The sequence below is a fragment of the Parahaliea aestuarii genome (assembly GCF_008064635.1).
GTDB lineage: Bacteria > Pseudomonadota > Gammaproteobacteria > Pseudomonadales > Halieaceae > Parahaliea > Parahaliea aestuarii.
The window spans coordinates 632,306-747,648 of sequence record NZ_VRYZ01000001.1; the positions used below are offsets into that span (position 1 = coordinate 632,306).

Genomic DNA, 115,343 nt, shown 5'->3' on the forward strand with positions numbered 1-115,343 from the left:
CCCACGAGCCCTTACCCGGAAACGACAGCCGGCTTCGGTGTGGTGGGTACTCAGGTAGAGCCCGGATTACGGACCACTACCTTCGAGTGGAATAGCGATGATTTCCTGGTACGCAGGTCTTCCGACCTGGACAACGACGGACAAACAGACGAGGTTACGACGTTTAGCTACGACGCAGGCAGGCTGGTCGCCTGGAGTTACGACAGGGCTGGTGACGGTCAGAGCGAGTCGTATGCAAGCTACACCTACAATGATCAGGGCCACCTGATTCGAGTCGATCAGGTCGATGGACGCTTTGGCTTTCCCATGGAAGAACAGCGTCAGATAGCCTATGACGGGGCAGGGCGGGTGGCCCGCATCGTCGTGTCCAGTAATGGCTCCGGCGTCAACGACGGCGAACAGCTCTTCAGCTATGACGCCCTGGGCAATGTCAGCGACATCAGCTTCGACAGTGACGGGGGTGGCCAGCCGGACACACGCTCAATAACCACCTGGGAACCGAGTTTTCGGCTCGATGACTGGGCTCCCTATCGTTACTAAGGCAGTTTCTTGTGTGAGCGATGCCTGCTTGACACTTCGCGGCTCACTTTTCCTCCGCAAATCAGCGTCAGTAAACCAGGTCCCGGTAGGCTTGCCAGGTGGCATGCCCCAGTACGGGGAAGATCAACACCATCGCGATCAGTCCGGTGGCGAAGCCCACTATCACCAGGCCGGTGACTACCACGGCCCAGACCGCCATCGCCGGCGCGTCGCGCAGGCTGACCTGCAGGCTCGTGTGCATGGCGGTACTGGCATCCACGTGGCGGTCGACAATCATCGGCACTGTCACCACCGACAGCGTGAAGACCAGCAACGCCAGCAGCGCGCCGCTGCCGATGTAGGCCGTTAATTGCGGGACGCTCAGTCGCAGCATGACATCGCCCCACACCGTTGTTGTGACCGCCGGGGCAACCTCGCCCAGGGCAAAATACAGGATGCTTGCGGATAGCGTGAACCAGACCAGCGAGACCAGCAGCAGGATCTGGGCGAACTCTGTCAGACCCTTCCGGTTGCGGCGCAAGGGTGCCAGGGAATCCTCAAAGCCACCGGGTTCACCACAGTCGCGGCGCCGGGACAACTCGCAGAGGCCCGCGGTAATCACCGGCCCGACAAGCAGGAAGCCCGAGGCCATGGCGGCGATGAAATACGGGTGTCGCCCATAGGCGAGGATCAGCGCACCCAGCCCTGAAACCAGGGCCCCCCACGCAAGGCTTGCCAGGGGCTGGTGCAACAGGTCCTGCCAGCCTCGCCCCAGCCAGACCAGCGGTCGGGTCATTGGGACGCGGTGAATCCGGTATTGTGCGACGTTTCCAGAGTGGTGGGTTGAACGGCTGTAAGTGGCCATGGGTAGAGCCTCCCGCGGAGAAACTCCGCAGTAGCGGCGACAGGCCGGCGCTGTTCAGTCAGTGGCGAAGCATTTGCGAGTACGACTGTAGCTCGCCTGCCGCCCGGGTCGCGCGCGGGAGATACCCGCGCAGAGTGGTCATGTCATCTAAAGGTATAGATGGTTATGGTGCCGGCTGCAAGGCCGGCGCCCCGGAATCGAAACCGTCAGCCAGCCCGGGCAATCGTCGCAAAGGCGTCGATCACTTCCTGCGGCGCCTGTACCAGCTCCACCAGCACACCCTCGCTGCCGATGGGGAATTCCTCGTTGCCCTTGGGGTGAATGAAGGTGATGTCGTGACCGGCGGCGCCGGGGCGAATGCCGCCGGGCGTAAAGCGTACGCCCTGGGCCGTCAGCCATTCCACAGCGGCGGGCAGGTCGTCGATCCACAGGCCGACGTGGTTCAGGGCCGGCTCGTTGACGCGCGGCTTCTTGTCCGGGTCGATGGGTTGCATCAGGTCGACCTCGACTTTCAGCGGGCCCTCGCCGGCTTCGCAGATATCCTCGTCGACGTTTTCCTTTTCGCTGGTGTAGGAGTGGGAAAAGGTCAGTCCCAGGGTGTCGACCCAGAACCTGCGCAGTTTGGCTTTGTCGAGACCGCCGACGGCAATCTGCTGGACACCGAGGACTTTGAACGGACGGGAGGTGGAAGACACGGCTTGGCTCCTGTGTTTTGGACAGTGGAATTTGCCGGGCATTCTACCCTATTCAATGAGGGGCGCTGCAAAACCGCACACATGTTGTGAGTACCCGATCTCCCGCTTCGCTCCCGGTATCGATACCTGACAATATCGGCCGGATGCTGTCGAATGCGACAATAGCGAATCGACCACTAAGTGGAAGCGTCATGCCGGGGAGGCTGGCCAGTGCGCCATGTCATGGCGCAAAACCACTGCAAGGAGATGCCGTATGTCCGGGTTTGTTGTCACCACGTTTGATTGGGTACCCGCAATGCCGAGGGGTTTTGTACGGGATATCCGTGCCTGCTGGGCCCTCGAGGAGGCAGGCCTTCCCTACCGCGTCGAGGGTACATCGTTCGAGAACCGGTCTGTTGATCACTTCTCGCGCCAGCCCTTCAACCAGGTGCCCTGGCTGAGCGATGGCGAAACCACGATATTCGAAAGCGGCGCGATCCTGCTCTACCTGGCGGAACGCAGCGAGCTGTTGATGCCTCACAGCCACCGCAATCAGGTTATCGAATGGCTTTTTGCGGCACTGAATTCCGTTGAAATGGCGAGCCTGCCCTGGTCGCTGTTCAAGTTCTCCGGGAAGGCGGAGGACGCACCGGCCAATAGAACCATCGAGGATTTTCTTACCGCGCGGCTGCGGCAGATGGAGGCGGTGCTGGCTGGCCGGGAGTGGCTGGCTGGGGCATTCTCCATTGCCGACATTGCCATGGTGGATGTGTTGCGGCTGGTCGATCGCTTCGACGGGCTGGCAGGCTTCGCGAATTGCCGCCAGTATGTCCGGCGCGGCACGGAGCGTCCCGCTTTCCTCAAAGCACATGCGGACCAGATTGCATTCTTTGCCGAAGCGGACAAATCCCGGCATTGAAATCAGTACGGCCAACCTGCTGCTGACCGAAGTCATCCGGCCCGCTGCGCCTAGTGACGCTGATAAATGGTGACGCCACCCACCACAGTGCGCACCACCTGAAGGTCGCGCAGGTCGGCCGGATCACCCAGCGGGTCGCCATCCAGCACCACCAGGTCGGCGTACTTGCCAACCTCCAGCGAGCCCAGTTCGTCTTCGCGGAAGATCTGCCAGGCGGCGTCGATGGTCATGGCACGCAGGGCGTCCATGGCCGGTACCCGCTCATCGGCGCCGATCACCTGGCCGCTGGTGGATACACGGTTTACGGTACTCCACAGCAGCAGGATGGGGTCCATTGGCACCACCGGGGAATCCAGGTGGACGCTGTAGCGCAGACCGCGCTCGCCCGCCGAACGTGTGGGGCTGATATGCATGGCGCGTTCTGGGCCGATGAAGATGTCCCGGTGACGGTCACCCCAGTAGTAGGTGTGTGCGGAGAAGAAGCTCGGCGTGATACCCAGTCGCTTCATGGCGTCCAGCTGGTCGTCCCGGGCCATTTGCGAGTGGATCAGAATCAGGCGGGGGTCCTCGACCGGGTGTGCCTGCTGAGCTTTTTCAAAGGCGTAGATCACATCGTCGATGGCGCCGTCGCCGTTGGCGTGAATGGCCATCTGGATGCCGGCGCGATGAATTTCAGCGACGATATCCGCCAGTTTCTCACGCTCGAACGTGGGGTAGCCGCGGTAGTTTTCATCCTCCCGGAAGGGGGTGTGATAGGGGTGGGACAGATAGCCGGTATAGCCCTGAATGCTGCCATCGGACACGATCTTGATGGTGTCGGCGTGGAACCACTCGCTCTCCATCGCGGCGACGTCAATCTCCCCGCTCAGTACCTGCGGCCCGATCATCTTGTAGAAAGGCCAGATTTCCAGGCGGAACGGAATGTAGCCAATGCGCGATGCCAGTTGCAGCCCCTCCAGTACCCCTTTGTCGACCCCGCCGCTCTGGGCGGTGGTAACACCCTTGCTGGCATAGTCGGCGATGGCGGTATCGAGCATGGTGAGGATTTCCCCGACCGAGAAGTCCATGCCCAGCGCCTGCACCGGTGCCATGGCGGTTTCTTCCAGCAGGCCGGTCAGTTCACCGCTGTCGCGGTCGTGAACGATCACGCCGCCCTCGGGGTTGGGCGAATCCCTGTCGATGCCCGCCAGTTCCAGGGCGCGACTGTTCGCCACGCCCATGTGGCCGGAGACGTGGGTGACAAAGATGGGGTGCTCGGTGGAGACGGCGTCCAGCTCTTCCCGGGTGGGGTGGCGGTGTTCGGCAATCAGCGTGTCGTCATAGCCCAGCGCCAGTACCCACTGACCCGGTTCGCGCCCGGCGGCAAAGGTTCGCAGGGCCTGTTGGATATCGTCGATGGAGCGGATAGTGCCGATGGGCGGGCTGTTCAGGTCGACGGTGACGGCCGCGACGCCGGTGCCAGGGAAGTGGCCGTGGGCGTCGATAAAGCCGGGCAGCAGGGTCTTGCCCCCGAGGTCGTGCACCTCGGCCTCTTCGAGGTAGGGGGCCATGTCGCTGTCGTCGCCCACGGCGACAATACGATCTTCCCTGACTGCGATGGCGGATGCGATGCGGTTCTGCCCGTCCATGGTGAGTACCTGGCCATTGCGGAATACCTGGACATCGGGTGGCGTGGGGCGGCCCAGGGTAAAGAAGGCGGTGATCGCCAGCAGGGCAATCAGTACAAACAGGGTAAGCAGCAGTTTTTTCAGCAAGTGGGTATCTCCCTGTGGCATTGCTCGCGGCATCGACCGGTGCACGTCGGTTGGTGTGGTGCATGCTAACACCGCGAAGGGGGCGGCAAGTGCCAGCCAGGCGACAAACCGTGGGATGGGCGCCGGAACTCCCGCCCGGGCTAAAAAACTGAACGCGACTGTTCGGCTGTGCAAGCGCGGTCTGATTGCCTAGAATCTGGCGACCGCCCCGCGGCTGCGGGGGGCCCGTTAGCCAACTTCCCGATAGAGAACCATGTCACCTACAACCGATGTATTGCAGGCCCGTTTCGAGCGCCTGCGCAGTAACAAACTGTTTGAATTGCTGGTGATCAGCATCATCCTGATGTCGGCCCTGCTCATCGGCGCCAAGACCTACTCGCTGCCGCCGCTGGCCAATCAGCTGGTGCTGATCCTGGATTGGGGCATTACCCTGTTTTTTCTGGTGGAGATTTCCATCCGCTTCATGGGTGAGAGCGACAAGAAGCGCTTCTTCCGCAGTGGCTGGAACGTCTTCGATACCCTGATCGTCGTGGTCAGCCTGATTCCCATCGAGGATTCGGAGCTGGCGCTGATCGGCCGCCTGGTGCGAATTTTCCGGGTGCTGCGTATGGTCTCCATTATTCCCGAATTGCGCACCCTGCTGAACTCGCTGCTGGCGGCGCTGCCCCAGCTCGGCTATGTGATGTTGATGATGTTCATCATCTTCTACATCTACGCGGCGGTCGGGACCACCTTCTTTGCCGACATCAACGACACCCTGTGGGGCGACATCAGCATCAGTCTGCTGACCCTGTTCCGCATCATGACCTTCGAGGACTGGACCGACGTCATGTACGAAACCATGGCGGTCTACCCCCTGAGCTGGGTGTTTTACCTGAGCTTTATCTTCCTGTCCGCCTTTGCCTTTCTTAATATGATCATCGGCATCGTGGTGAACGTGCTGGAAGAGGAGCAGCAGCGCCAGGCCCGGGCCGATGCGCTGGCCGCCGGGGAGCCGACGCTGGCGGAGCTGCGCGATGAAATCCGCGGCCTGCAACAGCTATTACAGCAACAGGTGGATCAGCAGCGTCCCGCTGCCTGAGGAGGAGGGGGAGTGACGTCGCAAGGTGGTGTATCGATAGCCCTGGTGGTCGCCCTGGCTTTGCTGGCCGGTGTGACGCCCGTTGCGGCGCAGGAGCTGACGCCGCGCGCCTACTGGCCGGCGCCGGTGGGTACGCAGTTGCTGACCCTGGGTGTCTCTTATACCGACGGCGACACCGTGCCCGACCCCTCCCTGCCCATCGTCGGCGTGGATTCCGGCATCGTGACGGCCACCGCGGGTTACACCCGGTTCTTTTCCCTGGCCGGCCGCACCGCGAGCTTTTTCGTCCAGCAGCCTTACTCCGACGGCAATACCCGGGCCGAGCATGAACTCCTCGGCGACCTGGAGCGGGATTACCAGGGGGTGGGGGATATTACGGCGGGCGTGTCGTTCAACCTGCTGGGAGCACCCGCGATGAACCTGCAGCAGTTTGGCGAATTGCGGCACGCACCGCGCCCCATCCTCGGCGCCAGCTTCAAGGTGGTTGCGCCGACAGGCAACTACGACACGGACAGGCTGATCAACGTCGGCGCCAATCGCTGGGCGGCCAAGGCTGAACTGGGCTATATCCAGCCGCTGGCGCCGAGCTGGCTGCTGGAGCTGGATGTGGGGGTATGGGGGTTTGACAACAATAGCGACTTTGTCGGCTACACCCGCGAGCAGGACCCCATCTACTCGGCCCAGCTACACCTGATCAAGCGCTTCGGGCCGGGCTTCTGGGGTTCAGTCAACCTCAACGGCTACCACGGTGGCCGCAGCACGGTTGGCGGTCGCGAGCTGGATGACCTGCAGCGGGACACCAAGGCGGGGTTCACCCTGGTCTTTCCCTTCGCCGGCACACACGCCATCAAAGCCAGTTTCGCTACCGGCTCGGTGAACGACAGCGATGAGAGTTTTGATGTCTACCAGCTGAGTTATCAGCGGGTATTCTGATCAGACGTTGAAGCGGAAGTGGATGACGTCCCCGTCCTGCACGACGTAGTCCTTGCCCTCCAGGCGCCAGCGACCGGCGTCCTTGGCGCCCTGTTCACCCTTGTGGGCGATGAAGTCGTCGTAACTGATGACCTCGGCCCGGATAAAGCCTTTCTGGAAGTCGGTGTGAATCACGCCGGCCGCCTCGGGTGCGGTGGCCCCCACTTTCACAGTCCAGGCGCGCACTTCCTTTTCGCCGGCGGTGAAGTAGGTCTGCAGGTTGAGTAACTGGTAGCCGGCGCGGATCACCCGGTTCAGGCCGGGTTCTTCCATGCCGAGGTCAGCGAGGAATTCGTCGCGCTCATCGTCTTCAAGTTCGATGATTTCCGATTCCAGCTTGTTGCAAATGGGCACTACCACCGCGTTTTCGCTGGCGGCAATTTCCCGCACCTTGTCCAGGTGCGGGTTGTTGTCGAAGCCGTCTTCGCTGACGTTGGCGATGTACATGGTGGGCTTCACGGTCAGCAGGAAAAGCTGTTTGAGCAGGGCCTTCTCGCTGGCGTCGAGGTCCAGCGCGCGCACCGGCTTCGCCTCGTTCAGTTGCGGCAGCAGCTTGTTTTCCAGCAGTGCCTTCATGGCCACCGCTTCCTTGTCGCCGCCTTTGGCGGTGCGGGTCACTTTCTGCAGTTGCTTTTCGCAGCTGTCGAGATCGGCCAGGGCCAGCTCGGTATTGATGACTTCAATGTCGGAAGCAGGGTTGATCTTGTTGGCAACGTGGATGACGTTGTCGTCCTCGAAACAGCGCACCACGTGGGCGATAGCGTCGGTCTCGCGGATGTTGGCCAGGAACTGGTTGCCGAGGCCCTCACCCTTGGAGGCGCCCGCCACCAGGCCGGCGATATCGACAAATTCCATGGTGGTGGCGATTTCCCGCTGGGGTTTCACAATTTCCGCAATGCGGGTCTGGCGCGGGTCGGGAATCGGCACGATACCGGCATTGGGCTCAATGGTGCAGAAGGGAAAGTTCTCGGCGTCGATGCCGGCCTTGGTCAGGGCGTTGAACAGGGTGGACTTGCCCACATTGGGCAGGCCGACGATTCCGCATTTGATTCCCATGGTTGATTCCTGTCAGAAAGTGGGCCGAGTTGCACTCAGGCCGCAGTGAAACTGTGTAGCCGGGTCATGGCCCGGGTGCCATCACCGTCAAGTAGCAAGGGCAGGGCGGCGATGGCTTCGTCGATACTCAGGTCGATACGCGTGCGTTCGTCGGCACTGGGGCGGCCCAGGACATAGCCGGTCACTTTCGATGCGTGACCCGGGTGGCCGATGCCGATGCGCAGGCGGTGAAAATCCTTGCTGTTACCCAGCGCGGGTACAATATCGCGCAGGCCGTTGTGGCCGCCGTGGCCGCCGCCCTGCTTGAAGCGGGCCTGGCCAGCGGGGATATCCAGCTCGTCGTGGGCAACCAGGATCTGTTCGGGTTCGATCTTGTAAAAGCTCGCCATGGCCGCCACGGCCTGGCCGCTGCGATTCATGTACGTGGTGGGGATGAGCAGGCGCAAATCCTGCCCTGCCAGGGTGATGCGTGCAGTGAGGCCAAAGAACTTGCCCTCGCTTTGCAGGGTGGCGCCGCACTGTCGTGCCAGCGCCTCCACAAAATCGGCGCCCGCGTTGTGGCGTGTGCCCCGGTAGTCGCTTCCGGGGTTGCCAAGGCCAGCTATCAGTTGGATGTCGGCTGTCAACGCGGGTGCCGCTCGCGGCGCAGGACGAATCAGTCCTCGCCGTTCTCCTCGGCGTCACCGCCTTCGGCAGCTTCGTCGTCGGCATCGCTGCCACCTTTCGGCGGGATCACGCTGGCGATGGCCAGGTCGTGGTCTTCGCCCAGGGCCAGGGCCACGGAGCTGACACCTTCCGGCAGCGCAACGTCGGACAGGTGAACGATTTCACCGGCCTTGACGTTCAGCATGTCCACTTCGATGTACTCGGGGATGTCGGTAGGCAGACACAGGACTTCGATGTCGGTTTCCTGGTGCTGAATCATGCCGCCTTCGATTTTTACGCCGTGGCAGCTCTTCTCGTTCAGGAAGTGAATCGGCACGTGTACCTTGATGGCAACCTTGTCGTCAACGCGCAGGAAGTCTGCGTGCATAACGGCGTTGCGGGCGGGGTGACGTTGCAGGTCCTTGAGGATGGCCTTTTCTGCACTGCCGCCGACGTTGATGGTCAGCACGTGAGAGAAGAAAGCCTCGTTTTCCAGTGCCTTTTCCAGGTCCTTGCGAACCAGGGTCAGGGGCTTGGGCTCTTTGTTGCCGCCGTAGATGATGGCGGGTACCAGGTCGGCGTGACGACGCAGGCGGCGGCTCGCACCTTTCCCCAGGTCCTCGCGCACTTCGGCGTCGATTGCAAATTGGTCAGACATTGTCTGGCTCCTTTGATAACACTGCGTTGCTTGCGACCAGCGCGACAGTGATTGGTTTTAAGCGCTGCCTTTACTGGAACAGCGCGCTGATGGATTCCTCGTTGGACACCCGGCGGATGGACTCCGCCAGCAGGTCCGAGATAGTCAGCTGACGGATCTTGCCGATCTGCTTTGCTTCCGCACTCAGGGGAATCGTGTCTGTTACCACCAGCTCATCGAGCTGGGAGGTCTTCAAATTGTCCAGTGCGCGGCCCGACAGTACCGCGTGGGTACAGTAGGCAACGACTTTCAGGGCGCCGCGCTCTTTCAGCGCGTCGGCCGCCTTGCACAGGGTGCCGGCGGTATCGACCATGTCGTCCACCAGCAGGCAGGTGCGGCCTTCCACTTCACCGATGAGGTTCATTACCTGGGCTTCGTTGGCCTGCGGGCGGCGCTTGTCGATGATGGCGAGATCGGCATCGTCGAGCTGCTTGGCGATGGCGCGGGCGCGAACCACACCGCCGATGTCCGGCGACACTACCATCAGGTTCTCATAGTGGCAGGCCTGGATGTCGGTGTTCAGCACCGGCGAGCCGTAGACGTTATCCACCGGGCAACCGAAGAAGCCCTGGATCTGCTCGGCGTGCAGGTCGACCGTCAATACCCGGTCGACACCGACCGTAACCATCATATCGGCCACCACCTTGGCGGTGATGGGCACCCGTGCGGAACGTACGCGACGGTCCTGGCGGGCGTAGCCGAAGTAGGGCACCACGGCGGTAATGCGAGCTGCCGAGGCGCGACGCAGGGCGTCGATCATCACCAGCAGTTCCATCAGGTTGTCGTTGGTCGGTGCGCAGGTGGATTGCACCACGAACACGTCCTTGCCGCGGACATTCTCGTTCAGTTCAACGGCCACTTCGCCATCGCTGAACTTGCCGACGTCGGCCTTGCCCAAAGTGAGGTACAGTCTGCTGGCAACTTTCTGTGCCAGTTCCGGGTTGGCGTTTCCGGTGAAGACCATCATTTTGGAGGACACGGCGCTTACCTCGGGTTGATGCTGGATAGGGACTCTGTACATTGCTCGCTCCGGAATGCCGGGCCGCCGGCCCCATGTTTCCCGCGAGCGACTGTACGTGCTGTACATAGAAATAGTGCCATACACTGTTGTCAATGTATGGCACTGCATCCGGGCGCCTTGCGGTCATGGCGCCCCGCGCACTGCAATGGTTCGGGCAACTGCGCACTCTTGTATGGCTGGGGTGGTAGGATTCGAACCTACGAATGCCAGGATCAAAACCTGGTGCCTTGCCGCTTGGCGACACCCCAGTAATCGGGTCTTCAGGATAGCTCAGACAGCGCTGGCGAGCGGTTTATGCCGCGAGCCACATAGGCCTGCCAGGACTCGGGAACCTGCTGTGCAACCGCCTCGGCGGATGCTTGACTGTCGAAGCGGGAAAAGACGCAAGCGCCAGTTCCTGTCAGTCTGGATTCTCCGAATTTTGCCAGCCAATTCAATGCCTTGGCTACCTCGGGGTAACGTCTGGCAACAACTTCCTGGCAGTCGTTGCGATATGCCCCCTGAAAAACGGCCGCCATTGTGATCGCAGGGCTGTTCCTTGTCAATTCCCGTGCCGAAAAAATTTCCCCGGTCGGGACATGGCAGCCCGGATGGATGAGTAGATACCAGTTTTCGGGCAGTTCCACTGCCCTCAGGCGCTCGCCAATTCCCTCTGCCCAGGCGCTGTGGCCGGCCACGAACAGGGGCACATCGGCTCCCAGGGGCAGGCCGGCGGCCTGCAGTTCGGCATTGCTGAGGCCGCAGTCCCACAACTGGTTGAGGGCCAGCAGGGTGGTGGCGGCATCGGAGCTGCCGCCACCGAGTCCGCCGCCGCTGGGAATACGTTTGTCGACGTGAATGCGGGCACCGCGATCGCCATGTCGAAGCGCGCGGGCGGCGCGTACGATCAGGTTGTCTTCGGGTGCGAGGCCGAGGGTGTCGCCACTCAGGTGAATCTCGCCACTGTGATCGGCGGTAATGGTCAGGGTGTCTCCCCAGTCCAGTAGCTGGAACAGGGTCTGCAACTCGTGGTAGCCATCCGCCCGGCGCCCGGTGATATGCAGGAACAGGTTCAGCTTGGCCGGTGCCATCAGGCTCAGGCCGGTGCTCATTGGGGCGCGCCCGGTTGCCAGTCGCGGATCAGTAGTTTGGCGCTGGTGTCGCCGCGCTGGATTTGCAGGCGGGTGGGCAGGTCAAAGGCGCCGAACTGGCGGTAGTCGGAAAAATCCACCAGCCAGCCATCCTGGCGCAGGTGGCTCAGGCGCTGCTTGTCGAAACGCAAATCGGTGGCATCGGTGTCCGGCTGGGGAATGCCGCGCAGCCAGAAAGGCAGCGCGGCTACGGGGATATCCCAGCCGGTGCTGTCGCGCACCGCTTCCGGGGTGGAAATATCAAGAATGTGAAGCTCGCCGCCACGCTGCACCTCCAGCCGCGCGCCGTCGGCAAGTACCCGGGTGGAGGCCATTCCGAGGGGGCCGCTGAGTTGCAGCTCGGATTGAGCGCCGGCCTGGCGCCACAGCAGGCTGGCGGTCTCTGCCTGTTCGCCGCTGCGCAGGGCGAGCTTGCCCCGGGCCTGCCAGTGCTGCAGGGCGCTCAGTTGTGCGACGTGTTGCTGCCAGTTCCGCTGCACCGCAGGTGAATCGGGGATGGTGCTACAGCCGGCCAGTAAAGCCAGCAGCAGGGGAACGATCAGGCGCATGGATCAGGGGGCGCTCTGCAGCATGCTGATATCGAAGCGCTGGATGGTGCTCAGCAGAATTTCGTGCTCAGGGTCCTTCAGCAGGGCGTCGCCCCAGATGGCGCGCGCCTGTTCGGCTCTGCCAGATACCCACAGTACCTCGCCCAGGTGCGCGGCAACCTCCGGGTCGGGGAAGGCCCGGTAGGCTCGCTCCAGGTAAAACAGGGCGTCCTCGTAGTTGCCCTGGCGATAGAGCACCCAGCCCATGCTGTCGAGAATGGCGGGTTCATCCGGCTCCAGTATCAGCGCGCGCTCGATCAGCTCGCGGGCCTCTTCATAGCGCTGGGTACGGTTGGCCAGCGAATAGCCGAGGGCGTTGAGGGCCGTGGCGTTGTCCGGCTCGCGGGCGATGATGGCGCGCAGGTCGGACTCCATCAGGGTGAGGTTGCCCTGCTTTTCCCCCAGCAGTGAGCGGCTGTAGCGCAGGGAGGATGACTCGGGCAGGGTCGACAGGGCTTCGTTCAGCACGGCCATGGCCGCGTCGTTGTCACCGACACCGGAGAGCACTTCGGCCTCCAGGGCGTAGAGCCTTTCGCGCGCCTCCGGATGAGCCTGTCGCAGGTTGACGAACAGGGCCCGCGCCTGATCTTCCTCGCCGTTCTCCAGCAGGATGCGAGCGATGCGGCCCTTGGCGCTGTAGAAGTCGCCACTGTCCGCTTCGCTGACTTTCATGTAGGCCTCTACCGCGGCCTGCAGGTCGTCGGCGTCTTCGGCGATGCGACCGAGATAGTAATGGGCTTCGTCGCTACGCTGGCCGAGCTCAATGAGCTGGTTGAGGTAGGCTTTGGCCGCCAGATTGTCGCCGATCTCGTGATTGATCAGTGCCAGGGAGAACAGCAGGTTGCCGTCCTCCGGCGAGCGGGCGGAGAGGATTTCGAACTGGCCGCGGGCGGCGTCGATGTCGCTGCGGGTGAGCAGCCGGGCGTACTGCAGGCGCAGGCGGCTATCGTCGGGATTGGCCGCCAGGGCTTCCTCGATATGGGCAAAGGGGGCATCCCTGTCCTGCTCCAGCAGGAGTTTGGCTTCCAGCAGCAGGCCCTGGTACTGGTAGGGCTCCTTGTCGAATAGCCGGGCCAGCACGTCCAGTGCCTGCTGGTGCTGCTGTAATTCATCGTAGGCGAGGGCGCGGGTGAGCAACAGGGACGGGTTGTCGGGGAATTCCGCTGACAGTGCTTCCAGGCCATCTACCAGCTCGCGCTGCTGCTCGCTGTCCAGCTCGGGAAAGCGATTCAGCAGAATGGGGAAGTTGGCCTTGCCCTGGTCCCGGGCCACCATGGCCAGGTGGGGCAGGGCTTCATTGGTGCGCCCGACCCTGGACAGCAGCGTGGCGTAGGTATTGTTGGCCTCGACATTGTCCGGTTCCAGTTCGACCCACAGGGCGGCGGATTCGCGGGCGGCGCGCTCCTGTTGCATGAACTGGGCGATGTGGGTCGTATGGGCGCTGACGCCGCGGTCGCGCAGCAGTGACGCCTGCTGGGTGTAAAGCTCCAGGGCGGTGCCGTATTCGCGGCGGCGCAGGGCGAATTCACCCAGCAGCAGGGGATAGAGCGATTCCGCCGGTATGGCGCGTTCCGGCGGCGCAGCCGGCTCCGCTTCCGCTACGGGTACAGCGGGTGCTTCGGGTGCGGGCGCAGAGGCGCAGGCGCCGAGCATAGCGGTCAGGCAGGCGGAGAGGAACAGACGCGACATGGCGGGGAGATTTCCGGACATCGGCAACAAACTATCGTCGATTGTGACACAAGCCCTTGTGTAAGCCTACCTGATTCCGACCCCGGTGGTGGCCGGGGGTTCCCCCGGGCGGGCGCTAGTTTTTGCCCGGTAACTTGCTAGAATCACGGGAAATTTCCTGTGGATGTGCTATGGTTCGCGCCCTTTTCATCGACGGTATCGACCGACTACAGCGCCCTGCGGGCGGCTGCTGAGACGCCATGAACTTCCTTGCCCTGGGTATCAACCACAACTCCGCCGCCATCGAGGTGCGCGAGCGGGTGGCCTTTGCCCCGGAGCAGGTGGGGGACGCGCTGCAGTCGCTGTGCCAGCTGCCCGGTGTCGAGGACGCCCTGGTGCTCTCCACCTGCAATCGCACTGAACTCTATGTGCTGGGCTCCGAGGCGGTGAGCGCAGAGCTGGCCGATACCCTGGTAGCCTGGATGGCCAGCTACCATCACCTGTCCGCCGCCGAACTGCACAGGGCGGCCTACTTCCATCTGGGCAGCGACGCCCTGGAGCATGTGGTGCGGGTAGCCAGTGGCCTGGATTCCATGGTGCTCGGTGAGCCGCAGATTTTCGGCCAGTTGAAGTCGGCCTTTTCGGTCGCCCTGGATGAGGGGGTGGTCGGTGCGGAATTCAATCGCCTGTTCCAGCGTGTTTTCGCCCTGGCCAAGCGGGTTCGCACGGATACCGCAATCGGTGAAAACCCGGTATCCGTGGCCTATGCGGCGGTTGACCTGGCCGGGCACATTTTTACCGACCTGTCGGCCTGTTCCGCCCTGCTGGTGGGTGCGGGGGAAACCATCGAGCTGGTCACCCGCCACCTGATCGAAGCGGGCGTGACGCGTATCACCATTGCCAATCGCACCCTGGAGCGGGCGCGGGAACTGGCCCGCCGCTTTGGCGCCGAGGCGGTGCTGATGGCGGACATTCCCGACCAGCTGATCAAGGCCGATATTGTGATAACGTCCACCGCCAGCCAGCTGCCGATCCTTGGCAAGGGCGCGGTGGAGCGCGCCATTCGCGTGCGCAAACACCGGCCGATGTTGATGGTAGATATCGCCGTACCGCGCGACATCGAGCCGGAAGTGGGTGAGCTGAGGGATATTTATCTCTACAGCGTGGATGACCTGAAAGACATCGTGGAAGAAAACCTGCGCAGCCGCCAGACCGAAGCGCGCAAGGCCGACGTCATGATCGCCGAGGGCGTGCGAGCCTACAGCGAGGAGTTGCGCAGCCTGGTGGCGGTGGACTCGGTGAAAGAGTACCGCGCCATGGCCGAGCAGTTGCGCGAACAGGAACTGGAGCGCGCCCTGCGCGCCCTGGCTCGCGGCGACGACCCCCAGGTGGTGGCGACGCAACTGGCCCGCGGCATCACCAACAAACTGATTCACGCGCCCACCGCCGGCCTCAAGCAGGCCAGTGTGGATGGCCGCGCCGATCTGCTCGGTCAGGCGCGCCGCCTGCTGGGCCTGGCGAGCGTCGAGCGCATGCAAGGCTCCGTCGGGAGCGGTGTGCGGGCGCGACAGGCAGCGCAGCCGCAGCCGCTGGAAGCGGACACTGGCGACGACAGCAAACCCGGACACACCCTGCAATGAAAGCCTCATTACTGAGCAAACTGGATATCCTGACCGATCGTCACGAGGAGGTCGCCGCCCTGCTGGGTGATGCCGAAACCATCGCCAGCCAGGATCGCTTTCGCGATCTGTCCCGCGAGTACGCCGAACTGGAGACCGTGGTGCAGTGCTACGCCGGGTATCGGCGGGTCAAGGAGGATCTGGAAGAGGCCCGCGCCATGCTGGCGGAAAGTGATCCCGAAATGGTCGCCATGGCGGAAGAGGAAATCGCCAGTAACGGTGAGCAGCTGGAGGCGCTGGAGAGTGAACTGCAAACCCTGCTGCTGCCGCGCGACCCCCGTGATTCCCACAACGTCTACCTGGAGATTCGCGCCGGTACCGGCGGCGACGAGGCGGCGATCTTTTCCGGGGATTTATTCCGCATGTACTCCCGCTATGCCGAGCAGATGGGCTGGCGCATCGAGGTGCTGTCCCAGCGCCCGGGCGAGCACGGTGGCTACAAGGAAATCATCAGCCTGGTTGAGGGCCGCGATGTCTACGCCCACCTGAAATTCGAATCCGGCGCCCATCGTGTGCAGCGGGTGCCGGAGACCGAGTCCCAGGGGCGCATACACACCTCTGCCTGCACCGTGGCGATCATGGCCGAGGCGGAAACGGTGGACGAGGTGGAAATCAACAAGGCCGATCTGCGTGTCGACACCTACCGCGCTTCCGGTGCGGGCGGCCAGCACGTCAACAAGACCGATTCGGCAGTGCGCATTACCCATCTGCCAAGCGGCATTGTGGTGGAGTGTCAGGATGAGCGCTCGCAGCACAAGAACCGCGCCCGGGCCATGTCCCTGCTGCTGTCCAAGCTGCTGTCCAGCGCCCAGGACAAGCAGGCGGCGGAACAGGCCGAAGAGCGTCGCAACCTGGTGGGCAGCGGCGACCGCTCCGATCGTATCCGCACCTACAACTTTCCCCAGGGGCGCGTCACCGACCACCGTATCAACCTTACGCTGTACAAGCTGGACGAGGTGATGGCGGGCGACCTGAATGCGGTTATCGCGCCGCTGCGCCAGGAGTACCAGGCCGACCAGCTCGCGGCGCTGGCGGAGCAGTAAGCCGCGCCGTGGCCAGTGTCAGGGAGCTATTGGCACTGGGCGCCGACCTGCCCACCGAAAGCCCCACTCGCGATGCCGAAGTACTGCTGTGTCACTGCCTGCAGCGCGACCGTACCTGGCTGTACACCTGGCCCGAGAAACACGTTGAAGCGACAGCCGAGCAGCTTTATCGCCGCTTGCTGGCACGCCGCCTGCGCGGTGAACCGGTGGCTCACCTCACTGGCAATCGCGATTTCTGGACCCTGTCCCTGAAGGTCACGGCGGATACCCTGATCCCCCGGCCCGATACCGAGACCCTGGTGAGCTGGGCGCTGGAGCTGCCGTTGCCCGCGCGTGCCCGGGCGCTGGATCTCGGCACCGGCAGCGGCGCCATTGCCCTCGCCCTGGCAACAGAGAATCCCGGCTGGCAGGTAACCGCAACGGACGCCAGCGCCCCCGCCCTCGCCGTGGCGCAGGTCAATATCGAACGCTACTGCCCCGGGCGTGTGCGCACGCTGCAGGGAGACTGGTACGCGCCGCTGGCCGGAGAACACTTTGACCTGATTGTCAGCAACCCGCCCTATATCGAGGCCGACGACGAGCACCTCGGCTGCGGCGATGTTCGCTTTGAGCCGCGCTCGGCGCTGGTGGCGGGAGCCACTGGCCTGGACGATCTGCAGGTGATCATCGCGGGAGCGGTTGAGCACCTGGCGCCGGGCGGTTTTCTGCTGCTGGAACACGGCTACCGGCAAGGCCTCACGGTGCGCAGCCTCCTGCTGCAGGCAGGTTTCAGCGAGGTGGCGACGCGGCGGGACCTCGGCGGTAACCAGCGGGTGAGCGGAGGGCGGCGCCGTGCTGACTGACGACGAGCTGCTACGCTATTCGCGGCAGATTCTGGTGCCCGGTTTCGATATCGCCGGCCAGGAAAAACTGCAGCGGGCCAGGGTGCTGGTACTGGGGCTCGGCGGGCTGGGCAGCCCGGCGGCTCTGTACCTGGGCGGTGCCGGCGTAGGGCAGCTGTTGCTGGCCGATGGCGACGTGGTGGAGGTCGACAACCTGCCGCGTCAGCTTTGCCACCGCCAGTCGGATTGTGGTCGCAACAAGGCGGAGTCTGCCGCCGAAGCCATTGCCGGGCGCAACCCCGGCGTGCGCATCGAGGTGATCCCGCGGCATCTGCAGGCGACGGATCTGGATCAGTTGCTGCCGGGACTGGACCTGGTGCTGGACTGCAGCGACAACTACCCGGTGCGCTACGCCCTCAACCGGGCCAGCCGGCGGCATCGCGTTCCGGTAGTCAGCGCTGCGGCGGTGCGCACCGAGGCCCAGATCGCCCTGTTGGACCCAAACCGCGAGGGACCCTGCTATCGCTGCCTGTATCCCGACGCCGGTTCCGATACGGCGCTGAGCTGCGCGGAAAGCGGCGTTCTTGGCCCGGTGGTTGGAGTCGCCGGGAGCCTGCAGGCCCTGGAGGCGATCAAGTACCTGTCAGGCTGTGCCGACCCGCTGGGCGACACCCTGCTGGTCATGGATCTCGCCTCTCTGGCTTTCCAGCGCCTGCGTATCCGCCGTCGCGACAACTGCCCGGATTGCGGGTCCAGGGCCTGAGTGGCGCGGCCTCTGTGCCGGCAAACTTTCATCGGGTATTGTTGTCACAGATGCAGTCCACCGACACACTCCATCGCACCTGGAATCCGCTATGAACGCACTGGCGCGCGCCTACTACTGTATTCACGAAGCTATTTTCCCCCGCCTTGCGCATCTCGACGGACTGGCACCGCTGGCCATGCGCCTGTACCTGGTCCCGGTGCTGTGGACGGCGGGCAACCAGAAGATTGCCAATATGGAGTCCACCATCGAATGGTTTGGCAATCCCGAGTGGGGCCTGGGCCTGCCGGCTCCCGCCCTGCTGGCCCACCTGGCGGCTTACACCGAGGCCATCGGTGCCCTGCTGTTGCTGGTGGGGCTGGCGGTTCGCTGGGTCAGTGTGCCGCTGATGATCACCATGGCGGTCGCCGCCATCACCGTACACTGGGCCAACGGCTGGGCAGCCATAGCGGACTCCAGCGCCCAGGAGGTGGCCATCCGGCTCGGTGAAGCCAAGGATATCCTGCGCGAGCACGGCAATTACCGATGGCTCACCGAGAAGGGCAATTTCGTGGTGCTCAACAACGGTATCGAGTTTGCCGTCACCTACTTCATCATGCTGCTGAGCCTGTTTTTCACCGGCGGCGGGCGCTATGTCAGCGTCGACTATTACCTGTCGCGCCTCTACCCCCGCAGCCGCGTATAATACGTACCCGCCACCCGGCGCACGCCACAGGCGGGTCGCCGGCAAAGGTGGTAGACTAGCGCGTTTTTTGGGCAACAGGACATCGAGTGATCAAGCATCTGGTGGGTCGTATCGTCGGTAAAGGCGGTGCGGAACCCGAATCTCAGGCCCCGGCGGGCAAGCACCCCGCGGCCGGACAAAAGGGCCCGCGCCCGGAATCCGAGGCGCCCCGCGCCCATCCGCGCGAAGCGGGCAAGGGCAAGAACAATCGCAAGCGCCAGCCAAAGGCGCCGGCCGAACCCTGGAGTGTTGACCAGTTCCCGGTGGAGCCGGAAGAGGGCAAAACCCGCTTTCACGACCTGGGGCTGCGCGACGAGCTGATGCACGGCATCGCCGATCTCGGCTTCAAATACTGCTCCCCTATCCAGGCCTCAGTACTGCCCCACACGCTGCAGGGCCACGATGCCATCGGCAAGGCCCAGACAGGTACCGGGAAAACCGCGGCCTTCCTGATAACCGCTTTCAATGACCTGCTCTGTCACCCGGCCGAGGGCGAGCGCTTTCTGGGCGAGCCGCGGGCGCTGGTAATTGCCCCCACCCGCGAGCTGGTGATGCAGATTGCCGAGGACGCCAGGGATCTTGGCAAGCACACCGGCCTCAGTACGGTCACTCTGATCGGTGGCATGGATTACCAGAAGCAGTTGAACCAGCTCAATCGCCGGGTGGTCGACCTGGTGGTGGCGACCCCGGGGCGCCTGATCGACTTCATGACCCGCCGCGACCTGTTCCTGGACCGGGTGGAAATCCTGGTGCTGGACGAGGCCGACCGCATGCTGGACATGGGGTTCATTCCCCAGGTGAAGCGCATTGTGCGCGCCACACCGAACAAGGAAGATCGCCAGACCCTGCTGTTCTCAGCCACCTTTACCCAGGACATTATCAACCTGTCCAACCAGTGGACCTTTCACCCGGTCACCGTGGAGATCGAGCCCGACCATGTGGCGACCGACACCGTGGACCAGAAGGTCTACCTGGTCAGTAGCGAGCAGCGCTACCGCGTGTTGACCAACCTGCTGCGCGGCCCCGATGCCCAGAGCGTGATCGTATTTGCCAATCGCCGCGACCAGGTGCGCCGCCTGCACGAGCGCCTGCGCAAGTCCGGTGTGAAGGCGGGCATCCTGTCCGGCGAGATTCCACAGGCCAAGCGCACCCGCACGCTGGAGCAGTTCAAGAGCGGTGAAATCAAGGTACTCGTGGCCACCGATGTGGCCGGACGGGGCATTCACGTGGATGGCGTGACCCACGTGGTGAACTACAACCTGCCGGAAGACCCGGAAGATTACGTCCACCGTATCGGTCGTACCGGCCGCGCCGGCGCCAGTGGTACCTCCATCAGTTTCGCCAGTGAAGACGACGCGTTTCTGCTGCCGGACCTGGAAGCTCTGCTGGGGGAGCCACTGGAGTGCACCCATCCCCCCAGGGATCTGCTGGTCTGAAGCCTGCTATTGCCGGGGCGCCAGTTCCCGGCACCACAGCAGGGTTGCCCCGACAACCGCCGAGGGCACCACAAAGAAGTTCACCACCGGAATGGCCGCGCCCAGGGCCACCAGCCCGCCAAAGCCCATGCTGGACAGGCGCCGGCTGCGCACGGCTTCTTTCACGTCTGCGAAGCTCAGGCGGTGGTTGTCCATCGGGTAGTCGACGAACTGGATGCTCATCATCCAGGCCCCGAGCAGGAACCACAGCACCGGTGCCAGGGCGTTAAGGGCGGGGATAAAACTCAGGACCAATACCAGCAGCGCCATCGGCACGTAGTAGAGCAGCTTGGCCAGTTCCCTGACGATGCCCCGGGGTACCTCCAGCAGCGCGGTACCGATGCCCTCCAGTCCCGCTACCTCACGACCGGTGATGAGCTCTTCGGCTTTCTCCGCCAGCAGGGAATTGAAGGGGGAGGCGATCAGCAGGGCGAGGGCGGTGAAGGTGTAACCCGTTGCCAGGCTGAACACCAGGCCGATCAGCGGCCAGATAATCCACTCCAGAAACGACAGCCAGTCCGGGATGAAACCCAGCCAGTACTCCATGTGGCTGGCGAGATAGCTGTAGGCGACGCCGAGCAGCGAGGCGAAGATCAGCACATTCACCACCAGGGGAATCAGTACAAACAGCCGCAGGCGGGGGTGGGTGAGCAGGCGGGCGCCCTCTATCAAATAGCCGGCGCCCTGGATGGCGTTACCCTTCATTTCGGTCTCCGCAGTGTTGGTTGCCGGCCGTCTCGCTGCCGCGTCCGCAGGCGGGGCACAGACAGGATGTGCCGCGCGCGGCCGGGGGAACTGCAGCCAGTGCCGCGCGGTCGATAGGAGTGGAGGCGCACCAGCAGTCCCCGATATCGCCTCCGCGGGCTACGGCGCAGTGGTTGTCCGCGCCGCAGAGCGGACAGTAAATGGCGGTGTTGGAGGTGTCCATGCTGGATTACCGGCGCAAATGTAGCGGCTATAATAGCGAACCTTGGTGTTCCAACCACCTTGGGGAGCACTGATCCTGGATAATCAGGCGCCTGGAGTGCCAGGGTGATGTACATGACAGACGACGAATTCTCCCTGTTCGAGCAGGAAATGGCCGGTGTAAAGCGGCTGCGACAGGACGAACGGGTGGCGCGCCGCGCCGCTGGCGAGTCAGCGCAGGCTCTCGCCCATCGCCGCCAGGCCGCCGTTACCGACAGCAGCGAGGACCCCAATACCCTCAGTGACCGGGAGATTGCCCCCCTCGACCCTTGGTACGTGCTGGAATTCAAGCGTCCGGGTGTGCAGAACGGGGTATACCGCAGGCTCTGCCAGGGGCGCTATGAATTCGAGGCCCGGCTCGACCTGCACCGGATGACGGTGGCCGTGGCGCGCAGGGAAATTTTCGAATTTATCGAGCAGTGCCATGACTATGGCCTGCGCAGTGTGCTGCTGGTGCATGGCAAGGGCGAGCGCAAGCCCGAGCGGGCGCGCAGCGCAGTGCTCAAGGCCTATGTCGATGTCTGGCTGCGCGACCTCGACACCGTGCAGGCCTTCCACAGCGCGCAACCCCGCCACGGTGGCACCGGGGCGGTATATATTCTGCTGAAAAAGAGTGAGGAGAAAAAGCGCGAGAATCGCGAACGATTCATGAAGGGGCGGGTGCCCTACGAGCGCTGAGGCCCGCCGGCGCACCGGACACGCTCTTACTCAGCGCCGGCCTGGCGCAGGATGTCAGCGTAATCGCCGCCGTGGCGGTGTTCGCTGACAATGGTCAGAACGTTGCGACCGTCGCTGCCACTGGCATTGATGTCGCGGCCCTGCTCCCTGAACATTCCCACAAACAGTTCGAAGTCCGAAGCGCGCATGCTCTGGTAGGCCTTCAGCAGCATGTGGAAGTCTTCGTTGCTGCCATCGTAGCTGCGCACGTTCAGGAAGCTGCGCACATGGTCCTCGGTCCAGACTTCGTCGATGACCTTTTCTTTGTCTTTCTTCATTTCCTTACCCTAACTTGTCGGCCAGCAGTTGGTTGACCATTTGCGGATTGGCCTGGCCCTTCGATACTTTCATCACCTGGCCGACAAAGAAGCCCACCAGTTTCTTGCGCTTGCCCTCGTCGGCGGCGCGGTACTGCTCAACCTGCTCCGGGTTTCCGTCGATCACGCTGGCCACCATGGCTTCCAGTTCGCCGCTGTCGGAGACCTGCTTCAGGCCTTTGGCGGCGATCACGCTGTCGGCATCGCCCTCGCCATTCCACATGGACTCGAACACCTGCTTGGCGATCTTGCCCGAGATGCTGTTGTCGAGAATGCGCTGGATGAGTTGCGCCAGGTGGGGGGCGGGCACCGGGCAGTCGGTGATGTCTTTCTCGTCGCGGTTGAGCCGGCCGAGCAGTTCCACCTGTACCCAGTTGGCGGCGATCTTGGCGTCACCGGCCTCGCTGGCCACCGCTTCGAAATAGTCCGCCAGCGGGCGGCTGGCGGCGAGCACGCCGGCGTCGTAATCGCCGAGGCCGTAGTCGCTGACGAAGCGGGCGCGTTTCTCCCGCGGCAGCTCCGGTAGCAGTTCGCGCAGTTCTTCGATGAAGGCGTCGTCGAGTTCCACCGGCAGCAGGTCCGGTTCCGGGAAGTAGCGGTAGTCGTTGGCCACTTCCTTGGAGCGCATCGGCCGTGTCTCGTTGCGGTCGGCATCGTAGAGGCGGGTTTCCTGCACCACCTTGCCGCCGTCTTCGAGAATGTCGGACTGACGCTCTATCTCGTGCTGGATGGCTTTTTCCACAAAGCGGAAGGAGTTGACGTTCTTGATCTCCGCCCGGGTGCCGAGGGTATCCGAACCCACGGGACGCAGGGAGATGTTGATGTCGCAGCGCATCGAGCCCTCGGCCATGTTGCCGTCGGAGATGCCGAGGTAGGTCACCAGGGAATGCAGGGCCTTGAGGTAGGCCACGGCCTCCTCGGCGCTGCGAATGTCGGGGTCGGTCACGATCTCCAGCAGGGGCGTGCCGGCGCGATTGAGGTCGATGCCGCTGCAGCCGTGGAAATCCTCGTGCAGGGATTTACCGGCGTCTTCCTCCAGGTGGGCGCGGGTGATGCCGATCTCCCGGGTGCTGCCGTCTTCGAGTTGAATCTCGAAGGTGCCGCGGCCGACGACAGGATCGCTGAACTGGCTGATCTGGTAGCCCTTGGGCAGGTCCGGGTAGAAGTAGTTCTTGCGGTCGAACACCGAGCGGCGCCCGATCTCGGCGCCGATACCAAGGCCAAACATCACCGCAAAGCGCACTGCCTGTTCGTTCAGCACTGGCAGCATGCCGGGCATGGCCAGGTCCACGGCGCTGGCCTGGGTGTTGGGCTCTGCGCCGAATGCAGTGGCGGAGCCGGAAAAAATCTTCGACTGGGTGGCCAGCTGGAGATGGACTTCCAGGCCGATGACGGTCTCAAAATGCATCAGGCGGCCCCTCCGGCGATGTCGGGTGTGCGGGTGTGCCAGTCTGTGGCCTGCTGGAAGCGGTGGGCCACGTTCAGCAGGCGGCCTTCGTCGAAATGCCGGCCGATCAGTTGCAGTCCAACCGGCTTGCCGTCGACAAGGCCGGCGGGCACCGACATGCCCGGCAGGCCGGCCAGGTTCACCGCCAGGGTGTAGACGTCCTCCAGGTACATCGCCACCGGGTCGGAAATCTTCTCACCGATACCGAAGGCGGGGCCGGGTGCCGTGGGGCCGGCAATCACGTCGACCGATTCAAAACAGGCCAGGAAGTCGTCGCGGATCAGGCGCCGGGCCTGCTGCGCCTTCCTGTAGTAGGCGTCGTAGTAGCCGGCGGAGAGAGCGTAGGTGCCAACCAGTATGCGCCGCTTCACTTCGTCGCCGAAGCCCTCTTCCCGGGTGCGGGTGTAGAGGTCGTGCAGATTCTCGGGGCTGTCGCAGCGGTGGCCGTAGCGCACGCCGTCAAAGCGCGACAGGTTGGTGGAGGCCTCCGCCGGGGCGATGATGTAGTAGGTGGGAATGGTCAGGTGACTGTTGGGCAGCTCGACCTCCACCAGTGTGGCGCCCTGGCTTTCCAGCTCCCTCAGGGCGGCCTGGATGCATTCGCCGGTGGCGGCGTCCAGCCCCTCGCCAAAGTACTCTTTTGGCAGGCCGATGCGCAGGCCTTCCAGGGGGCGCTCCAGTTCCGCGCAGTAGTCGGGCACCTCGCGCCGGGTGGAGGTGGAGTCCGCCGGGTCGTGGCCGGCCATCGCGTTCAGCAGCAGGGCGCAGTCCTCGGCGCTGCGTGCCATGGGGCCGCCCTGGTCGAGGCTGGAGGCGTAGGCCACTATGCCCAGTCGCGATACCCGGCCATAGGTGGGCTTGAGGCCGGTGATGCCGCAAAAGGCGGCCGGCTGGCGGATGGAGCCGCCGGTATCGGTACCGGTGGCGGCGGGCACCAGGCCGGCGGCCACCGCCGCTGCGGAACCGCCGGAGGAGCCGCCCGGCACCAGGCCTGTGTGCCAGGGGTTTTTCACCGGCCCGTAGTAGCTGTTTTCATTGGAGGAGCCCATGGCGAACTCGTCCATATTGGTCTTGCCCAGGCACACTGTGCCGGCATCGGCCAACTGTCGCACGACAGTGGCGTCGTAGGGCGGCACAAAGTTGTCCAGCATGCGCGAGCCGCAACTGGTGCGCACCCCATCGGTACAGAAAATGTCCTTGTGGGCGATGGGTATACCGGTCAGCGGGCCGGCGCCGCCGGCGGCCAGTATGCGGTCAGCGTGGTCGGCAGCGGCCAGGGCCTGCTCACCGGTCACGGTAATGAAACTGTTGAGTTGGCTGTCCAGCTGGCCGATGCGGTCCAGCAGGTGCCGGGTCAGTTCAACACTGGAAAAGCGCTTTTCACGTAGCCCGCGGGAGAGCTGGGCAACGGTTTGGTCATGCATGGGAATGATCCTGGAACAGCGTGCTTACTCGATGACTTTGGGCACCAGATAGAGTCCGTTCTCCACCGCCGGGGCGATGGCCTGGAAGTCCTCGCGGCGGTTGCCCTCGGTGACAACATCCGGGCGCAGGGCCTGGGTGGCATCGAGGGGATTGGCCATCGGCTCGATGCCCGCGGTGTCGGCGGCCTGCAGGGTGTCGACCATGGCGAGAATGCGAGTGATGCGACTGGCCACCTCGGCGGTCTGGTCGGCGGCGATGCGGATGCGCGCCAGTTCGGCGATTTTCTCGATCTCTTCCCGGTCGACGGACGGTGCTGTGGACGGCTTGTCGGACATGGTCTGTCCCGGTCTCCAAAATTCGTTGGGAAGGGGCGGCAAAGCGCCGCGGGGGCGTAAACTTAACATATTTGCGCCTTGCTCAACATCCCCGCGATTGGTAGAGTTGCGGGATTATCCGCCCGCCGAAGAATAATGAATTCGCCGCCTCGATTTCACCACTTTTGCCGGCCAGGAAGGCGGCAGGGCTGGGTGCACGAAGGTCTCCGTTCGGAGCAACCCGTTGTTCTCACAAGGTAAACACATTAATGCTGAAAAAACTGCGCGGAGTGTTCTCCAATGATCTTTCGATAGATCTGGGTACCGCCAACACTCTTATATACGTGCGCGACAAGGGAATAGTCCTCGACGAGCCATCCGTCGTGGCAATCCGCATTCACAATGGCCAGAAAACCATCGAAGCCGTAGGTACTGAAGCCAAGCGCATGCTGGGTCGCACGCCTGGCAATATCACCGCCATCCGCCCGCTCAAGGACGGTGTGATCGCCGACTTCCAGGTCACCGAGAAGATGCTCCAGCACTTTATCGCCAAGGTGCACGAGAGCCGTTTTATTCGCCCCAGTCCCCGTGTGCTGGTGTGTGTGCCCTGCATGTCCACCCAGGTGGAGCGTCGGGCCATCCGCGAGTCTGCCCTCTCTGCCGGCGCCCGCGAAGTGCGCCTTATCGAGGAGCCGATGGCCGCGGCCATCGGCGCCGGGCTGGACGTGGAGGAAGCCACCGGCTGCATGGTGGTTGACGTGGGCGGCGGCACCACTGAAATTGCCATCATCTCCCTCAACGGTGTCGTGTATCGCGACTCAGTGCGCATTGGCGGCGACCGCTTCGACGAAGCCATCGTGGCCCATGTGCGGCGCCGCTACGGCAGCCTGATTGGCGACGCCACCGCCGAGCGCATCAAGCAGGAGATCGGCTGTGCCTTCGCCGGCAGCGAACTGCGCGAGATCGACGTGCGCGGCCGCAACCTGGCCGAGGGCGTACCGAGAAGTTTCACCCTCAACAGCGATGAGATTCTCGAGGCCCTGCAGGACCCCCTGTCGTCCATCGTGCAGTCCGTGAAAACCGCACTGGAGCAGAGCCCGCCGGAACTCGCCGCGGACATTGCCGAGAGCGGGATCGTGCTCACCGGTGGTGGCGCCCTGTTGCGTGACCTGGATCGCCTGATCTCAGAGGAAACAGGCCTGCCGGTGATTGTGGCGGACGATCCGCTGACCTGCGTAGCGCGCGGCGGCGGCCGTGCAATGGAGCGCATGGACCGGCATACTATGGACCTGCTGTCTACCGAGTAATCCGGCGTGCAGCCCCGGGCGTGCCCGCTTGGGGCGGGCCGCCCTAGGGAACTGCCATAAAGCCGCTATTCGTCAAAGAGTCTCATCTCGGGTTGCGCATCGTGCTGACCCTGCTGGTGGTGGCGGGTCTGATCGTTGCGGACATGCGATTCAACAGTCTGGACCGCACCCGCGCCATTCTCGACACCCTCGTTGCACCGGTGTACTGGGTGGCCGACATCCCCTCGCGCCTTGCCGAGTGGCGGCAAACCCACCTGGTATCACGCAGCACCCTGCAGGAAGACAATGATCGCCTGCGCCGTGAGAACCTGATCCTTGAGGGGCGCACCCAGCAAATGGCCTCGCTGCAGGCGGAGAACATCCGCCTGCGGGCACTGCTCAACTCCGCCGCCCTGCTGCGCGACGATGTGGTGGTCGCCGAACTGATCGGTGTGTCGCCGGATCCGGTGCGCCAGCAGGTTGTCATCAACAAGGGCTCCCGCGACGACGTCTACCTCGGCCAGGCCCTGATTGATGCCGACGGCCTGATGGGCCAGGTCGTAGAGGTGGCCGAGTTCACTTCCCGCGTGCTGCTCATCACCGACCTTACCCACTCTGTGCCAGTGCAGATCAACCGCAACGGCGTGCGCGCCATTGCCGAGGGCAACGGCACTCTCAGCGCGCTGGAAGTCCATCATGTTGCCGCGACGACGGATATCCGCGAGGGCGACCTGCTGGTGACCTCGGGCCTCGGCGGGCGCTTTCCGGTGGGCTACCCGGTGGCGATTGTCACAGCGGTGGAGCGCGACCCGGGGCAGACCTTCGCCCGCATCCTTGCCCAGCCTACAGCCGCCCTCGATCGCAGCCGCCATGTGCTGCTGGTGTTCACGGTGGACAAGGCCGATAGCGGCCCGGAGTAGACGGTGGATAACGCGCAGGGCTATTGGGTCGTGATCGCCACTTTGCTGGTGGCAGCGGTGCTGGCGGTTTTGCCGATGCCACTGTGGCTGGTGTGGTTGCGGCCGGAGTGGGTGGCGCTGGTGCTGGTGTACTGGTGTATTGCGCTGCCGCACAGGGTAGGCGTGGTGGCGGCACTGCTGGCCGGGATTGCCATGGATCTGCTGGAGGGGGCCATGCTGGGGCAGAATACCTTTGCCCTGGCGGTGGTCGCCCTGCTGTCGGTGGGGCTTTACCAGCGCCTGCGCCTGTTCAGCCTGTGGCAGCAGGCCGGTATGGTCTTCGTCCTGATCGGTATTCACCAGCTCATCTGCCAGTGGGTGCAGAATCTGGAAGGGGTGGGGGCCCGTTCGCCACTGTTCCTGCTGCCGGCCCTGAGCAGTGCCCTGCTCTGGCCGCTGGTGCTGACCCTGCTGCGCGGCCTGCGCCGCCACTACCGGGTGGCCTGAAGTGACGACCCTGGTGCTGGCATCGGCCTCCCCGCGGCGACGCGAACTGCTGGCGCAGATCGGCGTCGACTGCCAGGTGAGTCCTGCCGATATTGACGAAACGCCGCAGGCGGGGGAATCGCCTCAGGATTATGTTTGCCGCATGGCGCGGGAAAAGGCCGCTGCGGTGGCCGCTGCTCAGGCAGCGGATGTGGCGGTGCTGGCGGCGGATACCACCGTGGTGATCGACGACGATGTGCTGGGCAAGCCGGGAGACCGCTTCGACGCCCTGGCCATGCTGGCGCGCCTCAGCGGTCGCACCCACCAGGTGATGAGCGCGGTCTGCCTCTGCAGAGGGCAGCGCCGTGAAGAGATAGTGGTGACCACCGAGGTGACCTTTGCGTCGCTCGACAGGGAACTCTGTGAAGCCTATCTGGCCACCGACGAGCCCTGGGACAAGGCCGGCGCCTACGGTATCCAGGGGCTGGGCGCGGTGCTGGTGGATGCCATCAACGGCAGCTACAGCAATGTCGTCGGGCTGCCGCTGGCCGAAACCTGGCGCCTGCTGCGGGACTTCGGTATTGCTTCCGGCCTCGGAGGCGGCGATGAGTGAGGAAATACTGGTCAATGTAACGCCGATGGAAACCCGGGTGGCTGTGGTGGAGAACGGCGCCACCCAGGACATTCACATCGAGCGCCGAAGCAGTCGCGGCATCGCCGGCAACATCTATGCCGGCAAGGTAGCCCGTGTACTGCCTGGCATGCAGGCCGCCTTTGTCGACATCGGCACGGAGAAGGCCAGCTTTATCCACGTCAACGATATTGTGTCCCTGGACAGCCGCGGCCGCGAGGATCGCAGCCGCCACAGCAGCGCCATTCGCGACCACCTGCACGAGGGCAAGAAGCTCATCGTCCAGGTGACCAAGGACCCGCTCGGCAGCAAGGGGGCGCGGCTGAGTACCCAGCTGTCGGTGTCCTCGCGCTACCTGGTATTCATGCCCCAGAACTCCCATGTGGGCGTGTCCCAGCGCATCGATGACAGCGACGAACGCAGCCGCCTGCAGGCCCTGCTGAACGAGGCACTGGCGCTGGAGGAGATGGGCGACAGCGGCGGCTACATACTGCGCACCGCCGCCGAGGGGGTGGGGCTGGAAGAGCTGCGTGCTGACCTGCGCTTCCTGCGCCGGCTGTGGGCCGCGGTGGAGCGACGGGCCCGGGCGGCGACCGGCCCGGAGCTGTTGTACGAGGACCTTCCCCTGCACCTGCGCACCGTGCGCGATCTGGCGAGGCCCGGCGTGGAGCGGATTCGCATCGACAGCCAGGAGAGTTTCGCCGCCCTCAGTGAATTCTGCCGCGACTATGTGCCCGAGGTGAGTGACCTGCTCGAGTGCTATCGTGGCGAGCGCCCCCTGTTCGACCTGCATGGCGTGGAGGACGAGATCCAGCGGGCGCTGGCGCGCAAGGTCGACCTGAAGTCCGGCGGGTACCTGGTACTGGACCAGACCGAGGCGATGACCACCATCGACGTCAACACCGGGTCTTTCGTCGGCCGTCGCAATCTGGAAGAGACCATCTTCAAAACCAATCTCGAAGCCGCCACCACGCTGGCCCGGCAACTGCGCCTGCGCAACCTCGGCGGTATCATCATCATCGACTTTATCGACATGCAGGATCCGGAACACCGCCGCCAGGTACATCGCGCGCTGGAAAAGGCCATGCAAAAGGATCCGGCACGCAACAAGATTACCGGGGTATCGGAGCTGGGCCTGGTGGAAATGACCCGCAAGCGCAGCCGCGAGAGCCTCGAGCACCTGCTGTGCGAAGATTGCCCGGTCTGCGCTGGCCGCGGCAGCCTGAAAACCGCCGAGACAGTGTGCTATGAGATTTTCCGGGAAATCATGCGCGACGCCCGCGCCTACGACAATGACAGCCTGGCGGTACTGGCCGGGCAGTCGGTGGTGGATCGCCTGCTGGACGAGGAGTCCGCCAATGTGGCCGACCTCGAAGAGTTTACCGGCAAGACTATCGGTTTCCGGGTCGAGCCCAACTATAACCAGGAACAGTTCGACATCGTCCTGCTCTAAACCCCTATGACCATACAGCGCGCCAACCCGTCAGCGGGAGAGTTGTGGAACACGCCCTGATGCACAGGCTGGCGCGGGCGCTGTGGCGCCTGCTGGTTATTGCCATTGTGCTGCTGGCTGCCTATGTCAGCTTTGGCCGGCTACTGGTGGATCGGGTTGGCAGCCAGCAGGACTGGATTCTGGCCCGCCTGAACCAGCACCTGCCTTTCACGGTGGCGGCAGACCAGGTCAGCGGTGACTGGCGCTCCTTCAGTCCGGAACTGGTGTTGAGCGGGCTGCGCCTGCAGTTCCCCGGCTATTCGGGCGGCGACATCAGCCTCGACGGGGGCCGGGTGCGCATCAACCCTCTGCGCAGCCTGCTGGAGGGCGGCCTGCGGGTGAGTCGCCTGCGGCTGGAGGGCTTGAGTCTGCCGTTGCAACTGGACAGCGAGGGTCGCTTCAGTGTGGTGGGCTTCGAGGGCGGCGACGGCGGTGCCGCTGATTGGCTCCGCAACCTCGCCCTCAGCATTGAACAGCTGGAACTGCGTAACAATCGCCTGGAGGTCTCCATGCCCGGTGGCGAGACCCGGGGCCTGGCGCTGGAGTTCAACCTGCTGCGCGACGGCAGTCAGCGGGAACTGAGCGGCGCCCTCACCGCGGAGACCACCGGTACCTACATGCGCTTCACCGCCGAGGGGCTGGGCAACCCCTTCGCGACCGAGACTTTTGAGGGGCGCGCCTACCTCGGTGCCCACGACGTGGATTTACAGGCGCTAGGCCAGTGGCTGCCGGCCGCCGCCGACCTGCCGGCGTTGACCGGCACCGTAGAGCTGCAGGCCTGGCTGGATTGGCGCGAGGGCAAACCGCATCTGCGCACGCGCCTGCGCGGAGATGCGCTGCAGGCGCAGGCCAGGGATGAACGCTGGCAGTTGCCGCTGCAGCAGCTGGCCTTCGACGCGCTGCTGCAGCGCGACCACAGCAGTTGGCGGATTGTCGTCCAGAATCTCCTGCTGGCCAGCGGTGAGGCCCGTCTGGTGGTGCCCCGGCTGCAACTGGATAGCTGGGGTGATTCCCTGCGCCTGCGCGGTGAAAGCGTGCCGGTTGGCCCGTTAAACCAGTTGTTTGCCGGTCTCGGCACGACACCGCCCGAGCTGGCCGATGCCATGCAGGTGCTGGACGCACGCGGTCTGCTGCAGCGGCTGGAACTCAGTCTGGACGACCGCCACAATCCCCGGCGCGGTTGGCAGGTGGCGGCCAACTTCCGCGATATCAACCTCAATTCCTGGCGCGGCGCGCCGGGTACAAAGTCCGCCACCGGCTACCTGAGCGCGGCGCCCGGCCGCGGCACGGTGGTACTGGACGCGCAGGATTTCAGCCTCGATTTCCCCACCATCTACGATCATCCGCTCGACTACGAGGATATCTACGGTACCGTGGATATTCACTGGGACAATAGCGAACTCTCCCTGCACAGTGGCCAGATCGTGGCGCAGGCGGCCGAGGGCCAGTCCCATGCACTGTTCCGCCTGCAGGTACCCTTTACGCCGACACCCGCCGGTGTGGAGATGGATCTGCTGGTGGGGCTGCGCGATTCCACCGCGGATCACCGCGACAAATACCTGCCTACCGTGCTCGACCCGGGTCTGCTGGATTGGCTGCGGGACGGCCTCGGTGAGGGGCGGGTGGAGCAGGGCGCCTTCCTGTGGCGCGGCAGCCTGAAGCCCCAGGCGGATCGCCTGCGCACGGTGCAGCTGTTCTTCCAGGTGGAGGAAACCGCGCTGCGCTATCAACCGGACTGGCCACCGTTGGCGGACCTTTCCGGCCTGGTATTGATCGACGACACCAACGTCAGCGTCTGGGGTGACAGCGCCAGTCTGTACGGGGCGCGCCTGGAACAACTGTCCGCCGAGGCCTGGCTGGCGCCGGGACATGGGATGCAACTGGCGATCAATGGGCAGTTGCAGGGAAGCGTGGCCGACGGCCTGCGCCTGGTGAAGGAGTCGCCGCTGGCGGATGCCAGCGCCCGCGTGTTTGACGACTGGCGCGGGACCGGGGACCTTGACCTCGAACTGGAGCTGGCGCTGCAGCTGCGCGGGGACGCGCCGCCGCCTCAAGTGACGGTGGCGGCGACGGTAAGCGAGGCCGGCGTCGACATGGGTGCCCTGAACCTGCAGGTGACCGATATCAGCGGCCAAGTGGACTACACCAGCACCGGTGGTTTTCACTCCAGTGATCTACAGGGGCAGCTGTGGGGGCAGACTCTCGACGCCCGGCTTGCGCCGCTGCCCCGGGACGACGCTTCCACGCCCGGTCTGGCAATCGAGCTCGAGGGCGCTGTGCCCGCCGATGACCTGCAGGCCTGGCTGGGCCTGCAGGCCCCCTATCCGGGCACCGGCGTGACCGGGTTCAGCGGTGTTTTGCAGGTACCTGGCGGGGGGCCGGCGACCCTGCAACTGACCTCCGGACTGGAGGGCGTGGCTATTGCGCTGCCGCCGCCGTTGAACAAAGTGGGCAATTCCAGGCTGCCGCTGTCCCTGTCACTGCAGCTGGACGGGGCAACCCGTCTGCTGTCCCTCGATCTCGAGCGGCGCCTGCAGGCGGCGCTGCTGCTGGGGGAGGGCGGGGCTCTCGAGGGGGGCGATATCGCCTTGCAGGAGCGTGCCCGGCCGCCGCAGTTGGGCAGTTTGCGGGTACGCGGCCACCTGCCGGAACTGGAGCCTGCTCGCTGGCAGCGCTGGCTGGCAGCGCCGCCTGCCGATGGAAGCGCCGCCGGGGGTGAGGTTGCGCCGGGGCTATCGCTCGCCGCGCTGCCGCCACTGGTGGTAGATAGCCTGCTGCTGGACAGCTTGCACCTGGGTGGCCTGGAGCTGCGGGACGTGATGCTGAGCGGTGGCGCGACGGCAAACGGCGGCTGGCAGCTGAGCGCCGAGACCGACTGGTTGCAGGGAGAGCTGTCACTGGCAGCCGACGGCGGGCGGGGGGATATCCATCTCAGCCACCTCGACCTCTCCGGCCTCCGTGGCCTCGGCGGCGGCCAGCGAGAGGCTGATTTCAGCGATCTACCTCACCTGGCAGTGCAAATCGACCAGCTGCGTACTGACCGGCTCGATCTCGGCAATCTCGCCTTTGATCTCTATCCCGACGCCGGGGGCCTGCGCGCAGCGTCGATCACCGGCGAGCTGGCCGGGATGGCGCTGACCGGGGAGCAAGCGGGGGAACTGCTCTGGCGACGCGAGGGTGGCCAGTCACAGACTTCCCTGTCCGCCACCCTTGATTTTGTTGACCTCGGCGCAGTGCTGGAACGGCTGGACTACGAGCGCATCGTGGATACCGAGGGCGGACATTTTACCGTCCAGCTGGATTGGCCTGGCGGGCCACAGGAATTCGCTCTCGCCGCAACGCAAGGCGCTATCGGCATCGAGTTAGGTGAAGGACGCTTTCTCGACGCCCCGGCGGGGACCTCTGGCACCCTGCGGGTGGTGAGTATTTTCAACCTGACAGAAATCGTGCGGCGGCTCAGTCTCAGCCACATGTTCGAATCGGGCATTCCCTTCGATTCAGTCTCGGGTGAGCTGTTCTTTCATCGCGGCAGCGTGGAGGTGCCGGGGCTGGAAGTGAAGGGCGCGTCCAGCAGTTTCAATTTCTCTGTCATCAGCCCGCTAGCCGAGCAGACACTGGACGGCGAACTGGTCGCCACGCTGCCGGTGGCCAGCAATCTGCCCTGGGTGGCGGCACTGACCGCGGGATTGCCGGTGGCGGCGGGCGTCTATGTGGTCAGCAAGGTTTTCGAACAGCAGATGAACCGGGTTTCCAGCGCCGTTTACAGCGTCGGCGGCAGCTGGGATGACCCCGAGGTCAGTTTCAGTCGCATCTTCGATACCGGCAGTCGCCAGCGCAGCGCCCCTGAGTCGCCAGCTGACCCCAACAGCCTGGGCGCACCCGACGCCAACAGTCCCGAAGCCGGTTCACCGGGCGCGGACTCTACCGCTCCCACTTCCCCTTAGCCGCCCCACTACCCGCCGCTGCTTTCCTCCAGTTCCCGCAAATACCGGAACAGCTTGCGACTGGCCGCGGGCGGTTGGTTGCGGGCACTTTCTCGCTGGTGCTGCAGAACCAGTTGGCGCAGGTGCTGGCGATCGGCCTGGGGCCAGCGTGTGACAACCTGTTCTATCCCCTTGAGGCCCTGGGCCAGCACCTCGTCGCGCAGCTGTTCCAGGCGATGAAAGCGGTCCGCGCTTTCCCGTTGTTCCCTGTACAGGCTGTCCAGCGCCGCTTCTATGGGCGCCGGGTCGATGTTGCGCATGAGCTTGCCGATAAACTGCATGTGCCGGCGGCGGGCGCTGTTGGAGTTGATGGCCTTTGTCTCGGCAATGGCCTGGATGAGTTGCGGATCAATCAGCGGGATTCTCTCCAGCTGCCGGTCGCTGAGTCGGGTCAGGGTCTCGCCCAGCTCCTGCAGCGCCGTCATGCGGCGCTTCAGTTCACTCTTGCTCGGGGCGTCGTCGCCAAAATCTTCGTAGTCGTCAGCCATAAAACCAGGTCGCCAGGCCAAGGAAGGAAACAAAACCCACCACGTCGGTCACAGTGGTGAGCACCACACCCCCGGCCAGGGCCGGGTCGATCTTTACACGTTTGAGGAACAGCGGCAGGGCCGCGCCGGTGAAGGCAGCAGTGACCAGGTTGATCATCATGGCCGCCGCGATGATCAGGCCGATATTCCAGTCATCGAACCACAGCGAAGAAGCTACCGATACAACCGTGGCCCACAACAGACCGTTGAGGACGCCTACGCCCAGCTCGCGGTTGATGAGCCAGGCGCCATTGCTGCGACTGATCTGGCCCATCGCCATGCCGCGCACCAGTACAGTGAGGGTCTGGGTGCCGGCGATGCCGCCCATGGAAGCGACGATCGGCATCAGTACCGCCAGCGCCACCACTTTCTCGATGGTGTCCTGGAACAGGTTGATGACCGAGGCGGCGACGAAGGCGGTGAGCAGATTGATACCCAGCCAGATGGCGCGGCGCTTGGCGGTGCGGAATACCGGCGCAAACGTATCCAGGTCTTCCTCGAGGCCGGCCATCGACGTCAGGGAGTGATCCGCGTCCTCGCGAATCACGTCAACCACGTCGTCAATAGTGATACGGCCCAGAAGATGACCCGTTTCATCGACCACGGGAGCGGATACCCAGTCGTGGCGCTCGAACAGGCGCGCCACTTCATCGTCGGGCATGTAAGCGGGGATCGGCTCCACATCGGTGTCCATCATCTCGCGCACCGTACGCGAAGGATCTGAAACAAGCAGGGTGCGCAGTGGTAACAGGCCGATAAAGCGGTCTTCGCGGTTCACCACGATAAGACTGTCGGTCATCGCCGGCAGCTCCTCGTGCCGGCGCAGGTAGCGTAACACCACATCCAGGGTCAGGCGCGCCCGGATGGTAATGGTGTCGGTGTTCATCAGACCGCCGGCGGTGTCGTCGGGGTAGTGCAGCACCCGCTCCAGTCGCGCCCGGTCCTGGTGGTCCATCGCGTCGAGGACTTCCCGCGTTACCTGCTCCGGCAGTTGTTGCAGGATGTCGGCGACGTCGTCGTCGTCCAGGTGCCCGGTAATCTGGGCCACCTCGGCGGCATCCATGTCACTGAGGAAGTGGGTGCGCAGCTCGTCCGAGAGCTCGTTGATGATGTCGCCCTCGTTATCGAGGTCGACCATCTTCCACAGGATGTGGCGGAAGCGCGGCGTTGAGGATTCCAGCAGGTGGGCCACGTCCCCGGGCGGCAGGCCGTTGAGCATGCGCTTGACGTCGACGAAGGTGCCGGATTCCAGCGCCGCCGACAGGCGGTCGAGTTGCTGCTGGGACTTTGGCGTCGTCGTCGGTGCCATGCCTTCCTTCCGCTGCCGCGCCGCGGCGGAATTGCCGGGCTCGCTAATTATCCGGTAAAGGCACAGGCACAACAACTTGCGCCCGGCCAATCAGACCTGCTTGATACGAAGTTATTAGATAAAAGTTACCACCGAAGGAGCGTGCATGGCGTCCGGGAGCCTTCCGGGACCGTCAGCGGCATGGACGCCGCTGAAGAGCCTACAGGGATGTATACACGGCGTGTCCCGGAAGGCTCCCGGGCGCCGTGCGCGCGTCTTCAACGCGACTCGCTGATACCTCAATGCAAGCAGGTTGGGGGCTATTCGGCTTCGTCGAAGCGATTGGCGATCAGCGTGGTGAGGGCTTCTAGAGCCTCGCGCTCGTCCTCGCCCTTGATCTCGATATCCAGCACCGTGCCCTTGCCAGCGGCCAGCATCATCACCGACATAATACTCTTGCCATCGACCATCTTGCCGTCCCGGCCGGCCTGGATCGAACTGGAAAATGCACTGGTGCAGCCGACGAATTTAGCCGCTGCGCGCGCGTGCAGGCCGAGCTTGTTGATGATGGTGAGCTGGGTGCGGATCACGACGCGTGCAGTTCCCGATGCCGTAGATGGACTTGTGGGAACTGCTGTCGATAGTGCTGGTACAGCCGATCCGCGAGGTATACTGACCGATGTTGTCCACCGGTACAACCCACCGCAATGGTCATGTACGAGCGGTTGCTGTCGGCGTAGGCGGGCAGCCAGCGATCGAGATAATCGGCGATACTGTTGAACAGCTCGTGGGTGGCCGCGCGGGCCTCCAGAAACTCCCGCACCGGCTCGTCCAGTCCACTCATCATGCGCAGTTCCTTGACCCAGTGGGGGTTGGGCAACATGCGCACATCGAACATCAGGTCCGCATCGGCGGGTACACCGCGCTTGAAACCGAAGGACTGGAACAGGATCGACATACTGCGATTGCAGTCCCCCAGCAGGCGCTGGCGGATGGCGTCGCGCAGTTCATAGATCGTAAGCTGGCTGGTGTCCAGCACCAGTGATGCAGCGCTGGCAATCGGTTCGAGCAATTCCCGCTCCCGAAGAATCGCGTCCGCCAGCGGCAGGTTGTGATCACTCAGGGGGTGCTTGCGACGGGTTTCACTGAAACGCTTGATCAGGGCCGCGTCCTGTGCGTCCAGGAACAGCACCTGGCAGTTCACTCCCTCGGGCAGCGAGTCCAGGATGGCGTTGAAATCCTGCAGGTCCTTCCAGGCATTGCGCGCGTCGATACAGACTGCGGCGCCGCGGAAGTGGGCAAACTCGTCGCGAAATGTCTGCTCCACCAGGGCCGGCAGCAGGCCCAGGGGGAGGTTGTCGATGCAGTAGTAGCCCTCGTCTTCCAACTGGTGCAGGGCGGTACTCTTGCCCGACCCGGAGCGGCCGCTGATGATGACGAGCTCCACGGTTCAGGACTTCCAGCCGGTGGCGATGTCGTAGAGAGCCTGGTTGTCGCCCGCGGCGCGCAGGGCCTGACAGAACTCTGTCTGGCTGAACAACCCGGCTACGTGAGAGAGAATGTCCAGGTGCTCCTGATGCGCTTCCTGGGGCACCAACAGCACAAACAGCAGGTCGACCGGCTGGTTGTCCGGCGCATCGAAGTCCACCGGCTCGTCCACGCTGAGCAGGGTGCCCAGTGGCTGGCTGCAATTGGGAATGCGGCAGTGAGGGATGGCGATGCCCTGGCCGAGCCCGGTACTGCCGAGCTTTTCGCGGGCGATCAGCTGGGTGAATACCTCTGCATAGGGCAGCGAGAGCTGGTCTTCACTGATAATTCTGGCAATGGTTTCAAACAGGCGTTTTTTGCTGCCCCCGGGCGCGCGGCAGATGGTGCGCCCGGGGGAGAGTATTTGCGTCAGGGTTTGCATGGGATGAGATTCAGTGGCCTCGCGCCTTTTCTTTGTGCTTGATCAACTGGCGGTCGAGTTTATCGGCCAGGGCGTCGATGGCGGCGTACATGTCTTCGGATTCGGCTGCGGCGAAGATGTCGGCTCCCGAAATATGTACATTGGCCTCGGCTTTCTGGATCATTTTCTCGACGATTAGGGTGACCTCGGTGTTCGTTATCTGATCGAAATGTCGTTGCAGGCGCTCAAATTTGCTTTCCACGTATTCCCGCAGCGGGGTGGTGACTTCTACATGGTGACCGCTGACATTCAGTTGCATAACTGACTCCTTCTGCAGTGTGAATCGACCCGTGGGTCGACGCGGTGGCGACTGTTTTGCCGTCGCCCTTTCTCATTCTAGACCAATCTCTTGCGCTCATTGGAAGGCGGAATGAACAAGGTGTCACGATACTTGGCCACGGTGCGCCGGGCCACCTGGATACCCTGTTCCTCCAGCAGCTGGGTGATTTTGTTGTCGCTGAGAGGCTTGCGCGGGTTCTCGGCGGCCACCAGCTTCCTGATCAGGGCGCGGATGGCGGTGGAGGAGCACTCGCCGCCCCCGGTGGTGCCCACGTGGCTTGAGAAGAAATACTTGAGTTCGAAGATGCCCCGGGGGGTGTGCATGTACTTGCGGGTGGTGACCCGGGAAATGGTCGACTCGTGCATGTCCACCGCTTCTGCGATGTCGTGCAGCACCAGCGGCTTCATGGCCTCCTCGCCGTACTCGAGGAAGTTGCGCTGGTGTTCTACGATTTTGCTGGCCACCTTCATCAGGGTTTCGTTGCGGCTTTGCAGGCTTTTCAGGAACCAGCGCGCCTCCTGCAGGTTGTCCTTGAGGAAGGTGTTGTCGGCGCTGTTGTCAGCGCGCTTGATCAGGCTCGCGTAGTCACTGTTGATGCGCAGGCGCGGGGCGATGTCGGGGTTCAGTTCCACCACCCAGCGATTATTGAGCTTGCGCACAAACACGTCGGGCACGATGTACTCGGTGCTGTCGTTTTCCACTGACAGGCCCGGGTTGGGGTCCAGGCTGCGGATCAGTCCCAGGGTCTGGCGCAGCTCGTCCTCGCTGAGGCGGGTGCGGCGCAGAATTTGCTGGTGGTCGCCGGCACCGAGCTGGTTCATGTGGCGGCTGATAATGGTGCGCGCCGGCTCCAGATAGGGCGTGTCGGCCGGGAGCTGGGCGAGCTGGATCAGCAGGCATTCCTGCAAATCCCGGGCACAGACACCGGCGGGCTCGAACTGCTGCAGGCAATGCAGTACCGCCACCACCTCGTCCAGTTCGATATCCAGCTCCGTGGTCAGCGACTCGAGAATGTCCTCCAGCGAGCTGGTGAGCCGGCCGTTGTGATCGGTGGCGTCGATGATGGCCATGGCGATCACCCTGTCCACGTCAGATAACCGGGTCAGGTTGAGCTGCCAGGCCAGCCGGTCCTGCAGGGATTCGCCGCCGCCATTGCGGGATTCGAAGTCGTAGTCACCGCCGTCCTCGGAGCCGCTGCTGGCTGGGGCGGAAGAGGAGGGCAGCAAATCGTCCCACTGGGTATCGACCGGCAGATCCTCCGGCATCGAGGCCTGCCACTCGCCGTCGTCGCCGCCGCTGTCAGAGGCGGTGCGCTCAAGGCTCTCCAGCGGGCCGTCGCCACTTTCGCGGGTGGCTTCACTGTGGCGTTCGGTGTTGTCGGCGGGTTCCGGGCTGTCGTCGTCCTCGGCCGTTTCCAGCAGCGGATTGGAGTCGAGCGCCTGTTGAATTTCCTGTTGTAAATCCAGCGTGCTGAGCTGCAGCAGCCGGATGGCTTGCTGCAGCTGCGGCGTCATGGTCAGCTGCTGGCCAAGTTTGAGTTGGAGCGACTGCTTCATCGGCTTGCTATGGGTTCCTGCGATACCACTTTAGGCGTACTGCTCGCGACGGCGGAAAGCCAGTGTAGCGCCGCCAGAGGAAGGCTGGCAACCGCTGGCGCGAATATTGCTTATGCCACAGCTGGCCCTACAGCCGGAACTGATCCCCGAGGTAGACCCGGCGCACCGCCTCGTTGCTGAGGATGTCTTCGGTGCCGCCTTCGGCGATGATGTGGCCCTCGCCGACGATAAAGGCGTTCTCGCAGATGTCGAGGGTGTCGCGCACGTTGTGGTCGGTGATCAGCACCCCGATGCCACGGTCGCGCAGCTGGCGGATGATCTGCTTGATGTCGTTCACCGAGATCGGGTCGACCCCGGCAAAGGGTTCGTCCAGCAGGATGAAGTCGGGCTCGGTGGCCAGGGCGCGGGCGATTTCCACCCGGCGCCGCTCACCGCCGGACAGGGACTGGCCGAGGCTGTCGCGCAGGTGACTGACATGGAATTCTTCCAGCAGGGCATCGCAGCGCTCCTGGCGCTGGCTCCGGTTGAGGTCGGGGCGGGTTTCGAGGATGGACAGGATGTTGTTGCCCACGGTCAGGCGGCGGAAAATCGAGGCCTCCTGGGGCAGGTAGCCAATGCCGCGCCGGGCGCGTTCGTGCATGGGCTGGGCGGTGACGTCCTCGCCGTTCATCACAATGCTGCCGTGGTCGGCGCGGACGATACCCACAATCATGTAGAAGCAGGTGGTCTTGCCGGCGCCATTGGGGCCCAGCAGGCCGACAATCTGGCCGCTCTCCAGGCGCAGGGATACATCCTGCACCACCTGCCGCCCGCGATAGGCCTTGGCCAGGTTACTGGCCGTCAGTTGTGCCACCGGGCTCTTCCTCTGCGCTGTTGTCGGAAGGTGTGGAAGGTGTGCTTTGGTCTCCGTTCTGCTGGCTGTTGGGCAGGGCGCTGGCCGGTATGACCACCTCCACCCGCCCGCTGTCACTGGCGCTGGAATCGGCGCGGATCAGCTGCTGGCCGATGAAGTACTCAATGGAGTCACCGGCAACCCTGGAGCCGTCCTGCTCGACGCTGGCATTGCGCTTCAGCAATACGCGCTCCTCGGCCTTGAAGTACTCGATCACCTCCGCCCGCGCGTGCATCAGGCCCTTGTCGGCCTGGGGCTGCTCGCGCATGTGGGCCGGGCTGCCCTCGGCCTTGATGCGGTCGGCTTCCTTGTCCGAGTGGAACACGGTGACTTTGGTGGCGTCGATACGCAGGGTGCCCTGCTGCATCATCACGTTGCCCTGGTAGACGGTAAAACCGTTTTTCTCGTCGCGCACCGCCTTGTCGGCAGTGATGCGAATGGGTTCCTGGCGATCCTCCGGCAGGGCCAGAGCACTGCCGGCTGCCAGCAGCAGGGCCGCAGCCAGCAGGCGGGCGATCGCCCCCGGGGCCGGGTCAGGGCCGCGCTTGTACATAGGTGGTCTCCACATTGGGGCTCATGACGATGCGCTCGCTATTCAGGTCGGCGGTCATGCCGTCGGCACGCAGGATACTCTCATTCTGTGTAACGGTGACAGGAACGCGTGAAATCGCCGTGTTTTTCCGGGTGTTCAGGGTCATGGCCTGGGTGGCCAGGGTGCCGCCGGTCTGGTCGTTCACCAGCCGCACCTGGCGCCGCAATTGCAGTATGCCCGCCCGGTGGCGGAAGGTGCCCTCGTCGGCGGAGGCGGACCAGCTGCGATCATTGCCGTCGTGAGAGTAAAAGCGCGGCTGGGTCAATTCGGAGGCGTCTTTCCCGGTAAAATATTCCGCCCGGTCTGCTTCCAGCACTTCCTTCAGGTTGCCGTTCGCGGCGTACTGCCAGCTGCGTACCTCCTCGACATAGGTGCGCGGCAGGGTCATCTGGCGCTGGGCGATTGCCGGGTCGGCGGCAGGGTCGCCACCGGGGTTCCAGTACAGGCTGGTCAGCAGTACGAGGAAGAGGGCCAGGGCGATGGGCAGGGCGGTGCGTTGCATCAGAGAAAACCGGACTCCAGGGTAGCTTTCTGGCCGCGCGCCTCGAGCAGGAATTCACAGGCCTCGCGCACCGCGCCGCAGCCGCCGTTAAAGCGGCTGCACCAGTCCGCAGCTGCCGCGACCCGGGCGCAGGCATCGGCGACCGTCAGGCCCAGGCCGGCGGCGATGATGGCGCCGAGGTCGGGCAGGTCGTCGCCCATATAGGCACATTCAGACAGTTGGAGCGATTTTGCGCGACACAGTTCCACCAGTGCCTCGCGTTTGTCCTCGCGGCCCTGCACAACCTCGCCAATGCCCAGTTCCGCCGCGCGACGGGCGACAATGTGCGAGTTGCGACCGGTGATGATGGCTACCTCGATGCCGGCTTTCTGCAACAGCTTGATACCGAGGCCGTCCTTGATGCTGAAGGCTTTGAGTTCCTCGCCACTGTTGCCGTAGTAAATACGGCCATCGGTGAGTACGCCGTCCACATCCAGCGCCAGCAGGCGAATGGCGTTTGCCCTGTCGGCGATGCTCATCAGGCGATACCCGCCTGCAGGAGATCCTTGAGGTGCAGCACACCGCTCACGGCTTCTTCCTGCAGCACTACCAGGGCGCTGATGCGGTTTTCTTCCATGATACGCAGGGCCTCGGCGGCGAGCATGCCCGGGTGCACGGTTTTGGGGCCGCGGGTCATCAGGTGGCCGATAGTGGTGTTGTTGATATCGACCCGCGCCTCGATGGCGCGACGCAGGTCACCGTCCGTGAATATGCCGGCCAGCTGGCCATCGGGTTCGAGCACGGTGGTCATGCCGAGGCCCTTGCTGCTGATTTCCAGCAGTGCCTGCGCCAGTTGGGTGTCGCGCATGACGCGCGGCACCTGCTCACCGCCGCGCATGACATCTTCCACCTTCAGCAGCAGCTTCTTGCCGAGCGTGCCGCCCGGGTGGGAAAAGGCAAAGTCCTCGGCGGTAAAGCCGCGCGCCTCCAGCAGGGCAATGGCCAGGGCGTCTCCCATGACCAGGGCCGTGGTGGTGCTGGACGTCGGCGCCAGGTCCAGCGGACAGGCTTCGGTTTCCACCCCGGTGTCGAGGTGGGCGTCGGAGGCCTGGGCCAGTGGTGAGGCGGGGGCGCCTGTCATGCTGATGATGGGGGTGCCGAGGCGTTTGAGCAGGGGCAGCAGGCTGACGACTTCGGGTACCTTGCCGCTGTTGGACAGGGCGATCACCGAGTCGTCGGCGGTGATCATGCCCATATCGCCGTGGCTGGCTTCGCCCGGGTGCACAAAATGGGCTGGCGTACCCGTGCTGGCCAGGGTGGCGGCGATCTTGCGGGCGATATGGCCGGACTTGCCCATGCCGGTCACGATGACCCGACCGCGGGTCGCCAGCAACAGTTCACAGGCGCGATCGAATTGCCCGTCGATGCGCTGGGCAAGGGCGGCGACGGCATCGGCTTCAATCTGCACGGTACGCAGTGCCGAGCGGCGGAACGCGCTCGGGTCGTGGTCGCTCATGGGGAGGTCTCAGCGGGTCTGGTAAAGCCAGTAATAATACCCCGCGTAGAGGGCGACAAACAATGTGCCGACCCCGCGCCCGAGGTAGGCGCGACCGTCTTTGCTGCACGGGTGGCGCCGGCCCAGGAACAGGGTCAGGGCCAGGATCACCGTCAGCGCGGCCATGCTGCTGTAGTCCCGCGTCAGGACGTGGGCATCCAGCTGCTCCGGCAGGATGATGCCCGGAATCGCCATCACCGCCAGCAGGTTGAACAGGTTGGAGCCGATCACGTTACCGACCGCGATCTCGGTGTGGCCGCGCAGGGAGCTGGCCATGGTGGCGGCCAGTTCCGGCAGGCTGGTACCGATGGCGACGATGGTGAGGCCGATCACCAGCTTGGACACACCCAGGAACAGCGCGACCTCGGTGGCGCCCCACACCAGCATGCGGGAACTGGCGATCAGCAGGGCCAGCCCGAGGATGAAAGTGAGCCAGGCGCGGCCCATGGCGAAATGCGGCAGGTCTTCGTCACTGGTGTCTAGCAGGGGGCTCTCGGGGCCCTGTCTGCGCATCATCAGGTAGAGGATGAGGGCCAGCGAAGCCAGCATCAATCCGCCGTCCAGGCGCGACAGTTCGCCGTCGAGGATCAGTATCGCGACGCCGGCGGTCACTGCCAGCAGGGCGGGCAGCTCCTTGCGTACACAGTCCGCGTGGACGAACATCGGCACCGCCAGCAGGGTAACCCCCAGCACCAGGCCGATATTGGCGATGTTGGAACCGATGGCGTTACCGATGGCCAGTTCCCCGGCGCCGGCGAAAGACGCGGTGAATGACACCAGGATTTCAGGTGCAGAGGTGCCGATGGAGACAATGGTGAGGCCGATCAGCGCCGGCGACAGGCCGAGGTTCTCGGCGATGGAGGCGGCGCCCGCCACGAACAGATCCGCGCTCCAGATAAGGATGATGAAGCCGAGCAGAATCGCAATGGACGCCAGTAGCATCGGGTTGGTTCAATTCCTGTTAAAGTGTGCGCCGCGCTGAACCCCGGTGCCACTGCCGCTGTCATACTCGTTGACGGGTACGCAGCACACAGGTTGGCCGGTGGTCCGGGGGCGCAGTCACTATAGCCCTAAAGATAGCCTTAAAGACAACCTGAAAGATAACCGCAAAGCCGATACCCTACAGAGATTCAGTGCAGGAGCAAAGGACGTGAAGCGACTTGAGCAGTTTTTGATGCATGGGATAGCCCTGCTGGCCCTGGTGGCCAGCGCTGCCATGACCCATGCCGAAGAGGCCCCTAACGCACACCAGGTTGTGGGCCAGACCACCGAGGCGGTCATGACCGCGGTGGCCGATGCGCGCCGCGCCGGCGGCCAGGCGTCCGACGCCTACTACCAGCAAATCCAGGAACTGCTGGACCCGGTGGTGGATTTTCGCGGCTTTGCCCGCGGCGTAATGGGCCCCTATGCCACCAGCGAGCGCTATCGCTCCCTCGACGAAGCCGGCCGCGAGCAGCTGGCGTCCCAGCTGGACCGTTTCACCGAGCGCATGCGCGAAGGCATGGTGCGTACCTACGGGAAAGGCCTGCTGGCCTTTGGCGGCTCGCGCATCGAAGTGACGCAACCCTCCAACCCCGACCCCGAAGCGCGCCGCGTGACGGTGCAGCAGCTGATCCACAAAGACGGGGCCCAGCCCTACGTGGTGCTGTACCAGATGGGGCGCGACAAGGACGGCAGCTGGAAGCTGCGCAACATGATCATAGAGAACGTCAATCTCGGGGAGATTTACCGCAGCCAGTTCCAGAGCTCGGCGCGCAGCTACGACGGCGACCTGGACAAAGTCATCGACAACTGGTCGGCGGTGGAAATCGACACCTGACACAGGTGCTGGCTGTTTTGCCGCAGCCTGATAAAATGCCCGCTTTTTCCGTGCGTGCCGCCGTCAGGGCTGGCGCGCCGTTCTATTTTGGAGCTTGTTATGGATGCCGCAACCGTTACCACCCTGCTGGAGGCCCACCTTGAGGGTTGCCAGGTGCAAGTCGAAGGGGCCGGCAACCACTACGACATCCTGGTCGTGGGCGAGGTCTTTGAGGGCATGCGCCCGGTCCAGCGCCAGCAGCTGGTCTACGCCGGACTCAGCGAGCAGATTGCCGACGGCAGTATTCATGCCGTAAACATCAAGACCTTTACTCCCGAGCAGTGGCGCTCCCTCGCCTGAGCCCGGTCAACCCCCATCGGGAGATTTTAGCGTGGATAAATTAGTCATCAGGGGCGGTCGTGCGCTGCACGGGGAACTGCGGATCTCCGGCGCCAAGAACGCCGCCCTGCCCATTCTGGCCGCCACCTTGCTGGCCAGCGAACCGGTCACGATCCGCAACCTGCCCCATCTGCACGACATCACCACGATGATCGAGCTGCTGGGCTGCATGGGGGTGGAGCTGACCGTCGACGAAAAGCTCAGTATCGAAGTCAACGCCAATACCATCAGCGAGTTTTCGGCCCCCTACGAGCTGGTAAAGACCATGCGCGCCTCGATTCTGGTGCTGGGGCCGATGGTGGCCCGCTTCGGTCGCGCCCATGTCTCCTTCCCCGGGGGCTGTGCGATAGGCAGCCGGCCGGTGGATATTCACCTCAAGGGGCTGGAAGCCATGGGGGCGAAGATTTCCGTGGAAGGCGGCTATATCAACGCCGAGGTCGAGGGGCGCCTGAAGGGGGCCCGCATCCTGATGGAGACGGTGACCGTGGGCGGCACCGAGAACCTGCTGATGGCCGCCGCTCTGGCGGACGGGCGCACGGTGCTGGAGAACGCTGCCCGGGAACCGGAAGTGGTGGATCTGGCACAGTGTCTGATCGCCATGGGTGCGAAGATCAGTGGCCACGGCACCGACACTATCGTCATCGACGGGGTGGAGTCGCTGCACGGCTGTACCTACGACGTGATGCCCGATCGCATCGAAACCGGCACCTACCTGGTAGCAGCCGCGGCCACCCGCGGCAGCATCAGCCTGCGCGGCACCTGCCCGGAGTACCTGGAGGCGGTGCTGCACAAGCTGGAGGATGCCGGCGCGGTGATCGAAGTGGGGGAGGACTGGATCCGCCTCGATATGGAGGGACGGCGGCCGAAGGCAGTGAATATCAAAACCGCCCCCTACCCGGGTTTTCCCACCGACATGCAGGCTCAGTTCACTGCCATGAACGCGGTGGCGGATGGCACCAGTACGGTCACCGAAACCGTGTTCGAGAATCGCCTGATCCAGACTCACGAGATGAATCGCATGGGCGCCCACATTGTGATCGAGGGCAACACCGCCATCATTACCGGGCAGGAGCGCCTTGAGGGTGCGCCGGTGATGGCCTCCGACCTGCGCGCCTCAGCCAGCCTGGTGATTGCCGGGCTGGTCGCCAGTGGCGAGACCCCGGTGGACCGCATCTACCACATCGATCGCGGTTACGAGTGTATTGAAGAGAAACTCCAGCAGCTCGGCGCCGATATTCGCCGGCTGCCGGGCTGACGAGCGAGGTCGAGGCCACCGATGAGCAGACCCCTGACCCTGGCGCTGACCAAGGGCCGCATCCTCAAGGAAACCCTGCCGCTGCTGGCACAGGCGGGCATCGAGCCGCTGGAGGATGTGTCCGCCAGCCGCAAGCTGGTGTTCGAAACCACCGTTCCCGGCCTGCAACTGGTGATTATTCGCGGCACCGATGTGCCCACGTATGTGCGTCACGGCGCCGCCGACCTCGGTGTGGTGGGCAAGGACATCCTGCTGGAGCAGGGTGCCGATGGTCTCTATGAACCGCTGGATCTCAACATCGCCCGCTGTCGCCTGATGACCGCGGGTCCGGTGGGCTGGCAGCGCGGCGGTGCGCGGGTGCGGGTAGCCACCAAGTTCGTCAATGTGGCTCGCCGCCACTTCGCCCGCCAGGGCCTGCACGCCGAGGTCATCAAACTCTACGGCGCCATGGAGCTGGCGCCGATGATGGATCTGGCGGACCTCATTGTCGATATTGTCGACACCGGCAATACCCTGCGCGCCAACGGCATGGAGCCGCTGGAGGAGATCGCCTCCATCAGTTCCCGCCTGGTAGTGAACAAGGCCGCCATGCGCGCCCAGCATGGCCCCATCCAGAAAGTTGTCGACAGGATTGCCGCCGCGGTGGCGGCCAGAGCCGCCTGATGCGCCGCCTCGACGCCCGCCAGCCCGACTTTGACGCCGCCCTGGCGCAGTTGACCGCCTGGGAGGAATCCCTCGATGCCGACGTCAATGCCACTGTCGTGGAGATCATTGCCGCGGTGCGCCAGCGTGGCGATGCGGCACTGCTCGAATACACCGCCCGTTTTGACCGCCGCCAGCTGGCAGGCGCCGCCGAGCTGGAGGTGCCCCGGGCGCGCTTGCAGCGCGCTCTGGAGAGTATCGACCCGGTCCAGCGCCAGGCGCTGGAGACCGCCGCCGAACGGGTGCGGAGCTATCACCAGCACCAGAAGCAGGACAGCTGGGATTACCGCGACGCACACGGCAACCGCCTCGGCCAGCAGATTACACCGCTGGCGCGTGCGGGCATTTACGTCCCCGGTGGCAAGGCCAGCTATCCATCGTCGGTGCTGATGAACGCCATGCCGGCCAAAGTTGCCGGCGTCGCTGAAATCATCATGGTAGTGCCGGCCCCGGACGGCGAGCTCAATGACCTGGTACTGGCTGCCGCGGCCATCGCCGGGGTCGATCGTGTGTTCACCATCGGCGGTGCACAGGCCGTGGCGGCGCTGGCCTACGGCACCGAGACAGTACCGGCCGTGGACAAAATCGTCGGCCCCGGCAATATCTTCGTCGCCACCGCCAAGCGCATGGTGTTCGGCAAGGTCGGTATCGACATGATTGCCGGCCCTTCGGAAATACTCGTGATTGGCGATGCTTCAACCGATCCCGACTGGGTGGCGATGGACCTGTTCTCCCAGGCGGAGCACGACGAGAACGCCCAGTCCATCCTGCTCTGCCCGGATGCGGCCTACCTGGACGCGGTGGCGGGGAGTATCGAGCGCCTGCTACCGACGATGGAACGGGCCGATATTATTCGCGCTTCGCTGCAGGGGCGCGGTGCGATGATTCTCACCCGCGATCTGGCAGAGGCTGTCGATATCAGCAACCGCCTGGCGCCGGAACATCTGGAGCTGTCGGTGGCGGACCCGGACGCCCTGCTGCCTTCTATCACCAATGCCGGCGCGATTTTCATGGGGCGCTATACGACGGAGTCCCTCGGCGACTACTGCGCCGGGCCCAATCATGTTCTGCCCACGTCGGGCACTGCGCGCTTTTCGTCGCCGCTTGGGGTCTACGATTTCCAGAAGCGCAGTTCGGTGATCCACTGTTCGCCGGAAGGGGTGCAGGAGCTGGGCAGGGTGGCGTCGGTGCTGGCGCGTGGTGAGCAGTTGACGGCCCATGCGCGTAGTGCGGAGATGCGGCTGGAGGAGTAGTTTTTTCGGCGGCCTTGTGGCTGCCGCGTCGTTGGCGATCAGGGGAGCTTCTTTTGCTCCATTCCGGGCGGCCTTGCGGCCGCTGCGTCGCCGGCGATCAGGGGAGCTTCTTTTACTCCATTCCGGGACGATCGGCTGTGCTTTCCTTGGGTGATCTTTTCCTCGCTAGTTGCAGCCGGCTTCGTTGTGACCTCTGTGTGCACAGGATTTTGGGCACGTTGATACTTCTGAAGTTCGGTAGTGCCCTTCGCGGGGGCTGGTGACGCTGTAAGGGCAGACCGCGCTCACAGCCGCCGCCCTCCAAGTCCGTAAAAGAACTCCCCTGCTCACCGTCAACGCGGCGGGGAAACCGCACCATGGGTGCTTTGATATGATGATTGTTGAACTTGCTGAACCGCTGAACCCGCTAATTCAGCCAGTTTCGCCAAGCCCTGCCATCTCTCCATCCAAAGCTCCCAGCCTCCCGCTGGCACCCGCATTGACGTCGGTGGGGGAAAGCCTTTTGCGGACTTGGAGGGCGGCGGCTGTGAGCTCGGTCCACACTTACGAAGTCACCCGGCCTCGCGAAGGGCACTGCCGAACTTCAGAACGATCAGCGTGCCAAGAATTCTGTGCACACAGAAGTCACAACGAAGCCGGCAGCAACTAACGAGGTAAAGAATCCCCCAGGGAAGGCACAGCCGATCGTCCCGGAATGCAGCAAAAGACTTTCCCCCGCCGGCGGCGATGCAGCGGTCCAAAGGGCCGCCAACTACAGAGCAAAAGAAGCCGCGACAGGCACAGGCGAACTAAGGTCAAATCGTCGGTGACTGCCTCAGCGTCCCCACCACCGCGTGCAAATCCAGCGACTGCGTCTCCCGCTGCACCGTCACATCGATATTGTCCCCCGGCCGCAGCATCGCAATATGGTGCATCGTCTGGCGGCCGTCCTGGATCGGTTCGCCGTCGATGTGCGTGATTACATCCCCCAGCCTCACACCCGCCTTCTGTGCCGGGCTGTCCTCCGTGATGGCTGACACCAGCAGCGCCTGCCCCGTGGGAGTGCCATTGTCGATGCGTCGCACCGGTTCCACACTCACGCCCAGCCAGCCGCGGATCACCTCGCCGTAGTCGATCAGATCCTGCATTACGAACACCGCCAGATTCACCGGGATCGCCAGGCTGATACCGATGCCGGTGGGGGAGGCGGCGCGACCCTGGTCGCCGGCCGTGTAGATCAGGGTGTTGATGCCGAGCAGGCGGCCCTGGGTATCGACCAGGGCGCCACCGGAATTGCCCAGGTGAATGATGGCGTCGGTCTGGATGTAGTCTTCGTAGGTATTGCGCTGCAGGCCGTAGCGGCCGAGGGCCGAGACAATACCCTGGGTGACCGAGTTGCCGAAGCCCAGCGGGTTGCCGATAGCCAGTACCACATCGCCAACCCGGGTGTCTTCCGAGTTGCCGAGTTCCACCGGCTGCAGATGGGGCAGGTCGATCTTCAGTACGGCCAGGTCGGTGGCCGGGTCAGTGCCGATCACCCGGGCCTTGGCCAGGCGGCCGTCGTGCAGCAGCACCTGGATGGCGTCCACCTGGCTGATCACGTGGTTATTGGTGAGGATGTGTCCCTCCTCGGTCATGATGACGCCGGAGCCGAGGGACTGCTCGATGCGCTGACGCTGTTCCCGGGGCGGGTTGAAGCGGTTTGAAAACAGGTCCTCGATGCGCGGGCGGCGCTGTTCCGGCACCAGCCGGGCGGTGTAGATATTGACCACTGCGGGGCTGGCATTGCGCACTGCAAGGGCGTAGCTGACCGATTCCGGCGCCAGCGGTTCACTGTGCCGGGGTGGAAGCACGTAGCGGTCGAGGAACAGCAGGGCCGCGAACAGGCCGGCCAGGGCAGGCCAGGTGATGAATTTCAGGGTGTCTTTCATGGTGTCCGCGTGTGTGGTCAGCGGCCGCATTGTATATGATGCGCCCCTGCACTGTCCTGTCGGGGCAGTGGGTTCGATATCGGAAAGGGAGAGAGCGCTTTATGCCAGTCAGTCTGCGGGAACTTCAACAGGAGCTGGATCGCCTGCTGCAGCCGCGCCAGTTTCACGACTACTGTCCCAACGGCCTGCAGGTGGAGGGGCGGCCCCAGGTGCGGCGTCTGGTTACCGGGGTGACGGCCAGCCAGGCGCTGGTAGACGCGGCCATCGACTGGCGGGCGGATGCCATCCTGGTCCATCACGGCTACTTCTGGAAGGGCGAAGCCCCGGTGGTCACGGGCATGAAGCGACGCCGCCTCGCTGCGCTACTGGGGGCGGATGTCAGCCTGCTGGCCTACCATCTGCCGCTGGATGCCCACCCGGAGCTGGGCAACAACGCCTGTCTCGGGCGCTTGCTGGGCATTGAGGAGAGCGAACCGCTGCACCCCGGTGGCGAAGGTGTGGGCAGCGTGGCGACCCTGGACGAGCCGCTGAGCGCGGGCGACTTTGTCGATCGCCTGCGCGAGCTGGCCGGGCGCGAGCCGCTGCATATCGGCGACCGCGAGCGCGAAGTGCAGCGGGTGGCCTGGTGTACCGGGGCGGCCCAGGGCTACATCGATGCCGCGCTGGCGGTCCGGGCCGACCTGTACATCACCGGTGAGGCCTCAGAACAGACGGTTCACACGGCGCGTGAGGAGGGCATCGACTTTATCGCCGCCGGCCACCACGCCACCGAGCGCTACGGGGTGCAGGCGGTGGGTGAGAGCATGGCGGAGCGCTTCGACCTGCAGCACCGCTTTATCGACATCGAAAACCCGGTCTGAGATTGGGTTGTCCGGCCGGCCGCGCCGCGGGGTCAGGACTTGCCTTCTGCCTCGCTCTCGGCTTTCTCGCGCTTGACCCGCTCGAGGCCGAACTCTTCGTTCAGCATGCCTTTTTCTTCGGGGGATGACTTCGGCGCATAGTCCAGCGGTGGCTGGATGTTGGCCAGGTGGGGAGGGATTTCGGCGTCGTCGCCGGCGCTCTGCAGCCGCTCCAGGGAAATCGGGCCCTGGCCCTGACACAGGGTGGCGGCGCCGGTGGCCAGGTGGTTGTGCACGTCGCGGTAGCTGTCGGTCAGGTTGTTGAGCAGCTTGGCCGTCTTGGAAAAATGCTCAACCACTTCGTCTTCATAGGCACGCTTGTCCTGGATTACCTGATCCAGTTTGCGTTCCACTTCGCGGGACTTTTTGCCCTCGGCGGAGCTGCGGCGGCCCGCCAGCAACCCGAGCCCCAGCCCGACAAGCAGGCTGACGACGGCCGAAGCGACGACGATGGTTAAGCTATACACGCGGTAATTCCTCACTGGCCAGGTACAACAGGCTGGCCAGTATACCCGAATCAAGGCCCGACTAAAGTGGGCGGCGCCCTGTGGATTGCCTTCCGCGCGGTCGCTGGGTAAAGTTGGCCGCTTTCCTGAACCACCCGCCAGCACTGCGCGAGCCTTCCGCCTTGACCCATTCGTCCTCCAGCCCCCTGCAACGCTACCAGCACGACCTGAAACGCGAGGGGTTCTCCTACGATGCGGCCCAGGAGCAGGCGGTCATCAAGCTGCAGGACCTGTACATGCGCCTGCTGGCGCGACGCCGGGAAGCGGCTGGCCTCGGGGGGCTGTGGCGGCGCCTGAAGCGGGAGCAGCCGGAACCGGAAAAGGGGATCTATTTCTGGGGCGGGGTGGGGCGCGGCAAAACCTACCTGGTGGATACCTTCTACGATTGCCTGCCCTTCGAGGACAAGCTGCGCGTGCATTTCCACCGTTTCATGCAGCGCGTGCACGCCGATCTGAAAGATCTCGACGGCGAGAAAAATCCGCTGGAGCATGTGGCGGATCGCCTGGCCAGCGAAACGAGTGTGATTTGCTTCGATGAATTCTTTGTCACCGACATCGCCGATGCGATGATCCTCGGCGGGTTGATGCAGGCGCTGTTCGCCCGCGGCGTGAGCCTGGTGGCAACCTCCAATATCGTGCCCTCGAAACTGTATGAGAATGGTTTGCAGCGCCAGCGCTTCCTGCCGGCCATCGCCCTGATCGAGCGCTACACCGAGGTGGTCAACGTCGATTCGGGGGTGGACTACCGCCTGCGCACCCTGCAGCAGGCCGAGCTCTACCACTACCCCCTGGACGAGGCGGCCGACACCAGCCTGCGCCAGAGTTTCGAGCAGCTGGCGCCGGAGCCGGGCAAGCACTGGGAGCGCATCCAGGTCAACGGCCGCTATATCACCTGCCGCTGCCTGGCGGATGACGTCGCCTGGTTCGACTTTGTCGAACTCTGTGACGGCCCGCGCTCGCAAAACGACTACATCGAGCTGGCCCGGGACTTCCAGGCGGTACTGATTTCCGGGGTGCCGGCCATGGGGCGGGCCAATGACGACGCGGCGCGGCGCTTTGTGAACCTGGTCGACGAGTTCTACGACCGCAACGTCAAGCTGGTGCTGGCGGCGGACCGGCCGCTGCTGGAGCTGTACGCCGGCGGCCGGCTCGAGTTCGAATTCCAGCGCACGGTATCGCGCCTGCAGGAGATGCAGTCCACCGAGTACCTGGGGCGGGAACACCGCCCTTGAGGCGCCGCAGGGGGCGGGTCCAGTGATGGCTTTGGCGGGGCTGCCGGGGCGCCGGTCAGGGGGCGGCTGCCGGTGGAACTAAGTGCCGAATTTTCTTTTGGTTTTCCGCTTGAAATGGGTATGCGCATTAAGTAGTATTCGCGTCCTTGAAATTGGAGCCCTCCAAGAGGCAGTCATTGATGAAAACTTTTAGCGCCAAAGCTGAAGATGTGACCCACGATTGGTTCGTGGTCGACGCGTCTGACAAGACTCTGGGCCGCCTTGCCAGTGAAATCGCACACCGTCTGCGTGGCAAGCACAAGCCCGAATACACCCCGCATGTGGACACCGGCGATTACATCGTCGTGATCAACGCCGAGAAAGTGCGTGTCACCGGTGCCAAGGCGAAAGACAAGATGTACCACTCCCACACCGGTTACCCGGGCGGCCTGAAATCGATCTCTTTTGAAAAGCTGATCGACAAGGCTCCCGAGCGGGTACTCCAGGGTGCGGTCAAGGGCATGTTGCCGCGCAACCCGCTGGGCCGCGCCATGTTCAAGAAGCTGAAGGTGTATGCGGGTGCCGAGCATCCCCACGCCGCACAGCAGCCGCAAGAACTGAATATCTAACGGAAGCCACTTATGTCAGCTACCCAATACTACGGAACCGGTCGTCGCAAGACCTCCACCGCGCGTGTGTTTCTGCAAAGCGGTGCCGGCAACATTACTGTCAACAAGCGTCCGCTGGATGTTTACTTCGGCCGTGAAGTAGCGCGCATGATCGTGCGTCAGCCGCTGGAGCTTGTCGAGCTGGTCGAGAAGTTCGACATCAATGTCACTGTCGCCGGCGGCGGCAGCTTCGGTCAGGCCGGTGCCATCCGTCACGGCATCACCCGCGCCCTGATGGAATACGACGAATCACTGCGTGGCACCCTGCGCGGCGCTGGTTACGTGACCCGCGACGCCCGTGCGGTAGAGCGTAAGAAGGTCGGCCTGCGCAAAGCGCGCAAGCGTCCTCAGTACTCCAAGCGCTGATTCATTCCGGCGCGCTCCTGTGGGTGCTGCCGGAAAGTCCCGAGAACGCCCATCCTGGTTCCAGGTGGGCGTTTTCTGTATTTCCCCGCTGTTCCAAAAGCCGCTTCAGAAGGCCTCCGAGAGGGCGGAAAACGCTGCAAAATCAAAGCGTTCTCCTTGTCACTTTGGGCTAAAGTCATTACTATTTGCAGCATTTTTCGCAAAGTGGTCCCGGTAGTCTGACAGCCTCTGTCAGCGGACCGACAATAAGGGGAGAAAAGGATGAGTGGCGATGGCGTGAACACCGGCAGGAGGCGCTTTTTGACGGCGGCCACCAGTGCGGTGGGTGTGGCCGGCGCGGTGGGAATCGCGGTTCCGTTCCTGGGGTCGTGGAATCCCTCGGCCAAGGCCAAGGCGGCCGGTGCGCCGGTCAAGGCCGATATTGGCAAGCTTGAGCCGGGCCAGATGGTCGTGGTCGAATGGCGCGGCAAGCCGGTCTATGTGGTGCATCGTACCCCCGAAATGCTCGAGGCCCTGCCCGGCCTGGATGGCAATCTGAAAGATCCCCAGTCTGAAATTTCCTCGCAGCCGGCCTACATCACCGGCGAGGGGCGCGCAATTCGCCCGGAAATCTTTGTCGCTGTCGGCCTCTGCACCCACCTGGGTTGCGCGCCGAAGTACCGCCCGGAAGTGGGCGCTGCGGACCTCGGCGGCGATTCCTGGATGGGCGGCTTCTTCTGCCCCTGTCACGGCTCCAAGTTTGACCTGGCGGGTCGGGTGTATTCCGGCGTGCCGGCTTCGGCCAACCTTGAGGTTCCTCCGTACTCGTATGAAAGCGAGAACGTTCTGGTAATTGGCGTGGATGCGGAGGCTGCCTGATGATTAATATGCTGATCGGGGTACGGGACTGGGTCGACGAGCGTCTGCCCATCATGCGCGCCTGGAACACCCACATGGGCAAGTACTACGCGCCCAAGAACTTCAATTTCTGGTATTTCTTCGGTGTGCTGTCGCTGCTGGTGCTGGTCAACCAGCTGCTGACCGGCATCTGGCTCACCATGAGCTTCAATCCCAGCGCCGAGGGCGCCTTCGCCTCGGTCGAATACATCATGCGCGATGTCGACTACGGCTGGATTCTGCGCTACATGCACTCCACCGGGGCCTCGGCCTTCTTCGTGGTGGTTTACCTGCACATGTTCCGGGCACTCCTTTACGGCTCCTACAAAAAGCCGCGGGAACTGATCTGGATCTTCGGCATGCTCATCTTCGTGGTGCTGATGGCCGAAGCCTTCGTGGGCTATGTGCTGCCCTGGGGGCAGATGTCCTACTGGGGCGCACAGGTGATCATCTCGCTGTTCGGCGCAATTCCGGTGGTGGGTGAAGACCTGGTGACCTGGATTCGCGGCGACTTCCTGATTTCCGGTGCCACCCTGAACCGCTTCTTCGCCCTGCACGTGGTGGCCCTGCCCATCGTGCTGCTGGCGCTGGTCGTGCTGCACCTGCTGGCGTTGCACGAAGTGGGGTCCAACAACCCCGACGGCGTCGAGATCAAGAAGCACAAGGGGCCCGATGGCGTGCCGCTGGACGGTATTGCCTTCCACCCCTACTACTCGGTGCACGACCTGCAGGCCATCGCCGTGTTCCTGTTCATTTTCTGTGGCGTGATCTTCTTCATGCCGGAAATGGGCGGCTATTTCCTCGAGTTTGCCAATTTCGAAGAGGCCAACGGCCTGAAGACCCCGGAGCACATCGCCCCGGTGTGGTACTTCACCCCGTTCTACTCGGTGCTGCGCGCAGTGCCGGACAAGTTCTGGGGCTTCATTGCCTTTGCCGCTTCCGTTGCCATTCCCTTTATCCTGCCCTGGCTGGATCGCAGCCCGGTCAAGTCCTGGCGCTATCGCGGCAATATCACCAAGGTCATGCTGGTACTGTTCGTTGCCAGCTTCCTGATCCTCGGTGTGCTGGGCGTGAAGGCGCCGACCGAGGCGCGCACCCTGCTGGCGCAAATCTGCTCCGTCTTCTACTTCGCCTTCTTCCTGCTGATGCCGATCTGGTCCTCCATGGACAAGACCAAACCGGTGCCCGAGCGGGTGACCATGGATGGCGGTATGGGCTTCTGGCGCAGCATGGGTGTACTGGCAGTGATCCTGACCCTGACCATCCTGCCATTGAAGGCGGTGGGCGCTGAATCCGCCCACGCCTGCGGCAGTATCCCCTGTGACGAGTTCACTGCCGATCCTTCTGACAAGGCCTCCCTGCAGAACGGTGCCAAACTGTATATGAACTACTGCATGGGGTGTCATTCCCTGCAGTACTCGCGCTACAACCGGGTGGCTGATGATCTCGGCATTCCGGTCGACCTGATGGAGGCGAACCTGATCTTCGACCCCTCGGTGAAGATTGGTTCGCTGATGCACAATGCCATGTCCAAGGATGACGCCAAGGTCTGGTTCGGCGCGGCGCCCCCCGATCTGACACTGGTCTCCCGCGCGCGCCAGCCCGAGTGGCTGTACACCTATCTCCGCACCTTCTACAAGGACGACAGTCGCCCCTGGGGGGTGAACAACAAAGTCTTCAAGGATGTGGGCATGCCCCACGTCCTGCTGGAGCTGCAGGGCATGCAGGAATGTGCCATGGGCCCGGTGAAAGCCGCCAATGGCGGGGTCAAGCGCGACCCCCTGACCGGCGCTGATATTATGGAAGAGCCCTGCGGTCGCCTGGTGGTGACTGAAGAGGGCAGCATGACGCCGGAGGAATTTGACGGCGCCATGTACGACCTGACCAATTTTCTGGCCTACACGGCCGAACCGATAGCCAGCGACCGCAAGCGGATCGGCACATTTGTGTTGCTGTTTATCACCCTGTTTTTTGTCTTCACCTGGCTGCTCAACCGCGAGTACTGGAAAGACGTACACTGACAGCCCGCAAGGGCCGCTGCCCGCGCCGGATGTCTTTGACGGCGGCGCGGGCAGCAATGCATTTCTGAAAACCTGAGGAATCCCTGATGGGCGTAGTGGCAAAGCGGTCTTCCATGACCTTATTCTCCGACAGCAGCAGTCATTACAGTCACCGCGTACGTATCGTGCTGGCTGAAAAGGGCGTGACCGTCGACCTGGTCGAAGCGGAAGGCAACCATCCCCCCGCGGAGCTGGCGGACGTCAACCCGGACAACTCCCTGCCCACCCTGATGGATCGCGACCTGGTGCTGTGGGAATCCCGTGTCATCATGGAGTACCTGGACGAGCGCTTCCCCCATCCGCCGCTGCTGCCGGTGTACCCGGTTGCCCGCGCCGAAAGCCGCCTCTTCATGCACCGTATCGAGAAGGACTGGTGCGCACTGGTCGACTCCATCCAGAACTCCCGCAGCGACAATGTGGTCAGCAAGTCCACCAAGGAACTGCGCGAGAGCATCATGGGTATCGCTCCCATCTTCGCCGAGAAGCCCTTCTTCATGAGTGAAGAGTTCACCCTGGTTGATTGCTGTATTGCCCCCATCCTGTGGCGCCTGCCATCACTGGGTGTGGATATTCGTTCCAGCAAGCAGTCCAAGCCGCTGCTGACCTACATGGATGCCCTGTTCAATCGCGAATCCTTCCAGGAGAGCCTGACCGAACAGGAACGGGAGATGCGCACCTGAGGCTGCGGTCTGCGGAGTAGCTTCTATGACGCCCAGTCGTCCCTATATCATGCGCGCCCTCTACGAGTGGATCGTGGACAACGGCTGCACACCGTATCTGCTGGTGGACGCCTCGATCCGCGGTGTCGAGGTGCCGCGCCAGTATGTGAAAGACGGCCAGATCGTGTTGAACATTTCACCGAGTGCGGTGATAGACCTCAACATCGCCAACGACCTGGTCTACTTCAACGGCCGCTTTGGCGGCGTGCCAACCGACATCCGCGTACCGGTGAATGCCGTGGTGGGTATCTATGCCCGGGAAAATGGCCAGGGCATGGTGTTCGAGGCGGAAGAGGGGCCGAATGGCCCTGACGACGACCCCGACCTTCCGCCGGATAACGGCCCCGACAAGCCCGAAGGCCGCCCCTCCCTCAAGATCGTGAAGTGACCGCCACGCAGTGGCGGTCATCCCTGCCGCTTCAGGCAGGGATCCATCCTGGATAGAAGCACGCAGCGGCGGTCACTCCGTTTCAGCCCGACACAATCTCAAACAGCCTTACCACACGCTGCACGCCGGACAGGCCGGCGGCCACATCGGTCACCCGGTCGGCCTCGGCCTGGGTGGCCATGCCCATCAGATAGACCACGCCGTTTTCGGTCACGACCTTGGTGCGCATGCCGGGTGTACTGGAGTGTCCGATCAGCCAGGATTTGACCTTCGCGGTAATCCAGGCGTCTGCGGTGCGCGTCATGCCGGAACTGGCCGCGGCCACCTCCAGTTCGTTGTAGATGCGGCGTACCCCGCGAATCTTGCGTACCACATCAGACGCCTTGTTTTTCAATTCTTCGCTGGCGACCTGCCCGGCCAGCAGCACGAATCCGTTGTAGCTGACGATGACCAGGTGGGCCTGCTCAAAGCGCGCGTCCGAGGCGCGGATATTGACCGTGGCCTTGGTTTCGACGGCTTCGTCTTCCAGTTGCCGGCCCATGGTGCGTTCCACCGGTTCGTCCTCAATGGGATTGGACTTCATGGTGGCGAGCATGCTGCCGCAGCCCGACAGGGAGAGACTGGCGACAAGGAGGGGGGCGAAGAGATAACGCATGGAGTCAGTGTCCTGTAAAACCGCCGAACAGGGCGTGGTCAATGAATTCGCAAAGATTCTGGAGCAGCACGGCGTGGCGCTCCAGCGCGCGGGACGGTGCAATCCGGTCCAGGGCGATGGCCGCATCCCCTGCGCTGAGCAGGGCGGGGATGCGCTCGTCCACGCCGTTCGACAGCAGGGCGATAGCCATGTTCCGCTCGCGGGCGCTTTCCAGGGCGCGCTGCAACTGCCCGTTGAGGCCAGCGCTGGCAATGCACAGCAGCACATCGCCGCTCTGCCCCAGGGCCAGCACCTGGCGGGCGTAGATTTCATCACTGCCATCGGCACTGGCGATCGCTCCGACCACGCCGCCATCGCTGGCCAGGGCCAGGGCTGGCAGGGCGGGGCGCTCCTGCTGGAAGTGCCCCAGCAGGTTGATGGCGAACAGTTGCGCGAGGGCGGCGTCGGGGCCGCTGCCGCAGGCCAGGATTTTGCGCTCGTTGAGCATGGCGGCCACCATCAGTTCGGCGCCGGTGGCAAGGGCGGGCGCGGCCGGGTCCACCGCCATGGCCAGTGCTTCAATGGTGCCCTGGCAGTTGGCGGCCAGCAGTTCATAGTGATCCATGCGATGTTCCCGGAGTGGTGTGGCTCAGGCAGTGAATGCGGACCGAATCCACAGAGGGTCCGGCGCCGGCGATGATTGTCGCGGCTCGAAGGCGATAACGTCAAATCGGCAGGGGTAATTGCGCCAGCGGGGCTGGGAGCGCAGGAACAGGCTGGCGGCCAGCTGCAGTTTGCGCTGCTTGCGCCGGTCGACGGAAGCGGCGGCCCCGGCATAGCGCGGATTGCTGCGGGCTCGCACCTCCACGAACACCAGGGTATCGCCGTCGAGGGCGACGATATCCAGTTCACCTCCGCGGTAGCGGATATTGCGCCCCACCAGGCGCAGCCCCTGTTGCTGCAGGTATTCGGCGGCGCGGTTCTCGTGCGGATCGTCGGCGGTAGTCAGCGTGACGGCCTCCTCAATGGCAGGCCGCCAGTATAGTCAGCGCGGCTTCAGTCGGCCGCCATCAAATGTGGCCGCCTGTGGCTCGCGGCGGATGCGCAGTTGCGGATCCATGCTGAGCAGGCCGGTGCTGCCCCGCAGCAGGGCATCGGCCCCCGCCTGCAACTGGGCAAAGCGGCTCTGCAGCAGGAAGGCATCGGCGCCGAGGGCGTTCAGCCGGGTGTAGCTGTCGCTGCCGGTGTCACCGGCGGCGATCGCCACCCGCAGGCCCGGGTCGGCCCCGAGTAGCCACGGCAGTTCGGCGAGAATAATACCGTTGAGGTCGCTGTCACCGCGCCCGGGGATGCCGCTGTACACCGCCGACGGTGCGTAGACCGGGATATCCCCCGCGTAGTGGAAGGCCAGCAGGGGCTTGATGGCACGGGCCTCGTCGGGACTGCCGGCCAGCAGGAAGATGGCGTCGATGTCCTGGCGCCGGCGAGCGCTTGTCTCGATATTGGTGGCCAGCATGGCGCGGACCTGGCGCGCCCGGGCCTCGCTGGCGTCGAGCTGCAGGGCCTGTTTGATGGTGTCGGAGTAAGCCTCTGCGCTGGCGTAGGTTATGGCGCTGACAATATCCCCGCCCAGCGCCTGCCAGTGCTGCTGCAGGGTGTCATTGAGCTTGTCGCCCCACTCGCCGGCCGGGCGCACGATCAGGGCGCGGCGGGCACCGCCGTTCCAGGCCTGGGTGGCGAGGGTGTCCACTTCGTCCTCCGGAGACAGCGAGAGTTGCACCAGTGCTGTCGGCCCCGGGGGCAGGGGGTCGTCGCTGCGGTTCAGGGCCAGTACCGGTACCGGCCGATCGGGCATCTGGCCGACCGCGCTCACCGCCTGTTTGCTGAGCGGCCCGACCACCATGGTCGCGCCCTGGCGCACCGCGTCCTGGTAGGCGCTCACCGCGTCGGGGTAGGCGCTGGTGTCCAGCACCAGCAGCTCGTGTTCTGGCGCGCCGGAGGCGGCGGATCGGTAGTAGGCGGCCAGATAGCCGTCTTGTACCGCCCTTGCGGCTGGGGCCAGGCGGCCGCTGAGGGGCAGCAGCAGCGCCACGGTCTGTGTGTTCAGAGGTTTGTCCAGCAGCGCACCCAGGCCGCCCGGCAGGGGGGACGCGGCGGGGTGCTGGGAATGCTCGTCGCGCCACTGGCGCAGCCCACTCTCCAGCGCGGAAGGGCTGCTGGCATTGGCGGTTAGGCGCGCAAGATCCAGCCATGCCTGCCAGTCGCTGTCAGCCTGGCCGCTGGCGGCGGCCAGTTGCTCCGCCGGCACTCGCTCCAGGTCGCGCCAGATACTGGCCTTGAGAGACCGGGCACCGGGTTGCTGCGGATCGGCGCTCAGCAACCGGCTGCCCATGCGGGCGCTGTCCAGGTAGTTGCCAGCGGCGGCGCTCAACTGGCGCTGAAAGCTGATGATCCTGTCGGAGAGGGCGAGGGCGGTGTCCGCCGCCGGATAGTCCTGCAGCCTGGCGCGGGCCTGTTCGGGCCGGCCGCGCTGCCAGGCAATGCGCGCCTGCAGATAGCGCAGGTAGGCCTCGTCGTTGTGGTTGAGCGGCGCAGTTATGTCCACAAGGCTGCGCTCGGCCTGCATCCAGTCCTGCCGTGCCAACTGTGCCTCAGCCCGGGCGAAGGCCGGGGCGTAGACGCTGTCGGGCAGTGAGCGATCCGCCGCGGCTTCCTTGGGCAGGCTGGTTTCCGCTGCACTGTCGGGCGGCTCGGGCAGGTCGTCCGGGCGCTCCTGCACCGGGGTCTCAGCGCAGGCCTGCAATAACAGGGCGGCGGCCAGCAGCAGGCCGGCGAGGGGGCGGTGGCGACGTGTCGGGTAATCTCTCATGCTATCCTTCGCTACTTTCTCGGCACCGCGGAACTGGCGCGGTGCTGGCCATTATAGAGTGATTGCGCGCAAGGGTAAGGTTGGCGAGTGAAACTGGATTCCGGACTGTACGTGGTGGCAACCCCCATCGGCAACCTCGGGGACATCAGCCGCCGCGCCCTCGAGGTACTGGCGGCGGCCGATCTGGTGGCGGCCGAAGACACCCGGACGACCCGTAACCTGCTGGCGAAATTCAACATCGACAACCAGGTGCTGGCCTATCACGACCACTCCGACGCGCGCGCCGGGCGGCGCATTCTGGACTGTGTCACCGGCGGGGGCGTGGTGGCGCTGGTATCCGATGCCGGCACTCCGCTGATTTCCGACCCCGGCTATCGCCTGGTACGCGACGCCCAGGAGGCGGGGCTGGTGGTGTTTCCGGTGCCGGGTCCCTGCGCCGCTGTGGCGGCTCTGTCGGCCTCGGGCCTGCCCACCGACCGCTTCCTGTTCGAGGGCTTCCTGCCGGGCAAGGCGACTGCCCGTCAGGGCCGGCTGGCGGAATTGGCCCAGCGTCCGGAAACCCTGGTGTTCTACGAGGCACCGCACCGGGTGCTGGAATGCCTGGCGGATATGGTCGAAGCCTTTGGTGCAGAGCGCGAGGCACTGCTGGCGCGGGAACTCACCAAGGCCTTCGAAACCCTGCGCCGGGCGCCGCTGGCCGACCTGCAGACCTTTGTGGCCGCCGACAGCAATCAGCAGCGCGGCGAGATCGTGCTGGTGGTGGCCGGGCAGCGCGACCGGGTGGAGACCATCGATGCCGACAGCGCCCGGCTGCTGCGCCGGTTGGCGCAAGAGCTGCCGCCAAAGCGGGCGGCGGCGGTGGTGGCCGATCTCACCGGGCTGCGCAAAAAGCAGCTCTATGACTTCCTGTTGCAGCAGGATTGAAATGCCGACGATAGCGCTTGCCTTGCCCCGGCGCCCCGCGTAGTCTTGCCGCCGAGTCGGTCAGGCGATCGCTTCGCCGTCAGCTTCGGCTGCGGGCGGGGAGGAAAGTCCGGGCTCCATAGGGCAGGGTGCCAGGTAACGCCTGGGGGGCGCGAGCCTACGGAAAGTGCAACAGAAAGGATACCGCCTGGCTACTTCGGTGGCCCGGTAAGGGTGAAATGGTGCGGTAAGAGCGCACCGCGCGGCTGGCAACAGGCGCGGCGATGGTAAACCCCACTCGGAGCAAGACCAAATAGGAATCCATACGCTGCGGCCCGCAGTGGATTCGGGTAGGTCGCTACAGGCAGGCGGTGACGCCTGTCGCAGATGAATGATCGTCCACGACAGAACCCGGCTTATCGACCGACTCAACTTTTTCTGTCACGTACATCCACCATGCAGGCATGGAAGCGTTGCCGGATTGTCATATTGGCGTCATAGAATGCCGGCTGGACTCTTCAGAATAATCCGCAGAAAGCCGCATCCATGACTCTTCTCATCAGAATTTCCGCCGTCGCGCTGATGCTCGTGGTCGCGTTCATCGCCCTCGTTTTCCTGGTGATTCCCGCCTTCAGGCATCAGGATCTGACGCCGGTCTATGCCACCGAATTTGCCAGCAAGGTCACGACTGCCTCGGCACCGTCCATTAATGAGGGTATTGGCGGCGTGGTGACCGTGGCGGGGAAGGGCACTACCGCCATGCTCCGTGTCTATAACCGGCCGCGCAAGGAGCGGTTTGTCGATGTAGTGACTACAGAATTCACTGAACTGGATGGCCGCTTTGAACTGGCGTTGTCCCCCGGCGACTACCAGTTGCTCGTCAGCAAGGGTCCCGAGTTCGAATTCGTTTTCCACGACTTCAGTGTGAACGCCGGTGAATCCATCAACATGGATATCGATCTGGTGCAGCTGGTAGATATGACACAGAGGGGCTGGTTCGCCGGGGACCCTCACCAGCACTCCGCCTTTGCCGATGGCAAGGACGCAATCGATGACCTCCTTCGCGCCAATGCCGCCGTGGGCCTCCACTGGTCGGTGCAAACGGATCACAATGTGGTGGGCCAGAACCCGGTGGCCAGGCAGGCGGCCATCGACATGGGGCTCGAGCACGCGGGGCATGCCCCCTACCACACGGTGGGTGGCGACGAAGTCACCACCCGAATTGGTCACATGATTGTGTGGGAGCCCCTGAATCCGCTGGGCGAATATGAGCATATCGACCATGAAACGCCCGGCCACGATGACCCGCTGGAAGAGCGGCTGGACGCGATTCACCGTATCGCACATGAAATGCGGGAAATGGGGCAATTCCAGAACATTAACCATCCCCACGGCGGCTCGCGCGCCTATGAGGCCTTCGGAGACAACGCGAGCAGTACCTGGGGCGATATGAATCTGGACTGGGTGCGGCACAAAGAGACCGTCCTCCAGTTCGATGCAACCGAGGGCTGGAATGGCGGCTCCGGTTTTATGCAGGGTGGGATCTACTACTTCGGCTCCAGGGCTGAACACCCCTTTGAAGCGATGGAGCGGGTGTTTCACCAGTGGTATCGCCTGCTCAATACCGGTGCAAAGTTTCCCTCGCTGGGTTCCAGCGATACACACGACACCAAAGTGGCAGAGCAGATCGCGGGGTACAACCGCCTCAGTGAAGGCGTGAAAGAGGTATTTTTCGGCCTGCACCCCTACCTGCCGCAAGGTCTCGCCTACGCATTGACCGACGATGTACCCGGTGCCCTGATGTACCAGCATCTGGACTTCGTGGAAAACCAGCTGGAGGACATCGCGCTGATGGGAGGTTCGCCCAGAACCTATGTGTACACCGGGGGCGAACTGACCACCGAGAAACTGGCGCAGAACATGGCGCACAGTTTTGTCACCAGTGGTCCACTTCTGCTGGCGCAAATCAACGGTGCCATGCCCGGGGAAACGGCGCTGCCACAGGCGCAGAATACGCTGGAGCTGGATATTGTCTCCCACAAACCCCTGAGCAGATTAATGGTTGTGGTCGACGGCGAGCTGGCGGTTGATAAACGCTACGATCATGTGATGCATATCAAGGACAGTCTGGCCCTCGATATCCGGGGTAAGAAGTGGGCGATCGTGTACGTGGAGGGCGAGAACAATTATGCCTACGCCTACACCAACCCGATCTACTTTCACTAGGGGGCAGGGATCGCTCAGGACGGTGCGGCGGGGCAGTCTTCACGATCGGGTTGCGCCGGATACTGATCCAGTTCCCCGGCGGTAGCCGCGATCACGGCCTCCAGTGCGGGGGCCAGTCCGCGGGCCTGTTGCGCCGGCGCCAGCACGGTCCGGGCGCTGGCGGGGCAGCCCAGCGCCAATAGCAGGTCAGCGTAGTTGTTGCGACCGGCGTAGTGCTCCGGATCGCTAATCAATAGCTGCTCGAAGCGTTGGCTGGCAGCATGCTTATGCCCCGCCGAGCGCTGGGCATTGGCCGCACCAAACAGCAACTCTGCCTGTCCCGGCCAGCGCGTCACTGCGGCTTCCCAGCCGGGCAACACCGTTGGCGCCCCCATAACACGCTCCGCATCCGCCAGGGCCTGTGTGACTGTTGCCGGCGTTGCAGAGGCGGGCAGGCGCCCGGGAGGAAGGGTGACTGCGGCCCAGTAGGCGGCCTTCTGCCAGCTGATCAGGAAGCGGGTGTGAGAAGCGGTGTGCCGGCGCTCGGTGCCGGAGCGCAGCAGCCACTGGCGCTCGCCGGAATGGTAGCCCACCACGACGGCGTAGTGCCATTGCGGCAGCGCATCGATGCCCAGGTTCTGCATGACCAGCACCGGGTTTCCCGCCGCCAGCTCGCTGGTCAGTGCCTCGGGATTGCCGGCAATGCGGTAGGGGATGCGCCCATGGCGGCGGCTGGCCGCCAGCAGTTCTGCCTGCAGGCTGCCCTCGCGACCCGGCAGGAAAACGGCCTGCTCGAGGGCGCGGTCGTCAATATCCACGCCGCTGTAATTCAGCGTCGTGGCGAGGGCGGCGGGGCCGCATTGGTAGCGGGACTGGGGAAAAAACGGCACATCATCCAGTTCCACGGAAGCCGAGTCCGGCGCCGGAGGAATATCAGGAAAGGTGCCGCAGGCACTCAGCGCTGCGCCGAGCAAAAATACCGACAGCAGGCGCCCGGCAGTCACGACAGCGGGGCGCCGGTGTGGGCTGCAGGCAGGCCTAGACCGCGGTGAAGATGTTGGTGACGCCAACCAGCTCCAGGATCAACAACACCACAAAGACCGCGCCGATCAATCCCAGTATGTCGCCGCCTGCGGGCAGTTGCTCCATACGCTGGCCGAGCTGTTGCAGTTCAGCGGGGCTGAGGGCGGCAACGCGCGCCATCGCGTCTTCATGGGAGACGCCCATGGCCACCAGTTGCTGGCGCACCTCATCCCTGGCCAGCACCGCGTTGATCTGGGCCAGACGCCCGTCGCGGCTGGTTTCACTGACGTAGTCCGGCGTGGAAATAACGGCAGCCTGGGTGCTGGTGGCGGTGGTGGCGCAAACCAGAATCAAAGCCTGGAACAGCATCAGGATGCGAGCAGTAATCATGGTGACCTCTAACTATGACTGTTGGTTATGACTCGGATGTTAAGGCATGCGAGGTGGGTATCCAAGTGTTCCTTGATGAAGGATTGCCCACGACAGAATCCGGCTTGTCGATCGACTCAATTTTTCCTCATCAGCCTTCTCCGGGTCAATTGATCCGCCCTGTCTCCCTCCCCTGCGAATTCATGAACGAGCGCTTGCCCCTCAAATGCACATCCGTGGTGCGCAATGGCGTTCTACCGCACCTCCATTGCGCTCGGTTACACCAGAAACATGAAAAATAGTGTGAATATACATGTGATTATTGACATTTATTTTGGCAGGTGCCGTAATGTCTCTGTCATCTGCTCATGGAGAGTTCCGTTTACGTGGCAGTGACGCCGGGGTTTAACACAAACGATTAATTGTAGGGGTAATAGCATGTCCGGAAGGAAACCCGTAGAAACAGTGAGAGTGCGCGGACAGCGCGCGCTGCCCGCGTTGATGCCACTGCCGTTGGCAGTGATGATGGCGGTGAACGCCAACGCCGTTTTCGCCCAGTCAGGAGCGGATGCCGCATTGGAAGAAGTGGTTGTGACGGGTTCCCGCCTGGCGCGTGGCAATGAAGTGTCACCGAGCCCGGTGACGACGGTTGATGCCGGTGAAATCGAAGCCCGCGGTACGATTCGCGTGGAAGACATGCTGAACGTACTGCCGCAGGTGTCTCCCTCGGAAACCGCGAGCAAGGCCAACGAGGCAACAGGTACTGCGACGGTAGATCTGCGCGGCCTTGGGGCTGAGCGTACTCTGGTGCTGGTAAACGGCCGCAGGCTGCCGATGGGCTCGCCGATTGCGCCGGCCGCGGACCTTAACCAGGTGCCCTCGCAACTGGTTGAGCGCGTTGAAGTCCTCACCGGTGGTGCGTCAGCGGTTTACGGCGCCGATGCGGTAGCCGGTGTCGTCAACTTTATCCTCAAGGACGACTTTGAGGGCATTGAAGTCGACCTGCAGTACGGTGGCTACCAGACAGGTAACGAGAACGACAACATAGAGTCGGTTCTCAGGGAGTTCGATCAGCCGGTGCCGGGTTCCACCTACGACGGCGAGTCTTACAATATCAGCATCATGGCTGGCCTGAATGCTGACGACGGTCGCGGCAACATCACGGGGTACTTTACCTATCGCAAACAGGACGCCGTGCTGCAGGGTGAGCGCATCGGCAGCGCCTGTGGACTTGGTACACGCAACAACGGTACCCAGTACACCTGTGCCGGCTCGAGCACAACGAATCCGGCGCGTTTTATCAATGGCGGCCCGGTAGCGAACCCCTTCGACTTTACGCTGGCAGACGACGGCAGTGCCAGGCCCTTTGAAAACCCGCAGGACACCTACAACTTCGCACCGCTGAACAACTATATCCAGCCGAACGAGCGCTGGAGTTTCGGTGCTATCGGTCACTATGACATCAATGAACACGTAGAGGCCTACGGCGAATTCGGCTACACCACCAACGAGATTGTCGACCAGATTGCCCCCGCGGGGATTTTTGCCGGCCAGACCGACTCGATCAACTGCGACAACCCCTTCCTCTCCGATGAGCAGCGGGACATTATCTGTACCGCCAATGGCTTCTCCGGCAGTGACGACGCGCCGCTGAACATCGCTCGTCGCAACGTCGAGGGCGGTGGCCGCATGAACACCGTTGAACACAGCTCGTTCCGCCTGGTTGGCGGTCTGCGCGGTGATATCAACGACGTCTGGTCCTATGATATTTCCGCTCAATACGCTGAAGTGGAGTACTCCGACCAGGCCGCCAACTTCTTCAACATCAACCTGGTGGAAAACGCCCTCGAGGTTCGTATTGATCCGGCCACTGGCCTGCCCGCCTGTCAGGTGGCGATCGATGGCATAGACACCAACTGTGTGCCCTACAACCCCTTCCAGCTTGGCGGTGTGACTCAGGAAGCGCTGGACTATGTTCAGGCTCCCGGCTTCCGTGAAGGTTTCGTCAAGCAGAAGGTCTTCATGGGCTCGCTGACCGGCGACCTGGGTGCTTATGGCGTCACCAGCCCGTGGGCTGATGAAGGCCTGATGACCGTGGTTGGCCTGGAATATCGCAAGGACGAACTCAGCCAGACCAATGATTTTCTGACCCGCAGTGGCGCGCTCGGCAACCCCCGTGCCGATGTTTCCGGCGCTATTCCGGTGACGGAATTCTTCGCCGAGGTCCAGATGCCTCTGGTGCAGGATGCGCCCGGTGTCCAGGATCTGTCCGTGACCGGTGCCTACCGCTTCTCCGACTACGAAGACACTACCGGGACCCAGAGCACCTACGCCTTCGGCGCCAGCTATGCGCCGAACATGGACATCCGCTTCCGCGCCCAGTACCAGCGCGCCACGCGGTCGCCCAACCCCCTGGAGTTGTTTGCACCGAACAATCGCTTCGAGTTCAACCTGCCTGAGCTGGCCAACGGCACCTTTGACCCCTGTTCCGGCCCCAATCCCGCCCGTTCCGCGGAAGACTGCGCCAGAACCGGCGTTACCGGTGCCCAGTATGGACAGGTGGCCGACTCGATCGGTGGCCAGTTCAACAATCTGCAGGGCGGTAACGAGGACCTGGACGTAGAGACCTCCGACACCTACACCTTCGGTGTGGTGTTCACGCCCGACTTCATCGAGAACCTGACGGTGTCAGTTGACTACTTCCAGATCGAAGTAGAAGACTTCATCGCAACGGTTCCCGAGCAGACGGCACTGAACAACTGCCTCGATTCCGGCGACAGTTTCTTCTGCAGCCTGATCCAGCGCGACCCCGTCAACGGGCGGCTGTGGGGCAACGAAAATGCCTACGTCATCGCGACCAACGTCAACACGGGCTCCCTGGAAACTTCCGGCTTTGATATTTCCGCCGCCTACGGCTTCGATATCGGCAGCCTCGGCAGCGTGCGCGTGAACTACATTGCCACGGTGCTGGACACCCTCGAGAAGATTCCCCTGCCGGGCGAAGCGGCCATCGACTGTGTCGACTACTTCTCTTCCAACCGTGCGCAGTGTGGTGTTTCCTCCCCCGAGTACCGTCACCAGATGCCGATCATCTGGATGGCACCCTGGTCTGACATCGAAGCGCGACTCACCTGGCGTCACTTCGGTGAAGTGGATCTGCTCGGTACTGACGGCAATGCCACGTCCGAACGCCTCGCAGCCAGGGACTACTTCGACCTGGCCGTTACCGGCATGATTACGGAGAACATTGATTTCCGTGTCGGTGTGAACAACATCTTCGATCGCCAGCCTCCGCTGAGCAATCAGGTAGGTGGCGCCGGTGGCAGCTACGGTACCGGTAACACCTTCCCGGGTGTTTACGATGCGCTCGGTCGCTTCCTGTTCGTCGGTACGACGCTGAGGTTCTAAGCGCCGTTACCTCCCCCCTTTACCGGCCGCCTCATTCCCCGGGGCGGCCGGTGACTCTTTTTCTGCAAATCCATCCAGTGGAGTGATGTTTTGACGACTGGTCTGACTCTCTCTGTATTCGAAAGAGCGGTCCTTTCCCGGAAAGGGCCGCTTTTTCGATTGCGGGGATTCCTGCGATGCCTGCAAAACGCAGCCATCGCCTGTGTTTACACCAGCGCAGTGGTCGCTGGTGCTGCTTCTGCGGCCGAAGACAATCTGCCGCCCCTGAGTCTCGAGCGGGTATTCGATACGCCGAGCCTGTTTGGTACACCACCGGCGATGCCGGTCTGGTCGGCGGACAGCGAACATCTGGCATTCATCTGGGCCGAGCCCGGTCAAACCCGTAGCGGCCTGTGGCTGGTCGGCCGGGATGGTGCGGGGCTCCGGCAGCTGGGTGACAACCTGCCGGCTGAGTCCGCGCCGGTGCGCGAGATCGCCTGGCTGCCAGACGCCAAATCGCTGGTTAGCCTGCGTGGCGACAGTCTCTGGTTGAGCACTCTCAGTGGCGACGACCGCCTGCTGGCAGATGAGCTGCCGGGAGCCTCCCATCTGGCGGTGGCACCGGGCGGTAAGCGCGTCAGTTGGCTCCGGCAGGGTGATCTCTGGATGCTGGATTTGTCGACCGGCAAGGTCACCGCGCTCACCAATGTGGGTATCGCCCCCCTCTCGGCGCTGGCGGCGGGCCGTTACCGGCGCCCCGAACGCGAGGTTGGCAGCGGGATCTGGGGCGGGCCGACCTACCAGTGGTCGCCCGATGGAAACCACGTGGCGCTGCATATTGTCGACCGCCGGGGAATGCGCAAGGTGTCTTTCCCCGACTACCTGGCACCGGAGGACACCTCCCCGAACTTTGTCAGGCGGGGCTACCCGGGTGACCCCAATGAATCCCGGTCGGTGGGCCTGCTCCATATCGAGTCGGGCGAGCTGACCCTGCTCGACCTGCGCGATACTACCGCCAACCAGGTGGTCAGTTTCGACTGGTCCCCGGCGGGCCGGCTGCTGCTGGATGTGGCGTCGGATACGGCGGTGGAGCGCTGGCTCTACACGGCAGATCCCGGCCAGAGTGCGCTCAGGGAAGTCTGGCACCATCGCCGGAGCAGCCGTATATACACCCGGTTTGGCGCGCGCTGGAGCGCCGATGGCAGCAGGATCCTGTTCCTCAGCGACCGGGAAAATTACTACGGCATCTACGCCCTGGACCCCGGTGTGGCCAACGCAGCGCCGCAGCGCCTCTCTGACCCGGGCTTCGATGCCCTGGCGGCTCCGGAGGTGGTGGCGGAAACCGGTGCGGTGTTCTTTCACGCCACCGCAGGGCAGCCCGCCGTGCGACATCTGTACCGTGCCGATGGCATCGGCCAGCCGGCAACCCGCCTTACCCGCCGGCCGGGGCATCACGATGGCTATCCCGCGCCGGATGGTCGCTCGTTGGCGTTGATCAGCAGCGATGACCAGCACCCACCCGAACTGTACATCGGCGCCGCTAGCGGTGAAGGTCTGCGGCGAGTGACGCACTCGCCCCTGCCGGAATTCGGGCAGCGGCAGTGGGCTCGCGCCCGCTATGTGACCTTTCCCAGTCACATCGACGATTACACGCTGCAGGCCCGCATTCTGGAGCCGCCGAAACTGAAACCCGGGCATCGCTACCCGGTATTGTTCGGGCCCATCTATTCCAACACCGTTCGCAATCGCTGGGCCGGCGTGTATACCCGGGTGCAGCAGCTTCTGGTGCAGCTGGGTTACATCGTGGTGCAAGTCGATGTTCGGGGCAGTACCGGCTACGGCCGTGATTTTCGCGAAGAGTTCCTGACGGATTTCGCCGGGGGAGATATCGAGGACGTGGTCAGTGCCGTCGACTATATGCGCACACTTCCCCATGTCGATCCCCAGCGACTGGGAATCTGGGGCAGTAGCTACGGTGGCACCATGACCGTGTATACGCTGCTGTCCAAACCCGGGCTGTTCTGTGCCGGCGTAGCGGGTGCGTCAGCTGTCGACCCCGCCTATTTCGGTACCGATGATGTGGCGATCGTGCGTACCCCGGACGTCGAGCCGGACATTTTTTCCCGGCGCGCTGAAGCCCTCGCGGGGAATCTGGAGGATCACCTGATGTTGATCCACGGCATGCAGGACCAGGTGGTGCCGTTCAGAACGATTGCTGCCCTGGCAGAGGCTTTGATCCGTGAGGGCAAGAACTTTGACGCCGTCTTCGTCCCCGGGGCGACACACGCCTGGCGCGATGAGACGCCCTATTCGGCGTTTCTGTTTGGCAAACTGATCGAACACTTTGACCGCTACCTGAAATCGGGAGACTGTCGATGAAACCGGAAACACCCTGGAAGAGGGCGGGTTACTGTGCCGTAGCGATGCTTGCTGCCGCGAATGCGTTCGGAGAGACCACCGACGGCGGGGTGGCCGACGGTGCAGCGGATGCTGTACCGGCCATAGTCATCAGCGCACTGGAGGCGGCGGCACGGGGGGAGGCGTTTGCCGACGACCTGCACCCGGAAACGGCCAAAACCGGCAAGCCCCCGTCATCCGTACAGCAGGCATTCGATGTGCGGCACTACGCCCTGTCGGTTCGCATCCAGCCGGAAAGCCGCTCCATCGAGGGGACGCTGGATCTCACGTTTCGCGCTATTGAACCGCTGTCGGCCATTGAACTCGACCTCGATCCGGATCTGACGGTGCACGCGGCAAGCATGGCAGGGGTTGCCGCTACTTTCGAACGCAATGGGGACAGCTTTACTGTCGCGCTTCCCGTGCAGGTCGATGCGGGAGAGACCCGGGTGGTCAGGGTGAGCTACGGCGGCCAACCTCACATTGCACTTGCGCCGCCCTGGCACGGTGGTTTTGTCTGGTCGGAAGTTGACGGCACGCCCTGGTTCGCCACCGCCGTGCAGACCGAGGGCTGTGACCTGTGGTGGCCCTGCAAGGATACCTACGCCGACAAACCGGAGGAGGGCGTGGAAGTGGCCGTGTCCGCCCCCCGCGGCGTGATGGTCGCATCGGTCGGCGTGCTGGCCGGGGTGACAGAGGGTGACGATGGCTTCGATACCTGGCGCTGGGTATCGCGCCACCCCTATACCGGTTATGCCATCGCCATTAATGGCGGTCCCTACGAGGTGATCGAGGAATCCTACACTGGCGTGAACGGCACCACCTATCCGGTGCAGTTCTGGGCGCTGAAAAAGAACGTGGATAAGGCCCGTAAACTGGTGCTCTCTGAAGTGTTCGACGACCTGGCCTTCTTCGAGAGGCTGCTGGGTCCCTATCCCTGGGGCGATGAGAAGGTCGGCTTTGTGGAAACCCCCCACCTGGGCATGGAACACCAGACCATCAACGGCTACGGCGAGCAATACAAGCGGGGCAAGCACGGTTTTGACCAGCTGTTGCACCACGAACTGGCGCACGAGTGGTTTGGCAATGTCATGACCCACCGGCGGCCGCAGGACGCCTGGCTACACGAGGGATACGGCGCCTACATGCAGGCGGTGTACGCCGAGGAGCTCGTTGGTGCCATGGGCTACTTTGATCGTATGTACGAAGCCTACGTGAGCAACGAGCATTGCCTGCCGGTGGTCAATCCCGGTGTCGGCGACGTCGGCGAGGCCTTCGACAATCGCGACATCTACACCAAGGGCGCCTGGATGCTGCACACGCTGCGCCGCTACATGGGCGAACAGCCCTTCTGGGGCGGCACGCGCCGGCTGCTGTATGACACCCGCGAGCCCTGGTCGCTTGCCTACCCGATCGCGCCGCGTTACCGCACCACCGAAGAGTTCATCCGGATCATGAGCGAGGAAGCGGGCGAGGATCTTTCCTGGCTGGTTGCAGCCTACCTCGATGAAGCCGGGATGCCCGAACTGCAGGCGCGGCGCCAGGACGGCCAACTGAAGCTTGCCTGGAAGGTGCCGGGTGATCGTCCCTTCCCGATGCCGGTCACTATCCGCATCAACGGTGAGGAGCAACGCGTGGCAATGGGGGGCGCACCGGTTGCTGTCCCGCTCCCCGACGGGGCCAGCGTGATTCTCGACCCACACAGTGACATCCTGCGGGATTTACCCATCATTGGCGACTGCGCCGAACAAACCGACGCGCAGATCCAGTACAACATCGATCGATTCACGCGCATGGCGCGGGAATACAGCTGGCAGCGCTGAACACGGCGCTGCCAGCTGCACCGGTTCCGGGGTGATCGCTGGCCGGGCCTGGTGGTGGCGGAGTGATCGGCGATGTACCGATATTGACGAGATAAGCAGAACAAGGATTACCCACCATGATTAAACGAAGTTTGCTGGCGGGAGTGGCGCTCCTGTCCACCATCGGCCTTTCCGGCAATGTCATCGCCAGTGGTGAGGCACAGCGGCGCTGGGAATTCATGAACCAGATACGGCAGGAGAAGTTCGATCTGGTGCTGCCCGAGGTCATGCGGGAGAACGGTGTCGATATGTGGATTACCGTCAACCGGGAAGGTTTCGATGATCCCCTGACGGAAGATTTCGGCAAGGGCTATGTCGGCGGCTACGGGTACTACATCTTTACCGATCGCGGCAACGGGCGCATTGAGCGAGCTGTGCTCGGGGTTGGCTCCGGCCTGGTGAAGGACAACGGTGCCTATGACATCTTTGGCAGTGCTGAAGAGCTGAGTGCCTTCGTCCAGGAACGCGACCCCAAGTCCATTGCGCTCAACTTTGCGCCGGATATCGGTGCCGCGGACGGCCTCAGCCATACCAGCTACCAGAAGCTCAGCCGGGAGCTGGGGCCGCGCTATGCCGGCCGATTTGTGTCGGCCCAGAAACTCGCCTCTGATTTCCGCTCGCGCCGGGTTGCCACCGAAATAGCCGGTTTTGCCCGCGCCGGGGAGATGTCCCGTACGATCGCTGAACGCGCGTTTTCCAATGAGGTCATCACCCCGGGCAAGACCACGCTGGCCGATGTGGCGTGGTGGATGCGTGAACAGCAGTTCGAGAACAACCTGGGTACGTCCTTCGGCCTGCCATCTGTCTACGTGACCGGCCCGGATGGCGTAAAGGCGACTTCCAACGACTATGTCATTCAGCGCGGTGATTTTCTCGCCATTGACTGGGGTGTCGGCTACCTGAATTTTTACACCGACATCAAGCGCCATGCCTATGTCCTGAAAGAAGGCGAGACCCACCTGCCGGAGAGTATCCAGAGGGCCTTCGACAACGGGATCACGGTGCGCGACATCCTGAAAGCGCACATCAAGGCGGGGCGCAGGGCGGGCGAACTTTACGAAGACATGCAGGCGCGGATCAATGACGCGGGCTTCCGCTTCATGGACTCCTTCAATAGCCCGACCAGTGACCCGGACATCGTCGATGTCATCATCGGCTGCCACTCCGTGGGCAACCTCGGTCACGGCATCGGCCCCTCCATCGCCTGGTTCAATCCAGAGCGGATGACCTATACGGTGAAGGAGTCCAACCTCCTGTCCATTGAGCTGTTTGCTTATACGGCCATCCCGGAATGGGGCGGCAGGAAACTCAGGATTCCTCTGGAAGACGACGCCGTTGTCACGGCCCGCGGCGTTGAATGGCTGTACCCTGTCAATCAACGGGTGCGCCTGATTCGCTAGTTGGGTAGCAGGCCAGGCCCAGCGGGAAAAGAAACCGGCGCCGGATGGCGCCGGACGAATATCAGAAGGGTTTGTCGGCAGCGCTGTCCATGATCCTGCGGATAGCGGTGTCATCGCCGGTCAGCTGCCAGTGCACCAGTGACATCGGCACACTGCCGGCGTTATTCAGTTCGCGGAAGAAATCCTTGACGGTGTAGTCCTCGTTTTCCATCTGGCGGGTGCGGTGCGCCAGGGTTTTCTCCAGCAGGTACTTGCCCGTCACATAGCTGGTGCCGTACCCCGGCTGGCGCAGGTACAAGTGCTGTTCGAACTGCAGCAATTCGGGCTCGTTACTCATCCAGCCACGGGGCGTCCACTTTACGTGCACCTGGCTCGCCTCGGCCATGTCCATGTCGTTGGCGTGGGCATATAGTGAGCCGAGCCCCCGGGCCGCGCGCTGCGCCAGCATGATCCAGACCAGTTCCCGCGAGCGCGGATTGCCTTTGTACAGTCCGGCATGCATGAACATCTCCTCCACGCCGGTGGCGGTACCTTCGTTGCGGCTGTCGAAAATATTGTAGAGCAGGGGGCCGCGCCGGATCGGGCTGGCGTGGGGTTCGGTGTCCATCTGCGCCAGGTCGAACCAGTGATAGAAATGGGAGTACAGTGGCGTGGGATCGATGTGGGCGCCGATGGTAAAAAAGTTGCGCTGCTCTGCCGGCACGTAGCCGATAAAGTGCTCGCGCAGGGCCGGCTCCAGGTAGTCCTTCTTGTCCAGAATATCCTCATCGAATAGCCAGTCCATGAACGCCCGGGCTTTTTCCTCCTCGAGCCGATCCATTGCCTCTTTTGAGTCCGCCGCTGTAGCCGGCGGCAGCTCGCGGTTGGCGTGCTCCTCCAGCTTGAGCGATGACCAGGATCGGTCAACTTCTCTCTCCAGCAGGCGAACCTCGTCCATCCAGCTCATGGGGACATAGTGAACCTGCTGCAGGTACCAGGTGTAGTTGTCGCGGCCGATACCTGAGGGGCCGTCTTTGGAGGGCAGTTCCGCCTTGAGCCAGGCGACGAGGTCTTCGGTTGCTGCGCTGGCCTTATCCAGCGCTGCGCGCATCGCCGGGCCGGGTGTCCCGATGCGGTCGCGAATCTGCTCGATAAGATTGCCCTGGTCCTCGATGTTGCGAATGCCCGCGCGCCAGAGGTCCCGGGCGTTTCCGGTCAGGTTTTGCCGGGCCTGCTGCATCAGGGGGGGAATGACGGCGAGCTCGGACAGCAGCCGTGCTTCTTCGGTCGCCGACAGCGGGAACTGGTAGGTCCACAGCTCCAGTACGGCGTGGTGTGTCGGGCCCTCGTGGGCCGGTACGTCACTGCGGTGGGCCCAGATCGACTGGTAAAAGGCCGGGTCCCGGACCCAGGGCTTCAGGACTTTATGGTTGAACTCGAAGCCGTTCATCTCTGCGCGCACCACGTGCCAGTCCACCTGCTGCTCAATGGGCCAGCCGCTCGGATCAATGGCTTCGAGTTGTTTGCGCAGTGCCAAAAATTGCGGGTACCGCTCATTGAAGCTGTCGGCACTGTAGTCCGGGGCGCCCTGTGTAAATGGCGGGCGCTCAAAAGCACGCCATTCCTCGAACAGCGTTACGAGGGTGGAGTAACTGCTGGTGCCCACCTGTGAGTCTCTGGCATTCGCTGTTAGCGTCGTGCCGGTCAGTGCGAGCAGCAGTAAAGCGCTGATCGCGACACGGCCACATCGGTAGAGGGATTTCATAGTTCAGGTCCTGTCGTGGGTTTGGGTTTGATGCACTTTGTTATTGGTATAGCGCTCGATTAGCAGATTGCGTGACGTGGTTACCGGGGGCACCCGGCAGCGAAGCCGGGCGCGGTCGGTGTCCCTGCAGCGGCCAGAATATTTTCACAGAAATACTATCCAGCATAATGTGAATATGGTTATATTATGTCATAACACTGCAACATTGGAATCTGGTTGTCCGCCGGACTCGATTCGCGGGCGCTCTCTAACGATCAGAACATGGCGCAATAAGGGGAAGTACATGGCGTTCAAAAAATTAGCGGGTCAATCGCTGCTGGTGAGCAGCCTGCTGCTGGCGGCGGCGCAAGCACAGGCCGAGAAATTCGAGTTACAGTTGCCCAGCTCGGCGCCAGAAGCCAGCTACGATGGTCGCCTGATTCTCATCCTGGCCGCCGATGACTCAAAAGAACCCCGCGACCAGGTCAGCGCTGATTTTGACGCGGCGCAAATCTTCGGTATCAATATCGACGGGATGAAGCGCGGGAAATCCGCCATCATCGACGGCGATATCCTGGGTTTTCCGGCGCGCAGCCTGAAAGAAGTGCCGGCCGGTGAGTACACTGTGCAGGCAGTGCTGCACAAATATGACACCTTTAACCTGGCAAACGGTAAAACTGTAAAGTTGCCGGCCGCGCGCGGTGCGGGTCAAAACTGGCGGAAAGAGCCGGGCAATCTGGTCAGCAAGCCCTTCAAGGTGACCTTTGACCCCGACAGCAACAAAACCATTGAAGTCAAGCTGAGTGAGGTGAACCCGGCGATCGAGGAACCGGTCGATACCGAGTTCATTCGTCACATCAAGATTCGATCCGAGCTGCTGTCAGAGTTCTGGGGAACCGACGTCTACCTGCGGGCCCATGTGCTGGTGCCGAAGGATTTCGACAAGCACCCTGAAGCACGTTTTCCCCTGGCCATCTTCCACGGCCATTTCCCGGCGGACTTCGGCGGCTTCAGCGAAACGCCACCGGATCCGGATGCCGAGTGCGTCTACAGCAAGCGTTTCGATCTCGACTGCTACAACAAGGTAGAGGCCCAGGAAGCTTACGACCTCTACCAATACTGGGTATCGGCCGATGCACCGCGGATGCTGATTGCGGAGATCGACCACAGCAATCCCTACTATGACGACAGCTATGCCGTGAACTCCGCCAATATCGGTCCCTATGGCGATGCCATCACCTACGAGTTGGTGCCGGCGATTGAGAAGGAATTCCGCGGCCTGGGGGCGGGCTGGGCACGCTTCCTCTACGGTGGCTCCACCGGGGGCTGGGAAGCGCTGGGTGTTCAGGTGAAATACCCCGATGAGTACAACGGTGCCTTTGCGGCCTGTCCGGACCCGATCGATTTCCGCCAGTTCATGACAGTCAACCTGTATGAGGATGACAATGCCTACTACCGGGAGGGTCCCTTCACCAGAATCGACCGCCCCTCTCACCGCAATTATCTCGGCCATATCTCCCGCTATATGGAAATGGAGAATCGCTGGGAGCTGGTACTGGGTGACAAAACCCGTTCCGGCCAGCAGTGGGATGTGTGGGAGGCCGTGTTCTCCCCCAACGGTCCGGATGGCTACCCGCAACGCATCTGGGACAAGGCCACCGGCGAGATCGACAAGGACGTGGCGCAGTACTGGCGCGAGAACTACGACCTGCGATATATCATGGAGCGCGACTGGGCTGAGCTCGGGCCAAAACTGCAGGGCAAAATCCATATCTACACCGGCGATATGGATAACTACTACCTGAATAACGCCGTCTACCTGACTGAGGACTTTCTGGAAAAGGCCGATCCGCCCTATGAAGGCGTAGTTGACTACGGCGATCGGGCCGAGCACTGCTGGAACGGCGACCACGAGAATCCCAACGCCGTGTCGCGGTTACGCTACAACACCTTCTACGTGCCCCGCATCCTGGAAAGGATTGAGGAGACGGCGCCGGAAGGCGCGGATCTGACCAGTTGGAAGTACAAGTAGGCTGCTTCAGCTTCCAGCCGGTTGAGCATGCTCTATCCCCTGTGTAGAGCCTTGTGGGGCAGAGTGCCGGTCTCCGGCATTCTGCCCTCTTTTTTCACCCGATAAACCCCAAGGAGCTGCCATGCGTTTCAGCTACCGTCCTCTGGCCGCCGCATTCTGTGTGGCCGTATCAGCGATGACTTTTTCTTCCATGGGCCAGGCCGCCGTCAGCGGGCAGCAAAAAGCCGACGCCGAAACCCTGCTCAAGGAACTGATTCCCTACCGGACCGCCAAGGGCTATGGCCAGGTGCCGGCCATGATCGACCACCTGGTGGGTAAACTGAAAGCTGCGGGCTTTGCTGATGAGGACATAGTGCGCCTGCCGCTGGAAATCGATGGCGAGAAAACAGCGGGCCTGATCGTGCGCTACCGGGCCGGGGGCATCGGCAAGCAGGCACCGGTGGCCTTCCTGGCGCACATGGATGTGGTGGACGCCGTCCCCGAAAACTGGGAGACCGATCCCTACGTCCCGCAGGTAAAAGACGGCTATCTCTACGGCCGCGGCAGCCAGGACAACAAGTTTGGCGTAGCGCTGCTGGTGTCGACCTTCGCCAACCTGAAACAGGAAGGCTTCGAGCCGAAGCGCGACCTGGTGCTGGCCTTCTCCGGCGATGAAGAAACCGGCATGCTCACCACGCGCGAGATTCTCAAGCATCCCTTTGTCAGGGAGGCGGAATTTGCGCTCAACTCCGATGCCGGGGGCGGCACCATGACCCGCGACGGGAAGGCGGTGGCTTTCTCCATGCAGGCGGCGGAGAAAACCTTCGCGACCTTCGTGCTGGAGACAAAAAACCCCGGCGGGCACAGCTCCGCACCCCGGCCTGAGAATGCGATCTACGATCTGGCGCGCGCGCTGGTCAGCGTGGAGGCGATCGGGTTTCCGGTCCGGTTCAACGAGATCACCCGCTCCATGGCGCAATTGGTCGCGCAGCGCGAAGGCGGCGAGGTCGGACAGGCCCTCAATACACTGTTGAAGGATCCCACTGACGCGGCGGCCATTGCCACCATGAAGCGTTATCCGCAGTTCTCGAACATGCTCTGGACGACCTGTGTCGCGACCATGCTCAAGGCCGGCCACGCCGAAAATGCGCTGCCGCAGGATGCCCGGGCCACCGTTAACTGCCGCATTCTCCCGGATACCGGCGGTGTCGAGCAGGTACAAGCCGTGCTGGCCGGGGCGATAGACAATGAAGGCGTCAGTATCACGCAACAGCGCGTGGCAGTGGAGAGCCCGGCCTCGCCCGTTCGCGAGGATGTCCTGGAGATACTGCAGGCCGGTGTGGCGGTGAATTACCCCGGCGTGACCCTTCAACCGACCATGTCTTCCGGTGGTACCGAGGGGCGCGAGTACCGGCGCGCCGGCATTCCGACCTATGGTGCGGGTAGCCTGGCGCTGGTGCGCCCTGACGACAGCCGTGCCCACGGCATCAACGAGCGTATTCCCCTCAAGTCCTTCGCCCGTGAGGTGGACTACTGGGATTACGTTGTACGCCGGGTCGGCGGGGGCACAGTCAATGAATAACGGATCGCGGCGTAGTTTCCTGAAAACCGGTGCGGCGCTGATCGCCGGGGGCAGCGGCGCTGTCGCTCTGGCCGGTGCAGGCGCCCCGGCGCCGGCAGCCCCCGAGGCCGGAAATCCTCTGGCGGGCCTGCCGGATATGGCCCGTGATGCACGCCTGATTACAGCGCAGGAGCGGAAACAGCGTCGCGACAAACTGCGGGCGACCATGCGCAAGCTGGGGCACGATGCTGTGCTGATCGAGCCGGGGACTACCCTGGAGTACTTCACCAATGTGAAGTGGTGGATCAGCGAACGGCTTACCGCGGTGCTCATTCCCGCCGAGGGCGACATGATGTTCGTAACGCCCTCGTTTGAAGAGAGCCGGCTCAGGGAACTGCTGGAAACAACGGCAGACGTGCTGACCTGGGAAGAAGACCAGGACCCCTTCGCCCTGATCGGCGCCTGGCTGAAGCGCAAGGGGCTGGCGAAAGGCACCGTGGCGCTGGACGAGTCAGTACGCCACTTTGTCGCCCACGAACTGGCGGCCGCCGCACCGGATGTCACCGTGACTTCTGCACGCCCCGAGGTGACCCGGTGCCGGGTGATCAAGTCCGCGGCGGAAATTGCCCTGATGCAGCTGGCCAGTGATATCACCATCCGGGCGTACCGGACGGTATACCCGATGATCGAGCGCGGCATGGGGCGTGAGGACATCGTACGCCTGATGTACCAGGCCCAGGCGCAGCTGGGAGCGGATAGTCCGGCCGGCGGTGCCCAGATCGGCAAGGGTAGCGCGCTGCCACACGGCTCTACCATTCCCGAGTTTGTGGACGACGGCGTAGTCGTGCTGATGGACTTTGGTTGCAGTGTCGGTGGCTATCGCTCCGATATCTCCCGCACCTTTGTGTTCGGGGAAGCGGATGCACACCAGGTGGCCGTGTGGAACCATGTCCGCAAGGGGCAGGAAATCGCCTTTGCCACGGCCCAGCCCGGTACGCCGGCCGGCGAGGTGGATGTCGCAGTGCGCCGCTACTACGAGAAGGCCGGTTACGGTCCGGATTATCGCCTGCCGGGACTCTCCCACCGAACCGGCCACGGTATCGGCATGGATGTCCATGAACCCATTAACTTCGTGCGCAACGAGCAGACCCCGCTGGCACCGGGCATGTGCCTGTCCAACGAGCCGGGGATCTATATCCCCGGCCGTTATGGCGTCCGCCTGGAGGACTGTGTGTACATCACCGAGCAGGGGCCGCGCTGGTTCTCGCAGCCCCCGCCGTCGATTGAGCAGCCGATGGCTTGAACAGGTTGTTATGTCGGCTGGTGGTAAAGCGGTTTTTACTGGACAAAGGTGCATTGATCGCATGAGAAAACAGATTTCGAAGGTGTTGGGTTCGCTGCTGATTGGCGGACTGTTGGGCGCGGGCAGTGTTGCTGCTTCCAATTCAGACATGCCCGGCCTGCCCGATCTGCAGCAGCGCGCCGCCGTGCAGGACCGCTGGCTGAAAGAGCGGCTGGATACACTGGTACCGGCGTTAATGCGCGAGGCAGGTGTGGATATGTGGGTGTTGATTGCGCGCGAGTACAACGAAGACCCGGTGCTGGAAACGATGCTGCCTGCGACCTGGATGTCGGCTCGCCGGCGCATGGTACTGGTGTTCCATGATCGTGGCGGAGATCTCGGGGTTGAGCGGTTGGCCGTGGCACGTTATCCAGTGGGGGATGTGTTTCCCTCTGCCTGGGATCCGGAGGCGCAGCCTGACCAGTGGGGGCGCGTCACTGAGATCATCAAAGAGCGCAACCCGCAGAACATCGCAATCAATATCTCTTCTACCTTTCCTCTGGCGGACGGGTTATCCGTGAGTCAGTACCGCGAACTGCGCGAGGCGCTTGGCGAGTCCCTGTCAGCCAGGCTGGTCTCCCACGACGCTCTGGCCATCGGGTGGCTGGAGACCCGGATTCCGGCGGAGATGAACACCTATCGCGCCATCATGCGTGTCGCACACCGTATCGTTGAGCGCGGGCTCTCCGAGGAAGTGATCACGCCCGGAGTCACCACTACGGATGAAGTAGTTTGGTGGTACCGGGAGACCCTGGCGGCGCTGAAAGTGGAGCCCTGGTGCCAGCCGAGTGTCAGCGTGCAACGCAGTGGCATGGCGACCTTTGACATTGAGAAGATGGTGCTGGAAAACGGCAACGTCATACAGCCGGGGGACCTGCTGCATGTGGACTTTTGTATGAGCTACATGGGTCTGAAGACTGATACCCAGCAGATGGCCTATGTACTGAAACCACAGGAGACAACGGCACCCGCGGGGCTACGCAAGGGGCTCAGCGCAGCCAACGCAGTGCAGGACGCGCTGACAGATAACTTCAAGGTCGGCCGTACTGGTAACGAGATACTGTTTGCCGCGCGCAAGCAGGCCCTGCGCCAGGGACTGAACCCGACAATCTATACCCACCCCATTGGCTATCACGGTCATGGTGCCGGCCCTGCGATCGGCTCCTGGGAGCACCAGAACGGCTCGCCGGGCACCGGCGATTATCCCATGCGTGCCAATACTGCCTACTCGATAGAGCTGAATGCCGTAGAAGCGGTGCCGGAGTGGCACGACCAGGAGGTGCGCTTCATGCTCGAAGTCGACGGTTTCTATACCGGCAGTGATTTCTACTACATCGACGGCCGGCAAACGGAACTGCTGCTGATTCCCCGGGCTGCCAACCCGCACTAGCGTGCAGCCTGGTTTGGCCCTGCAAGTAACAGACATGATCCGCGGCGTCGCCAGCGGATTGCAAAGCAAATGATACAGACAAGGTAGATACTATGCGTAAGCTGTTGATTCTCGTGGTCGCGATGGCCTGCTCGCGCAGCTGGGCTGCAGACATTGGTAGCATGCAGGAGCGCAGCCAGTTGATAGACCGCATTCTGGCGCAGCGCTTTGAGGATGTATTGCCGGGGCTGATGCGGCGGGAAAAGATCGACATGTGGGTCATTATGTCCCGCGAATACAATGAGGACCCGGTGATCAAGACGATGCTGCCTTCCACCTGGATCTCCGCGCGTCGCCATACCATGCTGGTAATCTACGACCCCGGTCCCGGGCAGCCGCTGGAGCAACTTGCCGTCGCCCGGTACGCCGTGGGTGACCTGTTCGAAAAAGCCTGGGACAAGGAGGCGCAACCGGACCAGTGGGCGGCACTGGCCGATGTGATTGCGGCGCGTGATCCCGCGCGTATTGCGGTGAATGTATCTGACAGCTTTGCACTGGCAGACGGCATGAGCAGTACCGAGCACCGTAAACTTCTGGCCGCGCTGCCAGAGGAACTCCGCACCCGGGTTGTGCCCGCTGAAAAGCTGGCCATTGCCTGGCTGGAGACCCGCAGCGAGCTGGAGATGGAGCACTACCCCGAGCTGGCCCGGATCGGCCACCAGCTGATTGCGACGGCTTTCTCCAACGAGGTGGTCACTCCCGGGGTGACCACGACCAGTGATGTGGTCTGGTGGCTGCGCGACCAGACCACCAAACTGGGCCTGGCCAACTGGTTCCATCCTACGGTGTCGATCCAGCGGGCGGACAGTGCCCAGTTTGACGCGGTTGAGGCGTTCAGCAAGAGACCCGGCGAGGAAGTGATTCAGCCTGGCGACCTGATCCACGTCGATTTCGGCATCACTTACCTGCGCCTGAATACCGACCAACAGCAACACGCCTATGTGTTGAAGCCGGGTGAAACCGAGGCGCCGGCTGGCCTGGTGAAGGCACTGGCAAACGCTAACCGTTTGCAGGATATCCTGACGGATAATTTCCGGACCGGGCGCAGTGGTAACGACATTCTGCGCCTGTCGCGGGAGCAGGCCATAGAAGAGGGCATCAAACCATCGATCTATACCCATCCGCTGGGTTTCCACGGTCATGCAGCCGGGCCGACCATCGGCATGTGGGACGATCAGGGAGGCCTGCCGGTGAAAGGCGATTATCCCCTGTATCCGGACACGGCCTATTCCATTGAACTGAATGCCGCCACCTATATCCCGGAGTGGGACAAAGAGATACCTATCAAGCTGGAAGAGGACGCTTTCTTTGATGGCGACACAGTGGAGTACCTGGATGGCCGGCAGACTTCGTTCCACCTGATTACCTCCGACCCGGCACCCTAGGCCGGAGCGTGGCTTACTGCGCGAAACGGTTGATGTATATTGTTCGCTTCATCCAATCACAAGGGGGCCAGCGGATGAAGTCCCCCGGAAACACATAATGAAGAATGACGCCCGTACGGGGATACCTGGAGAACTGGATTTTCGTTCACCCGAATTCGACCTGTTCGCATCCCCTTTCTATCTGATTGCCCATGCCGATTTTCACTACCACGAAGATTTGGACAGGGCGGCTGCCCGCTTCGGCCTCGACCGCACGGCCTACCGGCTGCTGACGACGCTGCACCGGAGGAGCCCGCTGAACATCAAGGACCTGGCGCACTACGCGCTGGTCAAGCGCTCTACCGCTACCCGGGCCCTGACCCGCCTGAAAGATGCCGGGATGGTGTCGCAAAGTATAGATAGCACGGATTCGCGGATCGTGAATGTGAACCTGACAGAGCTGGGGCGCGAGACAGCGGGCAAGATACTGCAGCTGGGGGACCGGCAACTGGCCCGGGCGATCGAAGGTATTAGTGAAGAGCGTCTGCGGGAGCTGACTACCACGCTGCGTCAGCTCGTTGTTAACCTGACCAAACTTCCCATCGATTGAACACCCGGTATTCGCTGCCGGTGTCGATGGTGCTTATTCTGGCCAGTCTATGAGTAGTTGTGGGGTAGTCATATGTTGAACGCGCGGATCGTCGTCCTGCTGGTACTGGCGGTGGCAGCTTCCCTGTCTGCCATTGCCCGGGAGGGCATGACGATCAGCCCGCTGGAGGATGCCCTGGCGACTCCCGGTGTAAAGGCGGGGCTTGCGGCAATTGATGCCAGCCGGGATGACAGCGCGCGGCTCCTGGTCGAAATCGGTGGCATCGAATCACCCTCAGGACAGGAGCAACAACGCGCGGAGGCTGTCGCCCGCCATATGCAGGACATCGGCCTGAGCGACGTCACGGTGACCGATATCTGGAACGTTGTGGGGCGAATTCCCGGCCGCTCGGGTCAATCGGTGGTTTTCGTTTCCACGCTCGATGACCTCGCGACGGTGGCCGAGCACCAGCGCTCGGCATCACAGCCCCTGCGAGTTGTGGGCGACAAGGTGCTGGGGCCCGGTAGCAACACCTCGCTGACGACGGTGGCGCTCATGTCGGCGGCCAGTGCGCTGCTTGAGAGCGGCCTTCAGCCGGAGCACGATATCGTGTTTGCGGCGGCGGCACAGGAAGAGACGGGCCTGGGTGGAATGCGGGCGCTTTACCGGCAGCATCGCCAGCAAGCCATCGCCTTCGTCGATGTACTGGGCGAAGGCGAGGTGCTGGCCTATGGCGGGATCGGGATTCACTGGTGGAAAGTGACCGCCTACGGATCCCCGGGGCATACGCTCCACGGTGGGCTCCCCAATGTCAATCAGGCCATCGGTCGTGCGGTTGACAGGATTCTGATGCTGTCTCCACCCCTGGACAGCAACGGTGACCTGGCGCGGCTGAACATTGCGGTGATAGAAAGCGGCAGGGTGTTTAACCACAAGCCGGCATCCGGCTGGTTCTCCCTCGATATCCGCGGGCTGACCGAAGAAATTATTGGCCGGCTCGAGGCTGGGGTACAGCGCGAGTTGGCTGCGATCGAGTCGGAGCTGGATGTGCGCTTTGAGCTGGAGGCGATAACCAACACCCCGCCGGGGCAGATTCCGGGAGCCAGGGAGTCAGCGCTGGTGCGGAATGCCCAGGCGATCTCGGCCTACCTTGGCAGTGAACCGACCCTGTCCAACAGTGGCTCATCGAATATGAACATCGCCGTTGCGGGTGGCACGCCCGCCATCCAGATCGGTGGTGAGCGCGGTGGCCGTCGAGGTTTCGCCGACGAGTGGGCCAGCCTTGACGTACTGCAGCGCACCGCCCGGCATGTGTTTCTGGCCTCAGTTACGCTCGGGCAAGCGATAGACGGTTAATTGCGCCCGTCTGGCGGCGGGCCGTTCTTGATTCTTACCCCGGGCCGAACCTTTTTCGACCTCACTTTACTCCCGATCCTGGCGAATGCGGGTACAACCCGCTGAGCGCGCACAATTGCTTGTGGTTTAGATGGGTCCAGGCCCTCTGTATATACCGTTTCGGCACCCTGCCACTTCCACAAAAGAAGAAAATATACTGAAACTTAAAGTAACTTGTGAGCAAGTGCGGGTACACGCATGTTTTGCGTAATCTTTGTCCACATATAGATACCCCAGAGCGCGGCGAGAACTGCCCCAACCTCCGCTAATTCACTGAAATTACAACGTTTTTTTGCGAATGGCTCGCTTGACACCCTGTTCAGGGCGGACCTATAGTGTCGCAAAGTGGGAATAAGTGGATAAATTTGGTTTTTTGTGGGATTAGAGAACCAAATAAGTGGGGAAAACGATCATGTTCCGCGGTGTGCAGCACATCAATATGGACGCGAAGGGGCGCCTGGCCATGCCAGCGCGCCAGCGCGAGCCATTGCTGTCGCTGTGCGAGGGACAGATCGTGGTCACCATCGATACCCAGACCCGCTGCCTGGTGATCTATCCCCTGCCCGAATGGGAGCGCGTCGAGGAGCAAATCCAGGCACTGCCTGCACTCAACAAGGCCACCAAGCGCTTCCAGCGCCTGATACTGGGCTACGCCACCGATATCGAGCTGGACGGCAACGGTCGTATGTTGCTGCCCCAGTCACTGCGCGACTATGCCGGGCTGGAGAAGAAGCTGGTGCTGGTGGGGCAGGGCAAGAAAATGGAGCTCTGGTCCGAGGCGCTGTGGCAGGCCGAGTGTGAGCAGGCTCTGGAGGAGTCCGGCCCCGACGCCGAACTGCCCGCAGAATTGCTGTCGCTGACCCTGTAGGTGAGTGGTATGCACGAAACGGTGATGTTACGAGAAGCGGTAGACGCTCTGGTGACAACCAGCAGCGGTTGCTATGTGGACGGCACCTTCGGGCGTGGCGGGCACAGCCGCGCGGTGCTGGCGGCATTAGATGCAAACGGCCGGCTGGTCGGTGTGGATAAAGATCCCGCCGCCGCCGCGGAGGCCGAACAGTTGGCGATGAGCGAACCCCGCTTCAGCTTTTACCACGGGTCCTTCGCTCAGCTTCCCCGTCAACTGCGTGGGATGGGGATCGACGCAGTTGACGGTATTCTTCTGGACCTGGGGGTTTCCAGCCCCCAGCTTGACGAGGCGGAGCGCGGCTTCAGCTTCCAGCACGACGGCCCCCTCGATATGCGCATGGACACCAGCAGTGGCGAAACCGCCGCCGAGTGGCTTGCCCGCGCCGACGAGTCGGACATCGCCGATGTGCTGTACGACTACGGCGAAGAGCGCTTTTCCCGCCGTATTGCCCGGGCCATCGTCGCGCAGCGCGCTATCGACCCCATCGTTACCACCGGCCGGCTGGCGACTATCGTGTCCGAGGCCAATCCGCGCTGGGAAAAGCACAAGCACCCGGCCACTCGCTCGTTCCAGGCCATCCGGATTTTTATCAACCGCGAACTCGAAGACCTGCAGGATCTGCTGGGCGAGGCCCTGGACCTGCTCGTTGAGGGCGGTCGGCTGGTCGTGATCAGCTTCCACTCGCTGGAGGATCGCATCGTGAAGCGCTACATGCGCGATATGGCGCGTGGCGAACAGTTGCCGCCCGGTGTTCCGGTGCGCGACAGCGCACTCAACCGCCGCATGAAACTGGTGGGCAAGGCCGTGCGCGCCAGCAAGGACGAGGTGGCGGTCAATGTGCGCGCCCGCAGTGCAATCATGCGCGTGGCGGAGAAAATCGCCTGATGGCCGCACGCAAGCACATTGCCGGCCTCGACCCCGCGGAGAACCGGGCGCTGAACCTGCTGGTATCGCTCTGCCTGGGAGCCGTGGTGCTGTCCGCCTTTCTGGTGATTCACTCCTCCCACGCCTGCCGCGGTCTCTACGCCGAGTTGCAGGCACTGGAGGCCGATCAGTGGTTCCTGCAGGAGGATTACAGCCGCCTGTTGCTGGAAGAGAGCACCTGGGCCTCCCACCACCGGGTGGAAAAGGTCGCCACTGACGAGCTGGACATGCACTCCCCGCGCATGCAGGAACTCAAGGTGGTAACGCCGTGAGCCGCCGGCTTCGCCAGTCTTCGGTGGGCGCCTGGCGCTTCTACCTGGTTGCGGCGGTGCTGCTGGCCCTGCTGGGCCTGCTGCTGGGCCGTATACTGATGCTGCAGGTAGTCACCAGCGATCGCGGCCGCGAGTTCCTGCAGGATCAGGGCGAGATGCGCGCTGTCCGCACCGCCGAGATTCCCGCCTACCGCGGCCTGATTACCGACCGCCGCGGCGAGCCTCTGGCAGTCAGCACTCCGGTCATTTCCATCTGGGCCGACCCCTCCCTTCTCGGTGGTTCCGATCGTCTGCCCGAGCTGGCGCAGGCCCTGGGCATGCCCCTGTCGGAACTGGACGAGCGTCTGGCGCGCTACGCCGGCAAGCGCTTCATGTACCTGCAGCGCCACCGGGTACCGGCCGAGGCGCGGGAAATACTGGCGCGGCGCATTCCCGGTGTCTACGGCGAGCGCGAGTACCAGCGTTACTACCCGGCGGGCGAAGTGGCTGCCCAGCTGGTGGGCTTTACCAATGTCGACGGCTCCGGTATCGCCGGCCTGGAGCTGTCCTACGAAGACTGGTTGCGCGGCATCCCGGGCAAAAAACAGTACATCAAGGATTTGCACGGCGATGCGGTGCGCGATATCGGCGTGCTGGAACCGGCCCGTCCCGGTCGCGACCTGCGCCTGTCCATCGATCTGCGCCTGCAGGTATTGCAGCATCGCGAACTGCAGCGGGCGGTGGCCCAGACCGGCGCCGACTCCGGTACCGTGGTGACCCTCGACGCACACAGTGGCGAAGTGCTGGCGATGGTGAGCTACCCGGTCTACAACCCCAACAGTCGCAGGAACATCGACCCCGGTAGCACCCGCAACCGGGCCATGACCGACGAGTACGAGCCCGGTTCCACCATGAAGCCGCTGACCCTGGTAGCGGCATTGGAAAGCGGGCGCTACACCACTGACACCGTCATCGATACCTCGCCGGGCCGCATCCGCGTCGGTCGCAAGACTTTGCCCGATCCGCGCAACTACGGCGAGATTACTGTGTCGCGGGTCATCGAAAAATCCAGCCAGGTCGGGGTGACCAAGATCGCCCTGGATATTGGCCACGAACCGGTGTGGAAGGTGTTCCAGCGCCTGGGCATCGGCCAGCCGCTGGGTACCGGCTTCCCCGGGGAGCAGAGCGGCCTGCTGCCCAGTCGCCCGCGCTGGCGCCCCATCGAGGAGGTCACCCTGGCCTTCGGCTATGGCCTGACCGTGACCCCGCTGCAACTGGCCCGCGCCTACACCGTGTTCGCCAATGGCGGTGTGCTGCGGCCGGTATCGTTGCTGGCGCTGGACGGGGGTGAGCTGCCCGAGGGGCAGCAGGTTATCTCGCCGGACATCGCGGCCGATGTACTCACGGTGCTTGAACGGGTGACCGGTGAACATGGCACTGCCCGTCGCGCCCGCGTTGAGGGCTACGCGGTGGGCGGCAAGACCGGCACCGTGCACCAGGTGGGCGCCCAGGGTTATATCGATGACAAGTACCGCGCACTGTTCGCCGGCGTTGCACCGGCCCACGACCCGCGCATTGTCACCGTAGTGGTATTGAATGGCCCGAAGGGCGACGAGTACGGTGGCGGCGCGGTGGCCGCGCCGGTGTTCTCGCGGGTGGCCAGCGGTGCGCTGCGCCTGTTAAACGTTGTGCCAGACGCGCCCGAAGCGGTGGTCGCCGCGGCACCGGGCCGCCCGGGAGGTGCTGTGTGATGATGGCTCCCGCGCAACCGGTAGCGACGGATTGCTCCCTGGCCTGGCTGCTGGAGCGCGATCTCGCTGTCGATGCCCGCATCAGCGGTATCTGCCTGGATAGCCGCCGCGTGCAGGCCGGCGATCTGTTCCTGGCGATAGCAGGGGCTGCCCACGATGGACGCGCATTCATCGAGCAGGCGGTTGCCAGCGGCGCCGCAGCCGTGGTTGCCGACGCGCCGGTGGCAGGCTTTGTCGAAGCCATACCCGTCCCGCTGATTGAAATCCCGGACCTTTCTCAAGAGGCGGGGGCCATCGCCGCCCGCTTCTACGGTGACCCCACCCGGACGATGCGCGTGGTGGGTGTCACCGGCACCAATGGCAAAACCACGACTTCGCGACTGGTGGCCCAGCTGCTGCGCGCCGGGGGCCGCCCCTGCGGGGTCATCGGCACACTCGGCGCCACTCTGGACGACAGCATCGCCGAGGCCGTCAACACCACGCCGGACCCGGTGGGTCTGCAGGCCTGCTTCGCCGACTGGCGCGAGCGCGGGGTGCTGGACGCTGCCATGGAGGTCTCTTCCCACGCTCTGGTGCAGGGCAGGGTGGCCGGTGTGCAGTTCGAGACGGCGGTGTTCACCAACCTGTCCCGCGACCATCTGGATTACCACGGCGACATGGACTCCTACGCAAGCGCCAAGCTGCGCCTGTTCGCTAGCGAAGGCTTGCGGCACGCGCTGGTCAATCACGACGATGCCTACGGCTCGGTGTTTCGCGCAGCAGCCGGAGCAAAAGCCGTCCTGACTTACTCCGCCGCCGGTGATCGCGCGGCAGACCTGTATATCGACAACCTGCAACACAGTGCCGATGGCGCCCGCGGCAGGCTGCACACCCCCTGGGGTGATGGCGAGTTTGTGTCGCCCCTGCCGGGCGTTTTCAATGTCGCCAACCTGATGGCGGCGGTGGGCTGTGCGGTACTGGCCGGGCAGCAACTGGACACGGTGCTGGGCCGCCTGCCGCAACTACAGCCGGTGCCGGGGCGCCTGCAGAGCGTGGCAAACGAACACGGCCTGCAGGTGCTGGTGGACTACGCCCACACACCCGATGCGCTGGAACAGGTGCTGCGTGCACTGCGCCCCAATGTTGCCGGCCGCCTGATCACGGTGGTCGGTTGCGGCGGTGACCGCGATGCCGGCAAGCGTCCGGTGATGGGCCGCCTGGCCTGCGAACTGTCGGACGCGGTAGTGATTACCAGTGACAACCCGCGCGGCGAAGATCCGGAGGCCATCATCGACGACATTGCCGCCGGTTGTATCGGCAGCTTCCAGCGCGAGGCCGACCGCGCCAGCGCCATCGCCCTGGCAATTGCCTCCGCCGGCCCCGGCGACTGCGTGCTGATTGCCGGCAAGGGCCACGAGGACTACCAGATTATCGAGGGGCAGCGCTTGCACTTCTCCGACGTTGAGCAGGCTCAACAGGCATTGTCACGGAGGACGCGGTCATGATGCGCACCTTCACCCTGTCTGAACTGTGCGGCCCGCTCGGGGGGCAACTGCTTGGCGCCGATGTCGGCTTCAGCGCCGTCTCTACCGACAGCCGCAAAGCCCTTGATGGCCAGCTGTTTGTCGCCCTGAGCGGCGAGCGCTTTGACGGCCACGACTACCTGTCGGTGGCGCGCGACGGCGGTGCCGCCGCAGCCCTGGTCAGCCGCCGGGTCGATGCCGGCTTGCCACTGGTGCTGGTGGACGACACCCAGCGCGCCCTCGGCTATCTCGGCGCCTGCAACCGGGCCCTGTACCGCAACCCGCTGGTGGCCATTACCGGCAGCAGCGGAAAAACCACCGTGAAAAACCTGGTGAATGCGGTGCTGTCCCAGCGCGGCAACACCCTGGCCACCGAAGGCAACCTGAACAACGAAATCGGCGTGCCCCTCACCCTGCTGCGGCTGACGCCGGAGCACGATTTTGCGGTGGTGGAGATGGGTGCCGCAAAGGCGGGCGACATCGCCTGGCTGTGCGAGCTGGGCAAGCCCGATGTAGCTGTGCTGCTCAATGCCATGCCGGCCCACCTGCAGGGTTTTGGCTCGGTGGACGAAGTGGCGCAGGCCAAGGGCGAGATCTACGATGGCCTCGGCGGCAACGGCACGGCTGTGATCAACGCCGACTCCGAGTACGCCAGTCGCTGGCGCAAACGCGCCGGCACGGCGACCGTGCTGGACTACGGCCTGCAAAAATCCGCCGCCATCAGCGCCAACAACATCAGTAGCCGCGGCACCGCCGGTATCAGCTTCATTGCCAGCACCCCGGCGGGGGATGCGCCAGTGGCATTGCGTTTGCCCGGCCTGCACAACGTGTCCAACGCCCTGGCCGCCATCGCCGTGGGTCTGGCCTGCGAATTGAGCCTGACGGAAATCACTGCCGGCCTGGCCTCGGTCACCCCGGTGCCGGGTCGCCTGGCGGTGAGTCGCGGTCGCGACGGCTGCACGCTGATCGATGACTGTTACAACGCCAACCCCGGTTCCGTGCGCGCCGCTATCGACCTGCTGGCGGATTGCGAAGGCCGGCGCACCCTGATGCTGGGCGCCATGCGGGAGCTCGGTGACGAGTCCGAGGAGTTGCACCGGCAAATGGGTGAATACGCCCGGCAGCGGGGAATCGACGGATTCTGGGGGGTCGGCGAGGAACTGGCGCCGGCCGTGCAGGCATTTGGCAAGGGCGGGCGCCACTTCGACGATCGCGCGGCCGCGGCAGCGGCGCTGCCCGGTGCCTTTGGCAGTGACGATACCGTGCTGGTCAAAGGGTCCCGCGGCGCTGCCATGGAACGGCTGCTGGCCGAACTTCAGGAACAGGACGAGGGGGCGAGCCGCCAACCATGTTGATATTTCTCGCCGAATACCTCGAACAGTTTGCCCGCGGCTTTCAGGTCTTCGGTTACCTGACTCTGCGCGGTATTCTCGCCGCCGGCACTGCCCTGGCCATCTCCCTGCTGGTGGGGCCGGCGATGATCCGCCGCCTCAATCATTACCAGGTGGGCCAGGCCGTGCGCGACGACGGCCCCCAGAGCCACCTCAGCAAGTCCGGTACCCCGACCATGGGCGGCGCCCTGATCCTGGTGGCTATCGCCATCAGCACCCTGCTGTGGGCCGACCTGCGCAACCCCTATATCTGGGTCACCCTGCTGGTCACTGCTGTATTCGGCGCGGTGGGCTGGGTGGACGATTACCGCAAAGTGGTGGAGAAAGATTCCCGTGGCCTGCCGGCGCGCTGGAAGTACTTCTGGCAGAGCGCGGCCGGGCTCGCCGCCGCCCTCTACCTGTTCCTGGCCTTCGACACGCCGGTGACCACCGAGCTCTATGTGCCTTTCTTCAAGGACTTTGCCTGGAGCATGGGGCCGCTGTTCGTGGTGCTGGCCTATTTTGTGATTGTCGGTTCCAGCAACGCGGTGAATCTCACTGACGGCCTGGACGGCCTGGCCATTCTGCCCACGGTGATGGTGGGCACCGCCCTCGGCGTCATCGCCTATCTCACCGGCCACGTGGATTTTGCCAACTACCTGCACATTCCCTACGTCGCCGGCAGCGGTGAACTGGCGGTGTTCTGCGGGGCCATAGCCGGGGCCGGTCTCGGCTTCCTGTGGTTCAACACCTACCCGGCCCAGGTCTTTATGGGCGATGTGGGCGCGCTGGCCCTGGGCGCGGCGCTGGGCACGGTGGCGGTGATTACCCGCCACGAGATCGTGTTCTTCATCATGGGCGGGATATTCGTGCTGGAAACGGTGTCCGTCATTTTGCAGGTGGCGTCTTTCAAGCTGACCGGCAAGCGGATTTTCCGCATGGCGCCGATTCACCACCACTTTGAACTGAAAGGCTGGCCGGAACCGCGGGTGATTGTGCGTTTCTGGATTATTACCGTGATGCTGGTGCTGTTCGGGCTGGCGACATTGAAACTGCGTTGAACCATTGGGCGAAGGAGTGAATAACGCTGTGGCACAGGACATGATCGCAAGCAGTGATACCCGGGTCGTATTCGGCCTGGGCGTCACCGGTTTGTCCTGCGCCCGCCACCTGTACCGCCAGGGCCTGCCCTTCTGCGTGGTGGACACCCGCGCCGAGCCGCCCGGCATCGACGCCCTGCGCACGGAGATGCCCGATGTCACTGTATTCGCCGGCGATGTACCGGTGGCGGTCCTGGAGGGCGCCAGCGAGCTGATTGTCAGCCCCGGTATTGCCCTGGAAGATCCGCTGGTGGCCGGCGCGCGTGACGCCGGCGCCCATGTGCTGGGCGATATCGATCTCTTTGTGCGCGAGGCGCGGGCGCCGGTGATCGGTATCACCGGCTCCAACGCGAAATCCACGGTGACCGAACTGGTCGGGGCGATGGCGCGCGCCGCCGGTCTCAATGTCGGCGTGGGCGGTAACCTGGGCACCCCGGCACTGGACCTGCTGGATGAGGCGCGGGAGCTCTACGTGCTGGAACTGTCCAGCTTCCAGCTGGAGCGCGCCGGCGACCTGAACCTGGCGGTGGCCACGGTGCTCAACATCAGCCCTGACCACCTGGATCGCCACGGCAGCCTGCCGCGCTATCACCAGGCGAAGCACCGCATCTTCCGCGGCTGTGCCAGCGCGGTGGTGAATCGCGACGACAGCCTGACCGTCCCGCTGCTGGGGGATGAAGTGCCGGTGATAAGCTGGCGCCTGGGCGAGCCCGAGCTGAAAGGTTTCGGCCTGCGCACGGTGGACGGCGTGGAAAACCTCTGCCACGGTTTCGAAGCGCTGCTGCCGGTGGCCGAGATGCCCCTGGTGGGGCGGCACAATGCCGCTAACGTACTCGCCGCCCTGGCTATTGGCCATGCCGCCCGGTTGCCGATGGCGGACATGCTGCGCGCGGTGCGCGCGTTCCGCGGCCTGCCCCATCGCTGTCAGCTGGTGCGCGAGCGCGCCGGTGTGCGTTTTGTCGATGACTCCAAGGGCACCAATATCGGCGCCTGCGAAGCCGCCCTGAACGGGCTCGGCGGGCAAGGCAATGTCATTCTGATTGCCGGCGGCCAGGGCAAGGGCGCGGATTTTCGCCAGCTGCGCCCGGCAATCGCCCGCCATTGCCGGCATGTGCTGGTAATGGGCGAATCCGCCCGGGCGCTGACCGCAGCCCTTGGCGATGTGGTGGCGGTGAGCAGCGTGGACTCCATGGCGTCCGCCGTGCGGGAGGCGCTTGTTCTGGCGCACAGCGGCGATGTGGTACTGCTGTCGCCGGCCTGCGCCAGCTTCGACATGTTCAGTGGTTACGCAGAGCGCGGGCGTGTGTTCGCCGCGGCGGTGCAAGCGCTGGAGGAGGGGGCATGAACCTGCGCCTGGAAGCCTTCCGCGCGCCGCGCATGGACCTCCCCCTCAGCCTGCTGGGCCTGGCCCTGCTGCTGGTGGGTCTGGTGGCTATCGGTTCTGCCTCGATCGAATACGGCGACTGGAACTACGGCAATCCCTGGTTCCATACCACCCGGCATCTCATTTATATCGCGTTGGCGCTGGTTGCGGCGGCCATCGTCTACCGCGTGCCCATCCAGGTGTGGCAACAGACTGGCTGGGTGTGGCTGTTCGCTGCGCTGGTGCTGCTGATCCTGGTGCTGCTGCCGGGTATCGGTAAAGACGTCAACGGCAGCCAGCGCTGGCTGCCGCTGGGGCCCTTTACCCTGCAGCCTTCCGAGTTCGCCAAGCTGGCGATGGTGGTTTACATGGCGGGCTACCTGGTGCGCCAGATCGACGCGGTGCGCGCCAGCTGGCAGGGCTTTATGCGGCCGATGGCGGTGCTCGGCTTTGTCGCCCTGCTGCTGATGGTGGAACCCGATTTCGGCGCCACTGTGATCGTGGTGGGCACGGCCTTCGGCATGTTGTTCCTGGCCGGTGTGCGCCTGCTGCACTTCATGGCGGTGCTGGGGCTGGCACTACTGGGGCTGGTGGGCCTGGTATTCAGCGCTCCCTACCGGGTGCAGCGCCTCACCGCCTATACCGACCCCTGGGCCGACCCCTACGGCAGCGGCTTCCAGTTGATCCAGTCGCTGATCGCCTACGGCCGCGGCGAGTGGCTGGGCGTGGGTCTCGGCAACAGCGTGCAAAAGCTGTTTTACCTGCCGGAGGCCCACACCGACTTTGTATTTTCCATCTGGGCCGAGGAAACCGGCTTTGTCGGCGCCACCCTGGTGATCGGCCTCTACGCGGCGCTGATTGCACGCATTCTGTGGGTGGGCCGGCGGGCCGCCGCCGCGGGCGAGGACTTCGGCGCCTATCTCTGCTACGGCATTGCCCTGATTTTTTCCGGTCAGGCCTTCGTCAACATGGGGGTGAGCTCCGGCCTGTTGCCCACCAAGGGGCTGACCCTGCCCTTTATCAGCTACGGCGGCACCAGCCTGATTGTGTGCTGTTGCATGCTGGCCATGGTACTGCGGGTGCAGGCGGAAACGCCAGAAGGCAAAAAGCCGCGGGGAGGCAAGCGATGAGTGCCCCGCAAACGTTTCTGGTCATGGCCGGCGGCACCGGCGGGCATGTCTACCCGGCGCTGGCGGTGGCGCGTGAATTGATGCAGCGCGGCCACCGTGTGGAGTGGGTGGGCACCCGGCGCGGTCTTGAGGCGCGGGTTGTTCCCGCCGCCGATATAAAATTGCACACCCTGGCGGTGCGCGGCGTGCGCGGCAAGAATGTGCTGCACACCCTGTGGGGCGTATTGGCTTTGGCCTGGTCACAGCTGCAGGCACTGGGCCTGCTGCTGCGCCTGCGCCCCGGCTGTGTGCTGGGCATGGGCGGTTATGCCGCTGGCCCCGCGGGTCTGGCCGCCTGGCTCTTGCGCCGGCCTCTGGTGGTACACGAGCAGAACGCGGTTGCCGGCACCACCAATCGCCTGCTGGCGCCGCTGGCGCAGCGGGTCATCGCCGGCTTTGCCGGTGCCTTCAAGGATCGCCGTGATGTGCTGGTACTGGGTAACCCGGTGCGCGCCGAGTTGCTGGCCGCGGGCGAGCGCAAGCAATGGAACTACGACGGCAGTCGCCCCCTGCGCCTGTTGATCGTCGGTGGCAGCCTCGGTGCGAAGCCGATCAACGACCTGCTGCCTCCTGTGATTCACGCCCTGCGCCAGCAGCGCGGCGAGGTAGTGGAGGTGCTGCACCAGACCGGCAGCGCCCAGGCGGCCGCGGTCGCCGAACAGTACGGTGCCCTGCACAACGCGGGGGTGCGGGTGCAGCCTTTTATTGAAGACATGGCCGAGGCCTATAGCTGGGCGGACCTGGTGCTGTGTCGCGCTGGTGCCCTGACCGTGGCGGAACTGGCGGTTATGGGCCTGCCCTCGCTGCTGATTCCGCTGCCCCACGCCATCGATGATCACCAGACCGGCAATGCCCGTTCCCTGACCGATCGCGGTGCCGGCCTGTTGCTGCGCCAGTCGGAACTGAGCGCCGAATCGCTGGTGAAAACGCTGCTGGGTTACATCGACCAGCCCCGGGGCCTGGCCGATATGGCCCGCGCGGCGCGCCAGGCGGCCCTGCCGGAGGCCACCCGCCGGGTGGCGGACTGCTGCGAGGAGGTGGCGCGATGAACGAACGGAACAATGTCTACAGCGTGCCGGAAATGCGCCGTATTCGCCGCATTCACATGATCGGTGTCGGCGGCACCGGGATGAGCGGTATCGCCGAAGTGCTGAACAACCTCGGCTACGAGGTCAGCGGCTCCGACCTGCGCCGCAGCGCGGTTACCGAGCGCCTGGAAAAGCTGGGTATCGCCGTGCACTACGGCCACAGCGCAAGCAATGTCGGCCGGGCCGATGTGGTGGTCAGCTCCAGCGCGGTCAGTGCCGACAACCCGGAAGTCTGCGCCGCCCGGGAGGCCCGGGTGCCAGTGGTGCCGCGGGCGGAAATGCTGGCGGAGCTGATGCGCTACCGCCACGGTATCGCCGTGGCCGGTACCCACGGCAAGACCACCACCACCAGCCTGATTGCCGCGCTGTTCGGTGAAGCGGGCCTGGACCCCACCTTTGTGATCGGCGGCCTGGTCAACAGCGCCGGCAGCAATGCCCAGCTGGGCGCCAGCCGCTTCCTGGTGGCAGAGGCCGACGAGAGCGATGCCTCTTTCCTGCACTTGCAGCCCATGGTGACTGTGGTCACCAATATCGAGGCGGATCACATGGAGACCTACGGCGGAGACTTCGCCGTACTGCGCCAGACCTTCCTTGAATTCCTGCACAACCTGCCCTTCTACGGGCTGGCGGTGTTGTGTATTGACGATCCGGTGGTGGCGGGGCTGTTGCCGGACCTGGCCCGCCAGACCCTGACTTATGGCTTTGACGCCACGGCGGACTATCGCATCGACGCGGTCGAGCGTCAGGGGCTGACCACCGACTTTACTGTTCACCGTCCAGCTGGCATGACGCCATTGCGGGTGCGGCTCAATATGCCCGGTACGCACAACGTCCTGAACGCCACGGCGGCCATCGCCGTGGCCAGCGACGAAGGTCTGTCCGACGAAGCCATTACCCGCGGCCTGGCAAACTTTTCCGGGGTGGGGCGGCGCTTTACCCAGCTCGGTGAGCTGGCGTTCGCCGGCGGCAGCGCACTGCTGGTCGATGACTACGGCCACCACCCCACGGAAGTGCGCGCCACACTGGAATCGGCCCGTCAGGCCTGGCCCGGGCGGCGGGTGGTCATGATCTACCAGCCCCATCGTTTTTCGCGTACCCGCGATCTCTACGAGGATTTTGTCTCGGTGCTTTCGCGCTGCGATGCCCTGCTGCTGCTCGATGTGTATCCGGCCGGTGAAAAGCCGATTCCTGGCGCCGACAGCCGCAGCCTGACCCGCAGCATTCGCCAGCGCGGCCAGGTGGAGCCGGTATTTGTGGAAAGTATCGAGGAAGTGCCCACCTTGCTGGCCGACATACTGCGCGACGGCGATGTGGTGATCACCCAGGGGGCCGGCAATATCGGCAAGCTCGCCCAGGATCTGACTGCGGCGCCGAAGCTGCAGGGAGGTGTGTCGTGAGTTGGGAGCAGATTATTCGCAAGCCCGTGGCGGTATTGCAGGGCGGCACCTCCGCCGAGCGCGAGGTCTCCCTCAATTCCGGGGCCACCGTGATCGCGGCGCTGCAGGGGCTGGGTTGCGAGGTGCGCCCGGTTGACCCGGCTGATGCCGACTGGATTGCCAAACTGCAGGATGTTGGCAGCGTGTTCAACGCCCTGCACGGCCCCGGCGGGGAAGACGGTGTCATGCAGGGAGCGCTGACCGCACTCGGCCTGCCCTATACCGGCTCTGGCGTGCTCGGTTCCGCGATCGCCATGGACAAGCAGCGCAGCAAGCAGCTGTGGCAGGGTATCGGCATTCCCACCGGCGGCTTCGAACTGCTGGCCGCCGACACCGACTGGCAGGGTGTTATCGACCGCCTGGGCAAGGTCTTCGTGAAACCGGCCTGCGAGGGTTCCAGCATCGGCATGGCACCGGCGTCGAACGCCGCCGAATTACAGGCCGCCTGGCAGGCAGCCGCGGCCTACGGCGATGCAGTGCTGGCGGAAAAGTTCATCGACGGCCCCGAGTACACCGTGTCCATTCTCGGTGATGCGGCGCTGCCGTCGATCCGCATGGAAACCGACAATACCTTCTACGACTATGAAGCCAAGTACCTGTCCGACGACACCCGCTACCACTGTCCCAGCGGCCTGAGTGACGCGGATGAAGCGGAAGTGGCGGCGATCGCGCTGGCGGCCTTCCGCTCGCTTGGCTGCGCGGTGTGGGGGCGGGTCGATCTGATGCGCGACGCCGACGGTCGTTTCTACGTGCTGGAAGTGAACACCATTCCGGGGATGACCTCCCACTCCCTGGTGCCGATGGCGGCGCGGGTGGCGGGGCTGGATATCCAGGCCCTGGTGAAGCGCATCCTGGAACTGAGCTGGGCCGAGCGAACTGGCGGCGAGGTGATCCCGTGAGCACACGCAATCCGCAGGAAGCAAAACGCCGGGCGCCGCGCAAGGGCGGCCGCGGGGCTACCCGCACCGTGGCCAGTGCGCCGCGTGAAGCGCGCCAGTGGTCCTTGCATCTGTCGTTCCACTGGCTGAACCGCCTGCTGATTTTGCTGGGGGGCGGCGCGGTGCTGGCGGCGGCGCTGCAGGGCTACATCACCCTGCAGGCCATTCCGGTGGAGCGCATTGGCGTTACCGGCAAGCTCAAGCACACCCAGACCGAACTGGTACAGCAGATGGTGCAGCCGGCCCTGGCCGGCGGTTTCCTCAATGCCGATCTCGGCCAGATTCGCGAGCAGCTGGAAGCGCTGCCCTGGATCTATGAAGCATCGGTGCGCCGGCGCTGGCCCAATTCGCTGGAGATTCATGTGATCGAGCAGCTGCCCATCGCCCGCTGGGGGCAGGGGGGCTTTCTCAATCACGAGGGCGTGGTGTTCCAGACGGCCAATGCCGATGCCTGGAACCACCTGCCACGGCTGGAGGGCCCCGAGGGGCAGCAGCAGGGGATGATGGCCAGCTATCAGCGGCTGGGCGAACTGCTGGAGCCGCTGGCGCTGGAAGTGCAGGTGCTGGCCATGGACAGTCGCGGCCAGTTGTCGGCAGAACTCAGCAACGGCATCGAACTGCAGCTGGGTGGCGATGACTTCCGCGAGCGAGTGCAGCGATTTGGCGCGATTTACGCCAGCGAACTGGCGCCGCGGGCAGACGAGGTGGCGCGGGTTGACCTGCGCTACCAGAGCGGCCTGGCGGTCGCCTTTCACGAGCCGGCCCAGGTGGCCGGCCTGGCAAGCGAATAAGGGACGGGGAGAGACACTGCCATGGGCAGCGCACAGGACAAGAGAATGATCGTCGGACTCGATATCGGCACCTCCAAAGTGGTCGCCATCGTCGGTGAAATCAGCATCGACGGGGATATCGAGATCGTCGGCATCGGCTCCCATCCCTCCAAGGGCATGAAAAAGGGCGTGGTGGTCAACATCGAGTCCACCGTGCAATCCATCCAGCGCGCGGTGGAAGAGGCGGAGCTGATGGCAGGCTGCCAGATTCACTCTGTCTATGTCGGCATTGCCGGCAGCCACATCCGCAGCCTCAATTCCCACGGCATCGTCGCCATCCGCGACCGCGAGGTCTATCCGCTGGACCTCGAGCGGGTGATCGACGCAGCCCAGGCGGTGGCCATTCCCGCCGACCAGAAAATCCTGCACATCCTGCCGCAGGAATACGTGATCGATAACCAGGAGGGCATCAAGGAACCGCTGGGCATGTCCGGTGTGCGCCTGGAAGCCAAGGTGCACCTGGTGACCTGCGCGGTGAACGCCGCCCAGAACATCGAAAAATGCATCCGCCGCTGTGGCCTGGAAGTCGAGGACATCATTCTCGAGCAGCTCGCCTCCAGCTACGCCGTGCTGACCGAGGACGAGCGCGAGCTGGGCGTGTGCCTGGTGGATATCGGCGGCGGCACTACCGACATCGCCATTTTCACCGAGGGCTCCATTCGCCACACCGGGGTGATTCCCATCGCAGGCGACCAGGTGACCAACGACATCGCCATGGCCCTGCGCACGCCGACCCAGCACGCGGAAGAGATCAAGATCAAGTACGCCTGCGCCCTGACCCAGCTGGCCGGGCCGGACGAGACCATCAAAGTGCCGAGCGTCGGCGAACGGCCGCCGCGCGACCTCTCGCGCCAGGCCCTGGCCGAGGTGGTAGAGCCGCGTTACGACGAGCTGTTCACGCTGGTGCAGGCCGAGATTCGCCGCTCCGGCTACGAGGACCTGATTCCCGCCGGCATCGTGCTCACCGGCGGCACCTCCAAGATGGAGGGCGTGATGGAACTGGCCGAGGAAATCTTCCACATGCCGGTACGGGTGGGATATCCGCAGGCGGTGAAGGGCCTCAATGACATCGTGCGCAACCCGATTTATTCCACCGGGGTTGGCCTGCTGCAGTATGGACTGCAGCAGCCCGAACACGCCGGTGGCGCCCGCAATGACATCGGCACTGAAGAGCCGGGGTTGTTCGCCAAGGTGAAGTCGTGGGTGCAGAGCAATTTCTGAATTTGGGTGGCGACACCCGGATGTTGTAAACCGCCGCAACGCAACGCGGCAAACCAGGAAAGGGGAGAAAGACCATGTTTGAACTGATAGACAACGTACCAGACAACGCAGTGATCAAGGTCATCGGTGTCGGTGGTGGTGGCGGCAACGCCGTCAAACACATGATCGAGAACAACGTGGAAGGCGTGGATTTCATCTGCGCCAACACGGATGCCCAGGCACTGAACGACATTCACTCCAAGACCGTCCTGCAGCTCGGTGGTGAGATCACCAAGGGCCTGGGCGCCGGTGCCAACCCGGAGATCGGTCGCGCCGCTGCGATAGAAGATCGCGAGCGAATCGCCGAATCCCTGCGCGGTGCCGATATGGTATTTATTACCGCTGGCATGGGTGGCGGCACGGGTACCGGCGGTGCGCCGGTGGTGGCGGAAGTGGCTCGCGAGATGGGAATTCTGACAGTGGCGGTAGTCACTCGCCCCTTCCCCTTCGAGGGCAAAAAGCGCCTGGCAATCGCCGCAGAAGGCGTGCGCGAACTGCAGCAACACGTCGATTCTTTGATCACCATTCCCAACGAAAAGTTGCTCGAGGTGTTGGGAAAAAATACCAGTTTATTGGATGCCTTTAAGGAAGCCAATGATGTATTGTTGGGCGCAGTTCAGGGTATAGCCGACCTGATCATTCGCCCCGGTATGATTAACGTGGACTTTGCGGATGTTCGAACGGTGATGTCCGAGATGGGCATGGCAATGATGGGCACCGGCAGTGCCAGGGGCGAAAATCGCGCCCGCGAAGCCGCAGAACGCGCCGTCAACAGCCCCCTTCTCGATGATATCGACATCAAAGGTGCGCGCGGCATTCTGGTGAATATCACCGCCGGCCTTGATCTGTCTCTTGGAGAATTCTCCGAAGTTGGCGACACGATCGAGGAATTTGCATCTGATGAAGCGACAGTTGTGGTAGGTACCGTTATCGATCCCGAGATGACGGATGAGCTCAAGGTTACCGTGGTAGCCACGGGCCTGGGCGGCGGAGTTGCCAAGGCGCCTCTGCAGGTGGTGGAAAATACGGCCCCGCAGCAGGCTGCGGAGTCTGACGCCGCACCCAATTATAAGGAGTTCGATCGTCCCCCCCATATGCGACGTGCGCGCGCAGGCGCGGGTGGACAGGCAGCAGCTGTCGCAGCTGAAGCCGGCGGCGAGGAGTATTTCGATATTCCCGCGTTCTTGCGTCGCCAGGCAGACTAGCAAGGTAATCAACCCGGACCCGTTCCGGCGGCGCCTTGCGATTTTGTTGTGAGGCACAGGATACGGTTGGGAGCACTATGATTCGACAGCGAACTCTGCGAAATGCAATTAAGGCCACAGGTGTTGGCCTGCACACGGGGGAGAAGGTCTACCTGACCCTCAATCCGGCACCTGTGAATACCGGTATTGTATTTCGCCGGGTGGATCTCGATCCTGTGGTGGAAATTCCCGCCCGGGCCGAGAACGTTGGCGATACGACTCTCTCAACCAGCCTGATGGCCGGCGGCGAACGCGTATCCACGGTTGAGCACCTGCTTTCCGCCATGGCGGGCCTGGGCATTGACAACGCTTTTGTGGATGTCAGTGCGCCGGAAGTGCCCATCATGGACGGCAGCGCGGGCCCTTTTGTGTTCCTGATCCAGTCCGCTGGTATCGAGGAGCAGAGTGCGGCCAAGAAATTCATTCGTATCAAACGCCCGGTCACCGTGGAAGACGGGGACAAGACAGCCAGCTTCCTCCCCTTTGATGGCTTCAAGGTCTCGTTTTCCATCGACTTCGACCACCCGGTGTTTCGCGATCGCGCTGCCCACGCCGAGATCGACTTCTCCACCACCTCCTTTGTGAAGGAGGTGGCCCGGGCCCGCACCTTTGGTTTCATGCACGAGATCGAGTATCTGCGCTCCAAGGGTCTGGCGCGTGGCGGCTCCGTCGACAACGCCATCGTGGTGGACGAATACCGCATCCTCAACCAGGACGGCCTGCGTTACGACGACGAGTTCGTCAAACACAAGATTCTCGACGCCATCGGCGATGTCTACCTGCTCGGTTACAGCCTGATTGGTGAATTCAAGGCCCACAAGAGTGGCCACGCCCTCAACAATGCCTCCCTGCGCGCCCTGATGGCCCAGCCCGATGCCTGGGAAATGGTCACCTTCGAGGATGAGGCCACCGCTCCCATCTCCTACAGTAGCAATCCTGTTCCCGCTGCCTGAGACAGATTGCAATCCGGGCGTAGCATATGGCTAAGGCCTGTGGCATAGTTCGCTGCCTGATTTCTGCAAAAGTGCCAATGAAAGTCATTGTCATCAATCGCAAGCATGGCGGCTCCCGCTCGTTTGAGCTAGGTCGATGGTCCCGTGCCCTCCTTTCCCTGTGCTGTCTTGGGCTGCCACTGGGTATGGTGGCGGCCGGCTATCTGGCCGGGATGCAGAGCGAAGCCAGCTCCCTGCGCGGCCAGAGTGTGGACGCCATGGCCGATGAACTGGCCAGGCAGTCGGACGACCTCGATGCCCTGAAAGACGAAGCCGAGCTGAAACTGCAGGCGCTGACCCACAGCCTGGCGGAATTGCAGGCGCGGTTGACCCGCATCGACGCCCTCGGTGAGCATCTCACCGCAATGGCGGAGCTGGACGAAGGCGAGTTTGACTTCAGCCAGCCACCGGCCATCGGCGGCCCGGTCGGCGGCGAGTTCAGCGTCGACTACTCCAGCATGGGCCTGAGCGGCGAAATCGCCGACTTCTCACGCCGTCTGTCCGACCGCGAGCAACAACTCGCCATCCTCGAATCCCTGCTCAGCAATCGCAAACTGGAGGACCAGGCCTGGCTGTCCGGCCGCCCCGTCGAAAAGGGCTGGGTGTCCTCCGGTTACGGCCGGCGCAACGACCCCTTCAACGGCCGCCCGGCTTTTCACCACGGCATCGACTTCGCCGGCAAGGCGGGCTCCGACGTGCTGGCGGTGGCTGGCGGCGTAGTGACCTGGTCGGGCGAGCGCAACGGCTACGGCAACATGGTGGAGATCACCCACGAGGATGGCCTCGTGTCGCGCTACGGCCACAACCAGGAAAACCTGGTCGAGCCCGGCGATGTGGTACGCAAGGGCGAGCCCATCGCACTGCTTGGCTCCAGTGGGCGCTCAACCGGCGCCCACGTTCATTTTGAAGTCTACAAACACGGCCGCTCGGTCGACCCTTCCAGCTACGTCCGCCGCACTCGCCGGCGCTAGCCACCCAATCCCCCATCGCAGTACCACTCCCTTTGCAGGGGTGGCCGTGTCCCGTTCCCCAATGGCAAAAAAATGATTAGTTCAGCTCTGAAAAAAGTCTTCGGCACCCGCAACGACCGCGAACTCAAGCGCATGCGCAAGGTGGTCAAGCAGATCAACGGCCTGGAAGAGGCCATGCAGGCCCTGTCCGACGAGCAACTGCAGGCCAAGACGGCCGAGTTCCGCAACCGGCACCAGGACGGCGAGTCCCTCGACCGCCTGCTGCCCGAGGCCTTTGCCGTTGCGCGCGAGGCGAGTGTGCGGGTGATGGGCATGCGCCACTTCGATGTGCAGCTGATTGGCGGCATGGCCCTGCACGAGGGCAAAATCGCCGAGATGCGCACCGGTGAGGGCAAGACCCTGGTGGCGACGCTGCCGACTTACCTCAATGCCATATCCGGCAAGAGCGTGCACCTGATCACCGTGAACGACTACCTGGCCAGCCGCGACGCCAGCTGGATGGGCCCGCTGTACCGCTTCCTGGGTGTGTCCGTCGGCGTCATCATGTCCGGCCAGGGGCCGGAGCAGAAGCGCCAGGCCTACGGCTGCGACATCATCTACGGCACCAACAACGAATTCGGTTTCGACTACCTGCGCGACAACATGGCCTTCAGCCTGCAGGACAAGATGCAGGGCGACCTGACCTTTGCCATTGTCGACGAGGTGGACTCCATCCTGATCGATGAGGCCCGCACCCCGCTGATTATCTCCGGCGCCTCCGAGGACAGCTCCGAGCTGTACAAGCGCATCAACAAACTGGTGCCCCAACTGAAGCCTGAAACCGAGGGCGAAGAAGGCCATTTCACGGTTGACGAGAAGCAGCGCCAGGTGGAGCTGAACGAAGCCGGCCACGAGTTCATCGAGGAGCTGCTGACCCGCGAGAAGCTGCTGGAGGAGGGCGACAGCCTGTACGCTGCCACCAACCTCAACCTGCTGCATCACGTGCACTCGGCCCTGCGTGCGCGCGTGCTGTTCCATCGCGATGTGGAGTACATCGTGCAGGACGGCCAGGTGGTGCTGATCGACGAGCACACCGGCCGCACCATGCCCGGCCGGCGCCTGTCCGAGGGCCTGCACCAGGCCATCGAGGCCAAGGAGGGGGTGAATATCCAGAACGAGAGCCAGACCCTGGCCTCCACCACCTTCCAGAACTACTTCCGCCTCTACGAAAAGCTGGCGGGCATGACCGGCACCGCCGACACCGAGGCCTTCGAGTTCCGCCAGATCTACGGCCTGGAAGTGCTGGTGATTCCCACCAACAAGCCGGCCCAGCGCCAGGACCTGAACGACCTGGTCTACCTGACCCGCGAAGAGAAGTTCGACGCCATTGTGGCGGACGTACAGGAGTGCATGGCCAACAACGCGCCGGTGCTGGTGGGTACTGCTTCTGTTGAAACCTCAGAGGAGCTGTCCGCCCGCTTCCGCAAGGCGAAGATCGAACACAAGGTGCTGAACGCCAAATACCACGCCCAGGAAGCGGAGATCATTGCCCAGGCTGGCCGTCCGGGAGTGGTGACCATCGCCACCAACATGGCCGGTCGCGGTACCGATATTGTGCTTGGCGGCAACCTGGACGCGGAACTCGCCAGCTATGGCGACAGCCTCGGCGATGAGAAAAAGGCCGAGCTGAAAGCGGCCTGGCAAGAGCGCCACAAGCAGGTGCTGGAAGCCGGTGGCCTGCACATCCTGGGCACCGAGCGCCACGAATCCCGCCGCATCGACAACCAGCTGCGCGGCCGCGCCGGGCGCCAGGGTGACCCGGGTGTGTCCCGTTTCTACCTGTCGCTGGAAGACAGCCTGATGCGTATCTTCGCCTCCGAGCGGGTGAAGAACTTCATGCAGGCACTGGGCATGGAAAAGGGCGAGGCCATCGAGCACCGCATGGTCACCAACGCCATCGAGAAGGCCCAGCGCAAGGTGGAAGGGCGTAACTTCGACATCCGCAAACAGCTGCTGGAATACGACGACGTCGCCAATGACCAGCGCCAGATCATCTACCAGCAGCGCAACGACCTGCTGGGCGAGGACGATATTGCCGACACCATCACCGCCATCCGCGAGGACGTGGTAAACGACACCATCAACAGCTACATCCCGCCGATGAGTGTGGAAGAGCAGTGGGATATTCCCGGGCTGGAGAAGCAGCTGGAGGCGGAGTTTGCCATCAGCCTGCCCATTCAGCAGTGGCTGGAGTCCGACGAGAAACTGTTCGAGGAAGCCCTGCGCGAGCGCATCGTGCAGGAAGTCCAGGCGGCCTACGACGCCAAGGCCGCCGATGTCGGCCCGGACATGCGCAAGATCGAGAAGCAGATCATGCTGCAGGTGCTGGACAACCTGTGGAAGGATCACCTGGCGACCATGGACCACCTGCGCCAGGGCATCCACCTGCGTGCCTACGCCCAGAAGAACCCGAAGCAGGAGTACAAGCGCGAGTCCTTCGCCCTGTTCGAGCAACTGCTGAACAGCCTCAAGCACGAGGTGGTGAAGTTCCTCAGCCACGTGCAGATCCAGCGCCAGGACGAATCCGCCCTGATCGAGGCGCGCCGCCGCCAGGAAGCCGAGCGGGAAAAGCTCGCCTTCCAGCACGCCGCCGCCACCGCGATGGCCGCCGAAGCCGCGGCCCAGCAGCAGTCCTCTGCAGTGGAGGCGGGGGCTGCGGAAGGCGTGCCGCAGACCGTTACCCGCAACCAGCCCAAGGTCGGCCGCAACGAGCCCTGCCCCTGCGGCAGCGGCAAAAAGTTCAAGCAGTGCCACGGTAAACTGGAGTAGTCGCGCGATACCAGGTCGCCGCACAATGGCCCCGGTTTGCCGGGCCATCGCCTGCGCGGGGGTGACGGCGGGGCTTCGTTTCTTTTATTTTATGGCGATATAAGCCCCTAACTGGAATCCAAACACATGGCCACCGGCAGCGATCAAGCCCCCACCCTGTTACCCGTACCGGGTATTCGCCTGGCAACCGTTTCCGCCGGCATCAAGAAGCCCGGACGCAAGGACATGGTGCTGATTGAAGCCGCGCCGGGCACCACCTGCGCCGCCACCTTCACCCGCAACGCCTTCTGTGCGGCGCCGGTGACCGTGGCGCGGGAACACTGGCTGGAGAGCGACGGCCAGCCCCGCTACCTGCTGATCAACACCGGCAACGCCAACGCCGGCACTGGCGAGAAAGGCCTGGCCAGGGCCCGTGAATGCTGTGCCGCGGTAGCCGCGCAGGCCGGTGTTGAAGCGCGTGCGGTACTGCCCTTTTCCACCGGTGTGATCGGCGAGCAACTGCCCGCCGACAAGATTACCGCCGTGATTCCCGAGGCCCTTGCCACACTCAACAACGACGGCTGGGCCGCTGCCGCCAGCGGCATCATGACCACCGATACCCGCCCCAAGGGGGCTTCGGTAAGCTTCCAGGTGGATGGCATCGACTGCACCCTCACCGGCATCGCCAAGGGTGCGGGCATGATCCGCCCCAACATGGCGACCATGCTCGGCTACCTGGCCACCGACATGGCCGTGGAAGCCAGCGTATTGCAGCAGGTGCTGGCGGAGGCCGTGGATATTTCCTTCAACCGGGTGACGGTAGACGGCGACACCTCCACCAACGATGCCTGTATCCTGCTGGCCACCGGCGCCGCGGGCAATGTTCCCCTCGACAGCGTCAATGCGCCCGCCTATGTGGCTCTGAAGGCGGCAGTGGAAGAGGTGTGCGTGATCCTCGCCCAGGCTCTGGTGCGTGACGGCGAGGGAGCCAGCAAGTTTGTCTGTGTGCAGGTGAACGGTGGCAACAGCGAACAGGAGTGTCTGGACGTGGCCTTTACCATCGCCCACTCGCCCCTGGTGAAAACCGCGCTGTTTGCCTCCGACCCCAACTGGGGCCGCCTGCTGGCCGCCATCGGTCGCGCCGGCCTGGCCGACCTGGACGTGAACCGTGTCGGCCTCTACCTGAACGAAGTGCTGATTGCCGAGAACGGTTGCCGCGCAGAGGCCTATACCGAGGAGCAGGGCGTTGCCGCCATGGCGCCGGAAGACATTACCATCCGCGTGGAATTGAACCGCGGCGAGCGGCAGGCGGCGGTGTGGACCACGGACTTCTCCTACGATTACGTCAAGATCAACGCCGAGTACCGCACGTGAGTGCCCGCCCGGCAATTCCCGGCAGCGCCAGTGTGCGCCGCCTGCCCACCTCGCCGGCCGGCTTCCGCAATGGCTGAAGTCCACGTTGCCGTTGGCGTGATCCTGGACCGCGATCAGCGCATTCTGTTGACCCGGCGTGCCGACAAGGCTCACCAGGGCGGCCTGTGGGAATTTCCCGGCGGCAAGGTGGAGGCGGGAGAGGATGTGCTGCAGGCACTGGATCGCGAACTGCGGGAAGAACTGGCCATCTCCGTGGCGCACAGCGCGCCGCTGATTGCAGTGCGCCACGATTACGGCGACAAGGCGGTGCTGCTGGACGTCCACCTGGTTCGCCGCTTCAGCGGCGAGCCGAAAGCGCTGGAAGGGCAGCCGATGGCCTGGGTGGCCGTTGCGGATTTGCCGGACTATGACTTTCCGGCGGCGAATGTGCCGATTGTGGAGGCGGTAACCGCGGCGCTGCAGTAGCCGCGCCGGGGCGACGCCCTCAGGCAGCGGCCAGCGCCAGTAATTCAGTGTGCAGCTGTGCGGCGCGCTGCTCCAATGCGGCCAGCGTGCCGCTGTTATCCACCACAAAATCCGCTTTTGCCAGCCGCGCTTCCCGGTCCATCTGGGCGGCGATAATCCTGCGCACCTGGGCCTCGTCGTTGCTGTCGCGCGCCATGGTGCGCTCAACCTGCACCTCCACCGGCACATCCACCACCACGACCCTGTCCACCAGCAGTGACTGGCTGCCCTCCAGCAGCAGGGGCGAACTGAGTACCGTGTAAGGCGAGATCGATGCCGCCAGCTGGCGCTGGATTTCCTCGCCGATCAAGGGATGGGTCAACTGCTCCAGCCAGCGCCGCTCATCCGGATTGGCAAATACGATTTTGCGCAGGGCGGCGCGGTCGAGGCCGCCGTCGGCCTGCAGAATGTCTCCGCCAAAACGCCCGGCGATCGCCGCCAGCGCCGGCGTACCCGGTTCCACCACCTGACGGGCCACCACGTCGGCGTCCACCACGGTAATGCCCTGTGTTTCCAGGTAGCGGGTGAGGGCGGACTTGCCGCTGCCGATGCCACCTGTAACGCCAATCACCAGCTTCATTGGCCAAGCCCCGTGGATTGCAGGTAGAAGGCGGTCAGTTGCTCGCCCCATATCAGCGCCAGCCAGCCCGCCGCGGCCAGGTAGGGGCCAAAGGGAATGGGCACATCGCGGCCCCGGCGGCGCACCACCATCAGGGTGATGCCCACCGCAGCGCCCACCAGGGACGACAGCAGAATCACCATCGGCAGGGCCTGCCAGCCGAGGAAAGCGCCCAGCGCCGCCAGCAGCTTGAAGTCGCCGTAGCCCATGCCCTCCTTGCCGGTGAGCAGCTTGAACAGCCAGTACACCGACCACAGGCTGAGGTAGCCGGCCATGGCACCGATCACGGCGTCCTGCAGCGGCACATAGGTGGCAAAGAGATTGAACAACAAGCCCAGCCACAGCAGGGGCAGGGTGATATCGTCGGGCAGGAGCTGGTGGTCAAAGTCGATCAGGGTCAGGGCGATCAGGCACCAGGTGAGCAACACGGCGCCGACCATGGCCCAGGTGGGGCCGAAGTGGATGGCCAGGAACAGGCTGGCGATCCCGGTGACCGCTTCCACGATGGGATAGCGCGGCGAAATCGACGCCTTGCAACTGGCGCAGCGCCCTTTCAGCAGCAGGTAGCTGATGACCGGGATGTTCTGCCAGGGCCGGACCGGGGCCTTGCAGTGCGGGCAGTGGGAATTGGGCGCCGCCAGGCTGAGTGGCGCCGCCGGTTGCGCGTTTTCAACCTCCAGCAGCTCGCAGCAGTCCCGCCGCCACTGGGCCTGCATCATCAGCGGCAGGCGGTAGATCACCACGTTGAGAAAGCTGCCGACCACCAGGCCGAGCAGCAGTAATACAAAGGGCAGGAACCAGCTGTGCTGGTTCAGGGCGTCGAGCATGAATACCTCGCCGGGCGCTTAGATAACGGAACCCAGCATGAAGATGGGCAGGTACATGGCGATCATCAGGCCGCCCACCAGCACCCCCAGGATGGACATGATCATCGGCTCCATCAGCGAGCTGAGGCTGTCCACGGCGTTGTCCACCGCTTCCTCGTAGTGGTTCGCCACCTTGTCGAGCATGTCGTCCAGGGCGCCGGACTCCTCGCCGATGGAGACCATCTGCAGCAACATGTTGGGGAACAGCCCGGTGGTCTTGATCGAGTTGTACAGGGTGGTACCGGTGGTGACATCGTCGCGTATCTGGCGGATGGCCCTGGCGTAGACCGCGTTGCCGGCGGCGCCGGCGGTGGAGTTCAGTGCATCCACCAGCGGCACACCGGCGGCGAAGGTGGTGGACAGGGTGCGGGCAAAGCGCGCGATCACCGAGTCGTGCACGATGCCGCCGACAACCGGCATTTTCAGCGCGGTCTTGTCCAGCCACTCGGCAAACTTCACTGATCGGAAGCGGGCCTCGCGAAAGGCGAACACTATTCCCCCCAGCCCCAGCAGGATGACGAACCACCATTTCTGCACAAAGTTGGAAATGTTCAGCACGAACAGGGTGAAGGCCGGCAGGTCGGAGCCGAAGCTGCGGAACGTCTCGGCGAACTGCGGCACCACTTTGATCAGCAGGATGCCGGTGACCACGATGGCCACCACCACCACCGCCGTGGGGTAGGTCAGCGCCTTGCGGATCTTGGCCTTCAGGGCCTCGGTTTTTTCCTTGTAGGTGGCCACCCGGTCCAGCATCACTTCCAGGGTACCGGACGCCTCGCCCGAGGCCACCAGGCTGCAGAACAGCTCGTCGAAGTGGCGCGGGTACTTGGCCAGCGAGGGCGCCAGCCCGCTGCCGGAGGCGACATCGTTCTTGATGCTGTAGACCATCTCGCGCATGGTCTGCTTGTCCAGCCCTTCGCCGACGATGTCGAAGCTCTGCACCAGCGGTACGCCGGCCTTCATCATGGTGGCCAGCTGGCGGGTGAAAATGGCGATATCGGCGGGCTTGATCGGCTTGCCCTTGCCGCTGCCAAACAGGGGCTTGGGCTTCTTCTTGACCGACTTGGTCTTGATACCCTGGCGCCGCAACTGCGCCTTGGCCATGGCGGAACTGGTGGCCGTGATCTCGCCCTTCGTCGTGCGGCCATTCTTGTCGATGCCGTTCCATACGAAGACGTCGCTGCGCGCTGCACTGGTCGCCATAGAGTTTCCCCGTTTCCTTCGCTAAGGTCGCTGCTGCCCCGTGTTGTTATTGCCGGTGTCGTCAGTCTGTGGTGACCCGGTTGACCTCTTCCAGGCTGGTCAGGCCCTGGGCGGCCTTGCGCAGGGCCGACATGCGCAGGTCGTTGAAGCCCTCCACGCGGGCCTGCTCGTGGATGTCCAGAGAGTTGCCCTCCGCCATTATGATGCGGGCGATGGCCGGTGTCACTCGCACCACCTCGTACACACCCACCCGGCCCTTGTAGCCGTCCTTGCAGTGTTCGCAGCCCACCGGGTGCATCAGGGTGGCGGTTGCGAGCAATTCTTCGGTAAAGCCTTCCTTCAGCAGCACGTCGTGGGGGATGTCGTCCGCCGGCACCGCGCACTCCTTGCACAGGCGCCGGGCCAGGCGCTGGGCAATGATCAAGTCCACCGAGGTGGCCAGGTTGAAGGCCGGTACGCCCATGTTCAGCAGGCGGGTGATGGTTTCCGCCGCGCTGTTGGTGTGCAGGGTGGAGAGTACCAGGTGGCCGGTCTGTGCCGCCTTGATGGCGATTTCCGCTGTTTCCAGGTCGCGAATCTCCCCCACCATGATCACGTCCGGGTCCTGGCGCAGGAAGGAGCGCAGGGCCTCGGCGAAATTCAGGCCGACCTTGGGGTTCACGTGCACCTGGTTGATGCCCGCCATATTGATTTCCACCGGGTCTTCCGCGGTGGAAATATTCCGCTCGGGCTGGTTCAGCAGGTTGAGGCCGGTGTAAAGAGACACCGTTTTACCGGAGCCGGTGGGGCCGGTGACCAGAATCATGCCCTGGGGCTTGCTCAGGGCTTTCAGGTAGAGCGCCTTCTGGTCCTCTTCATAGCCCAGCGCATCGATGCCCATCTGGGCGCTGCTGGGGTCAAGGATACGCAGTACGATCTTTTCCCCGAACAGGGTGGGCAGGGTGTTGACCCGGAAGTCGATGGCGCGGTTGCGCGACAGCTTCATCTGGATGCGCCCGTCCTGGGGCACGCGGCGCTCGGAAATGTCCATCTGCGACATCACCTTCAAACGCGCCGCCAGCCGGGCCGACAGGTTGCGCGGCGGCTGCACCACCTCGCGCAGCACGCCGTCGGTGCGGAAGCGCACCCGGTAGTTGTGTTCGTAGGGCTCGAAGTGAATATCCGAGGCACCCTGTTTGATGGCATCCACCAGCACCTTGTTCACAAAGCGCACGATGGGGGTTTCGTCGATGCCATCGCTGCCGTCGTCGTCATCGCCTTTGCCTTCGGCGATGTCGATGTTCTCCAGGTCATCGGCGTCGATGTCCGACAGGCCCTTGCCCAGGTCGTCCTGGGATTCCATCCACTGCTCTATCAGCTTCGAGAGTACCCGCTCTTCCACCAGCACCGGGTCGGTGTTGATGCCGGTGTGGAACTTGATTTCGTCGATGGCGGAGAGGTTGGTGGGGTCGGATACGGCGATGAACAGGCGGTTGCCGCGGCGGAACAGGGGCAGGGCGTGGTGTTTGCTGATGAGGTTGATATCCACCAGCCCGCTGGGCAGCAGCTCCGGATTGAAGGCGCGGATATCAAACAGCGGCACGCCAAACTCGTTGGAGGCGATTTCCGCCAGGCGATGGCTGTCCACGTCCATCGTGTTGACGAGGTACTTCACCAGTGGAATGCGTTCCAGCGCGGCCTGCCGCTGCGCCTCCTGCCCCTGTTCCCTGGTGATCAGACCCTCTGCAGCCAGACGCCCGGCAAGGCCGCTGAGTTGGCCGGATGCTTTGTTATTCATACAGCTCGGTCACTATGTGTTTGTTAGTTGCGCCGCCGTTGGCACAACTTATCTCGCGATAGCTATCTCTGCCTGTGAACAAAACGGGCAGTGCCGAGTATACGAATTTGGCAGCGGCCGATACACCTCAAAATGGGCTTATCCCCTTATTTTTTGGGGATTTTGCGACATTGTTGTACTTGTGAATACCGGAATGGCGACGGCTGTCGCCAGTGGTTCAGACTGACGAAAAATGTCACACACTGTCTTTGAAGGGCAGCTGTGGCCTCGAATCGCAGTCCATCGAGAGTGGAGGTAGCGCCTGAAAGTGTGATGCATGTCACAAAAAGTACCCGCCTGCTGTGCTCTTATCGAGATGGCACATAACTTGCTATCAGGGAGGGGCGACGGGCTCATTTACGATGGGCCGGCCAAGCGTAAGCATCCCCAGGGGATATAAGGAGAAAGCAATGAAAATGCAAAAACA

The 115,343-nt window shown here is 63.5% G+C and carries 106 protein-coding genes, 1 tRNA gene and 1 other RNA gene (2 of these 108 running past the window's edge); 65 read left to right on the plus strand and 43 right to left on the minus strand.

Annotated elements, in window-relative coordinates; all coding sequences use genetic code 11:
• Window positions 1-540, plus strand: the end of a protein-coding gene (locus tag FVW59_RS02850) for an RHS repeat domain-containing protein (RefSeq protein WP_148062702.1). Its footprint begins 756 nt before the window's first position; 540 of the gene's 1,296 nt are visible here — the last part of the coding sequence; its start codon lies off the left edge, out of view; its stop codon occupies window positions 538-540.
• A 67-nt stretch (window positions 541-607) separates the two neighbouring features.
• Here the strand turns inward: FVW59_RS02850 and FVW59_RS02855 are convergent, their stop codons facing one another.
• Window positions 608-1,315 (minus strand): DUF2189 domain-containing protein, encoded by a 708-nt coding sequence (locus FVW59_RS02855; protein WP_187275721.1) that lies wholly within the window; start codon window positions 1,313-1,315, stop codon window positions 608-610.
• Window positions 1,316-1,590: 275 nt separating this feature from the next.
• Window positions 1,591-2,079, minus strand: coding sequence for a VOC family protein (locus FVW59_RS02860; protein WP_246139602.1), 489 nt, complete (start codon window positions 2,077-2,079; stop codon window positions 1,591-1,593).
• Window positions 2,080-2,332: 253 nt separating this feature from the next.
• On the opposite strand from FVW59_RS02860, the gene FVW59_RS02865 reads away from it, so the two are divergent.
• Window positions 2,333-2,977, plus strand: a complete 645-nt coding sequence (locus FVW59_RS02865; protein WP_148062705.1) for a glutathione S-transferase family protein — start codon at window positions 2,333-2,335, stop codon at window positions 2,975-2,977.
• 50 nt (window positions 2,978-3,027) lie between these two features.
• Here the strand turns inward: FVW59_RS02865 and FVW59_RS02870 are convergent, their stop codons facing one another.
• Window positions 3,028-4,731, minus strand: a complete 1,704-nt coding sequence (locus tag FVW59_RS02870) for an amidohydrolase (RefSeq protein ID WP_246139603.1) — start codon at window positions 4,729-4,731, stop codon at window positions 3,028-3,030.
• A gap of 253 nt (window positions 4,732-4,984) precedes the next feature.
• Here FVW59_RS02870 and FVW59_RS02875 point away from each other — a divergent pair, with 253 nt between their 5' ends.
• Complete coding sequence (locus FVW59_RS02875; RefSeq protein ID WP_148062707.1) at window positions 4,985-5,812, plus strand: ion transporter; 828 nt, start codon at window positions 4,985-4,987, stop codon at window positions 5,810-5,812.
• A gap of 12 nt (window positions 5,813-5,824) precedes the next feature.
• Window positions 5,825-6,745, plus strand: coding sequence for a transporter (locus FVW59_RS02880; protein WP_148062708.1), 921 nt, complete (start codon window positions 5,825-5,827; stop codon window positions 6,743-6,745).
• Here FVW59_RS02880 and ychF read toward each other — a convergent pair whose 3' ends face one another.
• The 8 genes from ychF to FVW59_RS02920 all read right to left on the minus strand — a co-directional run bounded on the left by ychF (window position 6,746) and on the right by FVW59_RS02920 (window position 13,609).
• The gene (gene ychF, locus FVW59_RS02885; RefSeq protein ID WP_148062709.1) at window positions 6,746-7,840 is read right to left on the minus strand and encodes a redox-regulated ATPase YchF; all 1,095 of its coding nucleotides are present in this window, start codon (window positions 7,838-7,840) and stop codon (window positions 6,746-6,748) included.
• Between the two features lie 35 nt (window positions 7,841-7,875).
• Window positions 7,876-8,466: an aminoacyl-tRNA hydrolase gene (gene pth, locus FVW59_RS02890; RefSeq protein WP_148062710.1), complete on the minus strand. Its 591-nt coding sequence runs from the start codon at window positions 8,464-8,466 to the stop codon at window positions 7,876-7,878.
• A gap of 29 nt (window positions 8,467-8,495) precedes the next feature.
• Entirely contained in the window at window positions 8,496-9,143 is a 648-nt protein-coding gene (locus tag FVW59_RS02895; RefSeq protein WP_148062711.1) for a 50S ribosomal protein L25/general stress protein Ctc, read from the minus strand.
• Window positions 9,144-9,213: 70 nt separating this feature from the next.
• Complete coding sequence (locus tag FVW59_RS02900) at window positions 9,214-10,146, minus strand: ribose-phosphate pyrophosphokinase (RefSeq protein ID WP_148062996.1); 933 nt, start codon at window positions 10,144-10,146, stop codon at window positions 9,214-9,216.
• A 230-nt stretch (window positions 10,147-10,376) separates the two neighbouring features.
• Window positions 10,377-10,451, minus strand: a tRNA-Gln gene (locus FVW59_RS02905).
• Window positions 10,452-10,463: 12 nt separating this feature from the next.
• Entirely contained in the window at window positions 10,464-11,294 is an 831-nt protein-coding gene (gene ispE, locus FVW59_RS02910; RefSeq protein ID WP_148062712.1) for a 4-(cytidine 5'-diphospho)-2-C-methyl-D-erythritol kinase, read from the minus strand.
• The gene (lolB, locus tag FVW59_RS02915; protein ID WP_148062713.1) at window positions 11,291-11,881 is read right to left on the minus strand and encodes a lipoprotein insertase outer membrane protein LolB; all 591 of its coding nucleotides are present in this window, start codon (window positions 11,879-11,881) and stop codon (window positions 11,291-11,293) included. Before lolB ends, ispE begins: the two co-directional genes overlap by 4 nt.
• A gap of 3 nt (window positions 11,882-11,884) precedes the next feature.
• Window positions 11,885-13,609 (minus strand): tetratricopeptide repeat protein, encoded by a 1,725-nt coding sequence (locus tag FVW59_RS02920; protein ID WP_187275722.1) that lies wholly within the window; start codon window positions 13,607-13,609, stop codon window positions 11,885-11,887.
• A 239-nt stretch (window positions 13,610-13,848) separates the two neighbouring features.
• Here FVW59_RS02920 and hemA point away from each other — a divergent pair, with 239 nt between their 5' ends.
• The 6 genes from hemA to rhlB all read left to right on the plus strand — a co-directional run bounded on the left by hemA (window position 13,849) and on the right by rhlB (window position 20,054).
• Complete coding sequence (gene hemA, locus FVW59_RS02925) at window positions 13,849-15,228, plus strand: glutamyl-tRNA reductase (protein ID WP_148062715.1); 1,380 nt, start codon at window positions 13,849-13,851, stop codon at window positions 15,226-15,228.
• On the plus strand, window positions 15,225-16,310 hold the full coding sequence (gene prfA / locus FVW59_RS02930) for a peptide chain release factor 1 (protein WP_148062716.1): 1,086 nt from the start codon (window positions 15,225-15,227) through the stop codon (window positions 16,308-16,310). The genes hemA and prfA overlap by 4 nt, the downstream gene beginning before the upstream one ends.
• Window positions 16,311-16,318: 8 nt before the next feature.
• Entirely contained in the window at window positions 16,319-17,152 is an 834-nt protein-coding gene (gene prmC, locus FVW59_RS02935) for a peptide chain release factor N(5)-glutamine methyltransferase (protein WP_148062717.1), read from the plus strand.
• Window positions 17,142-17,894 carry a HesA/MoeB/ThiF family protein gene (locus tag FVW59_RS02940; RefSeq protein ID WP_148062718.1) on the plus strand — a complete coding sequence of 251 codons (753 nt, stop codon included), beginning with the start codon at window positions 17,142-17,144 and terminating at the stop codon, window positions 17,892-17,894. Before prmC ends, FVW59_RS02940 begins: the two co-directional genes overlap by 11 nt.
• Window positions 17,895-17,985: 91 nt before the next feature.
• Window positions 17,986-18,579, plus strand: a complete 594-nt coding sequence (locus FVW59_RS02945) for an HvfX family Cu-binding RiPP maturation protein (protein WP_148062719.1) — start codon at window positions 17,986-17,988, stop codon at window positions 18,577-18,579.
• Between the two features lie 86 nt (window positions 18,580-18,665).
• Window positions 18,666-20,054 carry an ATP-dependent RNA helicase RhlB gene (gene rhlB / locus FVW59_RS02950; RefSeq protein WP_148062720.1) on the plus strand — a complete coding sequence of 463 codons (1,389 nt, stop codon included), beginning with the start codon at window positions 18,666-18,668 and terminating at the stop codon, window positions 20,052-20,054.
• A 6-nt stretch (window positions 20,055-20,060) separates the two neighbouring features.
• Here the strand turns inward: rhlB and cysZ are convergent, their stop codons facing one another.
• Together cysZ and FVW59_RS19820 are read right to left on the minus strand one after the other, a co-directional pair.
• Window positions 20,061-20,798 carry a sulfate transporter CysZ gene (gene cysZ, locus FVW59_RS02955; RefSeq protein WP_148062721.1) on the minus strand — a complete coding sequence of 246 codons (738 nt, stop codon included), beginning with the start codon at window positions 20,796-20,798 and terminating at the stop codon, window positions 20,061-20,063.
• On the minus strand, window positions 20,788-21,021 hold the full coding sequence (locus tag FVW59_RS19820) for a cysteine-rich CWC family protein (protein ID WP_148062722.1): 234 nt from the start codon (window positions 21,019-21,021) through the stop codon (window positions 20,788-20,790). Before FVW59_RS19820 ends, cysZ begins: the two co-directional genes overlap by 11 nt.
• A gap of 113 nt (window positions 21,022-21,134) precedes the next feature.
• Here FVW59_RS19820 and smrA point away from each other — a divergent pair, with 113 nt between their 5' ends.
• Window positions 21,135-21,737: a DNA endonuclease SmrA gene (gene smrA / locus FVW59_RS02965; RefSeq protein ID WP_148062723.1), complete on the plus strand. Its 603-nt coding sequence runs from the start codon at window positions 21,135-21,137 to the stop codon at window positions 21,735-21,737.
• Between the two features lie 26 nt (window positions 21,738-21,763).
• Here smrA and FVW59_RS02970 read toward each other — a convergent pair whose 3' ends face one another.
• Genes FVW59_RS02970 through gatC form a run of 4 tightly spaced genes read right to left on the minus strand, consistent with a single transcriptional unit; the run spans window position 21,764 to window position 25,300 of the window.
• The gene (locus FVW59_RS02970; protein WP_148062724.1) at window positions 21,764-22,054 is read right to left on the minus strand and encodes a PA4642 family protein; all 291 of its coding nucleotides are present in this window, start codon (window positions 22,052-22,054) and stop codon (window positions 21,764-21,766) included.
• A gap of 4 nt (window positions 22,055-22,058) precedes the next feature.
• On the minus strand, window positions 22,059-23,501 hold the full coding sequence (gatB, locus tag FVW59_RS02975) for an Asp-tRNA(Asn)/Glu-tRNA(Gln) amidotransferase subunit GatB (RefSeq protein ID WP_148062725.1): 1,443 nt from the start codon (window positions 23,499-23,501) through the stop codon (window positions 22,059-22,061).
• Window positions 23,501-24,964: an Asp-tRNA(Asn)/Glu-tRNA(Gln) amidotransferase subunit GatA gene (gatA, locus tag FVW59_RS02980; protein WP_148062726.1), complete on the minus strand. Its 1,464-nt coding sequence runs from the start codon at window positions 24,962-24,964 to the stop codon at window positions 23,501-23,503. The genes gatB and gatA overlap by 1 nt, the downstream gene beginning before the upstream one ends.
• 24 nt (window positions 24,965-24,988) lie before the next feature.
• Window positions 24,989-25,300 carry an Asp-tRNA(Asn)/Glu-tRNA(Gln) amidotransferase subunit GatC gene (gene gatC / locus FVW59_RS02985; RefSeq protein WP_148062727.1) on the minus strand — a complete coding sequence of 104 codons (312 nt, stop codon included), beginning with the start codon at window positions 25,298-25,300 and terminating at the stop codon, window positions 24,989-24,991.
• A gap of 248 nt (window positions 25,301-25,548) precedes the next feature.
• Between gatC and FVW59_RS02990 the strand changes: the two genes are divergently transcribed.
• From FVW59_RS02990 to FVW59_RS03015, 6 genes are read left to right on the plus strand one after another with little or no spacing between them, the layout of a single operon-like run.
• Entirely contained in the window at window positions 25,549-26,586 is a 1,038-nt protein-coding gene (locus tag FVW59_RS02990) for a rod shape-determining protein (RefSeq protein WP_148062728.1), read from the plus strand.
• A 56-nt stretch (window positions 26,587-26,642) separates the two neighbouring features.
• Entirely contained in the window at window positions 26,643-27,485 is an 843-nt protein-coding gene (mreC, locus tag FVW59_RS02995) for a rod shape-determining protein MreC (RefSeq protein WP_148062729.1), read from the plus strand.
• Between the two features lie 3 nt (window positions 27,486-27,488).
• The gene (gene mreD / locus FVW59_RS03000) at window positions 27,489-27,971 is read left to right on the plus strand and encodes a rod shape-determining protein MreD (protein WP_148062730.1); all 483 of its coding nucleotides are present in this window, start codon (window positions 27,489-27,491) and stop codon (window positions 27,969-27,971) included.
• A gap of 1 nt (window position 27,972) precedes the next feature.
• Window positions 27,973-28,563 (plus strand): Maf family protein, encoded by a 591-nt coding sequence (locus FVW59_RS03005; RefSeq protein WP_148062731.1) that lies wholly within the window; start codon window positions 27,973-27,975, stop codon window positions 28,561-28,563.
• Window positions 28,556-30,034, plus strand: a complete 1,479-nt coding sequence (gene rng, locus FVW59_RS03010; RefSeq protein ID WP_148062732.1) for a ribonuclease G — start codon at window positions 28,556-28,558, stop codon at window positions 30,032-30,034. Before FVW59_RS03005 ends, rng begins: the two co-directional genes overlap by 8 nt.
• 44 nt (window positions 30,035-30,078) lie before the next feature.
• The gene (locus FVW59_RS03015) at window positions 30,079-34,017 is read left to right on the plus strand and encodes a YhdP family protein (RefSeq protein WP_148062733.1); all 3,939 of its coding nucleotides are present in this window, start codon (window positions 30,079-30,081) and stop codon (window positions 34,015-34,017) included.
• An 8-nt stretch (window positions 34,018-34,025) separates the two neighbouring features.
• Here FVW59_RS03015 and yjgA read toward each other — a convergent pair whose 3' ends face one another.
• The 13 genes from yjgA to FVW59_RS03080 form a co-directional block, all read right to left on the minus strand.
• Entirely contained in the window at window positions 34,026-34,544 is a 519-nt protein-coding gene (yjgA, locus tag FVW59_RS03020; RefSeq protein ID WP_148062734.1) for a ribosome biogenesis factor YjgA, read from the minus strand.
• Window positions 34,537-35,892 (minus strand): magnesium transporter, encoded by a 1,356-nt coding sequence (mgtE, locus tag FVW59_RS03025; RefSeq protein ID WP_148062735.1) that lies wholly within the window; start codon window positions 35,890-35,892, stop codon window positions 34,537-34,539. The genes yjgA and mgtE overlap by 8 nt, the downstream gene beginning before the upstream one ends.
• Before the next feature lie 299 nt (window positions 35,893-36,191).
• Window positions 36,192-36,461: an HPr family phosphocarrier protein gene (locus FVW59_RS03030; RefSeq protein ID WP_148062736.1), complete on the minus strand. Its 270-nt coding sequence runs from the start codon at window positions 36,459-36,461 to the stop codon at window positions 36,192-36,194.
• Window positions 36,458-37,318 carry an RNase adapter RapZ gene (gene rapZ, locus FVW59_RS03035; RefSeq protein WP_148062737.1) on the minus strand — a complete coding sequence of 287 codons (861 nt, stop codon included), beginning with the start codon at window positions 37,316-37,318 and terminating at the stop codon, window positions 36,458-36,460. The genes FVW59_RS03030 and rapZ overlap by 4 nt, the downstream gene beginning before the upstream one ends.
• Before the next feature lie 3 nt (window positions 37,319-37,321).
• Window positions 37,322-37,780, minus strand: coding sequence for a PTS IIA-like nitrogen regulatory protein PtsN (gene ptsN / locus FVW59_RS03040; RefSeq protein WP_148062738.1), 459 nt, complete (start codon window positions 37,778-37,780; stop codon window positions 37,322-37,324).
• A gap of 10 nt (window positions 37,781-37,790) precedes the next feature.
• The gene (gene hpf / locus FVW59_RS03045) at window positions 37,791-38,078 is read right to left on the minus strand and encodes a ribosome hibernation-promoting factor, HPF/YfiA family (protein WP_148062739.1); all 288 of its coding nucleotides are present in this window, start codon (window positions 38,076-38,078) and stop codon (window positions 37,791-37,793) included.
• 77 nt (window positions 38,079-38,155) lie between these two features.
• A complete protein-coding gene (locus FVW59_RS03050; RefSeq protein ID WP_148062740.1) occupies window positions 38,156-39,655 on the minus strand; it encodes an RNA polymerase factor sigma-54 in 1,500 nt (499 codons plus the stop codon).
• A gap of 127 nt (window positions 39,656-39,782) precedes the next feature.
• Window positions 39,783-40,508: an LPS export ABC transporter ATP-binding protein gene (lptB, locus tag FVW59_RS03055; protein WP_148062741.1), complete on the minus strand. Its 726-nt coding sequence runs from the start codon at window positions 40,506-40,508 to the stop codon at window positions 39,783-39,785.
• Window positions 40,486-41,100 (minus strand): lipopolysaccharide transport periplasmic protein LptA, encoded by a 615-nt coding sequence (gene lptA, locus FVW59_RS03060; protein WP_187275723.1) that lies wholly within the window; start codon window positions 41,098-41,100, stop codon window positions 40,486-40,488. Before lptA ends, lptB begins: the two co-directional genes overlap by 23 nt.
• On the minus strand, window positions 41,081-41,641 hold the full coding sequence (gene lptC, locus FVW59_RS03065; protein WP_148062743.1) for an LPS export ABC transporter periplasmic protein LptC: 561 nt from the start codon (window positions 41,639-41,641) through the stop codon (window positions 41,081-41,083). The genes lptA and lptC overlap by 20 nt, the downstream gene beginning before the upstream one ends.
• Window positions 41,641-42,159, minus strand: a complete 519-nt coding sequence (locus FVW59_RS03070) for a KdsC family phosphatase (protein ID WP_148062744.1) — start codon at window positions 42,157-42,159, stop codon at window positions 41,641-41,643. The genes lptC and FVW59_RS03070 overlap by 1 nt, the downstream gene beginning before the upstream one ends.
• On the minus strand, window positions 42,159-43,136 hold the full coding sequence (locus tag FVW59_RS03075) for a KpsF/GutQ family sugar-phosphate isomerase (protein WP_148062745.1): 978 nt from the start codon (window positions 43,134-43,136) through the stop codon (window positions 42,159-42,161). Before FVW59_RS03075 ends, FVW59_RS03070 begins: the two co-directional genes overlap by 1 nt.
• Before the next feature lie 9 nt (window positions 43,137-43,145).
• Window positions 43,146-44,117 carry a calcium/sodium antiporter gene (locus tag FVW59_RS03080; protein ID WP_148062746.1) on the minus strand — a complete coding sequence of 324 codons (972 nt, stop codon included), beginning with the start codon at window positions 44,115-44,117 and terminating at the stop codon, window positions 43,146-43,148.
• Between the two features lie 208 nt (window positions 44,118-44,325).
• Between FVW59_RS03080 and FVW59_RS03085 the strand changes: the two genes are divergently transcribed.
• From FVW59_RS03085 to hisD, 5 genes are all read left to right on the plus strand, one after another.
• Window positions 44,326-44,994, plus strand: a complete 669-nt coding sequence (locus tag FVW59_RS03085; protein ID WP_246139605.1) for an MlaC/ttg2D family ABC transporter substrate-binding protein — start codon at window positions 44,326-44,328, stop codon at window positions 44,992-44,994.
• Between the two features lie 99 nt (window positions 44,995-45,093).
• Window positions 45,094-45,333: a BolA family protein gene (locus FVW59_RS03090; protein ID WP_148062747.1), complete on the plus strand. Its 240-nt coding sequence runs from the start codon at window positions 45,094-45,096 to the stop codon at window positions 45,331-45,333.
• A 31-nt stretch (window positions 45,334-45,364) separates the two neighbouring features.
• Entirely contained in the window at window positions 45,365-46,627 is a 1,263-nt protein-coding gene (gene murA, locus FVW59_RS03095) for a UDP-N-acetylglucosamine 1-carboxyvinyltransferase (protein WP_148062748.1), read from the plus strand.
• Between the two features lie 21 nt (window positions 46,628-46,648).
• Window positions 46,649-47,290, plus strand: coding sequence for an ATP phosphoribosyltransferase (gene hisG, locus FVW59_RS03100; protein WP_148062749.1), 642 nt, complete (start codon window positions 46,649-46,651; stop codon window positions 47,288-47,290).
• Window positions 47,290-48,582 (plus strand): histidinol dehydrogenase, encoded by a 1,293-nt coding sequence (gene hisD / locus FVW59_RS03105; RefSeq protein WP_148062750.1) that lies wholly within the window; start codon window positions 47,290-47,292, stop codon window positions 48,580-48,582. Before hisG ends, hisD begins: the two co-directional genes overlap by 1 nt.
• A 794-nt stretch (window positions 48,583-49,376) precedes the next feature.
• Here hisD and FVW59_RS03110 read toward each other — a convergent pair.
• The gene (locus FVW59_RS03110) at window positions 49,377-50,492 is read right to left on the minus strand and encodes a S1C family serine protease (RefSeq protein WP_148062751.1); all 1,116 of its coding nucleotides are present in this window, start codon (window positions 50,490-50,492) and stop codon (window positions 49,377-49,379) included.
• A gap of 101 nt (window positions 50,493-50,593) precedes the next feature.
• Here FVW59_RS03110 and FVW59_RS03115 point away from each other — a divergent pair, with 101 nt between their 5' ends.
• Window positions 50,594-51,352, plus strand: coding sequence for a Nif3-like dinuclear metal center hexameric protein (locus tag FVW59_RS03115; RefSeq protein ID WP_148062752.1), 759 nt, complete (start codon window positions 50,594-50,596; stop codon window positions 51,350-51,352).
• A gap of 32 nt (window positions 51,353-51,384) precedes the next feature.
• Here the strand turns inward: FVW59_RS03115 and FVW59_RS03120 are convergent, their stop codons facing one another.
• Complete coding sequence (locus FVW59_RS03120; protein WP_187275724.1) at window positions 51,385-51,858, minus strand: Z-ring associated ZapG family protein; 474 nt, start codon at window positions 51,856-51,858, stop codon at window positions 51,385-51,387.
• Window positions 51,859-52,019: 161 nt separating this feature from the next.
• Here FVW59_RS03120 and zapE point away from each other — a divergent pair, with 161 nt between their 5' ends.
• From zapE to FVW59_RS03155, 7 genes are all read left to right on the plus strand, one after another.
• Window positions 52,020-53,129 (plus strand): cell division protein ZapE, encoded by a 1,110-nt coding sequence (gene zapE, locus FVW59_RS03125; protein WP_222711405.1) that lies wholly within the window; start codon window positions 52,020-52,022, stop codon window positions 53,127-53,129.
• A gap of 179 nt (window positions 53,130-53,308) precedes the next feature.
• Window positions 53,309-53,737, plus strand: coding sequence for a 50S ribosomal protein L13 (gene rplM, locus FVW59_RS03130; protein ID WP_148062754.1), 429 nt, complete (start codon window positions 53,309-53,311; stop codon window positions 53,735-53,737).
• Between the two features lie 12 nt (window positions 53,738-53,749).
• On the plus strand, window positions 53,750-54,142 hold the full coding sequence (rpsI, locus tag FVW59_RS03135; protein WP_148062755.1) for a 30S ribosomal protein S9: 393 nt from the start codon (window positions 53,750-53,752) through the stop codon (window positions 54,140-54,142).
• 261 nt (window positions 54,143-54,403) lie between these two features.
• Window positions 54,404-55,000 (plus strand): ubiquinol-cytochrome c reductase iron-sulfur subunit, encoded by a 597-nt coding sequence (gene petA, locus FVW59_RS03140; protein ID WP_148062756.1) that lies wholly within the window; start codon window positions 54,404-54,406, stop codon window positions 54,998-55,000.
• A complete protein-coding gene (locus FVW59_RS03145; RefSeq protein ID WP_148062757.1) occupies window positions 55,000-57,039 on the plus strand; it encodes a ubiquinol-cytochrome c reductase in 2,040 nt (679 codons plus the stop codon). Before petA ends, FVW59_RS03145 begins: the two co-directional genes overlap by 1 nt.
• An 86-nt stretch (window positions 57,040-57,125) precedes the next feature.
• A complete protein-coding gene (locus FVW59_RS03150; protein ID WP_187275725.1) occupies window positions 57,126-57,758 on the plus strand; it encodes a glutathione S-transferase N-terminal domain-containing protein in 633 nt (210 codons plus the stop codon).
• 25 nt (window positions 57,759-57,783) lie between these two features.
• Window positions 57,784-58,185, plus strand: a complete 402-nt coding sequence (locus FVW59_RS03155; RefSeq protein ID WP_148062759.1) for a ClpXP protease specificity-enhancing factor — start codon at window positions 57,784-57,786, stop codon at window positions 58,183-58,185.
• 82 nt (window positions 58,186-58,267) lie between these two features.
• On the opposite strand, the gene FVW59_RS03160 is transcribed toward FVW59_RS03155, so the two are convergent.
• Genes FVW59_RS03160 through FVW59_RS03175 form a run of 4 tightly spaced genes read right to left on the minus strand, consistent with a single transcriptional unit; the run spans window position 58,268 to window position 61,688 of the window.
• Window positions 58,268-58,840: a BON domain-containing protein gene (locus FVW59_RS03160; RefSeq protein WP_246139606.1), complete on the minus strand. Its 573-nt coding sequence runs from the start codon at window positions 58,838-58,840 to the stop codon at window positions 58,268-58,270.
• 4 nt (window positions 58,841-58,844) lie between these two features.
• The gene (locus FVW59_RS03165) at window positions 58,845-59,444 is read right to left on the minus strand and encodes a D-sedoheptulose-7-phosphate isomerase (protein ID WP_148062760.1); all 600 of its coding nucleotides are present in this window, start codon (window positions 59,442-59,444) and stop codon (window positions 58,845-58,847) included.
• Between the two features lie 24 nt (window positions 59,445-59,468).
• Window positions 59,469-59,846, minus strand: a complete 378-nt coding sequence (locus FVW59_RS03170) for a YraN family protein (RefSeq protein ID WP_342779683.1) — start codon at window positions 59,844-59,846, stop codon at window positions 59,469-59,471.
• Window positions 59,847-59,864: 18 nt separating this feature from the next.
• The gene (locus tag FVW59_RS03175) at window positions 59,865-61,688 is read right to left on the minus strand and encodes a penicillin-binding protein activator (protein ID WP_148062762.1); all 1,824 of its coding nucleotides are present in this window, start codon (window positions 61,686-61,688) and stop codon (window positions 59,865-59,867) included.
• Between the two features lie 87 nt (window positions 61,689-61,775).
• Here FVW59_RS03175 and rsmI point away from each other — a divergent pair, with 87 nt between their 5' ends.
• The 3 genes from rsmI (at window position 61,776) to FVW59_RS03190 (ending at window position 64,817) form a co-directional block, all read left to right on the plus strand.
• Window positions 61,776-62,612, plus strand: coding sequence for a 16S rRNA (cytidine(1402)-2'-O)-methyltransferase (gene rsmI, locus FVW59_RS03180; protein WP_425468388.1), 837 nt, complete (start codon window positions 61,776-61,778; stop codon window positions 62,610-62,612).
• Window positions 62,613-62,664: 52 nt separating this feature from the next.
• Window positions 62,665-63,026: RNase P RNA component class A (rnpB, locus tag FVW59_RS03185), an RNA gene on the plus strand.
• Between the two features lie 111 nt (window positions 63,027-63,137).
• Window positions 63,138-64,817 (plus strand): CehA/McbA family metallohydrolase domain-containing protein, encoded by a 1,680-nt coding sequence (locus FVW59_RS03190; RefSeq protein ID WP_148062763.1) that lies wholly within the window; start codon window positions 63,138-63,140, stop codon window positions 64,815-64,817.
• Between the two features lie 14 nt (window positions 64,818-64,831).
• Here FVW59_RS03190 and FVW59_RS03195 read toward each other — a convergent pair whose 3' ends face one another.
• Both FVW59_RS03195 and FVW59_RS03200 read right to left on the minus strand, forming a co-directional pair.
• The gene (locus tag FVW59_RS03195; protein WP_148062764.1) at window positions 64,832-65,800 is read right to left on the minus strand and encodes a PA2778 family cysteine peptidase; all 969 of its coding nucleotides are present in this window, start codon (window positions 65,798-65,800) and stop codon (window positions 64,832-64,834) included.
• 34 nt (window positions 65,801-65,834) lie between these two features.
• On the minus strand, window positions 65,835-66,209 hold the full coding sequence (locus tag FVW59_RS03200; RefSeq protein WP_148062765.1) for a PA2779 family protein: 375 nt from the start codon (window positions 66,207-66,209) through the stop codon (window positions 65,835-65,837).
• A gap of 444 nt (window positions 66,210-66,653) precedes the next feature.
• Here FVW59_RS03200 and FVW59_RS03205 point away from each other — a divergent pair, with 444 nt between their 5' ends.
• The 4 genes from FVW59_RS03205 to FVW59_RS03220 all read left to right on the plus strand — a co-directional run bounded on the left by FVW59_RS03205 (window position 66,654) and on the right by FVW59_RS03220 (window position 75,234).
• The gene (locus tag FVW59_RS03205; RefSeq protein ID WP_187275726.1) at window positions 66,654-69,596 is read left to right on the plus strand and encodes a TonB-dependent receptor domain-containing protein; all 2,943 of its coding nucleotides are present in this window, start codon (window positions 66,654-66,656) and stop codon (window positions 69,594-69,596) included.
• 159 nt (window positions 69,597-69,755) lie between these two features.
• Window positions 69,756-71,954, plus strand: coding sequence for a prolyl oligopeptidase family serine peptidase (locus FVW59_RS03210; protein WP_148062767.1), 2,199 nt, complete (start codon window positions 69,756-69,758; stop codon window positions 71,952-71,954).
• Window positions 71,951-73,795 carry a M1 family metallopeptidase gene (locus FVW59_RS03215; protein WP_246139608.1) on the plus strand — a complete coding sequence of 615 codons (1,845 nt, stop codon included), beginning with the start codon at window positions 71,951-71,953 and terminating at the stop codon, window positions 73,793-73,795. The genes FVW59_RS03210 and FVW59_RS03215 overlap by 4 nt, the downstream gene beginning before the upstream one ends.
• A 116-nt stretch (window positions 73,796-73,911) precedes the next feature.
• Window positions 73,912-75,234, plus strand: coding sequence for a M24 family metallopeptidase (locus FVW59_RS03220; protein ID WP_148062768.1), 1,323 nt, complete (start codon window positions 73,912-73,914; stop codon window positions 75,232-75,234).
• Window positions 75,235-75,295: 61 nt separating this feature from the next.
• Here the strand turns inward: FVW59_RS03220 and FVW59_RS03225 are convergent, their stop codons facing one another.
• Window positions 75,296-76,978 (minus strand): DUF885 family protein, encoded by a 1,683-nt coding sequence (locus FVW59_RS03225; RefSeq protein ID WP_148062769.1) that lies wholly within the window; start codon window positions 76,976-76,978, stop codon window positions 75,296-75,298.
• Between the two features lie 283 nt (window positions 76,979-77,261).
• Here FVW59_RS03225 and FVW59_RS03230 point away from each other — a divergent pair, with 283 nt between their 5' ends.
• The 27 genes from FVW59_RS03230 (at window position 77,262) to mutT (ending at window position 110,373) form a co-directional block, all read left to right on the plus strand.
• The gene (locus FVW59_RS03230; protein WP_148062770.1) at window positions 77,262-78,989 is read left to right on the plus strand and encodes an alpha/beta hydrolase-fold protein; all 1,728 of its coding nucleotides are present in this window, start codon (window positions 77,262-77,264) and stop codon (window positions 78,987-78,989) included.
• Between the two features lie 121 nt (window positions 78,990-79,110).
• Window positions 79,111-80,550, plus strand: a complete 1,440-nt coding sequence (locus FVW59_RS03235; RefSeq protein ID WP_148062771.1) for a M20/M25/M40 family metallo-hydrolase — start codon at window positions 79,111-79,113, stop codon at window positions 80,548-80,550.
• A complete protein-coding gene (locus FVW59_RS03240; protein ID WP_148062772.1) occupies window positions 80,543-81,832 on the plus strand; it encodes a M24 family metallopeptidase in 1,290 nt (429 codons plus the stop codon). The genes FVW59_RS03235 and FVW59_RS03240 overlap by 8 nt, the downstream gene beginning before the upstream one ends.
• Before the next feature lie 61 nt (window positions 81,833-81,893).
• The gene (locus FVW59_RS03245) at window positions 81,894-83,261 is read left to right on the plus strand and encodes a M24 family metallopeptidase (protein WP_148062773.1); all 1,368 of its coding nucleotides are present in this window, start codon (window positions 81,894-81,896) and stop codon (window positions 83,259-83,261) included.
• Window positions 83,262-83,353: 92 nt separating this feature from the next.
• A complete protein-coding gene (locus FVW59_RS03250) occupies window positions 83,354-84,685 on the plus strand; it encodes a M24 family metallopeptidase (RefSeq protein ID WP_148062774.1) in 1,332 nt (443 codons plus the stop codon).
• Between the two features lie 97 nt (window positions 84,686-84,782).
• Entirely contained in the window at window positions 84,783-85,274 is a 492-nt protein-coding gene (locus FVW59_RS03255; RefSeq protein ID WP_148062775.1) for a MarR family winged helix-turn-helix transcriptional regulator, read from the plus strand.
• Between the two features lie 72 nt (window positions 85,275-85,346).
• Window positions 85,347-86,609, plus strand: a complete 1,263-nt coding sequence (locus tag FVW59_RS03260; protein WP_148062776.1) for a M20 family metallopeptidase — start codon at window positions 85,347-85,349, stop codon at window positions 86,607-86,609.
• A 451-nt stretch (window positions 86,610-87,060) separates the two neighbouring features.
• A complete protein-coding gene (mraZ, locus tag FVW59_RS03265; protein WP_116368589.1) occupies window positions 87,061-87,516 on the plus strand; it encodes a division/cell wall cluster transcriptional repressor MraZ in 456 nt (151 codons plus the stop codon).
• A 9-nt stretch (window positions 87,517-87,525) separates the two neighbouring features.
• Window positions 87,526-88,443 carry a 16S rRNA (cytosine(1402)-N(4))-methyltransferase RsmH gene (gene rsmH, locus FVW59_RS03270; RefSeq protein ID WP_148062777.1) on the plus strand — a complete coding sequence of 306 codons (918 nt, stop codon included), beginning with the start codon at window positions 87,526-87,528 and terminating at the stop codon, window positions 88,441-88,443.
• Window positions 88,443-88,754 (plus strand): cell division protein FtsL, encoded by a 312-nt coding sequence (gene ftsL, locus FVW59_RS03275; protein WP_148062778.1) that lies wholly within the window; start codon window positions 88,443-88,445, stop codon window positions 88,752-88,754. The genes rsmH and ftsL overlap by 1 nt, the downstream gene beginning before the upstream one ends.
• On the plus strand, window positions 88,751-90,484 hold the full coding sequence (locus tag FVW59_RS03280; RefSeq protein WP_246139609.1) for a peptidoglycan D,D-transpeptidase FtsI family protein: 1,734 nt from the start codon (window positions 88,751-88,753) through the stop codon (window positions 90,482-90,484). Before ftsL ends, FVW59_RS03280 begins: the two co-directional genes overlap by 4 nt.
• Window positions 90,484-91,968 carry a UDP-N-acetylmuramoyl-L-alanyl-D-glutamate--2,6-diaminopimelate ligase gene (locus FVW59_RS03285; RefSeq protein WP_246139629.1) on the plus strand — a complete coding sequence of 495 codons (1,485 nt, stop codon included), beginning with the start codon at window positions 90,484-90,486 and terminating at the stop codon, window positions 91,966-91,968. The genes FVW59_RS03280 and FVW59_RS03285 overlap by 1 nt, the downstream gene beginning before the upstream one ends.
• Window positions 91,965-93,341, plus strand: coding sequence for a UDP-N-acetylmuramoyl-tripeptide--D-alanyl-D-alanine ligase (locus FVW59_RS03290; RefSeq protein ID WP_148062779.1), 1,377 nt, complete (start codon window positions 91,965-91,967; stop codon window positions 93,339-93,341). The genes FVW59_RS03285 and FVW59_RS03290 overlap by 4 nt, the downstream gene beginning before the upstream one ends.
• A complete protein-coding gene (mraY, locus tag FVW59_RS03295) occupies window positions 93,335-94,417 on the plus strand; it encodes a phospho-N-acetylmuramoyl-pentapeptide-transferase (RefSeq protein WP_148062780.1) in 1,083 nt (360 codons plus the stop codon). Before FVW59_RS03290 ends, mraY begins: the two co-directional genes overlap by 7 nt.
• A 40-nt stretch (window positions 94,418-94,457) precedes the next feature.
• Window positions 94,458-95,801, plus strand: coding sequence for a UDP-N-acetylmuramoyl-L-alanine--D-glutamate ligase (gene murD / locus FVW59_RS03300; RefSeq protein WP_148062781.1), 1,344 nt, complete (start codon window positions 94,458-94,460; stop codon window positions 95,799-95,801).
• Window positions 95,798-96,949: a putative lipid II flippase FtsW gene (gene ftsW, locus FVW59_RS03305; protein ID WP_148062782.1), complete on the plus strand. Its 1,152-nt coding sequence runs from the start codon at window positions 95,798-95,800 to the stop codon at window positions 96,947-96,949. The genes murD and ftsW overlap by 4 nt, the downstream gene beginning before the upstream one ends.
• Window positions 96,946-98,037 carry an undecaprenyldiphospho-muramoylpentapeptide beta-N-acetylglucosaminyltransferase gene (gene murG / locus FVW59_RS03310; RefSeq protein ID WP_148062783.1) on the plus strand — a complete coding sequence of 364 codons (1,092 nt, stop codon included), beginning with the start codon at window positions 96,946-96,948 and terminating at the stop codon, window positions 98,035-98,037. Before ftsW ends, murG begins: the two co-directional genes overlap by 4 nt.
• Complete coding sequence (murC, locus tag FVW59_RS03315) at window positions 98,034-99,473, plus strand: UDP-N-acetylmuramate--L-alanine ligase (RefSeq protein WP_148062784.1); 1,440 nt, start codon at window positions 98,034-98,036, stop codon at window positions 99,471-99,473. The genes murG and murC overlap by 4 nt, the downstream gene beginning before the upstream one ends.
• Complete coding sequence (locus tag FVW59_RS03320; protein ID WP_148062785.1) at window positions 99,470-100,411, plus strand: D-alanine--D-alanine ligase; 942 nt, start codon at window positions 99,470-99,472, stop codon at window positions 100,409-100,411. Before murC ends, FVW59_RS03320 begins: the two co-directional genes overlap by 4 nt.
• The gene (locus FVW59_RS03325) at window positions 100,408-101,241 is read left to right on the plus strand and encodes a cell division protein FtsQ/DivIB (protein WP_187275727.1); all 834 of its coding nucleotides are present in this window, start codon (window positions 100,408-100,410) and stop codon (window positions 101,239-101,241) included. The genes FVW59_RS03320 and FVW59_RS03325 overlap by 4 nt, the downstream gene beginning before the upstream one ends.
• Before the next feature lie 21 nt (window positions 101,242-101,262).
• Window positions 101,263-102,501, plus strand: a complete 1,239-nt coding sequence (gene ftsA / locus FVW59_RS03330; RefSeq protein ID WP_148062787.1) for a cell division protein FtsA — start codon at window positions 101,263-101,265, stop codon at window positions 102,499-102,501.
• 74 nt (window positions 102,502-102,575) lie between these two features.
• Window positions 102,576-103,745 carry a cell division protein FtsZ gene (gene ftsZ, locus FVW59_RS03335; RefSeq protein ID WP_148062788.1) on the plus strand — a complete coding sequence of 390 codons (1,170 nt, stop codon included), beginning with the start codon at window positions 102,576-102,578 and terminating at the stop codon, window positions 103,743-103,745.
• Window positions 103,746-103,822: 77 nt separating this feature from the next.
• On the plus strand, window positions 103,823-104,737 hold the full coding sequence (lpxC, locus tag FVW59_RS03340; protein WP_148062789.1) for a UDP-3-O-acyl-N-acetylglucosamine deacetylase: 915 nt from the start codon (window positions 103,823-103,825) through the stop codon (window positions 104,735-104,737).
• A gap of 77 nt (window positions 104,738-104,814) precedes the next feature.
• Entirely contained in the window at window positions 104,815-105,747 is a 933-nt protein-coding gene (locus tag FVW59_RS03345) for a M23 family metallopeptidase (protein WP_148062790.1), read from the plus strand.
• A gap of 72 nt (window positions 105,748-105,819) precedes the next feature.
• Window positions 105,820-108,555, plus strand: a complete 2,736-nt coding sequence (gene secA, locus FVW59_RS03350) for a preprotein translocase subunit SecA (RefSeq protein ID WP_148062791.1) — start codon at window positions 105,820-105,822, stop codon at window positions 108,553-108,555.
• A gap of 126 nt (window positions 108,556-108,681) precedes the next feature.
• On the plus strand, window positions 108,682-109,908 hold the full coding sequence (argJ, locus tag FVW59_RS03355; protein ID WP_148062792.1) for a bifunctional glutamate N-acetyltransferase/amino-acid acetyltransferase ArgJ: 1,227 nt from the start codon (window positions 108,682-108,684) through the stop codon (window positions 109,906-109,908).
• 69 nt (window positions 109,909-109,977) lie between these two features.
• Complete coding sequence (gene mutT / locus FVW59_RS03360; protein WP_148062793.1) at window positions 109,978-110,373, plus strand: 8-oxo-dGTP diphosphatase MutT; 396 nt, start codon at window positions 109,978-109,980, stop codon at window positions 110,371-110,373.
• A 19-nt stretch (window positions 110,374-110,392) separates the two neighbouring features.
• Here the strand turns inward: mutT and coaE are convergent, their stop codons facing one another.
• From coaE to pilB, 4 genes are all read right to left on the minus strand, one after another.
• Window positions 110,393-110,992, minus strand: a complete 600-nt coding sequence (coaE, locus tag FVW59_RS03365) for a dephospho-CoA kinase (RefSeq protein ID WP_148062794.1) — start codon at window positions 110,990-110,992, stop codon at window positions 110,393-110,395.
• Window positions 110,989-111,858: a prepilin peptidase gene (locus FVW59_RS03370; RefSeq protein ID WP_148062795.1), complete on the minus strand. Its 870-nt coding sequence runs from the start codon at window positions 111,856-111,858 to the stop codon at window positions 110,989-110,991. The genes coaE and FVW59_RS03370 overlap by 4 nt, the downstream gene beginning before the upstream one ends.
• 18 nt (window positions 111,859-111,876) lie before the next feature.
• Window positions 111,877-113,100 (minus strand): type II secretion system F family protein, encoded by a 1,224-nt coding sequence (locus FVW59_RS03375; RefSeq protein ID WP_148062796.1) that lies wholly within the window; start codon window positions 113,098-113,100, stop codon window positions 111,877-111,879.
• 61 nt (window positions 113,101-113,161) lie between these two features.
• A complete protein-coding gene (gene pilB, locus FVW59_RS03380; protein WP_148062797.1) occupies window positions 113,162-114,877 on the minus strand; it encodes a type IV-A pilus assembly ATPase PilB in 1,716 nt (571 codons plus the stop codon).
• Between the two features lie 449 nt (window positions 114,878-115,326).
• Between pilB and FVW59_RS03385 the strand changes: the two genes are divergently transcribed.
• On the plus strand, window positions 115,327-115,343 hold the start of the coding sequence (locus FVW59_RS03385) for a pilin (RefSeq protein ID WP_425468389.1). It continues 439 nt past the right edge of the window; only the first 17 of its 456 coding nucleotides appear in the window; its start codon is at window positions 115,327-115,329; the stop codon falls past the right edge of the window.

Coding starts and splice junctions, on each gene's coding strand:
- FVW59_RS02855 (WP_187275721.1), bottom strand. CDS start 1,315: ATGACCCGACCGCTGGTCTGGCTGGGGCGAGGCTGGCAGGACCTGTTG.
- FVW59_RS02865 (WP_148062705.1), top strand. CDS start 2,333: ATGTCCGGGTTTGTTGTCACCACGTTTGATTGGGTACCCGCAATGCCG.
- FVW59_RS02875 (WP_148062707.1), top strand. CDS start 4,985: ATGTCACCTACAACCGATGTATTGCAGGCCCGTTTCGAGCGCCTGCGC.
- ychF (WP_148062709.1), bottom strand. CDS start 7,840: ATGGGAATCAAATGCGGAATCGTCGGCCTGCCCAATGTGGGCAAGTCC.
- FVW59_RS02895 (WP_148062711.1), bottom strand. CDS start 9,143: ATGTCTGACCAATTTGCAATCGACGCCGAAGTGCGCGAGGACCTGGGG.
- FVW59_RS02900 (WP_148062996.1), bottom strand. CDS start 10,146: ATGGTCTTCACCGGAAACGCCAACCCGGAACTGGCACAGAAAGTTGCC.
- ispE (WP_148062712.1), bottom strand. CDS start 11,294: ATGAGCACCGGCCTGAGCCTGATGGCACCGGCCAAGCTGAACCTGTTC.
- lolB (WP_148062713.1), bottom strand. CDS start 11,881: ATGCGCCTGATCGTTCCCCTGCTGCTGGCTTTACTGGCCGGCTGTAGC.
- FVW59_RS02920 (WP_187275722.1), bottom strand. CDS start 13,609: ATGTCGCGTCTGTTCCTCTCCGCCTGCCTGACCGCTATGCTCGGCGCC.
- hemA (WP_148062715.1), top strand. CDS start 13,849: ATGAACTTCCTTGCCCTGGGTATCAACCACAACTCCGCCGCCATCGAG.
- prfA (WP_148062716.1), top strand. CDS start 15,225: ATGAAAGCCTCATTACTGAGCAAACTGGATATCCTGACCGATCGTCAC.
- FVW59_RS02945 (WP_148062719.1), top strand. CDS start 17,986: ATGAACGCACTGGCGCGCGCCTACTACTGTATTCACGAAGCTATTTTC.
- cysZ (WP_148062721.1), bottom strand. CDS start 20,798: ATGAAGGGTAACGCCATCCAGGGCGCCGGCTATTTGATAGAGGGCGCC.
- FVW59_RS19820 (WP_148062722.1), bottom strand. CDS start 21,021: ATGGACACCTCCAACACCGCCATTTACTGTCCGCTCTGCGGCGCGGAC.
- smrA (WP_148062723.1), top strand. CDS start 21,135: ATGACAGACGACGAATTCTCCCTGTTCGAGCAGGAAATGGCCGGTGTA.
- FVW59_RS02970 (WP_148062724.1), bottom strand. CDS start 22,054: ATGAAGAAAGACAAAGAAAAGGTCATCGACGAAGTCTGGACCGAGGAC.
- gatB (WP_148062725.1), bottom strand. CDS start 23,501: ATGCATTTTGAGACCGTCATCGGCCTGGAAGTCCATCTCCAGCTGGCC.
- gatA (WP_148062726.1), bottom strand. CDS start 24,964: ATGCATGACCAAACCGTTGCCCAGCTCTCCCGCGGGCTACGTGAAAAG.
- gatC (WP_148062727.1), bottom strand. CDS start 25,300: ATGTCCGACAAGCCGTCCACAGCACCGTCCGTCGACCGGGAAGAGATC.
- FVW59_RS02990 (WP_148062728.1), top strand. CDS start 25,549: ATGCTGAAAAAACTGCGCGGAGTGTTCTCCAATGATCTTTCGATAGAT.
- rng (WP_148062732.1), top strand. CDS start 28,556: ATGAGTGAGGAAATACTGGTCAATGTAACGCCGATGGAAACCCGGGTG.
- yjgA (WP_148062734.1), bottom strand. CDS start 34,544: ATGGCTGACGACTACGAAGATTTTGGCGACGACGCCCCGAGCAAGAGT.
- mgtE (WP_148062735.1), bottom strand. CDS start 35,892: ATGGCACCGACGACGACGCCAAAGTCCCAGCAGCAACTCGACCGCCTG.
- ptsN (WP_148062738.1), bottom strand. CDS start 37,780: ATGCAAACCCTGACGCAAATACTCTCCCCCGGGCGCACCATCTGCCGC.
- hpf (WP_148062739.1), bottom strand. CDS start 38,078: ATGCAACTGAATGTCAGCGGTCACCATGTAGAAGTCACCACCCCGCTG.
- FVW59_RS03050 (WP_148062740.1), bottom strand. CDS start 39,655: ATGAAGCAGTCGCTCCAACTCAAACTTGGCCAGCAGCTGACCATGACG.
- lptA (WP_187275723.1), bottom strand. CDS start 41,100: ATGTACAAGCGCGGCCCTGACCCGGCCCCGGGGGCGATCGCCCGCCTG.
- lptC (WP_148062743.1), bottom strand. CDS start 41,641: ATGCAACGCACCGCCCTGCCCATCGCCCTGGCCCTCTTCCTCGTACTG.
- FVW59_RS03070 (WP_148062744.1), bottom strand. CDS start 42,159: ATGAGCATCGCCGACAGGGCAAACGCCATTCGCCTGCTGGCGCTGGAT.
- FVW59_RS03075 (WP_148062745.1), bottom strand. CDS start 43,136: ATGAGCGACCACGACCCGAGCGCGTTCCGCCGCTCGGCACTGCGTACC.
- FVW59_RS03080 (WP_148062746.1), bottom strand. CDS start 44,117: ATGCTACTGGCGTCCATTGCGATTCTGCTCGGCTTCATCATCCTTATC.
- FVW59_RS03090 (WP_148062747.1), top strand. CDS start 45,094: ATGGATGCCGCAACCGTTACCACCCTGCTGGAGGCCCACCTTGAGGGT.
- hisG (WP_148062749.1), top strand. CDS start 46,649: ATGAGCAGACCCCTGACCCTGGCGCTGACCAAGGGCCGCATCCTCAAG.
- hisD (WP_148062750.1), top strand. CDS start 47,290: ATGCGCCGCCTCGACGCCCGCCAGCCCGACTTTGACGCCGCCCTGGCG.
- FVW59_RS03110 (WP_148062751.1), bottom strand. CDS start 50,492: ATGAAAGACACCCTGAAATTCATCACCTGGCCTGCCCTGGCCGGCCTG.
- FVW59_RS03115 (WP_148062752.1), top strand. CDS start 50,594: ATGCCAGTCAGTCTGCGGGAACTTCAACAGGAGCTGGATCGCCTGCTG.
- rplM (WP_148062754.1), top strand. CDS start 53,309: ATGAAAACTTTTAGCGCCAAAGCTGAAGATGTGACCCACGATTGGTTC.
- rpsI (WP_148062755.1), top strand. CDS start 53,750: ATGTCAGCTACCCAATACTACGGAACCGGTCGTCGCAAGACCTCCACC.
- petA (WP_148062756.1), top strand. CDS start 54,404: ATGAGTGGCGATGGCGTGAACACCGGCAGGAGGCGCTTTTTGACGGCG.
- FVW59_RS03145 (WP_148062757.1), top strand. CDS start 55,000: ATGATTAATATGCTGATCGGGGTACGGGACTGGGTCGACGAGCGTCTG.
- FVW59_RS03150 (WP_187275725.1), top strand. CDS start 57,126: ATGGGCGTAGTGGCAAAGCGGTCTTCCATGACCTTATTCTCCGACAGC.
- FVW59_RS03155 (WP_148062759.1), top strand. CDS start 57,784: ATGACGCCCAGTCGTCCCTATATCATGCGCGCCCTCTACGAGTGGATC.
- FVW59_RS03160 (WP_246139606.1), bottom strand. CDS start 58,840: ATGCGTTATCTCTTCGCCCCCCTCCTTGTCGCCAGTCTCTCCCTGTCG.
- FVW59_RS03165 (WP_148062760.1), bottom strand. CDS start 59,444: ATGGATCACTATGAACTGCTGGCCGCCAACTGCCAGGGCACCATTGAA.
- FVW59_RS03175 (WP_148062762.1), bottom strand. CDS start 61,688: ATGAGAGATTACCCGACACGTCGCCACCGCCCCCTCGCCGGCCTGCTG.
- FVW59_RS03190 (WP_148062763.1), top strand. CDS start 63,138: ATGACTCTTCTCATCAGAATTTCCGCCGTCGCGCTGATGCTCGTGGTC.
- FVW59_RS03200 (WP_148062765.1), bottom strand. CDS start 66,209: ATGATTACTGCTCGCATCCTGATGCTGTTCCAGGCTTTGATTCTGGTT.
- FVW59_RS03215 (WP_246139608.1), top strand. CDS start 71,951: ATGAAACCGGAAACACCCTGGAAGAGGGCGGGTTACTGTGCCGTAGCG.
- FVW59_RS03220 (WP_148062768.1), top strand. CDS start 73,912: ATGATTAAACGAAGTTTGCTGGCGGGAGTGGCGCTCCTGTCCACCATC.
- FVW59_RS03225 (WP_148062769.1), bottom strand. CDS start 76,978: ATGAAATCCCTCTACCGATGTGGCCGTGTCGCGATCAGCGCTTTACTG.
- FVW59_RS03230 (WP_148062770.1), top strand. CDS start 77,262: ATGGCGTTCAAAAAATTAGCGGGTCAATCGCTGCTGGTGAGCAGCCTG.
- FVW59_RS03235 (WP_148062771.1), top strand. CDS start 79,111: ATGCGTTTCAGCTACCGTCCTCTGGCCGCCGCATTCTGTGTGGCCGTA.
- FVW59_RS03240 (WP_148062772.1), top strand. CDS start 80,543: ATGAATAACGGATCGCGGCGTAGTTTCCTGAAAACCGGTGCGGCGCTG.
- FVW59_RS03245 (WP_148062773.1), top strand. CDS start 81,894: ATGAGAAAACAGATTTCGAAGGTGTTGGGTTCGCTGCTGATTGGCGGA.
- FVW59_RS03250 (WP_148062774.1), top strand. CDS start 83,354: ATGCGTAAGCTGTTGATTCTCGTGGTCGCGATGGCCTGCTCGCGCAGC.
- FVW59_RS03255 (WP_148062775.1), top strand. CDS start 84,783: ATGAAGAATGACGCCCGTACGGGGATACCTGGAGAACTGGATTTTCGT.
- FVW59_RS03260 (WP_148062776.1), top strand. CDS start 85,347: ATGTTGAACGCGCGGATCGTCGTCCTGCTGGTACTGGCGGTGGCAGCT.
- mraZ (WP_116368589.1), top strand. CDS start 87,061: ATGTTCCGCGGTGTGCAGCACATCAATATGGACGCGAAGGGGCGCCTG.
- rsmH (WP_148062777.1), top strand. CDS start 87,526: ATGCACGAAACGGTGATGTTACGAGAAGCGGTAGACGCTCTGGTGACA.
- ftsL (WP_148062778.1), top strand. CDS start 88,443: ATGGCCGCACGCAAGCACATTGCCGGCCTCGACCCCGCGGAGAACCGG.
- FVW59_RS03285 (WP_246139629.1), top strand. CDS start 90,484: ATGATGGCTCCCGCGCAACCGGTAGCGACGGATTGCTCCCTGGCCTGG.
- FVW59_RS03290 (WP_148062779.1), top strand. CDS start 91,965: ATGATGCGCACCTTCACCCTGTCTGAACTGTGCGGCCCGCTCGGGGGG.
- mraY (WP_148062780.1), top strand. CDS start 93,335: ATGTTGATATTTCTCGCCGAATACCTCGAACAGTTTGCCCGCGGCTTT.
- murD (WP_148062781.1), top strand. CDS start 94,458: ATGATCGCAAGCAGTGATACCCGGGTCGTATTCGGCCTGGGCGTCACC.
- ftsW (WP_148062782.1), top strand. CDS start 95,798: ATGAACCTGCGCCTGGAAGCCTTCCGCGCGCCGCGCATGGACCTCCCC.
- murG (WP_148062783.1), top strand. CDS start 96,946: ATGAGTGCCCCGCAAACGTTTCTGGTCATGGCCGGCGGCACCGGCGGG.
- murC (WP_148062784.1), top strand. CDS start 98,034: ATGAACGAACGGAACAATGTCTACAGCGTGCCGGAAATGCGCCGTATT.
- ftsA (WP_148062787.1), top strand. CDS start 101,263: ATGGGCAGCGCACAGGACAAGAGAATGATCGTCGGACTCGATATCGGC.
- ftsZ (WP_148062788.1), top strand. CDS start 102,576: ATGTTTGAACTGATAGACAACGTACCAGACAACGCAGTGATCAAGGTC.
- lpxC (WP_148062789.1), top strand. CDS start 103,823: ATGATTCGACAGCGAACTCTGCGAAATGCAATTAAGGCCACAGGTGTT.
- FVW59_RS03345 (WP_148062790.1), top strand. CDS start 104,815: ATGAAAGTCATTGTCATCAATCGCAAGCATGGCGGCTCCCGCTCGTTT.
- secA (WP_148062791.1), top strand. CDS start 105,820: ATGATTAGTTCAGCTCTGAAAAAAGTCTTCGGCACCCGCAACGACCGC.
- argJ (WP_148062792.1), top strand. CDS start 108,682: ATGGCCACCGGCAGCGATCAAGCCCCCACCCTGTTACCCGTACCGGGT.
- mutT (WP_148062793.1), top strand. CDS start 109,978: ATGGCTGAAGTCCACGTTGCCGTTGGCGTGATCCTGGACCGCGATCAG.
- coaE (WP_148062794.1), bottom strand. CDS start 110,992: ATGAAGCTGGTGATTGGCGTTACAGGTGGCATCGGCAGCGGCAAGTCC.
- FVW59_RS03370 (WP_148062795.1), bottom strand. CDS start 111,858: ATGCTCGACGCCCTGAACCAGCACAGCTGGTTCCTGCCCTTTGTATTA.
- FVW59_RS03375 (WP_148062796.1), bottom strand. CDS start 113,100: ATGGCGACCAGTGCAGCGCGCAGCGACGTCTTCGTATGGAACGGCATC.
- pilB (WP_148062797.1), bottom strand. CDS start 114,877: ATGAATAACAAAGCATCCGGCCAACTCAGCGGCCTTGCCGGGCGTCTG.